We start from the raw sequence: 114,608 nt of genomic DNA on the forward strand, positions 1-114,608 counted from the left end.
CCCGGACGTGGTCAAGGCGGTCACGGGTGAGGAGATATCCCAGAACGGGCTCGGCGGCGCCGACGTCCACGCGGAGACCTCCGGTGTCTGCCACTTCGCGTACGACGACGAGGAGACCTGCATCGCCGAGGTGCGGTACCTGCTGTCACTCCTGCCGCAGAACAACCGCGAGATGCCACCGGACGTAGCCGGCGACGACCCCGCCGACCGCCGCTCCGACGTCCTGCTGAAGCTCGTGCCGGTGGACGGCAGCCGGCCGTACGACATGCGCGAGGTCATCCAGGAGATCGTCGACGACGGCGAGTTCATGGAGGTCCACGAGCGCTGGGCGGCCAACGTCATCGTCGCCCTGGCCCGCCTCGACGGTCAGGTCGTCGGTGTCGTCGCCAACCAGCCCCGGGTGCTGGCGGGCGTCCTGGACATCGAGGCGTCCGAGAAGGCGGCCCGCTTCGTCCAGATGTGCGACGCCTTCAACATCCCGCTGATCACGCTGCTGGACGTACCGGGGTTCCTCCCGGGCGTCGACCAGGAGCACAACGGCATCATCCGGCACGGTGCCAAGCTGCTGTACGCGTACTGCAACGCGACCGTGCCGCGGATCTCGCTGATCCTGCGCAAGGCGTACGGAGGCGCCTACATCGTCATGGACTCCCAGTCCATCGGCGCGGACCTGACCTACGCCTGGCCGACCAACGAGATCGCGGTGATGGGCGCGGAAGGCGCGGCGAACGTCGTCTTCCGCCGCCAGATCGCCGAGGCCGACGACCCCGAGGCCATGCGCGAGCGCATGGTCAAGGAGTACAAGTCCGAGCTGATGCACCCCTATTACGCGGCGGAACGCGGCCTGGTCGACGACGTCATCGACCCCGCCGACACCCGCGAGGTGCTGATCCGTGCGCTCGCCGTGCTGCGCACGAAGCACGCCGACCTGCCGGCCCGCAAGCACGGCAACCCCCCTATCTGACGGCGCACTTCGAAGGCGGCCCCGCCGGGGGCCGCCACCGCACCGACCACCCCGAGAAAGGCCCTGGACCCACCATGAACGCCCACCCCAACGGCATCGTCCCGCCGCGCGGCCCGGAGGAGTCCGACCGGACCCTCCACTACGCCGGTCCGGCGACCTTCGGCCGGGTGCCCCGGCTGGACGAGGTCGAGGACACCGACATCGCCGTGGTCGGTGTGCCGTACGACTCGGGCGTCTCCTACCGGCCCGGGGCCCGCTTCGGCGGCAACGCCATCCGCGAGGCGTCGCGCCAGCTGCGCCCGTACAACCCGGCCCAGCAGGTCTACCCGTTCCACTTCGCCCAGGTGGCGGACGCCGGAGACATCACCGCCAACCCGTACAACGTCGAGGAGGCGGTGGAGACCATCGAGGCCGCCGCGGACGAACTGCTCGGCACCGGCGCGCGGTTGATGACGCTGGGCGGCGACCACACCATCGCCCTGCCCCTGCTGCGGGCCGTGGCGCGCCGGCACGGTCCCGTGGCTCTGCTGCACTTCGACGCCCACCTGGACACCTGGGACTCCATCTTCGGTGTGCAGTACGCCCACGGCACACCGTTCCGCCGCGCGGTCGAAGAGGGCATCCTCGACACCTCGGCCCTGTCCCACGTGGGCATCCGAGGCCCGATCTACCACCAGGACGACCTGGCCGAGGACGCCAAGCTGGGCTTCGGCATCGTGAGCTCCGCGGACGTGATGCGACGCGGCGTCGACGAGGTGGTCCAGCAGCTGCGCGAGCGCGTCGGCGAACGTCCGCTCTACATCTCCGTCGACATCGACGTCCTCGATCCCTCGCACGCCCCGGGAACCGGCACCCCGGAGGCCGGCGGTCTCACCTCACGCGAACTGCTCGAGATCATCCGTGGTCTGTCCGACTGCCGCCTGGTCTCCGCCGACCTCGTCGAGGTCGCCCCCGCCTACGACCACGCCGAGATCACCTCCGTCGCCGCCTCCCACATTGCCTACGAACTCGTCACGATCATGTCCCGCCAGATGGGTCCGGCCCGCTGGGGGGCCAAGTAACACCCGCCGAAGACGGCTCCGGCACTCCTCCCGGCTGTCACGCTCGGTTACTATGCTCATGAACGTGAGGCAGACGGGCGAGGGGACCTTCGAGGATGCTGAGAGAGGTCGCTGCAACCCGCTACGTCGCCCCCCTCCACTCCGGTGGCTCCGTCCCCGGCGTCGTCGAGGCCGATGACCTCGGCACGTACGTCGTCAAGTTCACCGCTTCGGCACAGGGGCACAAGGCGCTGGTCGCAGAGGTGATCGTCGGCGAGCTCGCCCGCGTGCTCGGCCTGCGCTTCCCCGAGCTGGTCCTCGTCCACTTCGACCCCGCGATCGCCGCCGAGGAGCCGCACCAGGAGGTGCGGGAGCTGCACGGGGCGAGCGCGGGCGTGAACCTCGGCATGGACTACCTGCCGGGCGCCTGCGACTTCACCCCGGAGATCGCGCGGAGCTTCCCCGTGGACCCGCTGGAGGCGGGCCGGATCGTCTGGCTGGACGCGCTGACCGTCAACGTCGACCGCACGGTCCACAGCTCCAACCTCATGGTCTGGCCGACGCTCGGCACCGTACCGCCCCGCCTGTGGCTCATCGACCACGGCGCCGCCCTGGTCTTCCACCACCGGTGGGACACCACGACACCGGGCAAGAAGTACGACTTCCGCCATCACGCGCTCGGTCACTACGGCCCCGACGTCCGCGCCGCCGACGCGGAACTGGCTCCCCGGGTGACCGAGGAGCTGCTGCGCGGGATCGTCGCGGAGGTGCCGGACGCCTGGCTCGCCGAGGACGCCGGGTTCGCGACGCCGGACGACGTCCGGGACGCCTACGTCGACTACCTCCTCGCGCGCGTACGGCTCTCGCCCGAGTGGCTGCCCGGCGACTTCCCCAGTCGCGAGGAACTCGCGGCCGAGGAGGCCGCCCGCGCGGAGAAGACACAGGCGGGCCGTCCGGCCTGGCTCAAGCGCGTCCCCGACCTGCACGGCAAGCCGGCGGCGGAACAGGACTGGTCGGTGCACCTGGGATGAGGCACATCGGATGACTTGGCGCGTTCAGATCGAGTACTGCACACAGTGCCGCTGGCTGCCCCGCGCCGCCTGGCTGGCGCAGGAACTGCTCACCACCTTCGAGGCCGAGCTGACCGAGCTGTCGCTCAGGCCCGGCACCGGGGGCGTCTTCGTCGTCCGGGTGAACGACGAGGTCGTCTGGGACCGGCGCGAGCAGGGCTTCCCGGAGCCCACGGCGGTCAAGCGCCTCGTACGCGACCGAGTGGCCCCGGGAAAGCCCCTGGGCCACTCGGACAGCCCCGCGTAGGCGTCAGCCCTTGAGCTGCTCGTACGCCGGCAGGGTGAGGAAGTCGGCGTAGTTCTCGTCCAGGGAGACCTTCAGCAGCAGGTCGTGGGCCTCCTGCCAGTGGCCGGCGGCGAAGGCCTGCTCGCCGATCTCCTTGCGGATGTCGGACAGCTCCTCGGCGGCGACCTTGCGGGCCAGCTCCGGCGTGGCCTTGTCGCCGTTGTCGAACTCGACGCCCGCGTTGATCCACTGCCAGATCTGGGAGCGGGAGATCTCGGCGGTGGCCGCGTCCTCCATCAGGTTGAAGATGGCGACCGCGCCGAGCCCGCGCAGCCAGGCCTCGATGTACCGGATGCCGACCTGGACGGCGTTGACGAGGCCGTTGTACGTCGGCTTCGCGGCCAGCGAGTCGATCGCGATCAGGTCGGCCGCCTCGACGTGGACGTCCTCGCGCAGCCGGTCCTTCTGGTTCGGCTTGTCGCCGAGGACCCGGTCGAAGGACTCCATGGCGATCGGGACCAGGTCGGGGTGGGCGACCCAGGAGCCGTCGAAACCGTCGTTCGCCTCGCGGTCCTTGTCGGCGCGGACCTTCTCGAAGGCGACCTTGTTGACCTCGGCGTCGCGACGGGACGGGATGAACGCCGCCATGCCGCCGATCGCGTGCGCGCCGCGCTTGTGGCAGGTGCGGACGAGGAGTTCGGTGTACGCCCGCATGAACGGGGCCGTCATCGTGACCGCGTTGCGGTCCGGCAGGACGAACCTGGCGCCGCCGTCACGGAAGTTCTTCACGATGGAGAACAGGTAGTCCCAGCGGCCCGCGTTCAGCCCGGAGGCGTGGTCGCGGAGTTCGTAGAGGATCTCCTCCATCTCGTACGCCGCCGTGATCGTCTCGATCAGGACGGTGGCGCGGATGGTGCCCTGCGGGGTGCCGACGTAGTCCTGGGCGAAGACGAACACGTCGTTCCAGAGGCGGGCCTCCAGGTGCGACTCCGTCTTCGGCAGGTAGAAGTACGGGCCCTTGCCGAGCTCCAGCAGCCGCTGGGCGTTGTGGAAGAAGTACAGGCCGAAGTCGACGAAGGCACCCGGGACGGCGTGGCCGTCGGCGTCGAGCAGGTGACGCTCGTTCAGGTGCCAGCCGCGCGGGCGCATGACGACCGTCGCCAGCTCCTCGTTCGGGCGCAGGGCGTAGGACTTGCCCGACTTCGGGTCGGTGAAGTCGATGCTGCGGGTGTAGGCGTCGATCAGGTTGAGCTGGCCGAGGACCACGTTCTCCCAGGTGGGCGCGGAGGCGTCCTCGAAGTCGGCGAGCCAGACCTTCGCGCCCGAGTTGAGCGCGTTGATGGTCATCTTGCGGTCGGTGGGGCCGGTGATCTCGACGCGCCGGTCGTTCAGCGCGGCCGGGGCCGGGGCGACCTTCCAGGAGTCGTCCGCGCGGATCGCGGCCGTCTCGGGGAGGAAGTCGAGCGTGGAGGTGCGGGCGATCTCGGCGCGGCGCTCGGCCCGGCGGGCGAGGAGTTCGTCACGGCGCGGGGTGAACCGCCGGTGCAGCTCCGCCACGAAGGCGAGCGCCGCGTCCGTGAGGACCTCTTCCTGCCGGGGCAGGGGCTCGGCGTCGACGATGGCCAGCGGGGACGGCGCTGGTGCGGACATGAGCTGTCACTTCCTTCAGCGGTGGCACCGGGTGCCTAGTGGCACGAATAGGGCAATCAGCGCCGACTGTGCGGGCAGGCGCTTCTGATCAGTGGATAGTAGTTTCCTCATTGTGGAACTTCAATGGTTTGTTGATGTCGAGATTCTCTGAGTCGAGGCAAGGTGGCGCCCAGTGCCACCTCCTTCACTCAAGGTGGCGCAGGTCGGCCTCGGTGTCGATGTCGTACGGCTCGGCCACGTCCGCGCACTCCACGAGCCGGATCTGAGCCGCGTGGTCCTTCAGGTACGTGCGAGCGCCACGATCCCCGGTGGCGGTCGCCGCGATGTCCGCCCAGTGGGCCGCGCCGAAGAGCACCGGATGCCCCCGGGTGCCGTCGTAGGCGGCCGAGACCAGCGATTTCTCGTCCTCGTAGGCGCCGAGCACCCGCGTCACGGCCGCCGGTCCGATGCCCGGCTGGTCGACGAGACTCACCAGGGCCGCGCGCACCCCCGTACCGGCCAGGGAGGCCAGTCCCGCGCGCAGCGAGGAGCCCATGCCCTCGGTCCAGTCGGGGTTGTCCACGAGCACGCAGCCGCGCAGATCGGCCCGCGCCCGCACGTCCTCGGCGCGCGCGCCCAGCACGACGTGCACCCGCGCACATCCGGCCGCGCGCAGCACGCCGACCGCGTGCTCGACCAGAGGGCGGCCCCGGTGCTCCAGCAGCGCCTTGGGGCGCCCGCCGAGCCGTCTGCCCCCGCCGGCGGCGAGCAGCAGCCCGGCGACCTCCTCGTGATGGTTGTCCGTCATGCGTCCTGCATACCTGACGGGCGGTGCGGCGGCCGCTTTCCTTGGGCTGAATTTCGGTCCGCCCTGTGGCGCTCCCGGACGCGGTGGCGTTTACTGGCCCGCGCACGACGGAGTGTGAGGGGGAGGGCTGTGTTGCGGAGCTTGGGGCAGAGGCCAGTGACCGGCAGCGACGAGGATCCGAGAGTGTCGGAACTGCGGACCGCGGTGTCCCGGCTGCGCCGCGAACTCGCCTTGCTCCCGTCCGACTTCCCCGACCGGGGCATAGCCGAGGACGAACTGGCGACGCTGGCGGCGATGGCCGTGGGCGGCGCACCGGAAATCCCGCGCCTGCGCAGCTCCCTGTTACTGATCGCTGGGGCGATCGGCTCGGTGAGCGCGCTGGCGAGGGGCCTGAGCGAGGTCCGGGAGGCGGTGGATCTTTTCGGGGAACCGATGCAGAGGGGCTGACTGCGACCCCCTGGGGCGAGGGGCTGCATCAATATGCGGCTCCGCCGCGTGGCCGCGAACAACCACGAGGCACCCGCACCCGCCGACGGGCCATGCCCCCGGGCTCTCAGGTGCCCGAACTCGCCAAGGCCTGGGACAACTCAAGGGCGATCTGCTGCAACACCGGCACGATCTTCTCCGTGGCCTCCTCGGTGACCCGCCCGGCCGGCCCCGAGATGGAGATCGCCGCGGCCGTCGGAGACTCCGGCACGGACACCGCGAGGCACCGGACCCCTATCTCCTGCTCGTTGTCGTCCACGGCGTACCCAAGCCGCCGTACGTCCTCCAGCGCGGCCAGGAAGCCATCGGGCGTAGTGATCGTCTTCTCCGTCGCGGCCGGCATCCCCGTACGGGACAGCAGGGCGCGTACCTCGTCGTCCGGCACGCCGGCCAGCAGCGCCTTGCCCACGCCGGTGGAGTGCGGGAGCACCCGCCGGCCCACTTCGGTGAACATCCGCATCGAGTGCTTCGACGGCACCTGGGCCACGTACACGATCTCGTCGCCGTCCAGCAGCGCCATGTTCGCGGTCTCGCCGGTCTCCTCGACCAGCCGCGCGAGATACGGCCGCGCCCACGTGCCGAGCAGCCGGGACGCGGACTCGCCGAGCCGGATCAGCCGGGGGCCGAGCGCGTAGCGCCGGTTCGGTTGCTGGCGGACGTATCCGCAGGCGACCAGCGTGCGCATCAGCCGGTGGATGGTCGGCAGCGGCAGCCCGCTGGTCGCGGACAGCTCGCTCAGGCCGACCTCGCCGCCCGCGTCCGCCATCCGCTCGAGCAGGTCGAAGGCGCGCTCCAGGGACTGGACCCCGCCCGCGGCGGAGGGTTTGGCGGAGTCGTTGGTGCTGGCCCTGGACGTCGGCACGGCGCGTTCCTTTCGGGACTGGCAAGAGGTGAGAAGCCTACCCGGCAGCCGGTTGGCTCCCTGCTTGTACGTAGCTACGTTCTGCTTGCTGGAATTCTAATTCCGCTTTGTGGAAACGTCCAGAGTGGGAGCCGGCTGAGCGCTGCCCAGAAGTGTGCCTCTTGACGGCGGGGGAGTGGGGGTGAAGACTCCTTCAACAGAACGTTGAATTCCGTTACGTGAGTGTAAATCCCCTTTTCCGGGGCGTAAAACGGCGGTACAGAGAGGGGTTCGGGTGTCCGAGGCTGAACTGGTCCTGCGCTCGACGCGCGTCATCACTCCGGAAGGGGCGCGGGCCGCCACGGTCACCGTGTCCGCCGGGAGGATCACGGCCGTCCTGCCGTACGACGCCCAGGTCCCGGCCGGCGCTCGGCTGGAGGACTTCGGCGACCACGTCCTGCTGCCCGGCCTGGTCGACACCCACGTGCACGTCAACGACCCGGGCCGCACCGAGTGGGAGGGCTTCTGGACCGCCACCCGCGCGGCGGCGGCCGGCGGCATCACCACGCTGGTCGACATGCCGCTCAACTCCCTCCCGCCGACCACGACCGTCGACAACCTGCGCGTGAAGCGGGAGGTGGCCGCCGACAAGGCGCACATCGACGTCGGCTTCTGGGGCGGAGCCCTGCCCGACAACGTCAAGGACCTGCGCCCGCTGCACGACGCCGGTGTCTTCGGCTTCAAGGCGTTCCTGTCCCCGTCCGGCGTCGACGAGTTCCCGCACCTCGACCAGGACCAGCTCGGCCGGTCCCTGGCGGAGATCGCCGGCTTCGACGGCCTGCTGATCGTGCACGCCGAGGACCCGCACCACCTCGCCGCCGCCCCGCAGCACGGCGGCCCCAGGTACGCCGACTTCCTCGCCTCCCGCCCGCGCGACGCCGAGGACACGGCCATCGCCAACCTCGTCGCGCAGGCCCGCCGCCTCCACGCGCGCGTGCACGTGCTGCACCTGTCCTCCAGCGACGCGCTGCCGCTGATCCGCGCCGCCCGCGCCGAGGGCGTCCGGATCACCGTGGAGACCTGCCCGCACTACCTCACCCTGACCGCCGAGGAAGTCCCGGACGGCGCCAGCGAGTTCAAGTGCTGCCCGCCCATCCGCGAGGCCGCCAACCAGGACCTGCTGTGGGAGGCGCTGGCCGACGGCACCATCGACTGCGTCGTCACCGACCACTCGCCGTCCACCGCCGACCTGAAGACCGACGACTTCGCCACAGCCTGGGGCGGCATCTCCGGCCTGCAGCTCAGCCTCTCCGCCGTATGGACCGAGGCACGCGCGCGTGGTCACGGCCTGGAGGACGTCGTGCGCTGGATGTCCACGAAGACCGCCGCCCTGGTCGGCCTCGACGCGCGCAAGGGCGCCATCGCCCCCGGCCGCGACGCCGACTTCGCGGTCCTCGCCCCCGACGAGAGCTTCACCGTCGACCCGGCCGGCCTCCAGCACCGCAACCGTGTCACCGCGTACGCCGGCAAGACCCTGTACGGCGTCGTGAAGTCCACCTGGCTGCGCGGCGAACGCATCGTCGCGGACGGCGAGTTCACCGACCCGAAGGGCACGCTGCTCGCCCGCCCCCAGTAAGCCACCCCCGCACCCGCAACCGGCCGACTCCAGAAAGGACCCCCTGATCCCCGTGACGGCGACACAGAGCTTCACCGGCGACGCGAACCCCTACGGAGGCGGCGACCCGTACGCGGACTACCGCACCGCCGACTTCCCCTTCACCCAGTACGCCAACCTCGCCGACCGGCAGCTCGGCGCCGGTGTCATCGCCGCCAACGACGAGTTCTTCGCCCAGCGGGAGAACCTCCTGGTGCCCGAGCCGGCCGAGTTCGACCCCGAGCACTTCGGGCACAAGGGCAAGGTCATGGACGGCTGGGAGACCCGCCGCCGGCGCGGCGCCTCCGCCGAGCACCCCTGGCCGACCGCCGAGGACCACGACTGGGCGCTGGTCCGCCTCGGCGCGCCCGGGGTGATCCGCGGGATCGTCGTCGACACCGCCCACTTCCGCGGCAACTACCCGCAGGCGGTCTCCGTCGAGGGCACGTCCGTACCGGGCTCGCCGTCCCCGGAGGAGCTGCTGGGCGAGGACGTGAAGTGGACGACGATCGTCCCGCGCACCGCCGTCGGCGGCCACGCGGCGAACGGTTTCGCCGTCGCCGTCGAGCAGCGCTTCACCCACCTGCGCGTCAACCAGCACCCCGACGGCGGCATCGCGCGCCTGCGCGTGTACGGCGAAGTCGTCCCGGACCCCGAGTGGCTGGCCGTCCTCGGCACCTTCGACGTGGCCGCCCTGGAGAACGGCGGCCGGGTCGAGGACGCCTCCGACCTCTTCTACTCCCCGGCCACCAACACCATCCAGCCGGGCCGCTCCCGCAAGATGGACGACGGCTGGGAGACCCGCCGCCGGCGCGACCAGGGCAACGACTGGATCCGCTACCAGCTGACCGCCCAGTCGCAGATCCGCGCGATCGAGATCGACACGGCCTATCTGAAGGGCAACAGCGCCGGCTGGGCGTCGGTGTCCGTGAAGGACGGCGAGAACGGTGACTGGACGCAGATCGTCCCGCGCACCCGCCTCCAGCCCGACACCAACCACCGGTTCGTCCTCCCGGAGCCCGCGGTCGGCACGCACGCGCGGATCGACATCTTCCCCGACGGCGGCATCTCCCGCCTGCGCCTGTACGGCTCCCTGACCGAGCAGGGCGCGGCCGGCCTCGCCGCCCGGCACCAGGAACTGGGCGGCTGACCCACCCCGTACCCGCGTGGGGCGCCCCGGCCCGGACAGCACCGGGGCGCCCCGCGCGTCACCCACAAGGATCCGTTTCCGGTCCTGTGGAACTTACGGGTGCGTCCCCCGCGTTCTTCCCGCGTGACCCTTCAGCAAGAGATCGTCGGCAACGCCATGCAGATGGCGGTCGTCAACCTGCAGCCCGGCCAGACCGTGTACTGCGAGGCCGGAAAGTTCCTGTTCAAGACGACGAACGTGACCATGGAGACGCGGCTGTCCACCCCGTCCGGAAACGGCGGGCAGCAGACGCAGGGCGGCGGGAGCGGCGGCATGGGCGGCCTGCTCCGCCAGGCCATGGGCACCGCCATGCAGGTCGGCCAGCGCATGCTCGCGGGCGAGTCGCTGGCGTTCCAGTACTTCACCTCCCAGGGCGGCGAGGGCACGGTCGGCTTCGCCGGCGTGCTCCCGGGCGAGATGCGCGCGCTGGAACTCGACGGCACGCGCGCGTGGTTCGCCGAGAAGGACGCCTTCGTGGCCGCCGAGTCCACCGTCGACTTCGGCATCGCCTTCGCCGGCGCCCGCACCGGCATGAGCGGCGGCGAGGGCTTCATCCTGGAGAAGTTCACCGGGTACGGCACGGTGATCATCGCCGGTGCGGGCAACTTCATCGACCTCAACCCGGCGGACTTCGGCGGCCGCATCGAGGTGGACACCGGCTGTGTGGTCGCCTTCGAGGAGGGCATCCAGTACGGCGTCCAGCGCGTCGGCGGCCTCAACCGCCAGGGGATCATGAACGCGGTGTTCGGCGGCGAGGGCCTGTCCCTGGCCACCCTGGAGGGCAACGGCCGGGTGATCCTGCAGTCCCTCACCATCGAGAGCCTCGCCAACGCGCTGAAGAAGGCCCAGGGCGGCGACAAGCAGGGCCCGACCGGCGGACTGTTCTCCACCCACGCCGGCTGAGCCCGGTTCTCTCCGCGGCCGGACCGATGAGTTCCCGGTGCCCGCGGGGTCTGAGCTGATGACCGACAGACCCCGCACCCGGAAGAAGGCACCGCCATGGGCAAGCTCGTCTCCACCGTCTTCGTCACCCTCGACGGCGTGTACCAGGCGCCCGGCGGCCCCCAGGAGGACACCAGCGGCGGCTTCACGCACGGCGGCTGGAGCTTCTGGTACGGCGACGACGACTTCGGCCGCTTCGTCACCGAGGTCTTCGACCGGTCCGGCGCCTTCCTGCTCGGCCGCCGTACCTACGACATCTTCGCCTCCTACTGGCCGAAGGTCGCCGACCCCGCCAACCCGATCGCGTCCCGCCTCAACGCACTCCCGAAGTACGTCGTCTCCTCCACCCTCCAGGCTCCCGAGTGGTCCGGCACCAGCGTGCTCGGCGGCGACGTCGCCAAGGAGGTGCAGGCCCTGAAGGAGCGCACGGACGGCGAACTGCAGATCCACGGCAGCGGCGCCCTGGTCCGCTCCCTGATCGATCTCCGGCTCCTCGACACCCTGCACCTGCTGACCTTCCCGGTCGTCCTCGGCGCCGGACGCCGCCTGTTCACCGACGGCGCGGTCCCCACCAGCTTCCGGCACACCGGCGGCCGCGTCACGGGCGCGGGCGTCTCCATCCAGTCGTACGACCTCGCGGGGAGCCCCGAGTACGGGTCGTACGAACTCCCGGAAGACGCCTGAGGCGCTCCCCGAAGACACGCCCGAGGCACTCCCGAAGCCGCCTGAGGCGCGCGCACAAACCCCTGGCCGAAGATCGTCCCCGCCGGTACGGTGATCGCGCCCCGTGCGAGCCACCGATGTCTCCGCACCCCTTTTCGGAGACCGGGAGAGCCGCCCCATGTCGTCGATCGCCGTACCGGGTGCCGCCGTCGCGCCCCGCCGTGCCTGGCACACCGACCTGCCCGTCCTGCTCGTCGCCGTCTGCTGGGGCGCCAGCTATCTCGCGGCCAAGGAGATCACCACCGCGCGCACGGTCCTCGCGGTGCTCGTGCTGCGGTTCGCGCTCGCCGTACCGGTGCTGGCCGTCGCCGGCCGCCGGGCCCTGCGGGCGCTGAGCGGCGCCCAGTGGCGCGGCGCGGCCCTGCTCGGCCTGATCCTCAGCGGCATCTTCCTGCTGGAGACCTACGGCGTGGTGCACACCTCGGCGACCAACGCCGGTCTGATCATCAGCCTCACCATGGTCTTCACCCCGCTCGCCGAGGCCGCCGTCACCCGCACCCGGCCCACCCCGGCCTTCCTCGGCGCGGCGCTGCTGTCGGTGCTCGGCGTCGTCCTGCTCACCCAGGGCGGCGGCTTCACCCGGCCGAGCGCCGGTGACCTGCTGATGCTGTTCGCCGCGCTCGCCCGCACGCTGCACGTCCTCGCCATGTCCCGGCTCAGGGCAGTCCAGGGTGCCGGCGCGCTGCCGCTGACCACGGTCCAACTCGGCGCGTCCGTCGCCGTCTTCGCCCTGCTGCCGGCGGTCTCGGGCGGTCCGGCGCCCTGGTCGGTCGCGGCCGGGTTCGGCGCCCGGGACTGGGCGGGGCTGCTGTTCCTGTCCGTGCTGTGCACGGTGTTCGCCTTCTTCGTGCAGATGTGGGCGGTCCGCCGTACCTCCCCGTCCCGGGTCGGGCTGCTGCTGGGCACCGAGCCGCTGTGGGCCGCCGCGGCGGGTATCGCCCTCGGTGGGGAGCGGCTCGGCGCACTCGCTCTCGCGGGTGGTGCGCTGGTGCTCGTGGGGACCGCGTGGGGGCGCAGGGCGGCAGGTTAACTTCCCGAAAACTCATGGGTCTTGATGGGAAAATCTTCAATCTTGTCGTTGACATGCCAACGTCTACGCGCGTCATCATGGTGGGCATGAGATTCCCCCCACGCGTCACTCGCATCAGCGCCGCAGCCGCGCTCCTGTCCGCCCTTCTCGTAGGCGGCACCGTCTCCGCCACCACGGCGGACGCGGCCTCGTCGGTCGGCAGCATCTGCTACGGCGACCTGCCGTCGCAGGCCCACGACACCCTGGACCTGATCGACCAGGGCGGCCCGTACCCGTACTCGCAGGACGGCACCGTCTTCACCAACCGTGAGGGCGTGCTGCCCAGCGAGTCCTCCGGCTACTACCACGAGTACACGGTGATCACCCCCGGTTCCCCCACGCGCGGTGCCCGGCGCATCGTCACCGGTGAGGGCTCCCAGGAGGACTACTACACCTCCGACCACTACGCCACGTTCGACCTGGTCGACTTCGGCTGCTGAGCCGGACGCCGACAGGACTCCGGGGAACAGCGCGACAGATCCCGCGAACGCAGGAACGGGCCGCCGGGGTTGCCCCGGCGGCCCGCTGTCGTCCGCCGTCCGGTCGGGCGGTGACGCTCTCGGCCTCCTCCAGGACGCGAACGGGGACGTCCCGGCCGTCGGCAAGGCTCGTCCGGTGGTGCCGCCGAAAGTCGACGAGTCCGCGACTTTGGTAGCCGATCACCTTCCACGGTGCGGCCGGTGCCCCGCGCCTGCGTAGATTTGTCGACCGTGACAGAGAACGGGCTCGACCACACCGTGGAGCGCGGGGCGTGGCCCCGCCGGTGGATGCTGCCCTCAGCCCTGCTGCACGGGCTCGACCCGGACGGCCGCCGGCCCCGGCGCACCGCACGGGACTGGGCCGTCGACACCTGCTGCTTCCTGCTTGCCGTGTTCCTCTTCCTGGCGTCCGCCGTCACCCTTCGCCAGGCGGACGTGCCCGGCGGCCTCGCCGTCGCCGACGTGGTGCTGGGCGCCCTGTCCTGCGGCGCCGTCTGGCTGCGCCGCCGCTGGCCCGTCGGCCTCGCCGTCGCGATGGTCGCCGTCGGGTTCGTGTCCTCCACGGCGGGCGGGGCCGGCGCGGTCGCCCTGTTCACGCTCGCCGTGCACCGGCCCTTCCGCTACGTCGCCTGGATCGGCGGCGCCGACCTCGCCCTCGTACCCGTCTACTACTGGCTGCGCCCGGACCCCGATCTGCCCTTCGCGGCTTCCGTCGTGTTCGTCGTGCTGCTCGCCGTCTCCGTCATCGGCTGGGGCATGTTCGTGCGCTCCAAGCGGCTGCTGATGCTCAGCCTGCGCGAGCGGGCCCGCCGGGCGGAGACCGAGGCGCGGCTGCGCGCCGAGCAGGCGCAGCGGCTCGCCCGCGAGGCCATCGCCCGGGAGATGCACGACGTCCTCGCCCACCGGCTCACACTGCTCAGCGTGCACGCGGGCGCGCTGGAGTTCCGGCCGGACGCGCCCCGCGAGGAGATCGCCCGGGCCGCCGGAGTGATCCGGGAGAGCGCGCACGAGGCGCTGCAGGACCTGCGGGAGATCATCGGCGTGCTGCGGGCCGGCGAGTCCGACGACGCGGCCGGGGAACGGCGCCAGCCGACGCTGGCCGCGCTGGACGCCCTCGTCGCCGAGTGCCGCGAGGCCGGCATGAAGGTCACCCTGGAGCACCACGTCGCCGACCCGGCCGCCGTACCCGCCTCCGTCGGCCGCACCGCCTACCGCATCGCCCAGGAGGCCCTGACCAACGCCCGCAAACACGCCCCGGGCGCCGAGGTCACCCTGCGCCTCACCGGCACCCCCGGCGAGGGCCTGACCGTGACGGTCGCCAACCCGGCGCCCACCAGCGAGCCCACGCCCGTCCCCGGCTCCGGACAGGGCCTGATCGGCCTCACCGAACGCGCGACCCTGACCGGCGGCCGGCTGGAGCACGGCGGCACGGCCGACGGCGGGTTCGAGGTACGGGCCTGGCTGCCCTGGGGCCGGACGGCACCGACGCCCTGAGCACCTCCGGGCCGGCCGCGGACGCCGACGGGCACGGGGGGCAACACGAGTCGCGCAACCGTGATTACGTATGGCCCATGACGCCGATCAGACTCCTCCTCGTCGACGACGACCCGCTCGTACGGGCCGGACTGGCCCTGATGATCGGCGGGGCCGAGGACATCGAGATCGTCGGGGAGGCCGCGGACGGCGCCCAGGCCGAGGAACTCGTCTCGCGCACCCGGCCGGACGTCGTCCTCATGGACATCCGGATGCCCTCGGTGGACGGGCTCACCGCGACCGAGCGACTGCGCGCCCGGGCCGACGCCCCGCAGGTCGTGGTGCTCACCACCTTCCACGCCGACGAGCAGGTGCTGCACGCCCTGCGCGCGGGCGCCGCCGGATTCGTGCTGAAGGACACCCCGCCCGCCGAGATCGTCGACGCCGTGCGCCGGGTCGCGGCCGGCGACCCCGTGCTGTCGCCCGCCGTCACCCGGCAGCTGATGCGGCACGCGGCCGGCGGCGCCGCCGACGCGCGCCAGGCACGCGCGCGTGAACGGCTCGCCGTCCTCAACGACCGCGAACGCGAGGTCGCCGTCGCCGTCGGCCGCGGCCTTGCCAACGCGGCGATCGCCACCGAGCTGTTCATGAGCGTGGCCACCGTCAAGACGCACGTCTCGCGCATCCTCGCCAAGCTGGGCCTCGACAACCGCGTCCAGATCGCGTTGCTCGCGTACGACGCCGGACTCCTCGAGGACGACGGGCACTAAGCGCGTACGCCGCGCGTTGTCCTGGTACCGGGGGTGCCCGGTGTGCCTCGGGGGCGTCCGGAAGGGGAGCGATGGGCAGGCAACACGTGGTCGACCTTGGGGAGTTGGGGGACGCGCTGCGCACGGATCCCCATCCGGTGTACGCCCGGCTGCGCGAGCAGGGCCCCGTGCACCGCGTCCGGCTGCCGGGCTGGGAGGAAGACGCCTGGCTGGTCGTCGGGTACGAGGAGGCGCGGGCGGCCCTCGCCGACCCCCGGCTGGCCAAGGACACCGGCAAGATCGGCCTGACCGCCATGGAGGAGGAGATGATCGGCCGGCATCTGCTCACCACCGATCCGCCCCAGCACACCCGGCTGCGCGGCCTCGTCACGCGCGCGTTCACGATGCGCCGGGTGGAGCAGCTGCGCCCGAGGATCCAGCAGATCACCGACGAACTGCTGGACGAGATGCTCCCGGCCGGCCGCGCCGACCTCATCGCCGCCCTCGCCTACCCGCTGCCGATCACCGTCATCTGCGAACTCCTCGGCGTGCCGGGCATGGACCGCGAGGAGTTCCGCAAGATGTCCACGGAGGTGGTCGCGCCCACCAACGGGCAGACGGGTTACGAGGCGATCGTCCAGCTCGGTGAGTACCTCACCGAGCTGATCGAGGACAAGCGCTCCTCCGGCCCCACCGACGACCTGCTGAGCGATCTGATCCGCACCACTGCCGAGGACGGCGACCGGCTCTCCGCACACGAACTGCGCGGCATGGCCTTCCTGCTGCTGATCGCCGGCCACGAGACCACCGTCAACCTCATCGGCAACGGCGTCCACGCCCTCCTGACCCACCCCGGCCAACTCGCGGCCCTGCGCGCCGACATGACCCTCCTGGACGGCGCCGTCGAGGAGATGCTGCGCTACGAAGGCCCCGTGCAGAGCGCCACCTACCGGTTCGCCGCCGAACCCCTGGAGATCGCCGGCGCGGCCATCGCGAAGGGCACCCATGTGGTGATCAGCCTCACCGCGGCCCAGCGCGACGGCGAGCGCTACGGCGACCCGGACCGGTTCGACATCCGCCGCGACACCCGCGGCCACCTCGCCTTCGGCCACGGCATCCACTACTGCCTCGGCGCACCTCTGGCCCGCCTGGAGGGCCGCACGGCCATCGGCACCCTCCTGGAGCGCGCCCCCGCCCTCGAACTCGACGGCACACCGGGCGAGTGGCTGCCCGGCCTCCTGATGAGAGGGATGCGCAGCCTCCCGGTCCGCTGGTGACCAGCAGCTGACACCACCTGCGCGCGGGCCCGCGACAACGGCCGCAGGCACAGCCCCCACCACGGTCGTGCGTGGCGCCTGCGACACGGTGGTGGGGCGAGCCGGCGGCTGCGGCCGTGCGTGGCGCCCGCGGCAACCGTCGTAGACGGCGCCGGCGGCAATGGTGGTGCGTGCCGCCGACGTCTGCGGTGGCGCGTGGCGCGCGCGGCTGCGGCTGCGCGAGGCACTTGTGGCAGCGGTCGTGGGCGGCGCCGGCGGCTACGGTGGTGCCTGTCGCCGGCGGCGATGGTGGTGCGTGGCGCCGACGTCTGCGGTCGTGCGTGGCGCGCGCGGCTGCGGGTGCGTCAGCCGCTTGCGGCAGCGGTCGTGGGCGGCGCCGGCGGCTACGGTCTGTGCGAGGTGCCCGCGGCAAGGGTCGTGCGTGGTGCGTGCGGCTGCGCGAGGCACTTGAGGCAGCGGTCGTGGGCGGTGCCCGCGGCAACGGTCGTACGCGGCGCCCGTGGCACTGTCGTGCGGCGCGCACACGGCACGGGCGGAGTCGGCGGTGACGGTCGTGCGGGGCGCCTGCAGCAACGGTGATACGCGGCGCCCGCCGTAACGGTCGTAAGAGGCCCTCGGCATCGGTCGTACGCGGCCCCCGCATCAGCCCTGCGACGGCCGTGCCCGGTCCGGGAGCTCCGTGAGGGACACCGGGCGCCGCTCGCGCCGGGAGATCTCGCAGGCCTCGGCCAACCGCAGGGCCTGCAGGGCCTCGTGGCCGTCGCACGGGTTGGGGCGATCGCCGCGCACCACGTCGACGAAGGCGTTCAGCTCGGCCTCGTACGCGGGCCCGAACCGCTCCAGGAAGCCCGGCCACGGCTTGTCCGCGGGCGGCGGCCCGGTCGGCTCGGTGGACGCGAGCGGCGTACGGTCGTCCAGGCCGACCACGACCGTGTCCGCTTCCCCGGCCAGCTCCATGCGCACGTCGTACCCGGCGCCGTTCAGCCGGGTCGCCGTGGCCGTGGCGAGCGTGCCGTCGTCCAGCGTGAGCAGCGCCGCGCCCGTGCCGACGTCACCGGCCTCGCGGAACATCGGGGGCCCGGCGTCGGACCCGGTGGCGTACACGTCGGCCACCTCACGGCCCGTCACCCAGCGCAGCACGTCGAAGTCGTGGATCAGCGTGTCCCGGAACAGCCCGCCGGACAGCGGCAGCCAGTCGGCGGGTGGAGGGGACTGGTCGCAGGTCATCGCGCGCACGGTGTGCAGCCGGCCGAGGCGTCCCGAGCGCACGGCCTCGCGGGCGCCGGCGTATCCCGCGTCGAAGCGCCGCTGGAACCCCATCTGCAGGATCGTGCCCGCCGTCTCCACCTCGGCGAGCGCCTGCAGCGTGCCCGGCAGGTCGAGCGCGATCGGCTTCTCGCAGAAGACCGGCAGGGCCGAACGCGCTGCCCGACCGATCAGTTCGGCGTGTGCCGACGTCGCCGTGGTGATCACCACCGCGTCCACGCCCCACTTGAAGATCTCGTCCACACCCGGCGCCGCCGTCTCGCCCAGCCGGTGTGCCAGTCCCTGTGCCCGGGCCGGATCCGTGTCGGTCAGGATCAGCGATCCGACCTCGCGGTGACGGCTCAGCGTCCTCGCGTGAAGGGTGCCGATGCGGCCCGTACCGATGACCCCGATGCGCATGGAAACAAAGTGAGGGCGGAGCCCGTGCGCTGTCAATGCGTATGTCCGGACAATCGGACTACACAACTTCCCGTCAACCGGCCACGGGGCTACGCTCGGCCCCGTGCCGAAACCAGATGTGGACCCCACCGTGTCGCTCGACCTCCATGTGGACCGTAGCTCCCCGGTGCCGTTGTACTTCCAGCTCTCCCAGCAGCTGGAGGCCGCGATCGAGCACGGCAGCCTCACCCCCGGCAGCCTGCTGGGCAACGAGATCGAGCTGGCCGCGCGGCTCGGCCTGTCCCGGCCGACGGTCCGCCAGGCCATCCAGTCCCTCGTCGACAAGGGGCTCCTCGTACGCCGTCGCGGCGTCGGCACGCAGGTGGTGCACAGCCAGGTCAAGCGCCCGCTGGAGCTGAGCAGTCTCTACGACGATCTGGAGGCGGCCGGCCAGCGCCCCGCGACCAGGGTGCTGGTCAACACCGTCGTGCCGGCCTCCGCCGAGGTCGCCGCCGCGCTCGGCGTCCCCGAGGGCAGCGACGTGCACCGCATCGAGCGGCTGCGCCTCGCGCACGCCGAGCCGATGGCGTACCTGACCAACCATCTCCCGCCCGGCCTGCTCGACCTGGACACCGGCCAGCTGGAGGCGACCGGCCTGTACCGGCTGATGCGTTCGGCCGGGATCACCCTGCACAGCGCACGCCAGTCCATCGGCGCCCGCGCCGCCACGGCGGCCGAGGCCGAGCGGCTCGCGGAGGCCGAGGGTGCGCCGCTGCTCACCATGCAGCGCACCACCTTCGACGACACCGGCCGCGCGGTCGAGTTCGGCGATCACACCTACCGGCCGACCCGCTACTCCTTCGAGTTCCAGCTGCTCGTCCGGCCCTGACCGGCGAGCTGCGTTCGTCGCAATGTCCGGACATTCAGGCGGACGCCTGCTCCCCGGCTGTGTCATGAGTGTCACCCGTGTTCGATACTGGAGCGTTTGGGGCCGCTGAGCTGATCACCGGCCCCTTCCGTACGTACGAACACGGCAAGAAGGGGCACCGCCTCGTGGCACGGTTTCGGACCTGGGCAGTCATGGCGCTGACGGGGGCACTTTCGATGTCCTTGGCAGCCTGCAGCAGCACCGGAGGCAAGCGGGCCGAGGACGCCCGCAAGGCCGCCGCGGCCCAGGGGAGAGCGGCGGTGAACACACCGCGCTGGACCTTCGCGATGATCACCCACTCGGGAGACGGCGACACCTTCTGGGACATCGTGCAGAGCGGTGCCAAGCAGGCCGCCGTCAAGGACAACATCAACTTCCTGTACTCGCACGACGACCAGGCCCAGCAGCAGGCGCAGCTCGTGGACGCGGCGGTCGACAAGAAGGTCGACGGCATCATCGTCACCCTGGCCAAGCCCGACGCCATGAAGGCCGCCGTGGCCCGCGCCGAGAAGGCCGGCATCCCGGTCGTCACGGTGAACTCCGGCTCCGAGGAGTCCAAGGCCTTCGGCGCTCTCACCCACATAGGCCAGGACGAGACCATCGCCGGCGAGGCCGTCGGCGACGAGCTGAACAGGCGCGGGAAGAAGAAGGCCCTGTGCGTGCTGCACGAGCAGGGCAACGTCGGCCACGAGCAGCGCTGCGACGGCGTCGCCAGGGCCTTCCGCGGCACGCTGCAGAAGCTCTACGTCAACGGCACCGACATGCCCGACGTCCAGTCCGCCATCGAGGCCAAGCTTCAGGCCGACAGGTCCATCGACTCCGTCGTCACCCTGGGTGCCCCGTACGCCGACACCGCCGTGAAGGCGAGGAGCGACGCGGGCAGCAAGGCCGAGATCGACACCTTCGACCTCAACGCCCAGGTCGCCGCCGAGCTGAAGAACGGCACCCTCGGCTTCGCCGTGGACCAGCAGCCGTATCTCCAGGGCTACGAGGCGGTCGACCTGCTGTGGGCTTACAGGTACAACGGCGACGTCCTCGGCGGCGGCAAGCCGGTGCTGACCGGCCCGCAGATCATCACCAAGGACCAGGCCTCCGCGCTGGCCGCGTACACCCAGCGGGGCACCCGATGAGCACAGCCGTTGATGAAAGGATTCTGCAGAGCTCGCCGCTGAAGAAGCTGCTCGCCCGGCCGGAACTGGGCTCGGTGGTCGGCGCCCTCGCCGTCCTCCTCTTCTTCGCCTTCGCCGCCGACGGCTTCCTCAACGCCTCCAGCCTCAGCACGGTCCTGTACGCCTCCTCGACCATCGGCATCATGGCCGTACCGGTGGCGCTGCTGATGATCGGCGGCGAGTTCGACCTGTCGGCCGGTGTCCTGGTGACGTCCTCGGCGCTGGTCTCCTCGATGTTCAGCTACCAGATGACGGCGAACACCTGGGTCGGCGTCGGCGTCTCCCTGCTGGTCACCCTCGCCATCGGAGCCTTCAACGGCTTCATGCTCACCCGTACCGGGCTGCCCAGCTTCATCGTCACGCTGGGCACCTTCCTGATGCTGACCGGCGTCAACCTGGGCTTCACCAAGCTGATCGACGGCACGGTGTCGACGAAGACCATCGGGGACATGGAGGGCTTCCCCTCCGCCCACGCACTCTTCGCCTCGACCCTCACCGTCGGCGGCGTCGACTTCAAGGTCACGATCCTGTGGTGGCTGGGCCTGGTCGTCCTCGCCTCCTGGATCCTGCTGCGCACCCGCGCCGGCAACTGGATCTTCGCTGTCGGCGGCAACCAGGACGCGGCCCGCGCGGTCGGCGTCCCGGTCGCCAGGACCAAGATCGGCCTCTACATGGGAGTGGCGTTCGGCGCCTGGATCTCCGGCCAGCACCTGCTCTTCTCCTTCGACGCCGTCCAGTCCGGCGAGGGCGTCGGCAACGAGCTGATCTACATCATCGCGGCCGTGATCGGCGGCTGCCTGATCACCGGCGGCTACGGCAGCGCGATCGGCTCCGCCGTGGGCGCCCTCCTCTTCGGCATGACGAGCAAGGGCATCGTCTTCGCCGAGTGGAACCCCGACTGGTTCAAGTTCTTCCTCGGAGCGATGCTGCTCCTCGCGACCCTGCTCAACGCCTGGGTCAAGAAGCGCGCGGAGGCCAACAAGTGACTCTGGTCGAGCTGACCGACGTCAGCAAGCACTACGGCACCGTCCGAGCCCTCGAAGGCGTCTCGCTGGAGGTCCACCCCGGCGAGATCACCTGCGTCCTCGGCGACAACGGAGCCGGCAAGTCCACCCTGATCAAGATCGTCGCGGGTCTGCACCGGCACGACGGCGGCACCCTGAGCATCGAGGGCGAGGAGACGACCCTCTCCTCCCCGCGGGAGGCCCTGGACCGCGGCATCGCCACGGTCTACCAGGACCTGGCGGTGGTCCCCCTGATGCCGGTCTGGCGCAACTTCTTCCTCGGCTCCGAGCCCCGCAAGGGCAAGGGCCCCTTCAAGCGCCTGGACACCGACCTCATGCGCCGCACCACCCGTGAGGCCCTGCTCCGCATGGGCATCGACCTCCGTGACGTCGACCAACCCATCGGCACCCTCTCCGGCGGTGAACGCCAGTGCGTGGCGATCGCCCGCGCGGTCCACTTCGGTGCGAAGGTCCTGGTCCTGGACGAGCCGACGGCGGCACTGGGGGTGAAGCAGTCCGGTGTGGTCCTGAAATATGTGGCCGCGGCACGCGACGAGGGCCTGGGCGTTGTTCTGATCACCCACAACCCGCATCACGCGTACCTGGTGGGGGACAGGTTCGTACTGCTGCGCAGGGGCACGATGGTGGGGAATTACACACGGGACGACATAACGCTGGACGAGCTGACCCAGCAGATGGCCGGCGGGTCCGACCTTGAGGCTCTGCGCCACGAACTGCAGCGCAGCTAAGGGCCGCGGGGCACTGCGCGATCAACCACGACGCACCCGCGGACGGCAATGCTCGCGCACCCCCCTCCCCCTGCCCCGCGCAGCACTCAGCGTGAGCGTGCGGCACAATCGACCAACGATGAGCACCTACCGCGACCTCACCGCCCCCATCGGCTCCCGCCGAGCCCCGGTCCTGCGAACCGTCGGCACGCGCGAGCGCCGCTCCCACCTGACCGCACCCCGCGTGCCCACGGTGGGGATCGACATCGGCGGCACCAAGGTCATGGCGGGCGTCGTGGACGCCGACGGCACCATCCTGGAGAAGCTCCGCGCGGAGACCCCGGACAAGTCCAAGAGTCCCCAGGTCGTCGAGGACACCATCGTCGAACTCGTCCTGGACCTGTCCGACCGGCACGACGTGCACGCGGTGGGCATCGGCGCGGCCGGCTGGGTCGACGCCGACCGCAACCGCGTCCTGTTCGCCCCGCACCTGTCCTGGCGCAACGAACCGCTGCGCGACCGCCTGAGCGGTCGCCTGTCCGTGCCGGTCCTCGTGGACAACGACGCCAACACCGCCGCCTGGGCGGAGTGGCGCTTCGGCGCGGGGCGCGGCGAGGACCACCTGGTCATGATCACGCTCGGCACCGGCATCGGCGGCGCCATCCTGGAGGACGGCCAGGTCAAGCGCGGCAAGTACGGCGTCGCCGGCGAGTTCGGCCACATGCAGGTCGTGCCCGGCGGCCACCGCTGCCCGTGCGGCAACCGCGGCTGCTGGGAGCAGTACAGCTCGGGCAACGCACTCGTCCGCGAGGCCAAGGAGCTGGCCGCCGCCGACTCCCCGGTGGCCTACGGCATCATCGAGCACGTCAAGGGCAACATCCACGAGATCACCGGCCCGATGATCACCGAGCTGGCCCGCGAGGGCGACGCCATGTGCATCGAGCTGCTCCAGGACATCGGCCAGTGGCTCGGCGTCGGCATCGCCAACCTCGCCGCCGCCCTGGACCCCTCCTGCTTCGTGATCGGCGGCGGTGTCTCGGCCGCCGACGACCTGCTCATCGGCCCGGCCCGGGACGCCTTCAAGCGCCACCTCACCGGCCGCGGCTACCGCCCCGAGGCCCGCATCACCCGCGCCCAGCTCGGCCCCGAGGCCGGCATGGTGGGCGCCGCCGACCTGGCCCGGCTGGTCGCCCGCCGGTTCCGCCGGGCCAAGCGCCGCCGGGTGGAGCGGTACGAGCGCTACGAGCGGTACACCCAGGCCCGCCGCGACCGGGACACCGCATGACCGCCTCCCTGCCCCGCCAGGCCGCCCCGCCGGACGAGCCGCGCCGCCGCGCCGAAGACCCCCGGCACAAGGCCAGGCGCCGCGCGCTCACCCTGCTGATCATCGGCCTGCTGATCGGCGTCCCGGCCGGCTACCTGGTGATCTCCGCGAACCAGAGCCGCAACAGCGGCAAGGACAAGGAGGCGAAGTACTCGGCGACCGGCCTGACCCCGGGTTGGCCGTCGAAGGTGCAGCGCCGCCTCTACCAGGTGACCGTCCCGCACCCGGCCGACTACATCGCCTCCTACGAGACGAACAACTGGAAGACCAGCCGCCTCTACGTGCAGTTCCGCACCAACGAAGCCGGCCTGGACAGCTTCCTGCAGACCATGGGCGCGCGCCGGGACGAGCTGAAGACGGGCGACATCACCATCGGCACCCGCGACCAGAAGGTCAGCGGCTGGCACTTCACCGGACCCGGCCCCTGGTGGGGGCTGACCCATGCGCAGAAGAACCCTGCGCCGACCCAGGACGTGGTCGTGAACATGTCCGACCCGAAGAACCCGATGGTCTACGTCGTCTCCCGCACGGTCCCGTAACCGCAGGCCACGACCGGTCCGGGGCCGGTTGTCAGACCCCGCCCGTAGAGTCGAAGACGTCTGGTCCGACGCACGGGCGGGAGGTGGCAGGACGTATGAACGCAGGCACGGCCGCGGTGGCCGGGCGCACGGGAGGCTCCGGGCAGGCCGGGGGCCAGGTCCCGGTGCGCCTCGCGTCCGTGTACCTTCCCGCACCCCTCCCACGCGAGGGCCGCATCGCCTTCTGGGACCCCGAGGGCGGGTCCCTCGAGGGCGACACCGCCGAGATCACGGTCGTACGACGCCACGGTGCGGGTGTGCGCCGCCGGCAGGTGCCCGCGCTGACGCTGCCGCTCGCCGAGGCCCTGCCGCTGCTGGTCCGGGCCCGCCGCGACCCGGCCGCCCATCCGGCCACCGCCTGCTGGGGCGCCGCCGCGCTGCACGCGCTGCGGCTGGTCGCCCGCGGCCGCCTGCTGCCGGGCCTGACCCCGGCCGGCCACGACGCCTGGCGCGCCGGCCCGCTGGAGCCCGCCGACATCGCCCACCTGCGCGCGGTCGCCGCGGCCCTGCCGCCGGAGGGCCACGCCGTGCCGCTCCCGGACCCGGGCCTGCTCCGGCTGCCCGAACCGGAGGCCCTGGTCCGCTCCTTCCTGGACGCGGTCGCCGACACCCTGCCCCGCACCCCGGCCGCCCCGTTCACCGCCGGCCGGCCCTTCGCCGCCCGGGAGCCCGTGGCGCTGCCACAGGCCCATGAATGGGCGGCCGAGGTCGCCGCCGGCATGGACGCGGGCGTGCGGATCTCGCTCCGCCTGGACCTGTCCGCGTACGACGTCTTCGACGCCGACGCGGGCGTCCAGCAGGCGACCGGCCCGAGGAACGCGGGCGCGGCCATCGTGCAGGTGCACAGCCTCGCCGACCCCACCCTGGTGGCCGACGCGGCGGCTCTGTGGGCGGGGGAGGCCGACACGGCGTTCGGGCCCCGCTCGCGGGTGGACGCCGCCCTCGCGGTGCGGCGCGCGGCCCGCGTGTGGCCGCCCCTGGACCGGCTCGCCGAACAGGACGTGCCCGATGTGCTCGCCCTGTCCGAGGAGGAGCTGGGTGATTTGCTCGGCGTCGCCGCCACGCGGCTGGCCGCCGCCGGGGTCGCCGTGCACTGGCCCCGGGACCTCGCCCGCGACCTCACGGCGGCGGCGGTGGTGCGCCCGGCGCCCGGCTCGGCGACCGACGGCACCGGCTTCTTCGAGAGCGAGGAACTGCTCCAGTTCCGCTGGCAGCTGGCCCTCGGCGGGGATCCGCTCAGCGAGGCCGAGATGGACACCCTGGCCGAGGCCCACCGCCCGGTCGTACGGCTGCGGGACCGCTGGGTGCTGGTCGACCCGGCCCTCGTCCGCAAGGCCCGCAAGCGCGAACTGGGCCTGCTCGACCCGGTCGACGCGCTCTCCGTGGCGCTCACCGGCACCGCCGACGTCGACGGCGAGAGTGTCGAGGCCGTACCGGTCGGCGCGCTGGCCGCCCTCCGCGACCGGCTCACGGCGGGCCTGCGCCCCGCCGACCCGCCCGCGGGCCTCGCCGCCACCCTCCGCGACTACCAGCTGCGCGGTCTGGCCTGGCTGGACCTGATGACCTCCCTCGGCCTCGGCGGCTGCCTCGCCGACGACATGGGCCTCGGCAAGACGGTCACGCTCATCGCCCTGCACCTCAAACGGGCCCGCACCGAGCCGACCCTCGTCGTCTGCCCGGCCTCCCTGCTCGGCAACTGGCAGCGCGAGATCACCCGCTTCGCACCCGGCGTCCCCGTCCGCCGCTTCCACGGCCCGGACCGCGCCCTCGACGGCCTCGACGGCGGGTTCGTCCTCACCACGTACGGCACGATGCGATCGGCGGCCGCACAGCTCGCCGACCGTGCCTGGGGGATGGTCGTCGCCGACGAGGCCCAGCACGTGAAGAACCCCTACTCGGCCACCGCCAAGGCGCTGCGCACCATCCCGGCCCCCGCGCGCGTGGCGCTGACCGGCACCCCGGTGGAGAACAACCTCTCCGAACTGTGGGCCCTGCTCGACTGGACCACCCCCGGACTCCTCGGCCCCCTGAAGTCCTTCCGCGCCCGGCACGCCCGCGCGGTGGAGAACGGCGAGGACCAGGAGGCCACCGACCGCCTCGCCCGCCTGGTCCGGCCGTTCCTGCTCCGCCGCAAGAAGTCCGACCCCGGCATCGTCCCCGAACTGCCCCCCAAGACCGAGACCGACCACCCGGTGCCGCTCACCCGCGAGCAGGCCGCGCTGTACGAGGCGGTGGTGCGCGAGTCCATGCTGGCCATCGAGATCGCCGAGGGCATCGCCCGCCGGGGCCTGGTCCTGAAACTGCTGGGCGCCCTGAAGCAGATCTGCGACCACCCGGCGCTGTACCTGAAGGAGGAGACGCACGCCGACCGGCTCGTGGCCCGCTCCGGCAAACTCGCCCTGCTGGACGAGCTGTTGGACACCCTCCTCGCCGAGGACGGCTCGGCGCTCGTCTTCACCCAGTACGTCGGCATGGCCCGCCTCATCGCCGCGCACCTGTCCGCCCGGGCGATCCCGGTGGACCTGCTGCACGGCGGCACTCCCGTCCCGGAACGCGAGCGCATGGTCGACCGCTTCCAGAGCGGTGAAACCCCGATCCTGGTGCTCTCCCTCAAGGCCGCCGGCACCGGCCTGAACCTCACCCGCGCAGGCCATGTCATCCACTTCGACCGCTGGTGGAACCCGGCGGTCGAGGAACAGGCCACCGACCGCGCGTACCGCATCGGCCAGACCCAGCCGGTCCAGGTCCACCGCCTGGTCACCGAGGGCACGGTCGAGGACCGCATCGCCGAGATACTCGCCGCCAAGCGCGCCCTGGCCGACGCCATCCTGGGCTCCGGCGAGGCGGCCCTCACCGAACTGACGGACCGCGAGCTGTCCGACCTCGTCTCACTGCGGAGGCAGTCATGACGGCCGGAGAACGCGGAGAACAGCGCCCCGCCGACGCCGCCCGCCGGGCCCTGCGGGAGGCACGCCGGCGCGCGGAGACCGCACGGGCCGGGTCCCAAGATGTCGGGCTCCAGCCGGCCGGATCCGAGGAGGGCAGGACCGAGCGGGCTGGGGCTGAGTGGGCTCGGGGTGAGCGGGCTGGGGCCGAGCGGACTGGGGCTGACCGGGCGGGTGACCAGGACGCGGGTGATCGATCCGTGTCCGAGGCTGACCGTGCAGATGCCCGAGGCGTGTCCGGGGCCGACCGTGTGGGGGAGCGGGGCGTGTCCGGGGCCATCCGGGCGGAAGGGCCCCCTGTGCGACCCGCCGACGTGGCCAGGGAAGCACTCCGGTCCGCACGCCGGGAGGCGCTGCGTGCCGAGGCCGAGGCGGAGGAGGCCGCCGCACGTGGCCGGCGATCGCAGGAGCGCCGTACCCGACGCGGGCCGCGCGCGACCGGTGGCTCCGGCTCCCCGGCACCGCGTACTCCTGCCGTCCCCGGACCGGACTCCCCGGCCGCCCGCGCCAAGGCTGCCCAGGACATGCGGCACTACCTGGCCAACGCCTTCCGGATGCCGGTGTGGTCCGACACCCCGGAGGACGAGACGCCGAGCGCGGGCACCAGCGGCAGCGGCGACAGCACCGAGACCGCCGACCCCACTGACCCCATCGACCCAACCGAGCCGCGCCCCGTCACCGCCCCCGCCGGACCGGATCCCACGCCCGCCGGTCCGGGGCCGGCGCGGGACGAGCCGGCGTACCCGCCCGCACCCCCCGCCACATCCGCTCCCGCCACCCCCACCGTCCCCGGCGGCACGAACAACCGACGTGGCACCATCCCGCGCCGATCCGACCCCGCAGCCGCGTCCCCCCATGTGCCCGCCAGCATGGCCACCCCCCACCGCGACTCCGAACTGCGCCGTACGTTCCCCGAGTTCGCGCCCCGGGAGACCACCGACGAGGGTGTGCCGTTCGCGGGGACCTGGTGGGGCAACGCCTGGGTGGCCGCGCTGGAGCAGGGCGCGCTGGACCCCAAGAGGCTGGCGCGGGGCCGCGGTTATGCCGACCAGGGGCACGTCGACGCGATCACCGTGACCCCGGGGCTGGTCCTGGCGTACGTCCGGGGAAGCCGGCCCCGCCCGTACCGGGTGCAGGTGCGGGTCCGCACGCTGGAGGACACGGACTGGGCGCGCTTCCTGGACGCGGCCGCCGACCGGCCGGGGCACATCGCCGCGCTGCTCGACAAGGAACTGCCCCAGTCCCTCGCCGACTGCGGTGTGCCCCTGCTGCCCGGCCCCGGTGACCTCGTGCCGCGCTGCAGCTGCCCCGACTCCGGGCACCCCTGCAAGCACGCGGCGGCGCTCTGCTACCAGACGGCACGGCTGCTCGACGCCGACCCGTTCGTGCTGCTCCTGCTGCGCGGCCGGGGCGAGCGGAGCCTGCTCGACGCGCTGTCGCGCCGCAGTGCCGCCCGTGCGGCCCGCGCCGCACAGGAGCGGCAGCCGGAGTCCCTGCCGGGCATGCGCGCCGCCGACGCCCTCGCCCCGCGCCAACTCCCGCCGCTGCCCCCGCCGTTGCCGGTGCCCCCGCACCCCGAGCAGCCCCCGGTCTATCCGGCGGCGCCCGGCGGCCCGGACCCCTTCGCGCTGGACCAGCTCGCGACCGACGCCGCCGCCCGTGCCCACGCGCTGCTCGGCACCGGACGAGACCCGGTGGGCGAGCTGACCCTGTGGCAGGACGCGGTGCGCCTGGCCGCCGCCCGCCCCGGCTCCGGCCTCACGGCCACCACCCGCACCCTGTACGCCACGCTCGCCACGGCCGTCGGCCGCACCCCGGCCGAGCTGGCGCGGGCCGTCGCGGCCTGGCGCCAGGGCGGGGCCGCCGGGCTGGCCGTCCTGGAGGAGCCGTGGGATCCGCCGGCCGGCCGCTTCGACCGGGCCCGCCCGCTGCTGCTCGCCGCAGACCTCCCGGCGTTCCGCCCCTGGCGCAACCGCCTCACCCATCCGCGCGGGCACGTCCAGCTCCGGCTGGGCCGCGACGGCCTGTGGTACGCGTACGAGTCGGAACCGGGCCAGGACGACTGGTGGCCCCGCGGCACACCCGACCTGGACCCGGTGGGCGCCCTGACCGGGCTCGGCACACCGGACGACGCCTGACCGTCCGGGGCGCGAGAAAGCCGGTGCCGGCAGCGGTTGTCGCTGCCGGCACCGGCCTTTTGGCGCTGGGGTGCGTCGGCTCAGTAGGCGGAGTTGACGTTGTCGATGGAGCCGTAGCGGTGGGCGGCGTAGTTGGCGGCCGCGGTGATGTTGGCGACCGGGTCGGTGACGCTCTTGGCGGTGCCGGCGACGTGGTAGGCGTTGAAGGTCGGGTCGATGACCTGGAGGAGGCCCTTGGAGGGGGTGCCCTTCTGGGCGTTGCCGTCCCAGTTGTTCTGGGCGCCGGGGTTGCCGCCGGACTCGCGCATGATGTTGCGCTTGAGGCCCTCGTAGCTGCCGGGGATGCCCTTGGCCTTCATGATCTGCAGGGACTGCTTGATCCAGCCGTCGAGGCTGTTGGCGGAGCCGCTGGTCGACCGGGCGGTGGTGCCGCTGTCGTTGGCGGAGGCCGTGACCACCGAGGAGGCGGGCACCTGCGTCGCTTCGGCGGCCTGGGCGTTCGCGGGCATCAGAGTGAGGGCGACGGCCGCGGCGCCCGTGGTGGTGATGCCGGTGAGGGCGAGGGTGCGCAGACGGGCGATGCGGGTGCGGGTGGTCATGGTCATACGGAAGGAACTCTCCACGGAAGGACGTCGTCGGCGCCGGCCGCTGTCGGTCGCGGTGGCGTGGGGCGGGGGCCCCGTGCTGCGTCGGGAGTGGGCAGATCCGGCGGAATCCCGCTCGGTCCGCCCGGTGGCTCCCGGCGACGACAGCAATGTTTAGCGACGGGTTCGGCGAGGCGCAATGATGTGACGTACTACCCATCTTCGGATAAATGTCCGAAATGAGATGCTATGGCGACTTCTGTGCAGCTCAGTCGGGTGATGGGTCTACGGCCTCGGCTAGGACGTGATCTGCGTCCTATGGGTGGCGTCACACCCACGACCCCGCCGACGGGGCTCTGTGGCCTCGGCCGGGGCGCCGGTGTCTCTCCTCCGGCCGGCACTTCCAGGACGCCGAACGTCCCGTCGCTCTCCGGTGCACCGCCGTCGGCTTCGGCGTCCTCGGTGTCCTCGGCGATCGCCTCGGCCCGGGCCTCCGCCTCCGCGGCGGCGTCCTTCGCCTCCGCGGCGGATCCTTCGCCGCGGCTCGCGCCTCTGAGTACGCGTCGGCGGCGCCGTCGCGGTTCCGCTGGTCCCCCCCGCCGGCTCGCATGATCTGTGTGGGTCCGGTGTGGTCCGTCGGGGTGGTGCCTCGGCGCCCGGTGGCCGATGGCATCATGACCGGCCGGATCGGCATCGGCCAGGCGGGGAGACGTGAGACGGTGAGGGCGGGACGGGGGTACCGGGTGAAGGCCGGCAGCGCACCGAAGACGGTGCCGGGCCGCATCGCGACGGCGATGTTCATGGTGTTCATCGGGGTGCTGTTCAGCGGCCTCGGGATCGGCGGGGGCGTGGGTCTCGCCGACGGCCTGAAGTACTCCACACGCATGTCCGGCACTCCCGGGCTGCTGAAGATAGAGACCTGCCAGACCACGGGCACCGGCAAACAGCGCCATACCGACTGCTACGGCCTCTTCCGCTCCGACGATCACCACGTGGTGGACCGGTTCGCCTCCATCGGCGACTCCTACGAGGTCGGGACGGTCATGCCGGTCCAGCACGACGCGGAGGGCCACTGTTATCTGGTCGGGGTGGCCCCGACGGCCGGCCGGCTGGCCGGGATCTGCGCCTGTGTGGTGGCACTCGTCGCCGGACTGACCGCCCTGTGCGGCGCGTTTTCCACCGTGATGCCGCGGCTGGGCGGCCGGATCGGTGCGGCGTTGTGGCCACCGGGGGCCGGCCGGATGCTGGGCCGGCTGCTCAAGGCGTGCGGCATCGGTTTCGCCCTCTTCGGCGTGACGGGCGTGATCGGATGGCTGGCCATGCCCTGACGACGCGTACGGGTGACGCGACGGGGGTCCCGTGTGGCGCGGCCTGCCCGGGCCGGGATCTACACTCAGTTGGTAGCCGCAAGCAACGGAACCTGGGCGACGGCCGTCCCGCCCGTCCGCCGAAGCGTCGCGACGGCGACCCGGTCGACCGCATGACACAGGCCTCGGAGCCGGGCTGGGCCCGGCAGGCGAGGCGAGGCAAGGAGATCCGCACGTATGACCACGTCCGCATCCCCGGCCCGAGGGGGAACCGGAGCGATATCCGCGTCCGTACCGGCCGGCAGGCTGACGCACCGCCAGATCATGACGATCCTCAGCGGCCTGATGCTGGGGATGTTCCTGGCGGCGCTCGACCAGACCATCGTCAGCACCTCGATCCGTACCATCGCCGACGATCTGCACGGACTCAGCGCTCAGGCGTGGGTCACCACCGCGTATCTGATCACCTCCACCATCAGCACGCCGCTGTACGGCAAGCTGTCCGACCTCTACGGACGCAAGCCCTTCTTCCTGGCGGCCATCACGATCTTCATCGCGGGCTCGGCGGCGTGCTCGTTCGCCACCTCGATGACGGAGCTGTCCGCCTTCCGGGCCTTCCAGGGCATCGGCGCGGGCGGTCTGATGTCACTGGCGCTGGCGATCATCGGTGACATCGTGCCGCCCCGGGAGCGGGCCCGGTACCAGGGCTACATGCTCGCCATGTTCGGCTCCTCCAGCGTGCTCGGTCCGCTGATCGGCGGCTTCCTCGCGGGCCGCAGCAGCATCCTGGCGATCGCCGGCTGGCGCTGGGTGTTCCTGGTCAACGTGCCGGTCGGCATCATCGCGCTGTTCGTCGTCGCCAAGGTGCTGAATCTCCCGCACACCCGGCGCGAGCACCGCATCGACTGGTGGGGCGCGCTCACCATCGCGATCGGTGTGGTGCCGCTGCTGCTCGTGGCCGAGCAGGGCCAGAGCTGGGGCTGGACCTCCACGAAGGCGTACGTCTGCTACGCGGTCGGTGCGGTCGGCCTGGTCGTCTGGGTCCTGGTCGAGAAGGCCATGGGCGAGGAGGCCCTGATCCCGATGCGGCTGTTCCGCAGCGCGGTGTTCAGCAAGATGAGTCTGCTGTCCGTGCTCGTCGGCATGGGCATGTTCGGCGGGATGATGATGATCCCGCTGTACCTGCAGATCGTGAAGGGCGTCAGCCCCACCAGGTCCGGTCTGCTGATGCTGCCGCTGATGGTCGGCATGATCGCCGGCACCATCGTGGTCGGACGCATCATCCAGAAGACCGGCAAGTACAAGATCTTCCCGGTCATCGGCACCCTGCTGATCATCGCCGCCATGCTGCTCTTCCACTACCGGGTGGAGTGGAACACGGCGCTGCCGGAGACCATGGCCTACATGGCGCTGTTCGGCATCGGCCTCAGCGGATGCATGCAGATCCTGACCCTGGCCGTGCAGAACGCCGTGGAGCCCAAGGACATGGGTGTGGCGACCGCGTCGGCCACCTTCTTCCGGCAGATGGGCGGCACCGCCGGTACGGCGGTCTTCCTGTCCGTGCTGTTCAGCACCGTCGGCGACAAGATCAGCTCGGCCTTCCGGACCGCGTACGCGACGCCCGCGTTCCAGGCCGCGCTGCACGACCCCGCCGTACGCCACAACCCCGCGAACGCGCCGGTGCTCGAGATGTTCAAGCACCCCGGGGCGGGCGGCGGGAGCGGCTCGGGCGTGCTCGACGACTCCTCCTTCATCCAGCGCCTCGACCCGCGCCTGGCCGAGCCGTTCAAGGTCGGCTTCACCGACTCGATGCAGCTCGTGTTCCTCATCGCGGCGGCCGTGACGGCCTTGGGCTTCCTGGTCGCGGTGTGGACCAAGGAGGTGCCGCTGCGCAAGGTCTCCGGGCTGGAGGCGCGGGCCGCCGAGGAGAACGCCGGCCCCGCCCCGGAGCAGGCCGCCACCACGGCCGCCGAGCCCGCCGCGGAGAGCACCACTGCCGAGATCACCTCTGCCGAGAGCGCCCCTGCCGAGAGCGCCCCTGCCAAGAAGACCCCTGCCGAGAGCAGCACCCCTGCCGAGGCCACCCCCGCGGGGACGCGGCCCGTCGCCGGGCCGGCCGACCGGTTCGAACCCGTTCCCGGCGCCTCGTCGTACGGCCTCCGGGGCCGGGTGCTGGACGGTGCGGGTGCGCCGGTGCCGCAGGCCGTGATCACCTTGATCGACGTGAACGGACGGCAGCTCGCTCGCGCCGTCAGCGGCGCGGACGGGGCCTATGCGATGTCCGTCACCGGCCCCGGCACCTATGTGCTGATCGGCGCCGCCGGTGCCCGGCAGCCGCAGGCCGTCACGGTGCTCGTCGGTGAGGAGCCGGTCACCTGCGATCTCGCGCTGAGCGGCACCGTCGCCCTGACCGGAACGGTCCGGGACGCCGTCGAGGGACACCCGCTGCCGGGAGCCCTGCTGGTCGCCACCGACGTGCGCGGCGAGGTCGTCTCCTCCGGCACCTCGGCCGCCGACGGCGCCTTCGCGCTCGCCGATCTGGTCCCCGGCAGCTACACGCTCGTGGTGAACGCGCCCGGACACCGCCCGGCCGCCCTCCCGGTCGACGTCACCCCGGCAGGCGCGGAGGCCTGCGAGATCCGGCTCGAACCCGGCGCCCGGCTCCACGGTGTCGTCAGCACCGCCGCCGGCCGGCCGCTCGACGACGCCAAGGTCACCCTGCTCGACTCGGCCGGGAACGTGGTCGGCACCACGATCACCGGCTCCGACGGCGCCTACGGGTTCACCGACCTGGACGGCGGCGAGTACACCGTCATCGCCAGCGGCTACGCCCCGGTCGCCGCGTCGGTGCGCCTGGACGGCAGTGGTGTCACCGGCCACGACCTGGAGCTGTCCCACCAGGAGGAGTCCCGGAAGCAGGAGTCCCGGTAGCACCGCCACGTCGACGGCGACGGACGTAAAGGATCTTCAGAACCCCCGCCGGTCTGCTCCGGCGGGGGTTCTGCGTGCGGCGGCGGAGGATCCGGTGAGCCGGAAGTTCGCAGTGGTGTGCGCCGGGGCGGTCGTGGTTCTTCCCGGCTGCCCTCGCGTCCGGCGGACCGTTGGAGCCCGTGTCCGTGATCGCCGTCGCCCTGTCTCTTCTCCTCGCTGCTCCAGGGCGGGGGGCCGGGTCCTCGCCGTGCTCTCCTCGCCCGCCGCGCTCCCCGCCACCCGTCGCGCTGTGTTCGGCCGGCGTGCGCCGCGAGTTCGGGTGCGTCGCCTGCCTGTTCATCCTGGCTCTGTATGCCTTGGTGTCGATGGCGATCCGTGCTGGGGGGGGTGAAGGGCTGCAGGTTTCGTGCACAGTTCCCCAATTCCTACATCATGTAGTAGCTTCTGCTCTCGGCGCCTGCCGAGACCGAGTAGCCCCGCTCGGCCGTGAAGAGGCATGGCACCGTCCTGCGCGCGGCACCGTCGGGCCCGGGCATCTCCGGCCGTGCGTCCATCCCGTCAGGAGGCTGATCCCCTGTGGCCCAACGCGACGACCTGATGCCGGCGGCGGCGCCTTCGGGGTCCGCCGCAGCCCTGCCGGACGCAGGCCCTCGGCGGATCGCGATCATCTCCGCGAGCGTCGGCGCGGGACACGACGGCGCGGCGGCCGGGCTGGCCGACCGGCTGGCCGCGCACGGCTTCCTCGTGGACCGGTACGACTTCCTCGACCTGCTCCCCGCGCGCACCGGCAGGCTGGTCTGCGACGTCTACCACCGCATGCTGACCTGGGCACCGGCGGGCTATCAGCGCCTGTACGCGGCCACCGACCACGCCTCGCGCCCGGGCGCGGTGTGGCGGACGCTGTTCCACGGCGCCGAGCAGCCCACCCTGCGGGCACTCCAGCCGGACACGTGCGCGGTCGTCTCGACGTACCCGGGCGCCAGCCAGGTCCTGGGCACGCTGCGACGGCGCGGTCTGCTGAAGGTGCCGGCCTTCACCTACCTGACCGACTTCTCCGTGCACGCCCTGTGGGTGGCCCCCGGTATCGACGCGCACCTCGCCGTGCACGCGATACCCGCGGCCCAGGCCCACGCCCAGGGCGCGGCCGCCGTCGGCGTCGCCGGCCCCGTCACCGACCCGCGGTTCACCCCCGCCACGGACGAGCAACGCCGGGCGGCACGTGCCCGGTTCGGCCTGCCCGGGCAGGCGCCGCTGGCCTTGCTGGTCGCGGGCTCCTGGGGCGTCGGCCCGGTGCGGCGTGCCGCCGCGGAGATCCGGGAGACGGGGGTCGCGGTGCCGGTGGTGGTGTGCGGACGCAATCAGGCCCTCGCCGACGAGTTGCGACGGGACGGCATCGAGCATGCCTTCGGCTGGGTGGAGGACATGCCCGGCCTGATGCACGCCTGCGACGTGCTGGTCCAGAACGCCGGCGGGCTGACGTCCCTGGAGGCCTTCGCCGCCGGCCTGCCGGTGGTCAGCTACCGCTGCATCCCCGGCCACGGCCGGACCAACGCCGCCGCCCTGGACGAGGCGGGCCTCGCGGCCTGGATCCGTGAACCGGCGGACCTCGGACCGGTGCTCGCCGAACTCCTCCACGGTCCGCGTGGCCGGGCCCAGCGCGCGGCAGGACTCGAACTGCACCGCTCCGCTCCCGGCCCCGTACCCGCCATCGCCGCCGGAACCGGACATCGACTCGTCACAGGCGCACAGCCCGTGACGAGGCGCCGTCCGGCGAGGCGGCGGCTGAGCGTGGCTGCCGCCGGTGCGGCGGCCTCCCTTTCGCTGGGCATCGCGGCGACGATCGCCTACACCGAGTCCCCCGCGCGCTTCCCCGCTGTCACCCACTACCTGGAGGGGACCCGGTGATGACCCCGGCTCGTCTCGCCCGTGCCGCCGCGCTCGCTTCCGCCACGGCCCTGCCCGCACTCGCCGTCCTCCAGGCGGCCCCCGTGGTCTCGACCTTCGGCCCGCTGCGCAACGCGGTGATGCCGCGCCTGTCCGGGCAGGGCCGCCCCGACCACATCGCCCTCACCTTCGACGACGGCCCCGACCACCTGTCCACCCCGCACTTCCTCCGCCTTCTCGAGGCGCGAGGGATCCGTGCCACCTTCTTCCTGCTCGGCTCGATGCTGGTCCGCTCGACCGGGCTGGCGAGGGAGATGACGGCCGCCGGGCACGAGATCGCCGTCCACGGCTGGCACCACCGTCCACTGCTGGTGCGCGGTCCCCGTGCCACCTACGACGATCTGGCCCGCGCCCGCGACGCGGTCGGCGACGTCACCGGCCGGCCGCCGAAGCTCTTCCGGCCCCCGTACGGGGTGATGACCACCACCGCCCATCTGGCCTCCCGCCGCCTCGGACTGACCCCGGTGCTGTGGACCTGCTGGGGCGAGGACTGGCGCAAGCGGGCCACCCCTCGATCCGTCGAGGACACCGTCCTGCGCGACCTGCGCGGCGGAGGCACCATCCTGCTGCACGACTCCGACTGCACCTCCGCCACCGGCTCCTGGCGCACCACGCTGCGAGCACTGCCCCGCATTCTCGACGTCTGCCAGGAGCGTGGCTGGCAGATCGGCCCTCTGTGCGAGCACGGCGTCCCCGGCCTGCCCGGCACAGGCCCCTCCGGGCGCCCTCCGTCTCACCCGGCGACCGGCCGAGCGGAGCGGGAGGGGCCGCGGGTCACCTGCCCATGAGGCGACGTCGCAGGAGAGTGACAGCCGGGCCGAGGGCGAGGAGGAGGCCGAGGGTGGCGTAGCCGTGGGTGAGGGTGGTGAGGGAGGCTACCGTCGCGACGAGCAACGGCCCGCCCGCGTCGCCGAGTTCGCGGCCGAGTTCGGCGGCGCCCATGGTCTGCCCGAGCCGTTCGACGGGGGTGCTCGCGGCGAGGGCGGCGAAGCCGAGCGGGGTGATCAGACCGGTTCCGGCACCGATCAGGGCGGCGCCGGCGAGGATGCCGGTCAGGCCCGGCAGCATGGCGCAGCCCATTCCGGCGGCGGTGAGCAGCAGCCCCGCCATGATGCCCGTACGGGTCGTGAGCCGTCCGTGGTCCAGTGCCCGTCCCGCCTTCGGCTGAACGACGGCGGCGCAGGCGGCCAGCACGGACACGGCGGCACCCGTGGCCACCGTGCCCAGACCGGCCGCCCGTCCGGACACCGGCAGGAAGCCCACCCCGACCGACAGGGCGGCCGTCGCCGCGGCGAGTGCGGCCGTCGGGGCGAGGAACGCCGGGTCGGCCAGCCGCCGGGCGAGGTCGAGGACCGTCTGCCGGGCCTTGGGCAGCGGCGGTACGACGGGGACGGCGAGCACGGCCCAGACGGCGACGGCCGCACCGAGTACGGCCAGGACGGCGAAGAGCAGCCGCAGGCCACCGGCCCACACCAGGACGCCGCCCAGCAGGGGGCCGAGGGTGTAGCCGATCGACTTGTAGAAGCCGTAACTGCCGAAGGCCCGCCCGTGCTTGGCCGCCGGGTTGAGCCGGGCGACCAGGGCCGAGGCCGACGGGGAGAAGGCGGAGGCCGCGGCACCCTGGCCGAGGCGGGCGGCCCACAGCCAGCCGGGGCTGTCGGCGACGGCGTACAGGGCCGACGCGGCGGCGAAGGCGACGAGTCCGCCGAGCAGTACCGGGCGGGCGCCGATGCGGTCGGCGAGGGTGCCGAAGACCGGCTTGAGGACCACCTCGGCACCGTCGTACAGGGCGAGCAGGCCGCCGAGCACGAGCAGTGAGGTGACCGCGCCCCGGGCGTGGCCGCCGAGGTTGGCGGCGATCCCGTGCGCACCGAAGGCGGTGGTGAAGCCGGCGGCGTACAGCGGCCACACCTGCCGGGCCGGTGCCGCCTGCGTCGTGGCGGCCGTGCTCACTGTTCCGGCTCCGGTGCGCCGCGCGGTTCCGCCGACCGGGCGGGGAGTCTGATCACGATGACGAGCCGGCGGCTCGCCGTTGCCGTGCTCGGCACACCCGGGAAGGTAGCAGGCGTCGCATCCGATGATTTGGCCCATTTCTCCGGGACGTGATCTTCACGCGGCATGGCTTCGGGCCGGCTTGCTCAGCCCGCCGCGCGGCGGCGGCGCAGCACCCGGCGGGCCACGAGCGCGAGAATCAGCGCGCCCACTGCGATGAGCAGATAGGTCGAATAGCGGTTGACCTCGGTGTAGATGGTGGTGATGTGGTTGCCGGCGGCGTAGCCGACGCCCGCCCACAGCCCGACCCACAGTGCCGCCCCGAGCGTGTTGAAGGCGACGAAACGGGGCCAGGGCATCTCGGTGGTGCCGGCGATGATGCCGTTGAGCTGCCGCAGCCCCTCGAAGAAGCGCGCGACGGTGACGACCTTCCCGCCGTGGCGTGTGAAGAACTCCTCGGCCTTCTCGTACCGTTCGGGCGGGAGGAAGACGTACTTGCCGTAGCGCTGCACCAGCGCGTGTCCTCCGGTTCGGCCGATGAGGTAGCCGACGTTGTCGCCGAGGACGGCGGCGGCGACGCCGATGGCGATGACGGCGGCGATGTTGAGCTGCCCGGCCCCCGCGTACAGCGCCGCGGCGATCAGGATCGTCTCGCCCGGGGAAGGGACGCCGAAGTCCTCCACGAAGATCAGGCCGCCTACGGCCCAGTAGCCCCAGTGGTCCAGGATCGGCGCGATGTCGCCGAGCACCCCGGGTAGCGGTGGTGTACTCATGCGGATCTCGTTCCTTCCGCGGAACGGCGGGCCCGGTTGTCGTACGTTCCCGTCCGGGGCGTGCCGGGGGTGATGGTGTTCAGGTTATTGCTCTCCCGGCCATTGCCTTGTCGGTGCCGGCCGGCCTGCCGTGCGTCTCCACCGCGCAGCGGACCGCACCCGCCCTTGCCGCCGGTACGGGCCTGCGCCGCAGTGGGCACCCTTGGCGGGGGACAGGAGGGTGATCACCAGCTCGGTCACGACTCGGTAGTCCCACCCAGCACCGTCCCGGCGGGGTCCGGTCCGCCCCCGGCCCCCCGCCCAGGGCCGTCCGTGCGATGTGGGAACGTGGGCGGGTGAGTACGACGACGCCTCAACCCCTGGAATACAGCTTTGACGGGCCAGAAGGCGCCCCGGTCCTCGTCCTGGGACCGTCCCTCGGCACGACTCGGCACATGTGGGACCGCCAGGTGCCGGAGCTGGCGAAGCAGTGGCGGGTCCTGCGGTTCGACCTGCCCGGTCACGGCGGGGCCCCCGCCCACCCGGCCGGGTCCGTCGCCGAGCTGGCCACCCGGCTGCTGGCCACGCTGGACTCGATCGGCGTGCAGCGGTTCGGCTACGCGGGCTGCGCGCTCGGCGGTGCCGTCGGCATCGAACTGGCCCTGCGTCACCCCGAGCGGCTCGCCTCGCTGGTGCTGGTCGCGGCCTCGCCCCGGTTCGGGACCCCTGACGAGTTCCGGCAGCGCGGAGTGATCGTCCGTACCAACGGACTCGACCCGATCGCCCGTACCTCGCCGGACCGCTGGTTCACCGGCTCCTTCGCCGCGGCCCAGCCGGCGATCACCGAGTGGGCGGTGCAGATGGTCCGCACCACCGACCCGGGCTGCTACATCGCCGCCTGCGAGGCGCTCGCGTCCTTCGACGTCAGGACCGAGCTCGGCCGGGTCGGCGTGCCGACCCTCGTGCTCGTCGGCTCCGACGACCGGGTCACCGGGCCCGCCGAGGCCCGCACCCTGGTCGCCGGCGTACCGGACGCCCGGCTCGCGGTGGTCCCCGGCGCCTCCCACCTGGTCCCCGTCGAACAGCCGGCGGCCGTCACCGACCTGCTGGTGCACCACTTCTCCACCGCCTGGCAGCAGCCCTACGACACCGGCCAGACCGCCCTGCCGGCCGCCCCCGTCAACCCGGCCATCGCCGCCGCGCCGCAGGTCACGCCGGTCGCCGAGATAGCCCCGGCCGCCGTACCGGCACAGCCGGTCGCGCGGCCCGACCGGTACGAGACGGGGCTGAAGATCCGCCGGGAGGTGCTCGGCGACGCGCACGTGGACCGGGCGCTGGCCGAGTCCGACGGGTTCTCCGGGGAGTTCCAGGAGTTCATCACCCGCTACGCCTGGGGCGAGATCTGGGACCGGCCGGGCCTGGACCGCCGTACCCGCAGCTGTATCACGCTGACCGCGCTGGTCGCGGGCGGCCATTCGGAGGAGCTGGCCTTCCACGTCCGGGCCGCCCTGCGCAACGGGCTCACCCCGGACGAGATCAAGGAGGTGCTGCTGCAGGCGGCCGTGTACTGCGGGGTGCCGGCGGCGAACAGCGCGTTCCGGGTGGCCCGGCAGGTCGTCCAGGAGGAGACCACGCCCGCCGAGTGAACGCCGGGTGAGCCCCGTGCCGCCGTACACGGCAGGATGGTGTGACATGAAGCTCACGAAGAAGTCCCACGCCTGTGTCCGCCTCGACAAGGAGGGTCAGACGCTCGTCATCGACCCCGGCGGCTTCAGCGAGGAGGACGCCGCGCTCGGCGCCGACGCCATCCTGATCACGCACGAGCACCCGGACCACTTCGACGAGTTCCGGCTCCGGGCCGCCATGGAGAACAACCCCGCGGCCCGGATCTGGACGCTGAGGTCCGTCGCCGAACGGATCACGGCGGCCTTCCCGGGCCGGGTGCACACCGTCGGCCACGGCGACACCTTCACCGCGGCCGGTTTCGACGTGCAGGTCCACGGCGAACTGCACGCCGTGATCCACCCGGACATCCCGCGTATCACCAACGTCGGCTATCTCGTCGACGGCGGCAAGGTCTTCCACCCCGGCGACGCCCTCACCGTCCCCGCCCATCCGGTGGAGACGCTGATGCTCCCGGTGATGGCCCCCTGGAACAAGATCTCCGAGGTGATCGACTACGTCCGCGAGGTGCGGCCGCGGCGCGCCTACGACGTCCACGACGCCCTGCTGACCGACCTGGCCCGCCCGATCTACGACCGCCAGATCGGCGCCCTGGGCGGCACGGACCACCAGCGGCTGACGCCCGGGGCGTCGGCGGAGGTCTGAGCCCGCCGCCGTCCGAGCCCGTTGTCAGTGGCTCCGGGTAGGTTGTGAGGCATGCGCATCGCTACCTGGAACGTGAACTCGATCACCGCCCGCCTTCCGCGGCTGCTGGCCTGGCTGGAGAGCAGCGGCACCGACGTGCTGTGCCTGCAGGAGGCCAAGGTCGCCGAGGAGCAGTTCCCGTTCGACCAGCTGCGCGAGCTGGGCTACGAGTCGGCGGTCCACGCCACCGGCCGGTGGAACGGCGTGGCGGTGCTCTCCCGCGTCGGCCTCGAGGACGTCGTCAAGGGCCTGCCCGGCGACCCGGGCTTCGACGGCGTGACCGAGCCGCGCGCCATCTCGGCGACCTGCGGCCCGGTCCGCGTCTGGTCGGTGTACGTCCCCAACGGCCGCGAGGTGGAGCACCCGCACTACGCGTACAAGCTCCAGTGGTTCGAGGCCCTGAAGGCGGCCGTCGCCGGAGACGCGGGCGGCAGCCGCCCGTTCGCCGTCCTGGGCGACTACAACGTGGCACCGACGGACGACGACGTCTACGACCCGGCCGTCTTCGAGGGCTCCACCCATGTCACCCCCGCCGAGCGCGCCGCGCTGGCCTCCCTGCGCGAGGCCGGCCTGAACGACGTGGTGCCGCGCCCGCTGAAGTACGACCACGCGTTCACCTACTGGGACTACCGCCAGCTCTGCTTCCCGAAGAACCGCGGCATGCGCATCGACCTGGTGTACGGCAACGCGCCGTTCGCCAAGGCCGTCAAGGACGCCTACGTCGACCGCGAGGAGCGCAAGGGCAAGGGCGCCTCCGATCACGCGCCGGTGGTGGTCGACCTCGACGTCTGATGCCACGCTGGGTCCATGAACCTTCCGTTCCTGGGCCACCGGCACAAGAAGAACGGTGATGCGGCGATCCCCGCCGATCCGGAGGGGATCGCCGCGCTGCTGTCCGAGTGTGAACTGCTCCGCTCGCAGGCGGCCCGGGCAGGCGTCCGCCTCGACGACACCCCGGCCTCCCTGGAGGCACTGGACCAGCTCGTCCCGCGCTGGCGAGACGACGCCGAGACCCTGCCCCGGCTGGGCAACGACGCGGGACTGTATCTGGGCACGGTCGTGGTGCGCACCGTGCCCGGCGCCGCCTGGCTGATCCGCGCCGACGGCGAGCCCGTCGTGCGGCTGGCCTCCGGCCGTGAGGTCGAGGTGGCGGGCGCCGGGCAGGACTGGGCCGCGAGCGGCGTCCCCGAGCTGTCCCAGCTGTACGCGGAGATCGCCGAGACCTGAGCCGGTATCTCCTCATCGACACCGGCCAGTTCACGTGCACCACGCGGATGCCCCGTTGCGCAAGCAGGAGTTCCTCCACGCCGGGAAGCCCGTCGCCGCCAACCTCGACTAAGATGTGCCGTTCTGCATGCTGCGAGACCCCAGGGGGCGGCAGTTCACACGGGCCTGGCTCGTCCGGCGGCAGCCGGAGATCACTGCTCGCGCACGGGGACGGACACGTACGACGGGTCGTCCGAGGGCGAGGAGAAGGTCAGCTGCGCGCCGGACGGGTTGTGCTCGATGTACAGCGGGTCGACCGTGTCGACCACCAGCGCGAGGCGGTGCCCGGCGGGGACGTCGTAGGCCGTGGAGAACAGGTCCAGGTCGACGCCGAACGGCTCGCCGGGTGTCCGCCCGTGCCAGGTGTAGGGCGCGTTGGTGACCAGCTTGCCGATGCCGAGCGGCCCCACGTCGTAGAGGTAGGCGATGAGGGTGCCGCTCTCCGCGGTCGGGGTCAGCGTGGTGTGCAGGGTGGCCGTGCCGCGCACCTGCTGGGTGCTGCCGTACCGCTCCGACTGCCAGACGGCCGCCCAGCGGCGCGGCAGCAGCGGGATGCAGGCCATGGGCGGCAGCTGGGCGACCTGGTCGAGGATGCTGGAGAGGAACACGATCCCGCCGTCCGCGCCGGAGTCGACGTTCGCGTGGATCGTGGTGGAGCCCGTGAGCGCGAGCTTCCTGCGCGTCGCCTCGACCGACTTCCAGTCCGGGTAGCCCTCGTATCCCCCCGCGCTACGGGACTTCAGCTGGACCGGCTGTTCATGGTCGATGCCGTTGTCGGCGCCCTTGAGGTAGTGGTCGAGCCAGCGCTCGGTGTCCGTCCAGACGTCGTTGGGCAGCCCGAACAGGCCCGTCAGTTCGGCGGTCGCGTGGTCGCCGGGGCGCAGTTCGAGCCGCTTGGGCACGGTCAGCTTCTGGTAGAAGTCGGCGTACTGGTTCGCCGGGAAGACCGTGTCGCCCCAGGCGTTGGCGAGCATGAGGGCCGTGCCGTTGCTGTTCAGCTGGTCGACATAGGTCGCGGCGGAACGTTTCCGCCCCCAGTCGATCATCTCCTGTTCCTTGGACAGGTTGGACGAGTACAAGTTGTCGAAGATCTCGCGCAGTTCGGGGCTCTCCCGGCCGGTGAGGGTGCCCGCGCCGTCCAGCACGGCGGCCGCCTGGACGTGCTGGGTGCGGCCCGAGTAGATCGAGTCGATCAGGTCCGCCCAGCCGCTGAGCGCGGCCACGGCCTTGATGCGCTTGTCGTGCGCGGCGGCGAGCAGGCTGATCCCGGCGCCGTACGACACCCCGGCCATGCCCACGTGCCGCGGGTCGGCCGGAGTGTTGGCGAGGGCCCAGTCGATGACCTTGGAGGCGTCCGCTATGTCCGGCGGACCGGCCACTTCTATCTGGCCGCCGGACTGCCAGAAGCCGCGCACGTTGTAGGTGAGCACCACATAGCCGGCGTCGGCGAGCTTCTGCGCCTGGGCGAGGTACTCCACCTGGGGCAGGCCCCAGCTCGTGGGCAGCACGATGAGCGGGTAGTTGTGCGAGCCGTCGGCGCCCGCGGGCGTGACGACGTTCGCCTTCAGTACGGTGCCGCCGTCGCCGGTGATGTCGACGAACCGGACGGACGGGGTGCCGGCTTCGGCGGCGGGTGCCAGACCGACGACGCTGCCGGCGATGAGCGCCGCCGAGACGGCTCCTGCGGCGGAGGCGCGCAGTGCGATGCGACCATGTCCCATGGGGTCACTCCTTCACTGGTCAAGTGCAAAGTGACCCGACGGTAACCTTGTCCCCTTACCGTAAGTAACCCGTCGGTAAGTTACGTACCGGTAAAGTTTGTTGAAGTGCTAAGCGGCCGCGTCGGCGGAGGCCGTCTCGGGCAGCGGCGTCCGCGCCGCCCGCGTCACGTCCGCCACCAGCTCCACCACATCCGGGCCGTACGCCTGCGAGTTGACCACCTTCAGCAGCAGTACGAAGGACCCGGTGCCGTGCTTGCGGTGCAGCCGCTCGTGGTGGCGGGCGAGATAGCGGGTGGCGGCCTGGTTGGTGATGGCGCTCTGGCCGCAGAAGAGGAACACCGGACGGGCCTGGCCACCCGCGGTGACCCGCGCGAGCAGGACGTACTCGCTGACGCCCCGCTCCATGCGGTAGTGCTCGCCGCCGATCCGGAAGGCACTGCGCTCGGGCCCGGGCTCCGGGTCGGTGTTGACGCTCACACCCGGCAGCATCGCCGACATGTGCGCGGCCATCCGCCGGCTGGAGGACGGGCCGCCCACACAGAACTCGGTCCGTTCGCCGAAGCCCTGCTGGACCGCGTCCTGGGTGACTACCTGGGCGTGCGCACCGCAGTCCTTGATGAGCGCGGACAGCTCGAGCAGCGCGAACACGTCGAAGCGATGCACCGCCGGTTCGGTGGCGGCCGGGTCGCGGTTGACGACGAGCAGCGACTCCGAGTTCTCCGGCATCCCGAAGAAGGCCTGCTTGCGCCGGAGTTTGCGCCGCCACAGATAGGTACGGGCGAGCCAGCCCAGGGAGGCCGATATCCCGGTCGCCACCAGGCCCAGGACGATGTTGCGCACGTCGTCGTTCATGGCCGCGCATGGTAGCGGGCCCGGGCGACGGCGACGTACCCGTGTTCGACACGTGACGTTCGTGTGGCAGGACGCCCAGGCGTACTGTCGGTACTACGGCAATCTGGCTACGCTGCGCGGACTGCCCCGACGGGAGGTTCGGATGGGTCGTCCTGGCACGCGGAAACTGGCGGTTCTGGCGGTCTCGGCCGCGCTGGTGTCGGTGGGGGCGGCCGCGCCTCCCGCCGCGACAACGAACGAGACTCCCACGAAGGTTCCGGTGGCCGTCGGCTACGGCGGCGCGGTCGCCAGCGTCGATGCCGACGCCTCCGCCGCCGGCATCGAGGTACTCAGACACGGAGGCAACGCGGTCGACGCGGCCGTCGCCACCGCCGCCGCGCTCGGCGTCACCGAGCCCTACTCGGCCGGCATCGGCGGAGGCGGCTACTTCGTCTACTACGACGCCAAGTCACGCACGGTGCACACCATCGACGGCCGTGAGACGGCGCCGCTCAGCGCCGACTCCGACCTGTTCGTGGAGAACGGCAAGCCGCTCGCCTTCGCCGATGCCGTCAGCAGCGGCCTGAGCGTCGGCACCCCCGGCACGCCCGCCACCTGGCAGACCGCACTGGACGAATGGGGCAGCAAGCGGCTCGGCACGGTCCTGAGGCCGGCCGAGCGGATCGCCCGTGACGGCTTCACGGTGGACGACACCTTCCGCTCGCAGACCGCGTCCAACGAAACCCGGTTCCGCTACTTCCCGGACACCGCCAAGCTGTTCCTGCCGAACGGGCAGCTCCCCGTCGTCGGCTCCAGGCTCAGGAACCCCGAACTGGCCCGCACCTACGAGGAGCTGGGCCGCGAGGGCATCGGCGCGATCTACCGCGGGGACATCGGCGACGACATCGTCAAGACGGTCGAACACCCGCCCGTGGACCCCGCCTCCGGCTGGAACGCCCGCCCCGGCAAGCTGGAGGAGAAGGACCTCGCCGTCTACCGGGCCAAGTTCCAGGCGCCCACCAGGGCGTCGTACCGCGGCCTGAACGTGTACTCCATCGCCCCCTCCTCCTCCGGCGGCACCACGGTCGGCGAGGCCCTGAACATCCTGGAGAACACCGACCTTTCGAAGGCGAGCGAGACGCAGTACCTGCACCACTTCATCGAGGCGAGCCGGATCGCCTTCGCCGACCGCGGGCGCTGGGTCGGCGACCCCGCCTTCGAGGACGTACCGACCAAGCAGCTGCTGTCGCAGCAGTACGCCGACTCGCGCGCCTGCCTGATCAAGGACGACGCGGTCCTCACCAGCCCGCTCGCCCCCGGCGACCCGCGCCACCCGGCGGCCTGCGGCAAGGGCGGTACGGCGGCCCCGACGACGTACGAGGGCGAGAACACCACGCATCTGACCGTGGCCGACAAGTGGGGCAACGTCGTCTCCTACACCCTCACCATCGAGCAGACCGGCGGCAGTGCGATGACCGTGCCCGGCCGGGGTTTCCTGCTCAACAACGAACTGACCGACTTCTCCTTCACCCCCGCCAACCCGGCCGTGCACGACCCGAACCTGCCCGGCCCGGGCAAGCGGCCCCGCTCCTCGATCTCCCCGACGATCGTGCTGGACAAGAACAACCGGCCCGTGGTGGCGCTCGGTTCGCCCGGTGGCGCGACCATCATCACCACCGTGCTGCAGACGCTCACCGAGTTCCTCGACCGGCGTCTGCCGCTGGTCGACGCCATCGCCGCACCCCGCGCCAGCCAGCGCAACGCGGCCCAGACGGAACTCGAACCCGCCCTGTACAACGGTGACCTGAGGAAACAGCTGGAGGCCATCGGGCACTCCTTCAAGCTCAACCCCGAGATCGGCGCGGCTACCGGTGTGCAGCGGCTGCCGGACGGGAAGTGGCTGGCAGCCGCCGAGAGGGTACGGCGCGGTGGCGGCTCGGCGATGGTCGTGGACCCGGCGCCGTAGGCCGCGGCGTGTCGTAGGCGTGTCGCACGCCTGCAACTCCGGGTCGCACGCCTACAACTCCGGTACGGGCGGCTGGCTTTCCTGGGCGCGGAAATCCAGCCGTCCGTCGCTCACGTCCACCGTCACCCGGCTGCCCTCGGAGATCGTGCCGTTCAGCAGCAGCCGGGACAGCTGGTTGTCCACCTCGCGCTGAATGGTGCGGCGCAGCGGCCGGGCGCCGTACTCCGGCTGGTAGCCGCGCTCGGCGATCCAGTCGACGGCCGCGTCCGTGAAGGTGACCGATACACCCTGCCCGTCCAGCAGCCGCCGCGTGCCCTCCAGCAACAGGTCGGTGATCTGCCGCAGTTGCTCGCCGGTCAGCTGCCTGAAGACCACGATCTCGTCGATGCGGTTGAGGAACTCCGGCCGGAAGTGCTCGCGCAGCGGCCGCAGGATCTGCTCGCGCCGCGCCTCCTCGGCCGCATCCGTGCCGCCCGGCCCGAACCCGATCCCGGCACCGCGCCGGATGATCGCCTCCGAGCCGAGGTTGCTGGTCATCACGATGACCGTGTTGGTGAAGTCCACCGTCCGGCCCTGGGAGTCGGTCAGCCGGCCGTCGTCCAGGACCTGCAGCAGGATGTTGAAGACGTCCGGGTGGGCCTTCTCCACCTCGTCCAGCAGGAGCAGCGAGTACGGGTGCCGGCGCACCATCTCGGTGAGCTGGCCGGCCTCCTCGTGGCCGACGTACCCGGGCGGGGCGCCGACCAGCCGGGAGACGGTGTGCCGCTCCTGGTACTCGCTCATGTCGAGCCGCACCATGCGGTCCTCGCTGCCGAACAGCACCTCGGCGAGCGCCCGGGCCAGCTCGGTCTTGCCGACGCCGGTCGGGCCGAGGAACAGGAAGCTGCCGATCGGCCGGTTCGGGCTCGCGAGGCCCGCACGGGAGCGCAGCACGGCCTCCGAGACCACGGCGACCGCCTCGTCCTGGCCGACGACCCGCTGGTGCAGGTGTTCCTCCAGGCCGAGCAGCCGCTCCTTCTCCTCCTGGGTGAGGCGGCTGACCGGGATGCCGGTCTGCCGGGACACCACCTCGGCGATGGCCTCCGCCGTCACCTCCAGGTCCAGCCCCTCGTCGGCCTTGTCCTCGTCGCTCGTCTCGGCGATGCGCTGCTTCAGCTCGCCGATCCGGTCGCGCAGCTCCTTGGCCTTGTCGTAGTCCTCGTCGGCGACCGCCTGGTCCTTGTCCAGGACCAGCTGCTCCACCTCGCGCTCCAACGCACGCACGTCCGCGCCCTTGGTCCGGGCGCCGAGCCGTACCCGGGCGCCCGCCTGGTCGATCAGGTCGATGGCCTTGTCCGGCAGCCGCCGGTCGGTGAGATACCGGTCGGACAGCTCCACGGCTGCGACGAGCGCCTCGTCGGTGTAGCGGATCTGGTGGTGGGCCTCGTACCGGTCGCGCAGCCCGCGCAGGATCTCGATGGTGTCCTCGGCCGTCGGCTCGGGCACCAGGATCGGCTGGAACCGGCGGGCCAGCGCCGCGTCCTTCTCGATCCGGCGGAACTCCTCCAGGGTGGTCGCGCCGACGATGTGCAGCTCGCCCCGTGCCAGGGCGGGTTTGAGGATGTTGCCGGCGTCCATCGTGCCGCCCTCACCGCCGGAACCCGCGCCTACGACGGTGTGCAGCTCGTCGATGAAGACGATCAGCTTGTCCGAGTGGGCGCGGATCTCCTCCACGATGTTGTTCAGGCGCTCCTCGAAGTCGCCCCGGTAGCGGGTGCCGGCGACGACGCCGGTCAGGTCCAGGGCGACGACGCGGCGGCCCGCCAGGACGTCCGGGACGTCCGAGTCGGCGATGCGCTCGGCGAGGCCCTCCACGATGGCCGTCTTGCCGACGCCCGCGTCACCGATCAGCACCGGGTTGTTCTTGCCGCGCCGGGACAGCACCTCGATGGTCTGCTCGATCTCGGTGTCCCGGCCGATGACCGGGTCGATCCGGCCCTGCCGGGCCAGCTCGGTCAGGTCACGGCCGTACTTGTCCAGCGTGGGCGTGCCGGTGGCGCGCTGCCGCTCCACCCGGACCGGGGTGCCCTCCGGGACCTCGGGCGGCAGGGAGCCGGCCGAGAACCGGGCCGCGTTCAGGATGTGCCCCGCCGCCGAGTCCGGGTTGGCCGCCAGCGCGCTCAGTACGTGCTCCGGGCCGATGTACCCGGCGCCGCTCGCCCGTGCCATGTCGTGCGCGTCCAGCAGGGCGCGCTTGACGGCCGGGGTCAGCGACAGCGAGGTCGGCGGGGGCATCTCGCCCGGCGGGTGCTGGACCGGGCCGGCCCGGTCGTCGATCTCCGAGGCGAGCGAGTCCGGGTCCGCGCCCGCCCGGCTCAGCAGGCTCCGCGTGGGCTCGGCCGCGACGGCGGCGCGCAGCAGGTGCTGGGTGTCCAGGTCCCGGCTGCCGTGCTCGGCGGCGTACAGGGCGGCTCCTCTGACCAGCTCGCGGGCCGGCTGGCTGAGCAGGCGGCCGATGTCGATGTGGCGAGGCGTGCCGCGGGCTCCGCCGGATCCGCCGAAGAAGCGGGCCAGGAATTCACCGAAGGGGTCAGGAGGGTAGCCGTTGGTCATGGCATGGGCTCCTTCGCTGACGACATGCGGAGCGGCCGGGTAACCCGGGGGAGGGTTGCTCATGCCCACGATGTCACGATCTGTGGGGGCGGGCATGTTCGCCCGGGGGAAGCAGCCCCGCGCACTTTCAGGGTGCTTCCCGCGCCGTGAGGATCCTGGGGCCCGAATCCGTGACGGCCACCGTGTGCTCCACGTGGGCCGCGCGGGAGCCGTCCGCCGTGCGCAGGGTCCAGCCGTCGCCGGCCGCGTAGTAGGCGTCCTTGCCGCTCGCGATGAGCATGGGCTCGATGGCGAGCACCATGCCGGGGCGCAGCGGCAGCCCTCGCCCCGGCCGGCCCTCGTTGGGGACCTCGGGGTCCTCGTGCATGTGGCGGCCCACGCCGTGGCCGCCGAAGCCGTCCGGGATGCCGTAGCCGGCCGTACGGCAGACCCGGCCGACGGCGTGGGCGATGTCGCCGATGCGGTTGCCGACGACGGCCGCCTCGATGCCCGCCGCGAGCGCCCGCTCGGCCGTCTCGACCAGGCGGACGTCCGCAGGGCGTGGGCGGCCCACCGTGAAGCTGATCGCCGAGTCGCCGGCCCAGCCGTCCAGGATGGCGCCGCAGTCGATCGAGACCAGGTCGCCGTCGCGGAGCCGGTAGCGGGTGGGGATGCCGTGCACGATCGCGTCGTTCACCGAGGCGCAGATGACGGCGGGAAAGGGGGTCGGCGCGAAGGACGGGCGATAGCCGAGGAACGGCGACGAAGCCCCCGCCTCGCGCAGCACCTCCCGCGCCAGCTCGTCCAGCTCCAGCAGGGAGACGCCGACGTCCGCGGCCCGTCGTACGGCCGTCAGGGCCCGCCCGACGACCTGGCCGGCCGCGTGCATGGCGTCGATCGATGTGTTCGTCTTCAGTTCCACCATGCCAATTACTATACCGGCTTTTAATGGTGACGGGATGCGGGCCGGTATTAGAATGGGTGCATGGTGCGCACCCCCCTCACCCCAGAAGAGCGCGAACGTGGCGAACGGCTCGGACAGTTGCTGCGCGAGGCGCGCGGCGGCCGGAGCATGACCGAGGTCGCCGCGCAGGCGGGTGTCTCCGCCGAGACGCTCCGCAAGATCGAGACGGGCCGGGCGCCGACACCCGCGTTCTTCACGGTGGCCGCGCTGGCCGGGGCCCTCGGTCTGTCGATGGATGAGCTGGTCGTGCGGTGCGCGCTCGTGCCCGTGTGAGGCGCCCGCGCTCTGCCGGAAAACGCTGCGTAGCAGCGCCGTAACACGACTCGTGTTGCCTACCCACCGGAAGGGCCGGCGGTCGGGCGGGAGCTGAGCGATGGCGGTGGATCGACTCCCCGGTGGAGTGCGGGAGTTCGCGAGCTACCTGGACGGCCTGCTGGCGCGCCTCGACCAGGGCGGAGGGTGGAGCGGGATCTTCTGGCAACGCGACCCCGACGGCATGCGGGCCTGCCTGGACGGGCGCGAGGTGCTGCCGTGGGACGTGGTGGAGGCGCTGCTGGAGGACCTCGCCGCGGTGTACGGCCCCGCCGCCGCGGCCGCCGAACGGGAACGGGCCCGTGCCCTGTACCGTGCCGCGCTCACGGCGTACGACGCCCGGCCCGGCGCGCGGGACACCCTGCTGGACCGCCTCGACGTGATGCTCCGCGAACAGCGCTACGCCGCCGAACGCCGGGCCGAACTCACCCGCCTCCTGTCCGCCCCGCCCCCCACCGAGAACCCCGAGTCCCTCCACCTCGACCTCGCCTGGGCGCACGACGACCACGACCGCGCGACCGCCAGGTGCGCCGAACTCCGGGCGCGGCTTGCGGAGTTGGATCGACGGGAGGCCGGGGGCGAGGGTGCGGCGCGCAGGGCGCCCACGGAGGTGCCGGAGGCCTTCCGGGAGGCCGACCGCGCGGGCCGGCCGGCGGGAGGGGAGTGGCGGGGAGTGGTCGGTGACGGGGCGGTGCGGAGTGGCGGTGAGTCCGGGCCGCACGCTGCCGGGCCCGCTGCGGCCTCGCATGCTGATGGCCCCGCGCGAGCCGCGTACGCCGCCGAACCCGCCTCGGCCCCACGGACTGGCGGCTCGGCTCGGCCCCCGCGCACTGTCGAGTCCGATCCGTTCCCACATCCCGAGGGCGGCTCGGCTCGGACCCCGTATGCCGTAGCGTCCCCGCCGGCCCCGCACACGTTCACCCCCGCACCTGCCGTCGCGCCCTCTCCTCGCGCCACTCGGTCCACGCAAGCCGCCGCCCCCACCCCGGGCGTCGGCCGGGCGGCGCAAGCAGGCCCACCGTCTCCCCACGCTGCTCAGACCACGCGAGCCGCTTCGGCCCCTCCCGGCGCCGCCCGGGCGGCCCATGCCACCCCCCTCACTCCTCGCGCCGGTCAGCCCCCGCAAGCCGCCTCAACCTCTCCCGGCGCCGCCCGGGGGGCGCAAGGTGCCCCGCTGTCTCCTCAGCCTGCTCAGTCCGCGCAAGCCGTCTCAGCCTCTTCGGGTGGTGCTTGGTTGGGTCAAGCCGGTCCACCGTCTCCCGACGCTGGTCGGTCCGCGCAAGCCGTCTCAGCCTCCTCGGGTGGCGTCTGGGCGGGTCAAGCCGCTCCACCGTCTCCCGACGCTGCTCAGTCCGCGCAAGCCGCCTCAGCCTCTCCCGGCGGTGCCCGGGGGACGCAAGCCACCCCCCTCTCTCCCCGCACCGGTCAGCCCGTGCCCCCCACTCCGCCGTCCCCCCACGCCGTCCACCCCCCACAGGCCGCCGCATCCGCCCCCCGTACCAACCCCGTCGACCCCCGAAGCGCCACCCCGCCCTCCTCCTCGGCCCCCGAGCCCGGGTCGCCCGCCAAGCCCCGTAAACGCCGCCGTGGCAGTGCGCGGTTCGCCGGGATGGTGGAGGAGGACGGGGCCGTTGCTGATGCGCGGCAGGTATCCCCGTCGGTCGCGCCGCAGGCACCCGCGCGGCGTGTGCCGCGTGGGGCGCGGTTCGCCGGGGCCGGTGAGGCGGGCGAGCCGGCGGCGGTCCCCGTCGCGGTGGTGGACGCCGAGGCGAGGGCGGCGGTGGCCGAGGTCGTGGAGCGGCTCGGGCGGCTGCGGGCCGAAGGGCGTAGCGGGGAGGCGCATGTGCTGCTCGTCGAGGTCGTGCACTGGCCCGCCGAACGGTTCCCGGCGCTCGCCGACGCGCTGCACAGCGCCGGGCTGGGCGCCGACTGGGCCACGCTGCTGTGGGAGACCGCCTCGCTGCCCGCGGAGCGGCTCGTCGCCGCCGCCGACGCGCTCGCCGCCGCCGGGCGGGAGGCCGACGGGCGGCAGATGCTGCGGCAGGGCGTGGCCCGCCCGGCGGAGCAGATCGGCGCGGCCGTGCTGCGGCTGGAGGAGCAGGGGCGCCGGCGGGAGGCGGCGGCTTTACTGGACGCCTGTGTGCGGGGCCGTACGGCGGAGGAGGCCGTCCGGAGCGTCGTACCCGATCCGCCCCGGCTCGTGCCCCTGCTGCTGCACGCCGCGCAGGCCGTCTCCGACGAGCGGCACTGGGATCTCGTGCACGCACTGCGGGTGGCCGGGCACACGACGTGACCGGCAGTCCATCACCTCGTCCCGGTATGCTCCGTTTCACCCCTTCGAGTGACGCCCTCGCTCACCCACCGGAGTGTGAAACGTGATCAACTCCGCGGGTTGACGACGATGGTCTTGGCAAGGGCCTCCCGGAGGCTTACGTTCGTCCCTCTACGGCCCCCTCTACGGGCGTAGAGGCTCTGACGGTCCCGTCGAAGGAGCAGCTCATGGCCAACGTCGTACGAGCCGCCCTGGTCCAGGCCACCTGGACCGGCGACACCGAGTCCATGGTGGCGAAACACGAGGAGCACGCCCGTGAGGCGGCCCGGCAGGGTGCCAGGGTCATCGGGTTCCAGGAAGTCTTCAACTCGCCCTACTTCTGCCAGGTCCAGGAGCCGGAGCACTACCGCTGGGCCGAGCCGGTGCCCGACGGGCCGACCGTGCGGCGGATGCAGGACCTCGCCCGCGAGACCGGCATGGTCGTCGTGGTCCCCGTGTTCGAGGTCGAGCAGTCCGGCTTCTACTACAACACCGCCGCCGTGATCGACGCCGACGGGACGTACCTCGGCAAGTACCGCAAGCACCACATCCCGCAGGTCAAGGGCTTCTGGGAGAAGTACTACTTCAAACCCGGCAACCTGGGCTGGCCCGTCTTCGACACCGCCGTGGGAAGGATCGGCGTCTACATCTGCTACGACCGGCACTTCCCGGAGGGCTGGCGCCAACTGGGACTAAACGGCGCCCAGTTGGTCTACAACCCGTCGGCCACGCACCGCGGACTGTCCGCCTATCTGTGGCAACTGGAGCAGCCCGCCGCCGCCGTCGCCAACGAGTACTTCGTCGCCGCCATCAACCGTGTCGGCCAGGAGGAGTACGGCGACAACGACTTCTACGGGACCAGTTACTTCGTCGATCCACGCGGGCAGTTCGTCGGCGAGGCCGCGAGCGACAAGTCCGAGGAACTCCTCGTCCGTGACCTCGACTTCGACCTGATCGAGGAAGTGCGGCAGCAGTGGGCCTTCTACCGCGACCGCCGCCCCGACGCCTACGAAGGGCTGGTGCAGCCGTGAACGACCTGTACTCCCGCCACCGCCAGGTCATGCCCGACTGGCTCGCCCTCTACTACGACGAGCCGATCGAGATCACCCACGGCGAGGGCCGCCATGTCTGGGACTCCGCCGGCAACAAGTACCTGGACTTCTTCGGCGGCATCCTGACGACGATGACCGCGCACGCGCTGCCCGAGGTGACCAAGGCGGTCAGTGAGCAGGCGGGGCGGATCATCCACTCCTCGACGCTCTACCTCAACCGGCCGATGGTCGAACTCGCCGAGCGCGTCGCCCAGTTGAGCGGCATCCCGGACGCCCGGGTCTTCTTCACCACCTCCGGCACCGAGGCCAACGACACCGCGCTGCTGCTCGCCACCGCCCACCGGCGCAGCAACACGATCCTGGCGATGCGCAACAGCTACCACGGCCGCTCCTTCAGCACCGTCGGCATCACCGGCAACCGTGGCTGGTCGCCAACCTCGCTGTCCCCGCTGCAGACCCTGTACGTCCACGGCGGCGTGCGCACCCGGGGCCCGTTCGCCGAGCTGGACGACCGCGCGTTCATCGACGCGTGCGTCGCCGACCTGAAGGACATCCTCGGCCACACCCGGCCGCCCGCCGCGCTGATCGCCGAGCCGATCCAGGGCGTCGGCGGCTTCACCTCCCCGCCCGACGGTCTCTACGCCGCCTTCCGCGAGGTGCTGAAGGAGCACGGCATCCTGTGGATCGCCGACGAGGTGCAGACCGGCTGGGGCCGCACCGGCGAGCACTTCTGGGGCTGGCAGGCGCACGCCCGCAGCGGCCCGCCGGACATCGTCACCTTCGCCAAGGGCATCGGCAACGGCAGTTCGATCGGCGGGGTGGTCGCCCGCGCCGAGATCATGAACTGCCTGGACGCCAACAGCATTTCGACCTTCGGCGGCACCCAGCTCACCATGGCCGCCGGTCTCGCCAACCTCACCTACCTCCTCGAACACGACCTCCAGGGCAACGCCCGCCGGGTCGGCGGCCTGCTCATCGAGCGGCTGCGGGCCGTCGCCGCCCAGCTGCCCGGCGTGCGCGAGGTGCGCGGGCGTGGCCTGATGATCGGCATCGAGCTGGTGAAGCCCGGCACCGACGAGGCCGATCCGCAGGCGGCCGCCGCCGTGCTGGAGGCGGCCCGCGAGGGCGGACTGCTCATCGGCAAGGGCGGCGGCCACAACACCAGCGCCCTGCGCATCGCCCCACCGCTGTCGCTCACCGTCGCGGAGGCCGAGGAGGGCGCGGCGATCCTGGAACGGGCGCTCAGGAGCATGTACTAGAGAACGGCGGTACGGCCATGACCACCACCTCGGAGACCCGATACGCCTGGGAGCCCGCCCTCTCCGTCCGCCAGGTGCTCACCCTGGAACGGGTGCTCGCCGGAGAACCCGAGGTGGTCGCGGGCGCCGGGCAGCTCGACCGGCCGGTGCGCTGGGTGCATGTCGCCGAGGCGGCCGACGTCGGGGTGATGCTCAGCGGCGGCGAGATGGTCCTCACCACCGGCGTGCTCCTGGCCGGCGACGAGGCCAAGCAGGCCGAGTACATCCAGTCCCTGCACCGTGCGGAGGCCGCCGCCGTCGTGCTCGGCCTCGGGCGGGCCTTCCCGGCGCCGCCCGAGGTGATGCGCCGGGCCGCCGAGCGGTGCGGACTGCCGATGGTCGTCCTGCACCGGCCGTTCCCGTTCGCCGAGCTGACCGAGGAGGTCCAGTCCCGGCTGGTACGGCGGAAGTTCGCCGCCGTCAGCCTCTCGGAGACCGTACGGACCGAACTCACCGCCCTGATCACGGCCGGTGCGCCCCTGCAGCGGCTGCTCGACGAGGTCGCCCGGCACAGCGGCTGCCCCGTCGTGGTCACCAACCTCGCCCACCGCGTCCTCGCCACGGCGGGGGAGCGCTCCGCGGTGGACGACGTGCTGCGCGACTGGGAGCGGATCGCCCGGCAGGCCGGTGCCGGCGCCGACGGCGGCTGGATCAGCGCCGAACTCGGCGGCCGCGGGGAACGCTGGGGCCGGCTGCTGCTGTGCGGCTACCGGGGCGACACGGCTACCGGGCGGCTGCTCGCCGACCGGGCCGCCGAGGCGCTGGTCCTGCACCGCATGCTCGGCGGCGGCGCCGGGCACTCCTGGGAGGAGGAGTCCGCGCAGGGCCTGCTCACCGACCTGCTCTCCGGAGTCGTACCGGCGTGCCGGCTGCTGCCCAGGGCGCGCGCGGCCGGGCTGCCGGTCAACCGGCGCACCTTCGTCCCGCTCGTCGTCCTCGGCCGCTCTCCGGACGAACTCGACCGTGTGCTGCGCCTGTTGGGGATGTCCGGGCTGGTCGCCGAGCTCGACGACGGCCGGGCCGCCGTACTGCTCAGCCTCGCGCGCGACCAGGACGCCGAGGCCCTCACCGCACACTTCGCGGCCCGGCTGCGCACCGCGTCACGGGCCGTGGTCGCCGCCAGCGCCCCCCGGACGGGCTGGGACGACGTGCCCGCCGGGCTGCGCGAGGCCCGGCATGTCGCCGACGCCGTCGCCGACTCCTCGGCCGCCCTCGACCTGCCGGCCGTGGTCCGCCTCAAGGACGTCCACCTGCGCGGACTGGTCCGGCTGCTGCGCGACGACCCCCAGGTGCAGTCCTTCGCCGAGCGGGAGCTGGACGGGCTGCTGTGCGAGTCCGAACCGGAGCTGCTGAACGTCCTGCGGACCTATCTCGCCACCGGCCGCAACAAGTCCCGCACCGCCCAGCTCCACCATGTCTCCCGGCCCGCCCTCTACCGCCGCCTGGAGGCCATACAGGCCCGCCTCGGCGTCGACCTGGACGACTTCGAACAGGCGGCCTCGGTGCACATCGCGCTCCTCGCGCACGACGCGCAACAGGGGTGAAACATGGGACGACCTGCGAAAACGGCGGTGAAACATGGGATCCGGCACACGTGACACGGTGACACGCGCACGGCCCGCAGACGTGACACGCTGCCAGTCGAACGGCCCGCGCGGGCTCTCTACGCTCACGGCACACCGAGCTACCGGAGGTCCCGATGAGCCGAGTGATCCGTGCCGCCCTGTTCCAGACCGCGTGGACCGGCGACAAGGAATCCATGATCCAGGTCCACGAGCAGGCGGCCCGCGACGCGGCCGCGCAGGGCGCCCAAGTCCTCTGCTTCCAGGAGCTGTTCTACGGCCCCTACTTCTGCCAGGTCCAGGACAAGGCCTTCTACGAGTACGCCGAACGGATCCCCGAGGGGCCGACCGTCCAGCGCTTCCAGTCCCTCGCCCGCGAGCTGGGCATCGTCCTGGTGCTGCCGATGTACGAGGAGGAGCAGCCGGGCGTGCTGTACAACACCGCCGCCGTGATCGACGCGGACGGCTCCTACCTCGGCAAGTACCGCAAGACCCACATCCCCCAAGTGCAGGGATTCTGGGAGAAGTTCTACTTCCGCCCGGGCAACAGCGGCTGGCCGGTCTTCGACACGGCCGTCGGCCGGATCGGCGTCTACATCTGCTACGACCGCCACTTCCCCGAGGGCTGGCGGGCGCTGGGCCTCGCGGGCGCCGAGATCGTCTTCAACCCCTCGGCCACCTCGCGCGGTCTGTCCCGCTACCTCTGGCAGCTGGAGCAGCCGGCGGCGGCCGTCGCCAACGAGTACTTCGTCGGCGCGATCAACCGGGTGGGCGTGGAGGACCTGGGCGACAACGACTTCTACGGCACGACCTACTTCGTGGACCCAGAGGCCCAGTTCGTCGGCGAGGTGGCGAGCGACAAGGAGACCGAACTCGTCGTACGGGACCTGGACCTGGCGAAACTCCGCGAGGTCCGCGACCGCTGGCAGTTCTACCGCGACCGGGCACCGGGGGCGTACACACCGCTGACCGCACCCTGACCGCAGCACTGTTGACCGAGGGAGCAGCATGAGCAGCCGTACCGTCATCCGTGGTGGACTCGTCATCACCGCCTCCGACGAGATCCACGCCGACGTGCTGATCGAGGACGGCCGCGTCGCCGCCCTCGCCGCTTCCGGCACCCCCGCCGCCGAGGCGTTCACCGCCGACCGGGTCATCGACGCCACCGGCAAGTACGTCATCCCGGGCGGCGTGGACGCGCACACCCACATGGAGCTGCCGTTCGGCGGCACCTTCGCCTCCGACACCTTCGAGACCGGCACCCGCGCCGCCGCCTGGGGCGGTACGACGACGATCGTCGACTTCGCGGTGCAGAGCGTCGGCCACACCCTGCGCGAGGGCCTGGACACCTGGCACGCCAAGGCCGAGGGCAACTGCGCGATCGACTACGCCTTCCACATGATCGTCTCCGACGTGAACCAGGAGACGCTCAAGGAGATGGACCTGCTGATCGAAGAAGGCGTCACGTCCTTCAAGCAGTTCATGGCCTATCCCGGCGTCTTCTACAGCGACGACGGACAGATCCTGCGCGCCATGCAGCGCTCCGCCGAGAACGGCGGCCTGATCATGATGCACGCCGAGAACGGCATCGCCATCGACGTCCTGGTCGAGCAGGCGCTCGCCCGCGGCGAGACCGACCCGCGCTACCACGGCGAGGTCCGCAAGGCCCTGCTGGAGGCCGAGGCCACCCACCGCGCCATCCGGCTCGCCCAGGTCGCGGGCGCCCCACTGTACGTCGTGCACGTCTCGGCGGCGGAGGCGGTGGCCGAGCTGGCGCGGGCCCGGGACGAGGGGCTGAACGTCTTCGGCGAGACCTGCCCGCAGTATCTGTTCCTGTCCACCGACAACCTCGCCGAGCCGGACTTCGAGGGCGCCAAGTACGTGTGCAGCACACCGCTGAGGCCGAAGGAGCACCAGGCCGCACTCTGGAGGGGACTGCGCACCAACGACCTCCAGGTCGTCTCCACCGACCACTGCCCGTTCTGCTTCGCCGGCCAGAAGGAGCTGGGCCGCGGTGACTTCTCCAAGATCCCCAACGGCCTGCCGGGCGTGGAGAACCGCATGGACCTGCTCCACCAGGCCGTCGTCGACGGGCACATCTCCCGCCGCCGCTGGATCGAGATCGCCTGCGCGACCCCGGCGCGGATGTTCGGGCTGTACCCGAAGAAGGGCACCATCGCCCCCGGCGCCGACGCCGACATCGTCATCTACGACCCGCACGCCGAGCAGGTCATGTCGGCCGAGACCCACCACATGAACGTCGACTACTCGGCCTACGAGGGCAGGCGCACCACCGGCCGGGTCGAGACCGTGCTCTCGCGCGGCGAACCCGTCATCAGCGAGCGCGAGTACACCGGGCACGCCGGGCACGGCGCCTTCACCCCGCGCTCCACCTGTCAGTACCTCAACTAGGAGTGGCGCCCATGGACTTCGGACTCGTCCTGCAGACCGACCCGCCGGCCTCCCGCGTCGTCAGCCTGATGAAGCGGGCCGAGCGCAACGGATTCACGTACGGCTGGACGTTCGACTCCGCCGTGCTCTGGCAGGAGCCGTTCGTGATCTACAGCCAGATCCTGGCCAACACCTCGAAACTGAAGGTCGGCCCGATGGTCACCAACCCGGGCACCCGCACCTGGGAGGTCACCGCCTCCACCTTCGCCACCCTCAACGACATGTTCGGCAACCGCACCGTCTGCGGCATCGGCCGCGGCGACTCCGCGATGCGGGTCGCGGGCCGCAAACCCAACACCCTCGCGCGTATCAGCGAGGCGATGAAGGTCATCCGGGCCCTCGGCAGGGGCGAGGCCGCCGACCTCGGCGGCGGCACGGTCGTGAAGTTCCCGTGGATCAAGCCGGGCGCCCAGCTCCCCGTCTGGATGGCCGCCTACGGCCCGAAGGCACTGAAGATGACCGGCGAGGAGGCCGACGGGTTCATCCTCCAGCTGTCCGACCTGTATCTGACCGAGTACATGGTGAAGGCCGTCAAGGACGCCGCCGCAGCCGCCGGACGCGACCCGTCGGAGGTCACCATCTGCGTGGCGGCCCCCGCGTACGTCACCGCCGACGACTCGCCCGAGGCCCTCGCCCACGCCCGTGAACAGTGCCGCTGGTTCGGCGGCATGGTCGGCAACCACGTCGCCGACCTGGTCGCCAAGTACGGCGAGCACTCCGCCCAGGTCCCCGACGCCCTCACCGATTACATCAAGGCACGGCAGGGCTACGACTACGCCCACCACGGGCGCAGCGGCAACCCGGACACCCAGTTCGTGCCGGACGAGATCGTCGACCGGTTCTGCGTCATCGGGCCGGCCGAGAAGCACATCGAGAAGCTGACCGCGCTCCGCGCCCTGGGTGTCGACCAGTTCGCGGTGTACGACATGCACGACGCGCAGGAGGCCACCATCGACGCCTACGGCACGAAGGTGATCCCGGCCATCAATTCCTGAACGGATCCTTCGAGTTCAACCCCCCACGCCCCACTTGGTCTCCCCTCCCCGCCCCGGGGAGGGGGCTGGTGCCCGCACGGCCACTCCCGACCCACCTCACCCCGATTGGCCAGCCCATGACCGACACCGCTCCCACGGCCATACCCCTGTCCGGCCAAGTCACCCTCCCCGACGGGCGCGTGGAACTCGCTCCCGGTACCCCGCCGCCCAGTGGTCCGTACGCCAACGAGGACCTGCTCCCGGTTCCGGCCGTAAGGCGCACCTGGACCACGTACAACTTCTCCGCCCTGTGGGTCGGCATGGCCCACAACACGGCCTCCTGGACGCTGGCCTCCGGTCTGATCGCCGTCGGCATGGACTGGAAGCAGGCGGTGTTCACCATCGCCCTCGCCAACCTGATCGTGCTGGTACCGATGCTGCTGACGGGGCATGCCGGCCCCAAGTACGGCATCCCCTTCCCGGTGTTCGCCCGCGCCTCCTTCGGGGTGCGCGGGGCCAACCTGCCCGCCGTCGTACGGGCGTTGGTGGCCTGCGGCTGGTTCGGCATCCAGACCTGGATCGGCGGCGAGGCGATCTACTTCCTCGCCGGGAAGCTGATCGGCGACAGCTGGTCGAACGCGGCCCACGTCGGCGGCTACGCCTGGACCATGTGGCTGTCGTTCGCGATCTTCTGGGTGATCCAGGTCGCGATCATCTACCGCGGCATGGACACCATCCGCCGCTTCGAGAACTGGGCCGCGCCCTTCGTGCTCGTCGGCGCCTTCGTGATGCTGTGGTGGATGAGCAGCAAGGCGGGCGGCGTCGGCCCGCTGTTCGACCAGCCCTCCAGGCTCGGCTGGGGCGGGGGCTTCTGGAAGATCTTCTGGCCCTCGCTGATGGGCATGATCGGCTTCTGGTCGACGCTGTCGCTGAACATCCCGGACTTCACCCGCTACGGCAGGAGCCAGAAGGCCCAGACCTGGGGCCAGGCCCTCGGCCTGCCGACGACCATGACCCTCTTCGCGTTCCTGTCCGTCCTGGTCACCTCCGGCTCCCAGGCGGTGTACGGCAAGCCGGTCTGGGACCCGGTCCAGCTGGCGGCGAAGACGGACAACGTGGTCGGACTGCTCTACGCGCTCGTGACGGTCCTGGTGGCCACTCTCTCCGTGAACATCGCGGCCAACCTGGTCTCCCCGGCGTTCGACTTCTCCAACGTGGCGCCCAGGAAGGTGAGTTTCCGCACCGGCGCCCTGATCACCGCGGTCCTCGCCGTCCTGATCTTCCCCTGGAAGCTGTACTCCGACCCGCAGGGCTACATCTTCACCTGGCTCGGCCTGGTCGGCGGGCTGCTCGGCACGGTCGCGGGCATCCTCGTCGCCGACTACTGGCTGCTGCGCCGCACCCGCCTGGATCTCGGCGACCTGTACCGCACCGGCGGCCGCTACTGGTACGCGGGCGGCTGGAACTGGCGCGCGGTCGTGGCCTTCCTGTCCGGCGGCGTCCTGGCGGTCGGCGGGGCCAGCTTCAAGCCCCTGATCGACGGCCGCCCCATCCCCGCCCTGTCCTCCCTGGCCGACTACGGCTGGGCGGTGGGCCTTGGCACGTCCCTGGTCCTGTACCTGGCCCTCACGGTGCTGACCGGCCGCAAGGAGGCCTACGCGTAAGGGAGTCCGGGGGCGGTCAGCCGGACTGCGACTGCCCGCCCCCGAGCGCGCCCACCGCGGCCCGTGCCGCCTGGATGGCGCCCTTGTTGATCTCGTCCGTGCCGGGCGCCTTCTTCGTGTCGAAGTCGCTGCCGTTGTAGGTGACGATCACCAGGGCGTTGGACACCCTGACCATCACCACGCCCTCGCGTGTCTGCTGCTTGTCCTCCGTGGTGAGGTTGACGACGGAGTACGCGCTGTTCCCGAGCCCCGGCACGGCCCCGCCGCCGCTCTTCTCCTTCACCCGCTGCTCGTACTCCTGCGTCGCCTCCTGGTCCGACCCGCTGATCTCGAACGAGACGTCGAGCCAGCGGTAGTCGTAGCCCTTCAGCGCGTTCCAGGAACAGGTGCGGCGCAGCTTGGTGTCCGTCGACGGGATCTCCTTGCCGCTCGTCTTCGCCCCCGGCACCAGGGACTTGACGGTGGCCGCGGACACACTGGTGCAGGGGGAGGGCGCACTGCTGTACGCCTTCGCCGCCACGGTGGACGACGGGCCGGCGGAGGAGGAAGAGGAAGAAGAGGACTGGCTGGACGCGCTCTGGGCCGTCGGGTGCCCGGCGGTCGCCGACGACGCCGCCGGCCCGGACGTCAGCGCCCAGCCGGCACAGGCGAGCACCGCGACCGGCGAGATCCGCGCGGTGAGGGCGAGCGGCAGAGGAAGAGAACGCACGGCGCACTTCTCGGGTGGGGGAGGGGGTACGGAAGGGGTCCGCAGGGTGGGCGTGGGACGCCAGTGTCACACGAGTCCCTGTGGGGCGGAAGCGGAAACTCGCAGCGTGCCCGGCCGATCACGGCACCGCGTTCACGACGTACCGCTCTGCCCGTTTTGCGCCTCCAGCCAGCGGCGGGCGCCGACCTCGCTGGGGTACTCGCGGACGGTGACCATGCCGGCGCTCCAGCCGACGGCGAACCCGGCCAGCGCCGGCAGGACGGGCGCCGCGAGCACCAGCAGACCGCGGCCGACGTAGGCCAGCCCCGCGGTGCGGCGGACCTCCCCGCCCTTGCGGCTGCGGAACTCGTCCGGCTCGGGCGGATCGAGGAGCTGCCCGCGATGCTGACGCCGCTGCACCACCCATCCCCAGGGCAGGGCCGCGCACGCCCCGGCAACCTGCGCCCAGTCCCATACCGGGCGCACGCCCGACGGCAGCACCGTGCGGAACCCCGCGTAGAGCTCGACGGCGGCGAAGCACAGAAGGGCCAGGACGGCCAGCATCAGGACGGCCAGACGCACCCGCCGCAGCCAGTAGCCCGTGCCGCGCTCGTACCAGCTGGTGCCCAGCCCGTTGAGGGACGGGATCCGGGCGGGCACACGGGCGTCGGGGGCCTCAGAAGATGCTCGTGATGCCATGCCACACGTCCTCTCCGAGTCGTTTGAAGTCGCCCCCGGTCTTGGACAGTACGTGCCCCGTGCCGGTCAGCACGCCGCCGACCACCCCGTGATCGTGGATGTCCTCGCTCCAGTGCTCGTGGAGGGAGTGGTCGATGATGCCGGTCGCGCCGATCACGACGGCCCCGCCGACCCCCGCCGCCACGGCGACCGGCACATCGAACGGTGCGGCGGCCACGAGGCCCGCCGTGATGGCCGTGCCGGCCACCAGACCGCCGATGTTGGCGCCGCCGTCGGTGGCGATCGAACGCTGCCACGACCAGCCCGCGTCATGGTCACTGGACGCCTCCAGCAGCCCGCAGGCGCCGGCCGCGGCGACGTCGAGGACCGGGATCTCCTTCAGGAAGTCCGGCACCTTCTCCAGGCCCTCGCCTGCGCGCAGCAGGTCGGCGGCGTCGGCCAGCTTCACGTTCAGCGCACGGTCGTAGGGGAGTGCGGTACTGCCGTTCTCGGCGCGGGCGATCGCGTTCTCCAGGTCGTCGACCTTGGTGAGCGCGTCGCGGTAGGCGCTCTTGGCGGGCAGGTCCTTGGGCAGTGCCTCGCCCGCCTTCTGGTAGGCCTTGCGCTCCGCCCGGAGTTCCTTCTTGGCGGCCTGTGCCGCGTTCTTGGCGTCGTCGAGCTTCGCGCGGGCCTTCGCGCCGCCGGCGCGGGCGTCCTCGGCGTCGTACGCGTACAGGCCGCGGAGGTAGTCGGCGATGGTGACCTTGTCCCCGGTGGACGCCGCACCGTCCTTCGACGTCACCTGGTCGTACAGGCCCTGCAGCTGCTGCGCCGCCGTCAGCCGCGCGTGCTGGGCGGTGTGCAGGATTTCATTGCGCACCTTGGCGTACTCGTCCATCGCGGAGATGGTCTTCTGGTCCGCCGCGCTCGGCGGGTTGGCCGTCATGATCGGCTGCGGCGCCCCCGTGGCGTCCGTCGCCACCCCCTTGCCGGCGGCGATGTGCTCCGCGTTCTGCAGGGACGTCTCGCAGGTCGACAGCGCGTCGGCGAGGGTTCCCAGGATCTCGCCGGCCTGGTGCACCAACTCGGCGAAGCCGCCGGCCGTGATCTGGTCCTCGCTCCACTTGCCGCGGAACGCCTGGGCCGCGTCGCCCTTCCAGCTCGCGTCACCCGCCAGCTTCTCGACGGCATTGCTGAGCGGCTTCACCACGCCGTCGAGCTTGTCCTTGGCGTTCTTGTACGTGTTGGCCATCGTGTGCAGGCCGCCGATGTCGCCGCCCACCCAGCTGTCGCCCATCAGTGCCAGTCCTCCGGGGTGAGGTCCTCGAAGAGGCCGTGGACGTCCACGTCGTGCCGGTGGAAGGAGTCACGCGCGTACGCGGCCTTGTCGCCGTGATCGTCCAGCCGGTCCGCGAGGAGGATGTGCATGCTCTCGATGAGGTCGGCGACCTCCTTGATCGCGCTGTCCAGCCCCGGGTCGCCGCCGCTGACCACGGGCGGTGTCACGTCCGGTTTCAGCTTCCGGTAGTCGTCGGCCTGATCGTGGAAGGTCTTCGCCAGCGTGGCGAGGTCGTCGTAGATGACCTTGAAGTCGGCCGTCACCGGCGTACCTCCCGTGCGTAGGCGGCCAGGTCCTCCGGCCGCCAGTTGGGTTCCTGGGGTGCGACCACCGGATCCAGCAGGACGACGACGCCCTGTTCGTCCATGGCCTCGGCCAGGGGGCCGATCGAGGCGGCGACCCACGGCTGTGCCTCGCCGAGCGCCTCGACCAGCTTGTCCAGTGCGGTGAAGGCGAAGGCCACACTGCCGTGGGCCGGGTGGGCGAACAGCTCGCAGACGATGAACGGCACCCGTGCCGGGCGCCCGCTCGTCCCCGTCGACGCGACGGACCTCGGATGTGCGGGGACGAACACCGGCGTGTGGTAGGGCGGCACGCCCGGTTTGGGGCGAGGCCGGCCGTCCTCGGCCGCACTCGTGGGAGGTGCCGCCTCGACGAGGTCCATCAGATGCGAACGACGTGTGTCCGGTTCCTGCCCCGAGGCAGCGCCTCCCGGCGGATCCGGCTCCACGAAATCGAGCAGGCGTGAACGAATCGGCGCCCCCATCGCCGTCACCTCTTCCCCGTGATTGCGTGGCCGATCGGACGCGACCACCGTAGCCAGCGGTCAAGAGGGCAAATCAGGCCATGTCGGGGCGAGGATGCGGGCGTACACAGAACCCATACGCCCGCTTGGCCGAGGCCAGAACAGCCCTTGACCCATTGCTGAACCAGGGCTTCCGGGCCGGTCCGGCGGCTACGGCACCCGTGCCGTCCACTCCGCGGACGTGAACTTCGTCCGCGCCAGCTCCTCAGCGCGCGCCAGCTCCTCGTCCGTGATCTTGCCCGGCGTCAGACCGTACCGTGCGCGGAACGACTCGATCATCCGGTCGATGACCGCCGCACGCGGCAGACCGGTCTGCCGCCGCAGCGGATCGACCCGCTTCTTCGCTGACCTCGTCCCCTTGTCGGACAGCTTCTCCCGCCCGATGCGCAGCACCTGGACCATCTTGTCGGCGTCGATGTCGTACGACATGGTCACGTGGTGCAGTACGGCACCAGGGCCCCCGCCGGGGCCGACGATCCGCTTCTGCGCCGCGCCCGCGACCTTGCCCTGCTCGGTCGCGATGTCGTTCAGCGGCTGGTACCACGCCCGGATGCCCATGTCACCGAGCGCGCCCAGCACCCAGTCGTCCAGGTACGCATAGCTGTCCTGGAAGGACAGGCCCTGGACGAGGGACTCGGGCACCGACAGGGAGTAGGTGATGGTGTTGCCGGGCTCCACGAACATCGCGCCGCCACCGGAGATCCGCCGCACCACCTCGATGCCGTGCCGCGCGGCGCCCTCCGGGTCCACCTCGTTGCGCAGCGACTGGAAGCTGCCGATGATCACCGCCGGGGCGCCCCACTCCCACACCCTGAGGGTCGGCGGTCTCCGGCCCGCGGCGACCTCGGCGGTCAGCACCTCGTCCAGCGCCATGTGCAGCGCCGGCGGCTGCGCGCCCTCGTGGATCAGCTGCCAGTCGTAGTCCGTCCAGTCCGTGGCGTGTGCGAGGGCCCGGCGCACCGCGATCCCCACGGCCTCCGAGGTCAGCCCGTACATCACGGTGCCCTCGGGCAGCGCCGCCTCGATCCGTGCGGCCAGGTCCGTCGCGTCGGTGTCGGCCGGGGCGCCCTCCAGCGCACGGTTCACCGCGTCCAGCGCCTCGTCCGGCTCCAGGAAGAAATCGCCCGCCACGCGCACGTGCCGCAGCACGCCCTCCTCGACGTCCGTGTCCACGACGACGAGCTTGCCGCCGGGCACCTTGTACTCACCGTGCACTGCCTGGACCTCCGTCCCCGCCGTCTCCCGCACGAGATCAACGGCGCAGGTCGCCGCGGTGTTCCCCGGGCGGCGATCACGCTCGTACGATCACCCGGACGAGGTACCCGAGCCGAGGAGGCGTCTGTCGTGCTCACCACCCGGCCCACCCTGCAGGGCACCTTCGGCATGGTGTCGTCCACCCACTGGCTGGCCTCCCAGTCGGCGATGGCGGTCCTGGAGGACGGCGGCAACGCCTTCGACGCCGCCGTTGCCGGTGCGTTCGTGCTGCACGTGGTGGAGCCGCACCTCAACGGGCCGGCCGGCGAGGTGCCGATCCTGCTCGCGCCGGCCGGCGGCGAGGTGCGCGTGCTGTGCGGTCAGGGCGTGGCCCCGGCCGGCGCCACCGTCGCCCACTACCGGGACCTCGGACTGGACCTCGTACCCGGCACCGGACCGCTCGCGGCCGCCGTGCCCGGCGCCTTCGACGCCTGGCTGCTGCTCCTGCGCGACCACGGCACGAAGTCCCTGGAAGACGTGCTGAAGTACGCCGTCGGATACGCCGAGGACGGGCACGCGCCCGTGGAGAAGCTCGGCGCGACCGTGGAGACCGTACGGGAGCTGTTCGAGACCGAGTGGACCTCGTCGGCCGAGGTGTACCTGCCCGGCGGCCGGGCGCCCCGGCCCGGTGAGCGCTTCCGCAACCCCGCCCTCGCCGCCACCTGGAAGCGGCTGCTGGCCGAGACCGCGGGCAGCGGGGACCGGGAGGCGCGGATCGACGCCGCGCGCCAGGTGTGGCGTACCGGCTTCATCGCCGAGGCGCTCGTGCGGCAGGCCCGGCGGCCCACGACGGACACCAGCGGCGCACGGCACACCGGCACGCTCACCGAGGCCGACCTTGCCGGCTGGTCGGCCACCTACGAGACCCCGGTGACCCACGACTGGAACGGCTGGACCGTGTGCAAGGCGGGCCCCTGGAGCCAGGGCCCCGCCCTCCTCCAGCAGCTCGCCCTGCTCCCGCCCGAGCTCCCCGCCTACGGCTCCGCCGAGTACGTCCACCTGCTGATCGAGGGATGCAAGCTCGCCATGGCCGACCGCGAGGCCTGGTACGGGGACGCGGCCGAGGTGCCGGTCGCCGAGCTGCTGTCGGACCACTACAACGCCGGACGGCGGGCCCTGGTCGGCGCCAAGGCCTCCTTCGAGCTGCGGCCCGGCAGCCCTGGCGGACGCACCCCGCGGCTGCCCGCGCAGGCGTACGCGCGCGTGGAGACCGGCGACCGCGGCTTCGACTCGATGGGGGCCGGAGAACCGACGGTCGCGGAGCTCCCCGGCGAGCCGCAGGTGGCCGCCGACGGCACGACCCGCGGCGACACCTGCCACCTGGACGTCGTCGACCGCTGGGGCAACATGATCTCGGCCACGCCCAGCGGCGGCTGGCTGCAGTCCAACCCGGTCGTGCCCGAGCTGGGCTTCCCGCTCGGCACCCGTCTGCAGATGACCTGGCTGGAAGAGGGCCTGCCGAACTCCCTCACCCCCGGACGCCGCCCGCGCACCACCCTCACCCCGTCCCTCGCGTTGCGCGACGGAGTGCCGGTCCTGGCGTTCGGCACGCCGGGCGGCGACCAGCAGGACCAGTGGCAGCTGCACTTCTTCCTCGCCGCCGCCCTGCGCGCCCCGGTCCGCGGCGGCCTCGACCTGCAGGGCGCGATCGACGCCCCGAACTGGCACAACGACAGTTTCCCCAGCTCCTTCTACCCGCGCGGCCGCCGCCCCGGCAGCGTCACCGTGGAGTCCCGCATGGACGCCGAGGTGGTCGAGGAACTGCGGCGACGCGGCCACGACGTCACCGTCGGCCCCGCCTGGTCCGAGGGACGCCTGTGCGCGGTGGCCCGCGATCCGGAGACCGGCGTGCTCTCGGCGGCGGCGAACCCGCGCGGGATGCAGGGGTACGCCGTCGGCCGCTGACTGATCATGCGGCACCTGTTCTTCATCCGGATTCCACCCGCCGTGCACCGGGCGGGCGGGGATTGTCAGTGGGACGTGCTCTCATGGAGGCATGATCGAAGCAATGACGGAAACCATCGAAGAGTTTCTCGCCCGCTGCTCGGCCGACGTGGAGGAGGCGGTCCGCAAGGCCGCCGCGGCCGAGATCCTGCCCCGCTTCCGCCGCCTGGCCGAGCACGAGGTGGACCAGAAGAGCGGCCCCCACGACCTGGTGACGGACGCCGACCGGCTCGCCGAACTGCGGCTCACCGCGGACCTCGGCGCCCTGCTGCCCGGCTCGGTCGTCGTCGGCGAGGAGGCGGTGCACGCCGACCCGGCGACCTACGCCGCGCTCCAGGGCGACGCACCGGTCTGGATCGTCGACCCGGTCGACGGCACCCGCCAGTTCGTGCACGGCGACGACGGGTTCTGCACCCTGGTCGCCCTCGCCCACCGGGGCGTCGTCCTCGCCTCCTGGACCTACGCCGCGGCGCGCGACCAGCTCGCCACCGCGGTCCGCGGCCAGGGCGCCCACCTCGACGGCGAGCGGCTGTTCGCAGGCCCGCCCGTGCCCGGCCGGGACCTCGTCGTCGCCACGTCCCACCCGGACTACACCACCGATGACCAGAAGCGCGCGCTGCGCGCCCTGTGGACCGACGGCCTCACCCCTCGCCCCTGCGGTTCGGCCGGCCTTGAGTATCTCGCCGTCGCCCGGGGCGAGTTGGACGCGGTCGCCTTCTCCTGGGAGGCGGCCTGGGACCACGCGGCCGGCCTGCTCCTGGTCGAGGAGGCGGGCGGCACGCACCTCACCCGCGCCGGCGAGCCGTTCCGCGTGACCGGCGGCAACGCGCTGCCGTTCACCGCGGCCCGCGACACGGCGACGGCCCGCCGGGTGGTGGACCTGCTGCGCACGTCGGCCTGAAACGGGCGAGGCGCCCCGGCCGGCCGGCGCTCGTCGGCCGCGGCCTGTGGGCACGTCCGCAGCGGCAGACGGCCTGCAGGCCAGGGTGGCTCTGTGACTGCGGCGACGGTGAATTCCGAGGGGCGCGGGGCTGTGCCGACGTGCGGTTCCCCGGCGAGGGTGTCCGGTCACCCGGCCCCTGGCCACGGGGTCACCAGGCGCCCGGCCACCCAGCGTGCCCGCAGCGCCACCCAGCGCTGACCCACCGGTCACCCGGTCCCGGGGCCACCCGGCCCGAGGGACTGTCAGTCCTCCGGCATATCCTGATCCTGAGTGGCCAATCGGCTGACGAAGGGGTCCTGAGGTGCCGTCGATGCTCGATGCGGTCGTGGTGGGTGCGGGACCGAACGGACTGACCGCTGCCGTGGAGCTGGCCCGCCGCGGCTTCTCCGTCGCGCTGTTCGAGGCGAAGTCCACCGTGGGCGGCGGCGCCCGCACCGAGGAACTGACCCTGCCCGGCTTCCGGCACGACCCGTGCTCGGCCGCCCACCCCCTGGGCGTCAACTCGCCGGCGTTCCGCGCCCTGCCCCTCGACCGCTACGGCCTCCAGTGGCTGCACTCCGAGCTGCCGATGGCGCATCCCTTCCCCGACGGCACCGCGGCCGTGCTGTCGCGTTCGGTGGCTGAGACTGCCGCCTCCTTCGGACCACGGGACGCGGGCGCGTACCGCAGACTGGTCGAGCCGTTCCTCGCCCACTGGGACACCCTCGTACGGGACTTCATGTCCCTGCCGCTGACCGCCCTGCCGCGCGACCCCGTCACCCTGGCCCGCTTCGGCCTGGCCGGGCTGCCGCCGTCCACCTGGCTGCTGCGCCGCTTCAAGGACGAGCGGGCCAAGGCCCTGTTCGCCGGCCTGGTCGCCCATGTCATCGCACCCCTGAACGGCCTGGCCACCGGCGCCGTCGGCCTGGTCTTCGCCCTGTCCGCGCACGCCCGCGGCTGGCCGGTGCCCCGCGGCGGCTCCCAGGCCATCTCCGACGCGCTCGCCGCCCACCTGAAGGACCTGGGCGGCGCCGTGCACACCGACTACGAGGTCAAGCGCCTGGACGACCTGCCCCCCGCGCGGGCGTACGTCTTCGACACCTCGCCCACCGCGCTGGCCCGCATCGCCGGCTTCGGCGACCACTACGCGCACTACCGCTACGGCCCGAGCGTCTTCAAGATCGACTACGCGCTGGACGGCCCCGTGCCCTGGACCGCGCCCGAGGCCCGCACCGCCACGACCGTGCAGATCGGCGCGAGCAAGGACGAGATCTCCACCGCCCTGCGCGCCGCCTCCCGCGAGGGGCGTGCCCCCGCCCGACCGTTCCTGATCACCGTGCAGCCCAGCATCGTCGACCCGACCCGCGCCCCGGAGGGAAAGCAGGTCTTCTGGGCGTACGGCCATGTCCCGAGCGGCTGGTCCGGCGATCTCACCGACGCCATGGAACGCCAACTGGAGCGTTTCGCCCCCGGCTTCCGCGACCGCGTCCTCGCCCGCGCCGTCGCCGGCCCCGCCGAGCTGGCCGCCCACAACGCCAACTACGTCGGCGGCGACATCGCCTGCGGCGCGGCATCCGGACTCCAGCTGCTGCTGCGCCCCAGACTGTCCCTGTTCCCGTACCACACGCCCCATCCGGCCGTCTTCATCTGCTCCTCCGCCACGCCGCCGGGACCCGGCGTGCACGGTATGTCGGGGCACAACGCGGCCAAGGCCGTATGGCGAAGACTGAGGCAGCAGACATGACCACCATCACCCTCGTCCAGGGCGACATCACCCGGCAGAGCGCCGACGCGATCGTCAACGCGGCCAACTCCTCCCTCCTCGGCGGCGGCGGAGTCGACGGCGCGATCCACCGGCGCGGCGGCCCCGCCATCCTTCAGGAGTGCCGCGCGCTGCGTGCCTCCCGGTACGGCAAGGGCCTGCCCACCGGCCAGGCGGTCGCCACGACGGCCGGTGACCTCGACGCCCGCTGGGTCATCCACACGGTGGGCCCGGTGTACAGCCAGAGCGAGGACCGCTCCGACCTCCTCGCCTCCTGCTACCGCGAGTCCCTGAAGGCCGCCGACGAACTCGGCGCCCGCACGGTCGCGTTCCCGGCCGTCTCCACGGGCGTGTACCGGTGGCCGATGGAGGACGCGGCCCGGATCGCGGTGGAGACGGTCAGGAACACACCGACGGCTGTCGAGGAAGTGTGCTTCGTCCTCTTCGACGAGCGGGCCTACGACGCCTTCGCTCGCCAAGTCGGCTGATCCGCACCGGCGGTCGGCCCGGCCCGGGCCCCACCGCGGGGCGTCCGCCCCGGCGGACGCGCGCCGCGAGGAGCCGCCCGTCAGGACAGTTCACGCAGTGTCCGGCCGAGCACCGCCACGCCCTCCGCGATGGCGCCCGGTGCGGTCGCCGCGTAGCCGAGGACAAGACCCGGCGGGCCGGGCAACTGGCGGTGCCAGGACAGGGGTTGGCACTTCACGCCGCGCTCCAGCGCGGCGGCGGCCACCTCGGTGTCGGGTACGTCCGCGGCATAGGTGACCGTCAGATGCAGGCCCGCCGCGGCGCCGTGCACGGTCCCGCCGGGCAGATGCTCGGCGAGGGCGGCGATCATCGCGTCCCGGCGGCTGCGGTGCCGGCGCCGCAACAGCCGTAGGTGCCGCTCCAGTCCACCGGAGTCCATCAGCCGGGCGAGGACCAGCTGCGGCAGCACCGCGTTGCCCAGGTCGTTGAAGCGCTTGGCGTCGATCAGAGCGGCCCGATGGCGGGGCGGGGCCAGCAGCCAGCCGATGCGCAGTGCGGGCGCGAGCAGCTTCGACACGCTGCCCATGTAGCACACCCGGTCGGCCAGCAGGGCCCGCAGTGCGGGGACCGGCGGACGGTCGTAGCGGTGCTCGGCGTCGTAGTCGTCCTCCAGGATCAGCCCGCCGTCGCGGGCCCAGGCCAGCAGCTCACGTCGGCGCTCGCCGCTGGTCACCACGCCGGTCGGGAACTGGTGGGCGGGCGTGAGCAGCACGGCACGGGCGCCGGTCGCGCGCAGCACGTCCACCCGCACGCCGTCTGCGTCGACCGGCACCGGCGGGGTCGTCAGGCCCCCGGCGTGCAGGTGCTGACGGGCGCCGAGCGAGCCCGGGTCCTCCACCGCGACGGTGTCGATGCCGTCCGCCCGCAGCACCGGGTGCAGCAGCGTGAGAGCCTGGGCGGTGCCCGCGACGATCAGCACCTCGTCCGGATCCGCCCGCACGCCCCGCATCCGCGCCAGCCACCCGGCGACGGCCCCCCGCAGCGCCGGGGCGCCGCGGGGGTCGCCGTAGCCGAGGTGCTCGGCGGACAGCTCCGCGAGTACGGCGCGCTCGGCGCGCAGCCAGGCGGTACGCGGGAAGGTGGTGAGGTCCGGCTTTCCGGGGGTGAAGTCGACGGCGGCCGGGGCGTTGCGCAGCGCGTCGAAGACATCGGCACCGGGGGCGTGGCAGAACGGCGTTGCGGGAGGCCCACCGGAGGGCGGCGTGCCGGGGGTGCGCCGGGACCGTGTGCCCGGCGTGTCCGGCGACCAGGTCCCCGGCGGGGGCGTGCCGGGCGCCGCAGAGGTACCGGGGAGCGGCCTGCGGAGTGGGACCCGCGCCCCTCCGCTCGGCGCCTCACTCCGCTCCCGGCTCCGGTGCCCGGACCAGGTGCCCGCCGGACGGAACGGTGCCGCGACCACCACCGTGCCCCCACGTCTGCGGCCCTCCACGTGGCCGTCCTCGGCGAGCCGGCGGTACGCCTCCGTGATCACCCCGCGTGACACGCGCAGCTCGGCGGCCAGCACCCGGGTGGGCGGGAGCCTGCTGCCGACGGCCAGGCGGCCGTCCGCTATCGCCTCCCGCAGCCGGCCGGCCAGCCACTCCGCCTTCCCGCCGACGGGCAGCTCACCGGCCGCCAGCTGCAGGAAGTCCGAGCCCCGGCCCGGGAGCTCGACCGCCACGGCATCCGTGCCTCGCTCCTCGTCCACCCTGCCGATGCTGTCATGCACCCGCGCTCAGCCGCCGAACGTGAAGTCCGGCGCCGGCCGGGTGAGCACGGCGGACTCCGTGACGGCTCCGACGGCTCCCCAGTGCGCCGCCACCTCCTCCTCGACCGTCTTCAGCAGCTCGGGCACGATCTCCGCGCCGCCGTCGTGCATGGCCTCCGCCACCACCAGCACCCGGCGGGTCTGCTCGCCCACCGACGAGTGGCCGCTCTGCCGGTGGGTCCAGCGCCGGGCGTGCGCGCGCCCCGCGGAGTCGACGAAGGTCACCTCGCCGGGCGCGGGACGCTCCACGCCCCCGCCGAACGCCGTGTACGTCTCGTCGCCCCCGGCCGGCCGCACCTCCAGCAGCGGACCGGCGATCCGGTCCACGTCCAGGACCGCCACCGGGATCGCGTACGCCACCGACAGCGCGTTGCACAGGTCGACCAGCGGATGGATGCGCGGCAGAGCCCCCTCCTTCCGCAGTCGGCGCAGCAGCGACTCCGAGGCGCACCGGTACTGCGTCGGCTTCACCCCCAGCCGGCTGAACGCCCGCCGCCAGGCCAGTACTTCGGGGAACTCACCCTCGGTGGTGCCGGCCAGCCGGGAGCGGGCACGGGCGGTGTACTCGGCGGCGCGCGGCCCGGTGTCCACGCCGGGGCCGACGCCGGTGGCGTACAGCGCGCCGGAGGCCAGTTCGGGGAACCTGGCCCAGATGGTGTCCGCGTGCCGGAATCGCATGGTCAGGGACCTCCTCGGGTTCGGGAGCACCACTCTGCCGCTGTCATGGTCCGCCTGCCAGGGCCAAAGCCGTCCCGTGTCACCGGTCCATAACCGCTGCGCGGGCACCGGTACCGGCCCGCGAGCGGTGGACGACGTACCCGAGCGGGACGGCGAAGGTGTGCACCGGCACGACGTCCGGATCGAGACGCTTGGCCCCGACCCCGTCGATCCCGACGCGAGCAGGGGAGGGCCGCCGTCCGTACGCACCCCAGGCCCGTGCCCGGGCCGACCCCGGGCCGAGGCCCCCGTGGCCCGCGTGACATCATCGGCCGGGGTCCTGGACGCCGTCGTACGAGGAGCACGATGAACCCCGCTCTCACCGCCACCCCGGCGGTCGGTACCGCGCTGCTGGACGATTTCTCGCTGGAGATGACCGGCAAGGACGTCGCCCGCCTGGAGGAGGCGCACGGCAGCATCCCGCGGGGCACCCGGATCAACATCACCTTCCTCGCCGGGGAGGACCTCGGCATGCGGCTGGATGCCGCCCGCGCGGTCAAGCGCCTCGGCTTCGTCCCCGTACCCCACATCTCCGCGCGCCGGCTGCCCTCCCGCGCCGCCCTGGAGGAGTTCCTGTCCGGGCTGGCCGAGGACGGCACCGCCGAGAACGTCTTCGTCGTCGGCGGAGACCCCGCCCGCCCCGAGGGCCCCTACCCGGACGCCCTCGCCGTCCTGCGCACCGGCCTGCTCCAGCGCCACGGCGTCCGGCACGTCGGCATCAGCGGCTACCCGGAGGGCCACCCCGCGATAGCCGAGGGCACCCTGTGGTCCGCGCTCACCGACAAGGCGGACGCCCTCGGCGTGCACCGGTTCGGCGGCGATGTCATCACCCAGTTCGGCTTCGACGTCGACCCCGTCCTGCGCTGGCTGGAGGCCGCCCGCGCCCGGGGCGTGCACCTGCCCGTCCGCATCGGCGTGCCCGGACCGGCGGGCGTACGCCGGCTGCTCGGCTACGCCACCCGGTTCGGCGTCGCCACCAGCGCCTCCGTCGCCCGCAAGTACGGCTTCTCGCTGACCAACCTCATGGGCACGACCGGCCCCGACCGCTTCCTGCACGCGCTCGCCCACCGCTACGACCCCGAGCGGCACGGCACGGTGAAGGTGCACTTCTACACGTTCGGCGGGCTGCGCCACAGCGCCGAGTGGATCGACGCGTTCCGGCAGACCGCCTTCACCACGCCCGCCCGGTGAGACAGCGGCGGTCAGGTCCCCGCCGTCGGCGGACCCAGCCGGCGGGGAAGCCGGAGCGCACCGGCAGGCCGGCGTACGGCTCCTCGTGCCCGTCGCACCGGTACACCGCGCGAGGGTGACGCGGGCCGCGCGCCCGACTGCGCCGGCAGCCGTCGCCGTGGGCGTGGCGAGCCGGGGAGCAGCAGGGCGGACGGGAGGGGCGACGGTACGAGGGGCCCCCGCCCGCCCCGGAACGGCACTCCACCAGGCCCGCCGACGCTGGTGTCGGATTTCCGCCAGCGTTCGCCGTCCCGGGTGGCGGATGCTGGAGGCATGCAGACAGCGACGCACCTCGACCGGGAGCACTGCGTACGCGCCGTGCAGTCCAAGGACGCGCGGTTCGACGGGTGGTTCTTCACGGCCGTCCTGACCACCCGGATCTACTGCCGGCCCAGCTGTCCCGTCGTCCCGCCCAAGCCGGAGAACATGACGTTCTACCCGAGCGCGGCCGCCTGCCAGCAGGCCGGGTTCCGGGCGTGCAAGCGCTGCCGCCCGGACACCAGCCCCGGCTCCCCGGAGTGGAACCAGCGCGCCGACCTGGTGGCCCGCGCCATGCGGCTCATCGCCGACGGTGTCGTGGACCGCGAGGGTGTGCCCGGACTCGCCGGCCGGCTCGGTTACAGCACCCGCCAGGTGGAGCGGCAACTGCTCGCCGAACTGGGCGCGGGTCCCCTCGCGCTCGCCCGCGCCCAGCGCGCCCAGACCGCGCGGCTGCTCATCGAGACCACCCCGCTGCCCATGGCGGAGATCGCCTTCGCGGCCGGTTTCTCCTCCATCCGCACCTTCAACGACACCGTCCGCGAGGTCTTCGCCCTGACCCCGAGCGAGCTGCGCGCCCGCGCGCCGCGGTCCGGGGCCGGCACGCCGGGCGTGCTGAGCCTGCGGCTGCCGTTCCGCGCCCCGCTCAACCCGTCCAACCTCTTCGGCCACCTCGCCGCCACCGCCGTACCCGGCGTCGAGGAGTGGCTCCCCCACTGCCCGAACGGCGTGGGAGGTACCCCCACCGGCGCGTACCGGCGCACCCTGCGCCTGCCGTACGGCCACGGGATCGTCTCGCTCACGCCGTGCCCCGACCACATCGCCTGCCGCCTCACCCTCAGCGATCTGCGCGACCTGCCCGTGGCGATCAGCCGCTGCCGCCGCATGCTCGACCTGGACGCCGACCCCGTCGCCGTCGACGACCGGCTGCGCACCGACCCGCTGCTCGCGCCCCTGGTCGACAAGGCGCCCGGCCGCAGGGTGCCGCGCACCGTCGACGAGGCCGAGTTCGCCGTCCGCGCCGTACTCGGACAGCAGGTCTCCACGGCCGCCGCCCGCACCCACGCGGCCCGCCTGGTCACCGCGCACGGCAAGCCCCTGGACGACCCCGAGGGCGGCCTGACGCACCTCTTCCCGTCACCCGAGGCACTGGCCGCCGTGGACCCCGAGACCCTGGCGATGCCCCGCACCCGGCGCACCACCTTCACCACCCTCGTCCGCGAACTCGCCGACGGAAGGCTGCACTTGGGGGCCGAGGCGGATTGGGCGGAGACCCGCGCACGCCTGCTCGGCCTTCCCGGCTTCGGGCCCTGGACGGTCGACGTCATCGCCATGCGGGCCCTCGGCGACCCCGACGCCTTCCTCCCCACCGACCTCGGCATCCGGCGCGCCGCCCAGGAGCTGGGCCTGCCGGGTACCCCGGCCGCGCTCACCGCACGGGCCGAGGCCTGGCGCCCCTGGCGGGCGTACGCGGTGCAGTACCTGTGGGCGACCGACAGCCACCCCATCAACTTCCTTCCCGCGTGAGGATCTTCTCGATGAAGCAGCACACCGTCATCGACAGCCCCTACGGTCCCCTCACCCTCGTCGCCGACGACGGCGTCCTGTGCGGCCTCTACATGACCGACCAGCGCCACCGCCCGCCGGAGGAAGCCTTCGGCAGCCCGGACGACACGCCCTTCGCCGAGGCCGAGGACCAGCTCGCGGCCTACTTCGCGGGCGAGTTGACCGAGTTCACCCTCGAACTCCGCCTGAACGGAACCCCGTTCCAGCGCAGCGTCTGGAACCAGCTGACCCGCATCCCGTACGGCGAGACCCGCTCCTACGGCGAACTCGCCGACGCCCTCGGCAACCCCAAGGCGTCCCGTGCGGTGGGGCTTGCCAACGGCAGGAACCCGATCGGCATCATCGTGCCCTGCCACCGGGTCATCGGCGCGGGCGGCGGCCTCACCGGATACGGCGGCGGCCTCGACCGCAAGCGCCGGCTGCTGGACTTCGAGCGCGGTACCGCCCTGTTCTGAGCTTCCGTTGTCCTTGTGCAGCCGTTGCACCGGGCGTCCGTCTGTCTCAAACCCGCCACAAACGCGGTGCGACCCGACCCGCTGACACCTCCAGTCGATCTCCATGCGTAGGGTCTTGGGAATCCGTTTACTCTTCCCAGGAGGTTCTCATGGAGTTCAGCTCTGCATCCCCTACCCGTCGAGGACTTCTGCGTACCGGCGCGGGCGCCTCACTCGCCGCGCTCGGTCTCGGACTCGGCGCCCAGAGCGCGTCCGCCGCGGTGAGCGCGACCAAGCGTTTCGACCTGGCCAAGCCCTCCTACGACCTGTTCCGCGACAAGGTGCTGCACAGCAAGCGCGTTCAGCAGAGCTTCGCCTTCGACTCGGACAACAAGCGCCTCTTCGTGGCCGCCAAGCGGTCCGGCAGCCCTGAGTCGGCCGGCGACCTGTGCATCAGCCAGCTCGACTTCCACGGCAATTACAAGTCGTACATGCACCTCAACGGCTTCGGCCACGGCGTCTCCTTCGGCGTTCGCGCGATCGGCGGCGCCAGCTGGCTGTGGATCGAGTGCGAGGCCAACAAGAACGGTTTCGGCACCAAGCTCGCCTTGATCAAGTACCGGCCGGGCACCACCCTCGACGCGTCCTCCACCAGCTTCGGCAGGTTCCAGCCGATCTCCGGCGCCTCGGAGTACACCTGCTCCATCGACCCGGTGTACCAGCGCATGATCGTCCGCTACCACAAGGACGGCGCCAAGCACATCGCCATCTACAAGCTCTCCGACACCGACAGGGGCGACTTCAGCCGGCCGCTCGTCAAGTTCACCCCGCCGGCGATCTCCGGCACCCCGCAGGGCTACACGCTCTACGGCTCGTACATGTACTTCCAGACGGGCGACCACTACTCGTCCACCAACAAGGCCCCCGGCAACACCAAACTCACCAGCATCAATGTGAACACCGGCAGGATCGCTCAGGGCCCGGTCCTCACCAAGGCCGGCTCCACCCTGCACTGGCGTGAGCCCGAGGGCCTCGCCGTCTACCGCACCGACGCGGGCGAGGCCCGCCTCTTCATCGGCTTCGCCACCGGCGACGAGGGCGACCGCCGCTCCAGCATCTTCTACAAGAAGAACCTGGTCTGAACGGTGCAATGGAAAGCAGGTTGCAACGGAAACTCCGGGAGTACCGGGAGAGGGCCGCGCTGGAGATCATCGAGGCCAAGCTGGGCGACGTGCGCACCGGCGGCAGCCTTCAGCCGGGTACGGAGCCTGAGTGGGTGACGGGGGCGATCGGGCGATCCCGGAGCATCCACACCGCCCCGGCCGACCGGCTGCCCGACGCCGTTCCGCCGGAGCAACTCGACGCGTGGCTGGACGGGTTGCCGGCCGGGAACGCCATCAGGGGCCGGCTCTACGTGAGGAGCCATCTCGGGATCCTGCCCTGGCTGGAGTGCGAGGTCCCCGAGCACGACTGGACGGCGCGACTGCGGGACGCGATCGAGGAGCCGTGGATGTTCCTGTCGGGGACACTGGACTCCCTCGTCATCGTGTCCGAGGCCGAGTACTGCTACGAGGCCCATGTGAGCCGCGATGACGGCCCCCGGGGCGTCCGAGGTCCGGCCGGGGGCGGGTCCTAAGAGGCGCCCCCGGCGCTGAACCGGTGCAGCAGTTCGGGCAGGGCGGTGCCGATGGGCTCGCGGATCACCTTGTCGGCGAGTTCGTCGTACGGGGTCGGTTCCGCGTTGACGATGACCAGGTGGGCGCCGTGGTCGGCGGCGATGCCGACCAGGCCCGCGGCGGGCTGCACCTGGAGGCTGCTGCCGACGGCGACGAACACGGTGCACGCCTTGGTGATCGACACCGCCTCGCCGAGGACGACCGGGTCCAGTCGCTCGCCGAACATCACGGTGGCGGACTTGAGGATGCCGCCGCACTCCCGGCAGTCGGGGTCGTCCTCGCCGGCCTCGACGCGGGCGAGGGCGTCCTCCATCGGCCCGCGCGCGTGGCATCGGGTGCACACGACACTGCGTGCGCTGCCGTGCAGTTCGAGCACCTTGCGGGCGGGCATGCCCGCCATCTGGTGCAGGCCGTCCACGTTCTGGGTGATGACCCGCACCGGGATGCCGGACTTCTCCAGCTCGGCGATCGCCCGGTGGGCGGCGTTCGGCTCGGCCTTGAGCGTCCGGTTCTTGCGCCGCATCTGCCAGGAGCGCCGCCGGATCTCCGGGTCCGCCATGTAGTACTCGTAGGTGACGAGCTTCTCCGCCTCCGGATCCCGCCGCCACAGCCCGTTCGGCCCGCGGTAGTCCGGGATGCCGGAGTCGGTGGAGATACCTGCGCCGCTGAGCACGGCGACGAGGGGCTTGGTCATGCCGTCGAGGGTAGGCCGGGCGGGCGCGGCCTCGCGAACGGATAACCGGCCCCGCGGTGGGCAGCCCGGCCCGCCCCCCCTCAGCCGAGCGTCGCCCGGCGCGCCGCCGCGACCGGGGCCAGTGCCAGTGCCGGAGCCGCCCAGGCCCAGCCCAGCACCCGTCGGCCGAGCAGCCGCCCCCCGAGTACGGCCGCCGCGGCGAGGAGCGTGAGCAGACAGGACAGGTCGATGCCGGCGTGGGCGGCGTCGTCCCAGGGCCCGGACGGGCGGGTCACCAGCGCCGTCCGGCAGAGGAAGCCGGCGACCAGCGTCGGCAGCGCCGACGGCACGGCGAGGACCAGGCGCAGGCAGCCCCGGTCGTCGTCGGCGGGGTCGGGACCGGTGGCGGCCGGACCTGTGGGATCCGGGTCGGTCATGCCACCCGGTGGCCGTTCTCCAGTTCCGCCGCGCCGGAGCCGTCCGCGAGGACGTCCAGGGCGGTCAGGACCCGGCGGCCGAGGGCACCGGGGAGGTGGTCGGTGATCTCCTCGCGCGGCACCAGGCGCCAGGACAGCAGCTCCTCCTCCTGCAGGCGGATCGCCTTCAGGTCGGCCTCCGTGAGGACACCGCCGTCGTACACGTACGCCACCAGCGGAGGCCGGCCCGCGCCGTGCACCCAGTCCACCGCCAGCAGCCGGCCCGGCTCCCGGTCGAGGCCGATCTCCTCCAGCGTCTCGCGGCGCGCGCCCTGGCGCGGGGTCTCCCCGTCGTCCGACTCGATCGTGCCGCCCGGAAGCGCCCAGCCCTCGCGGTAGTTGGGCTCGACCAGCAGCACGCGCCCCTCGGCGTCCCGGAAGAGCGCGGCCGCGCCGGCGAGGACTCGGGGCAGGCTCGCGATGTACGCGGCGAAGTCAGGAGTCGTGGTCATTGGGGAAGGGTAACCAGGCGCGGGTCGGCTACGGGCCGGCCGTCGCCAGGCGCGCGGTGCGTTCGGCCAGCGCACTGATCCGTACGCCGTCGAAGCCGAACACCGCGCTCCTGGCCGTGTCCTGGAGCGGGTCCTTCCACTGGGCGGGGATCGCGGCCGCGCCCGCGAGCACCCCGGCCACCGAGCCGGCGGTCGCCCCGTTGGAGTCGGTGTCCAGGCCGCCGCGCACGGTCAGGGCGATGGTCCGGGTGAAGTCGCCGTCGCCGTACAGCAGCCCGGCGGTCAGGACGGCGGCGTTCGGCACGGTGTGGATCCAGCCGAGGCCGGCGGTCTCCGTGGCCAGCGTGGCCAGGCTCTCCTCCCAGGTCAGCCGCGTCTCGTGCAGGGTCATGGCCCGCCGCACGGTACGGGCGAGCCGGCTGCTCGCCGGGATCACACCGAGCGCCGTGTCGAGTGCGTCCCGCACGGTGGGCGCGGTGAAGGCCGCCGCGATCAGCGCCGCCGCCCACATGGCGCCGTACACGCCGTTGCCGGTGTGCGACAGCACCGCGTCCCGGCGGGCCAGACCCGCGGCGCCGGCCGGGTCACCGGGGCGGGTCCAGCCGTACATGTCGGCGCGGATCAGCGCCCCGATCCACTCCTGGTACGGGTTGTCGTACGTCGCCGTCAGCGGAGGCTTCAGCCCGTTGGCGAGGTTGCGGTACGCCGCCCGTTCCGCGGTGAAGGTCTGCAGATAGGGCAGCCGCAGCAGCCACAGCTCGCCGACCTGCTCGGTGCTGAAGCCGAAGCCGTACGTCTCCAGCAGGTGCAGGCCGAGGATCGCGTAGTCGACGTCGTCGTCGCGCACGCTGCCGTGGATCCGGCCGCGCACGCAGTCCCGCCACTCCGGGCGCAGTACGGCGGTCTCGTCCGGGTCGGCGGGCTCGGGGAGGTAGTCGGTGAGCGGCAGCGCCTCGGCCTTGCGCAGATAGCGGTCGATGCGCTCGCGGGTCCACACCTCGCCCTGCTCCACCGGCTTGCCGAGCATGTTGCCCGCGATCCGGCCGAGCCAGCCGCCGTGGATGCGGTCGGCGAGGGCGGGGAGGCCGGCGGGCTGCGGGCGCTGGCTGGTCATGGCTGGGGTCTACCCGTTTTGCCCAGGGTCCTCCCAGCCGCTGCCCAGCCTTCGGTCGGGGCATGACGAGGGGGGTCTCGTGCGGTTAAGGTCGCAGCGGCGCGACTGGCCCTGACGTGCGCGGGGCCCGGAGAGCAAGGGGAAAGCAAGGTGGCGGACGCTGCAGTGAACGAGACCCGTCGGGTGCTCATCGCCGCGGACAAGTTCAAGGGCTCGCTGACGGCCGTGCAGGTCGCCGAGCGGGTGACGGCCGGGCTGCGCCGGGTCGTGCCGGACGTCCCGGTCGAGGCGCTGCCCGTGGCCGACGGCGGCGACGGGACGGTGGACGCGGCGGTCGCGGCCGGTTTCGAGCGCCGCGAGGTACGGGTCGCCGGGCCGCTGGGCCAGGAGGTGACCGCCGCGTTCGCGCTGCGCGGCGAGACCGCGGTGGTGGAGATGGCCGAGGCGAGCGGTCTGCAGCGCCTCCCGGCCGGGGTCTTCGCGCCCCTGACGGCCTCCACGTACGGCTCCGGAGAGCTGCTGCGGGCCGCGCTCGACGCGGGCGCCCGGACGATCGTGTTCGGCGTCGGCGGCAGCGCCACGACGGACGGCGGCGCGGGCATGCTGTCCGCGCTGGGCGCGCGCTTTGTGAACGAGAGCGGCGAGCCGGTGTCGCCGGGCGGCGGCGGCCTGGCGGAACTCGCGCGCGCCGACCTGTCCGGCCTGGACCCGCGCCTGGCCTCGGTGGAGCTGGTGCTGGCCAGCGACGTCGACAATCCGCTGACCGGGCCGAAGGGCGCGCCGGCGGTGTACGGCCCGCAGAAGGGCGCCTCGCCGGACGACGTGGACACCCTGGACGCGGCCCTCGCGCACTTCGCCAAGGTGCTGGAGGCCGAGGTGGGGCCGCGCGCGGCGGAGTACGCGGCGTCGCCGGGCGCGGGTGCGGCGGGCGGCATCGGCTACGGTGCGCTGCTGCTGGGCGCCCGTTTCCGGGCCGGTATCGAGGTCATGCTGGACGTGCTGGGCTTCGCGCCCGCGCTGGAGCGGGCCTCGCTGGTGATCACCGGCGAGGGGTCGCTGGACGAGCAGACGCTGCACGGAAAGGCCCCGGCGGGTGTGGCCGCGGCGGCGCGGGCCGCGGGCAAGGAGGTCGTCGCGGTGTGCGGCCGGCTCGCCCTGCCCGCGGAGGCGCTGCAGCGGGCCGGGATCCGGCAGGCGTACCCGCTCACCTCGGTCGAGCCGGACGTGGCGCGGTGCGTCGCGGAGGCCGGTCCGATCCTCGAGGACGTGGCGGAGAGGATCGCGCGGGACCGGCTGGTGTGAGCGGGCGCCTCCCGGCGGGCCGGCGGGTCGCGGCCACGTCAGGGGCGTCGGCCCTCCGTCCGCGTCACGGAAGGAGCTGCCGGCCGTACGGCCCTCGGCCTTGCCGTCCTTGAGCCACTGTTTCGAAGTAGGTGTTCCGGTCGCGCAGTGCGCCTCCGGGACCTCCGCCGCCCGGCCGGTGGTGCCGTCGTACTCCCCGCACGAACAGGCGCACCGGCGGGGTCAACGAGGATGCGGGGCAGACCTTGGACGCAAAACGGGTGTGGCCCGGGCCGCAAGGGCCCGGGCCACACCCGTCAGTGCCGGGATGAGCGTCAGGGCAGCTGCGCCGCCCGCGCCTCCCGGCGGTTGTCGCGGAAGTTGTTCACCCGCCGAGCCGTGGCGAACAACGGAATCACCGCGCCCATGACCAGCTGCAGCGCACAGCCCGTCTGCAGCAGCAGCTGCCCGCTGGGCGCGTCGAAGGCCCAGGCCGCCAGCAGGCCCATCGACAGCACGATCCAGCCCAGCATGGCCCCGGCCAGGCGCCCCCTGGGCTTCGGGTACTCCACCCGGCTCACCATCAGCCACGCCGTGCCCAGGATCGCCAGCAGCGTCGCCACGAAGGGCAGCTCCAGCAGGACGATGGAGACCACCGTCAGCGCCCCGAACGGGCTGGGCATGCCCTGGAACATGCCGTCCTTCATGGTCACGCACGAGAAGCGGGCCAGGCGCAGGACGACGGCCAGGAGCACCACGATTGCCCCGAGCGCCGCCATTCTCTGGTGTGCGTCGTCCGCGACCATGCCGTAGACGAGGACGAAGTACGCGGGCGCGAGCCCGAAGCTGATCAGGTCCGAGAGGTTGTCCAGCTCCGCGCCCATGGGGGAGGAGCGGAGCTTGCGGGCCACCAGTCCGTCGAACAGGTCGAAGACGGCCGCACAGAGCATCAGGATGACGGCCGTGGCGGCGCTGTGCCGCGCCATGCCCGCTGACTCGTCGTTGCCTGTCAGGTGCGGGATCAGGATTCCGGTGGTGGTGAAGTACACCGCCATGAACCCGCAGGTGGCGTTGCCCAGGGTGAGGGTGTCCGCTATCGACAGACGGAGAGAGAGGGGCATCTCCTCCTCTTCGTCCACCTCGTCGGCCTCGGGCACCCAGCCGGCCTGGGTCTCCGGATCAATCACGGTCAATGCGAGTCACCCCAGCCACGGTCTTCTGTCCGACCTCGACCGCGACCTCCACGCCCTCGGGCAGGTAGAGGTCGACACGCGAGCCGAAGCGGATCAGACCGATACGGTCGCCCTGCTCGACCTTCGTGCCCGCGGGGATGTAGGGCACGATGCGGCGGGCCACCGCGCCGGCGATCTGGATCATCTCGATGTCGCCGAGTTCGGTGTCGAAATGCCAGACTACGCGCTCGTTGTTCTCGCTCTCCTTGTTGAAAGCCGGAACGAAGCCGCCGGGGATGTGCTCGACGGACGTCACCGTGCCCGCGAGGGGCGCGCGGTTGACGTGGACGTTCAGCGGGCTCATGAAGATCGCGACGCGGGTGCGCCCGTCCTTCCAGGGCATGATGCTCTGCACCACACCGTCGGCGGGCGAGATCACCCGGCCGGAGCCGATCTCGCGCTCGGGGTCGCGGAAGAACCACAGCATGCCCGCGGCGAGCGCGGTGGCGGGCACGGCCACGGCCTTGGCCGCGCCGGAGCGGCGGGCCCGGGCGAGGCTGAGGGCTGCGGTGGCGACGGTCGGGAGAAGCCACGGCGATGCTCCGCGCGCGAGGCGTACGCCGGCTCGGCTGTCGCGAGGTGCAGAGGTTTGGCTGTGGGGCATGGATGACCTTCGTAGCGGATGATGCCGCGCAAGACGGGGGACGGCGGCTTTCCGGGGATCGTACCGGTCGCGGGCTGCAACTGGGCAAGCCAGGCTGCCGAGTCGACGGCCGAAGTACGTCTACGGGGTGTGATCTTCTTCTCGAAGAAAACACCCCGTATCCGGACAATCAGCCCTGGAACCGATACTCTTCGAGCAGCCTGCGGCCGATGATCATTTTCTGGATCTCGGCGGTGCCTTCACCGATGAGCAGCATCGGGGCCTCCCGGTAGAGGCGCTCGATCTCGTACTCCTTGGAGAAGCCGTACCCGCCGTGGATGCGGAAGGCGTCCTCCACGACCTCCTTGCAGTACTCGGAGGCCAGGTACTTCGCCATGCCCGCCTCGAGATCGTTTCGCTCTCCCGAGTCCTTTTTGCGTGCGGCGTTGACCATCATCGCATGCGCGGCCTCGACCTTGGTCGCCATCTCCGCCAGCTTGAACTGGATGGCCTGGTGCTGGGCGATCGGCTTGCCGAAGGTGTGCCGCTGCTGGGCGTACTGGACGCCGAGCTCGAAGGCGCGCTGGGCGACGCCACAGCCGCGCGCCGCCACGTTGACCCGGCCGACCTCGACGCCGTCCATCATTTGGTAAAAACCTCGGCCGGTGACGCCGCCGAGCACCCGATCGGCCGGTACCCGCAGGCCGTCCATGATCAGCTCGGTGGTGTCGACGCCCTTGTAGCCCATCTTCTCGATCTTGCCGGGGATGGTCAGGCCCGGTCGGACCTCGCCGAAGCCCGGCTCCTTCTCGATCAGGAAGGTGGTCATCGACTTGTGCGGCGCCGTGCCCTCGGCGTGTCCTTCGTCACTCCGGACCAGGACGGCCACGAGGGAGGATGTGCCGCCGTTCGTCAGCCACATCTTCTGGCCGTTCAGGACGTACTCGTCGCCGTCCTTGACCGCCTTCGACGTGATCGCCGACACATCGGAGCCCAGGCCCGGCTCCGACATCGAGAAGGCGCCCCGGATGTCACCGGCCGCCATCCTCGGCAGGAAGTGGTCCTTCTGCTCCTGTGTGCCGTGCTGCTTGAGCATGTACGCGACGATGAAGTGGGTGTTGATGATGCCGGACACGGACATCCAGCCGCGGGCGATCTCCTCCACGCACAGCGCGTAGGTGAGCAGCGACTCGCCCAGACCCCCGTACTCCTCGGGGATCATCAGACCGAACAGGCCGAGTTCCTTCAGGCCGTCCACGATCTGCTGCGGGTACTCGTCGCGGTGCTCCAGCTCGGTCGCGACAGGAATGATCTCCTTGTCGACAAAGTCCCGGACGGTGGAGAGGATCTCCTGCTGGACGTCGGTCAGACCGGCGGTCTGGGCGAGACGGGCCATGGCTCTACTTCTCCGTGTTCTTTTCCGCAGGTGCGGTCAGCTCCGGGCGGCCGGGCTGCTCGCCGCCGCGCTCCTTGATGTACGTCTCGGTCGGCACCATCACCTTGCGGCGGAACACGCAGACCAGCGTGCCGTCCTGCTTGTAGCCCCTGGTCTCGACGTAGACGATCCCGCGGTCGTTCTTCGACTTGGACGGCCACTTGTCGAGCACGGTCGTCTCGCCGTAGATCGTGTCGCCGTGGAAGGTCGGCGCCACGTGCTTCAGCGACTCGATCTCCAGGTTGGCGATCGCCTTGCCGGAGATGTCCGGGACGGACATGCCGAGCAGCAGGGAGTAGATGTAGTTCCCGACGACGACGTTCTTGCCGAAGTCCGTCGTCTTCTCCGCATAGTTGGTGTCCATGTGGAGCGGGTGGTGGTTCATGGTGAGGAGACAGAACAGGTGGTCGTCGTACTCTGTGACCGTCTTGCCCGGCCAGTGCTTGTACGTCGCCCCGACCTCGAACTCCTCGTAGGTGCGTCCGAACTGCATCGCGCTCAGGCCTCCGGGATCTCGAACTTCGACGTGCGCTGCATGCCGGCGGCCCGGCCCTTGCCCGAGATGACCAGCGCCATCTTGCGGCTGGCCTCGTCGATCATCTCGTCGCCGAGCATCGCGGAGCCCTTCTTGCCGCCCGCCTCGGAGGTGTAGTAGTCGTACGCGTCCAGGATCAGCTCGGCGTGGTCGTAGTCCTCCTGGGAGGGCGAGAAGATCTCGTTGGACGCCTCGACCTGGCCCGGGTGCAGCACCCACTTGCCGTCGAAGCCGAGGGCGGCGGCGCGCTGGGCGACCGCGCGGTAGCCGTCGACGTTGCGGATCTGCAGGTAGGGGCCGTCGATCGCCTGGAGGTTGTTGGCGCGGGCGGCCATCAGGATCTTCATCAGGATGTAGTGGTAGGCGTCCGCCGGGTAGCCGGGCGGCTGCTCGCCCACGACGAGGGACTTCATGTTGATGGAGGCCATGAAGTCGGCCGGGCCGAAGATGATGGTCTCGACGCGCGGCGAGGCCTGCGCGATCTCGTTGACGTTGTTCAGGCCCTGCGCGTTCTCGATCTGCGCCTCGATACCGATCCGGCCGACCTCGAAGCCCATCGTCTTCTCGATCTGGGTCAGCAGGAGGTCGAGCGCGACGACCTGCTGGGCGTTCTGCACCTTCGGCAGCATGATGCAGTCCAGGTTCGGGCCCGCGCCCTCGACGACCGTGACGACATCGCGGTACGTCCACTCGGTCGTCCAGTCGTTGACGCGCACGACGCGCGTCTTGCCCGTCCAGTCGCCCTCGTTGAGGAACTTGACGATGGTGTGCCGCGCCTCGGGCTTGGCGAGCGGCGCGCAGGCGTCCTCCAGGTCCAGGAAGACCTGGTCCGCCGGGAGGCCCTGCGCCTTCTCCAGGAAGCGCGGGTTCGAGCCCGGCACGGCCAGGCAGGAGCGCCGCGGGCGAAGGCGGTTGACAGTCGTCATGCGGGGACCTCCAGAGGGTCGAGCTTGTTCGCTTTCCGGATCTCGTCGACGATTCGGCCGATGATTCCGGTGATGTCGAAGTCCTTCGGGGTGAAGACGGCAGCCACTCCGGCGGCCCGCAGCTGCTCGGCGTCACCGTTGGGGATGATGCCACCTGCGATCACGGGTATATCTGTGGCACCGGCCACACGCAGCCGTTGGAGCACGTCCGGCACCAGCTGGGCGTGCGAGCCGGACAGGATCGACAGGCCCACCGCGTGCACGTCCTCCGCGAGGGCGGCGTCCACGATCTGTTCGGGCGTCAGCCGGATGCCCTGGTAGACCACCTCGAAGCCGGCGTCACGCGCGCGTACGGCGATCTGCTCGGCGCCGTTGGAGTGCCCGTCCAGGCCCGGCTTGCCGACCAGGAAGCGCAGCTTGCCGACGCCCAGTTCGCGGGCGGTGGCGTCCACCTTGGCGCGGACCCCGGCGAGCGCGGAGCCCGGCTCGGCGGCGACGGCCACCGGCGCGGAGGAGACCCCGGTGGGCGCCCGGAACTCGCCGAACACCTCGCGCAGCGCGCCCGCCCACTCGCCGGTCGTGACCCCGGCGCGGGCGCACTCCAGCGTGGCCTCCATCAGGTTGTCGGTGCCCTTGGCGGCCTCCTTCAGCCGCTCCAGCGCCTTGCAGGGACGCGGATGGTTGAAGGGCGGCTGGTAGCGACTGTCGCGCCAGTTCTGCAGCCCGGCGATGACGCGGGCCTCGACCGCCGGGTCGACCGTCATGATCGCGGTGTCCAGGTCGGCGGTGAGCGGGTTCGGCTCGGTGCCCTCGAAGGCGTTGACACCGATGATCTTCTCCTCGCCGGACTCGATCCGGGCGCGGCGCTCGGCGTGCGAGGAGACCAGCTGGGACTTCAGGTAGCCGGACTCCACGGCGGCCATCGCGCCGCCCATCTCCTGGATCCGGTCGATCTCCGCGAGGGCGTCCGCGACCAGCTGGTCCACCTTGGCCTCGATCACCTTCGAGCCCTCGAAGATGTCCTCGTACTCCAGCAGGTCGCTCTCGTACGCCAGCACCTGCTGGATGCGCAGCGACCACTGCTGGTCCCACGGCCGGGGCAGACCGAGGGCCTCGTTCCAGGCGGGCAGCTGCACGGCACGCGCGCGTGCGTCCTTCGACAGCGTCACCGCCAGCATCTCCAGCACGATCCGCTGGACGTTGTTCTCCGGCTGAGCCTCCGTCAGGCCCAGCGAGTTGACCTGGACGCCGTAGCGGAACCGGCGCTGCTTGGGGTCCTCGATGCCGTACCGCTCGCGGGTGACCTTGTCCCAGATGCGGCCGAACGCCCGCATCTTGCACATCTCCTCGATGAAGCGGACGCCCGCGTTCACGAAGAAGGAGATGCGGGCGACCACGTCACCCATGCGCTCCTGCGGCACCTGGCCGGAGTCGCGGACGGCGTCGAGCACGGCGATCGCGGTGGACATCGCGTACGCGATCTCCTGCACCGGCGTGGCCCCGGCCTCCTGCAGGTGGTAGCTGCAGATGTTGATCGGGTTCCACTTCGGGATGTGGGAGACCGTGTACGCGATCATGTCCGTCGTCAGACGGAGGCTCGGCCCCGGCGGGAAGACGTGCGTCCCGCGGGACAGGTACTCCTTGACGATGTCGTTCTGGGTCGTGCCCTGGAGCTTGGTGATGTCCGCGCCCTGCTCCTCGGCGACGACCTGGTAGAGCGCCAGCAGCCACATGGCGGTGGCGTTGATCGTCATCGAGGTGTTCATCTGCTCCAGGGGGATGTCCTGGAACAGCCTGCGCATGTCACCGAGGTGTGCGACGGGCACGCCCACCCGGCCGACCTCGCCGCGGGCGAGGATGTGGTCGGGGTCGTAGCCGGTCTGCGTCGGCAGGTCGAACGCCACCGACAGACCGGTCTGGCCCTTGGCGAGGTTGCGCCGGTACAGCTCGTTGGACGCCTCGGCCGTGGAGTGGCCGGCGTACGTCCGCATGAGCCACGGACGGTCCTTCTGACGCTCTGTCATCTATGGCTCTCAGACGTTCCGGAAGCGGTTGATGGCGTCGATGTGCTTGGCGCGCATCTCCTCGTCGCGCACACCGAGGCCCTCCTCGGGGGCGAGGCAGAGCACGCCGACCTTGCCCTGGTGGAGATTGCGGTGGACGTCGTACGCCGCCTGGCCGGTGTCCTCGAGGGAGTAGACCTTCGACAGGGTCGGGTGGATCTTGCCCTTCGCGATGAGCCGGTTGGCCTCCCAGGCCTCGCGGTAGTTGGCGAAGTGGGAGCCGATGATCCGCTTCAGCGACATCCACAGGTAGCGGTTGTCGTACTCGTGCATGTAGCCCGAGGTCGAGGCGCAGGTGGTGATCGTGCCGCCCTTGCGGGTGACGTAGACGCTCGCGCCGAAGGTCTCGCGTCCGGGGTGCTCGAAGACGATGTCGATGTCCTCCCCGCCGGTGAGCTCGCGGATGCGCTTGCCGAAGCGCTTCCACTCCTTCGGGTCCTGGGTGTGCTCGTCCTTCCAGAACTTGTAGCCCTCGGCGTTGCGGTCGATGATCGCCTCGGCGCCCATGGACCGGCAGATGTCCGCCTTCTGGTCGCTGGAGACGACACAGATCGGATTGGCGCCGCCGGCCAGGGCGAACTGGGTGGCGTACGAGCCGAGGCCGCCGCTCGCTCCCCAGATCAGGACGTTGTCGCCCTGCTTCATGCCGGCGCCGTTGCGGGAGACCAGCTGGCGGTAGGCGGTGGAGTTCACCAGGCCCGGGGCCGCGGCCTCCTCCCAGCTGAGGTGGTCCGGCTTCGGCATCAGCTGGTTGGACTTGACCAGCGCGATCTCGGCGAGTCCGCCGAAGTTGGTCTCGAAGCCCCAGATGCGCTGCTCCGGGTCGAGCATCGTGTCGTTGTGGCCGTCGGAGGACTCCAGCTCGACCGACAGGCAGTGCGCGACGACCTCGTCACCGGGCTTCCAGGCGTTGACGCCGGGGCCGGTGCGCAGGACGACGCCCGCGAGGTCGGAGCCGATGATGTGGTACGGCAGGTCGTGCCGCCTGGTCAGCTCGCTGAGCTTGCCGTAGCGCTCCAGGAAGCCGAACGTCGGCAGCGGTTCGAAGATCGAGGTCCACACCGAGTTGTAGTTGACCGAGGAGGCCATGACGGCCACCAGGGCCTCGCCCGGGCCGAGTTCCGGCACGGGGACGTCGTCGAGGTGGATCGACTTGCGCGGGTCCTTGTCGCGGGTCTCCAGGCCCGCGAACATCTCCGTCTCGTCCTTGTGCACGGTGATCGCACGGTACGACTCGGGGAGCTGCAGGGCGGCGAAGTCGGCGGACGTGGCGTCCTTCGACTGGATCGCGTCCAGGATGTCCTTCACGGTCACGGTATTGCCTCCGGCGGTGAGCGCCCTGAGGGAGGGGCGCTGAGGGTTCGTCGGTGCTGCTGCTTGGGAGTGCTGCTGAGGGTTTCGGGAATGTGCCGTCGGTTCGGCTCGGTGGTGCTTCGGCAGCGCTTTGTGGCGCGGGAGGTTGCCTGTGACGCAGGCGTCCGGGCGCGAGGGCCATGGCCCTTGGGGACAGCCGGCGAGCGAATGGTCTCTGCTCGCCGGCCGCCCGGACACCTTCAACGTATGACACCGCGTGTCAGGCGGCAAGGCACTGAGTGCCAGAAGTTTGGCTCAGGTGAAATCTTTACGTAACAAATGAGCGATGATCGATCGAACGGGCTCTGAAATCTCCTCGAAATCGGGTCCTGACATGGCAAAACGGCCACCCGGTCGGGTGGCCGTCGTCACAGCGGGGAAGCGAGGCTCGGGCTCCTTCCGAGCCTCGCTCAGCGCTCCTTCAGTGCTTCCTCGATGGTCCGCATGACTTCGTCCAGCGGAGCGTCGGTACGGGCGACCGTGACGAGCACCTCGCCGTGCGCCGAGGCCGTCGCCGGGGCGGTGGAGGCCGGCTGGGGGGCCGGGCCGCGACCGGCGCCGATGCCGGTGCCGAACGTCTTCCGGACGATCGCGAAGGCGTGGTCGAGCTGCGCCTCGACGTCGCCCTGGCCGCCCGCCCGCAGCCAGCGCCTGAGGACGTGGTTGTGTGCGGTGACGACCGCGGAGGCGGCCACCTCGGCCAGCAACGGGTCGTCGTTGGCGTCGTCGGCGTGCGCGTGCTCGTCGAAGTGGCCCAGGAGATAGCGCGTGAACAGGCGCTCGTAACGGGCCACCGAGGCGATCTCGGCCTCCCTGAGGGTCGGCACCTCGCGGGTGAGCTTGTAGCGGGCGACCGAGATCTCCGGGGCGCCCGCGTACATCCTCATGACTTCCTTGATGCCGCGGCACACCGTGTCGAGCGGGTGCTCGTGCGCGGGGGCTGCGTTGAGCACCGCCTCGGCGCGGATCAGGGTGTCGTCGTGGTCCGGGAAGATCGCCTCTTCCTTGGAGCGGAAGTGGCGGAAGAAGGTGCGGCGGGCGACTCCGGCGGCGGCCGCGATCTCGTCGACGGTGGTCGCCTCGTACCCCTTGGTCGCGAACAGCTCCATCGCTGCTGCCGCCAGTTCTCGGCGCATCTTGAGCCGCTGGGCGGCGGCGCGACTGCCTGCGGCACTTTCCGGCGCGTCGGGCGTAGCTGGTGTACGTGAGGACTTGGCGGGCTGGGACATGACCCGAACGTACTGCATGTGCCCAGTTCGGTGCGCGGGTGAGGGGTTTTCCCCGACCCGGGAGCCTTCGCCGCCGCGGGAGCTTCCCCCGGCCCGGGAGGTCCCCCCGCCCCAGGAGGGCGGGGGAACGTCCGCGGGGCCGAGCAGTCCGCCCCAGTCCGTCTCCGCGTGGGACCAGTCGCCGCCGCCGTCAGCGGCGGGCATACTCGCGGAAGCCGCGGCCGGTCTTGCGGCCGAGGCAGCCCGCGGCCACCAGGTGCTCCAGCAGCGGGGCCGGGGCGAGACCGGGGTCGCGGAACTCGCGGTGCAGGACCTTCTCGATGGCCAGCGAGACGTCCAGGCCGACCACGTCCAGCAGCTCGAAGGGCCCCATCGGGTAGCCGCCGCCGAGCTTCATCGCCGCGTCGATGTCGTCCAGGGACGCGTAGTGCTCCTCGAGCATCTTGATCGCGTTGTTGAGGTACGGGAACAGCAGCGCGTTCACGATGAAACCGGCCCGGTCGCCGCAGTCCACCGCGTGCTTCTTGATCCTCGCGCAGACCTCGCGGACGGTCGCGTGGACGTCGTCGCCGGTCAGCACGGTCCGCACGACCTCGACCAGCTTCATCGCCGGCGCCGGGTTGAAGAAGTGCATGCCGATGACGTCCTGCGGGCGCGAGGTGGCGCGGGCGCAGGCCACGACGGGCAGCGAGGAGGTGGTGGTGGCGAGGATCGCGCCCGGCTTGCAGACCTTGTCCAGCGTGGCGAACAGCTGCCGCTTGATCTCCAGGTCCTCGGCGATCGCCTCGACGGCCAGGTCGACCTCGGCGAAGGCGTCGTAGGACCCGGCCGGGGTGATCCGGTCCAGGATCTGCGCGGCGGCCTCGGCGGTCAGCCGCCCCTTGTCGACAGAGCGCGAAAGCGACTTGCCGATCCGGGCCTTGGCGCCCTGGGCCTTCTCCGCGCTGCGGGCGGCCAGCACGACGTCGTAGCCCGCCTTGGCGAACACCTCGGCGATGCCGGAGGCCATGGTGCCGGAGCCGGCGACGCCGACCGAGCGCACCTCGCGCCCCTGGCCCGCCGCGGCGTCCGCCGCCGGGGTGAGCGCGTCCGGCACGACCGTGGCGCTGCCCGGTGCCTCGTAGGTGTAGAAGCCGCGCCCGGACTTGCGGCCGGTCAGGCCCGCCTCGCTGAGCTGCTTCAGGATCGGGGCGGGGGCGTGCAGCCGGTCGCGGGACTCGGCGTACATGGCCTCCAGGACCGTACGCGCGGTGTCGATGCCGATCAGGTCCAGCAGCGCGAGCGGGCCCATCGGCAGGCCGCAGCCGAGCCGCATCGCCGCGTCGATGTCCTCGCGGGAGGCGTACCGGGCCTCGTACATCGCGGCGGCCTGGTTGAGGTAGCCGAACAGCAGGCCGTCGGCGACGAAGCCGGGGCGGTCGCCGACCGCGACCGGCTCCTTGCCCAGCTCGATCGCGAGGTCGGTGACGGCGGCGACGGCGCCCGGCGCGGTCAGCACCGAGGAGACGATCTCGACCAGCTTCATGGCCGGGGCCGGGTTGAAGAAGTGCAGGCCGAGCACGCGCTCGGGGCGGGCCGAGTCGGCGGCGAGGCGGGTGACGGACAGGGCGTTGGTGCCGGTCGCGAGGATCGTCTCCGGGCGGACGATGCCGTCCAGCTCGCGGAAGATCTGGTGCTTGATCTCGTACGACTCCGGGGCCACCTCGATGACGAGGTCGGCGTCGGCGGCCGCCGAAAGGTCGGTGGAGGTGCGGACCCGGGCCAGGGCGTCGCTGCGCTCCTGCTCGGTGAGCCGGCCGCGCTCCACGCAGTGGGCGGTGCGGGCCTCCAGGGCGGCGACGTACCTCGCGGCCTGGGCCTCGCTGATGTCGATGCCGATCACCTCGCGGCCCGCCTTGGCGAGGACCTCGGTGATGCCGGTGCCCATGGTGCCGAGGCCGACGACGGCGATCGTCTTGAGCGGGGACAGGGCTGAGTCGGAAAGGGGAGTGGCCATCGCGGGACTCCAGGAATGAGGGTGACGACGAGGAACGCACCGGGGTGCGCCGAGGGGCGCACCGCGGAGCGGAAAGGGATGCGGGTGTTGCCGGGCTGCGAGCGCACACGCCCGGTGCTGCCGGTGCCACGGGCGCTGCACACGCCCACCGAAGGCCATCGGCAGGAATCCGACCGGCCCTGTCCCGGAGCCGGGTCGTACTGCGGTACGTCGTACCGAACCGACCACGCTCACAACGGCTGCGTCACCAAACCGTCGCGAGCGGAAGTGCGAGTGGGTAACTCGCTCGTCTGAGCTTAACCCGCGAGTAACGAGCGCGCCAGACCTGAGTCCGCCCGGACTTTGTGATGTAGCTCCCCCGGGCCTCGTCACCCGCCTACGCTGGGCTTCGTGGACGAAGAGTTGCGATCGCTCACGGAGCGCTTACGGCAGGAGTCGCACGGCTCGGCGGCGTTCGACCGGTTGCTGGCGACCGAGGACCACGACGAACTCGCGGAGGTGCTCACCGCGCCCGGGCAGCCGCTGTGGGCCAGGGAACTGGCCGCGTTCCGGCTCGGTCTCGCCGGCGACCGGCGTGCCTTCGAGTCCCTGGTGCTCCTCCTCAACCACCGCGACCCCCCGCGCTGCGCCTCCGCCGCCCATGCCCTCGCCCGCCTGGGCGACCCCCGCACGGCCCGTGCCGCGGCGGCCCTCGCCACCAACGAACTCCGCGTCGCCTACGCCCTGCACCCGGTGCGGCTGCTGACCGACCTGCGCGCCCCGGAGTCCGTGCCCGCCCTGGTCACCACCCTGGAACGGCGGCTGCGCCCGCACGACCCCTACACTCGCGTCGCCCTCGCCTGTGTGGAGGGCCTGGGCACCCTGGGCGACCCCCGCGCCCGCCGCGTCCTGAAGGAGGCCCTGGCCCATCCGGCACTCGCTCAGGCGGCGGTGCGGGCGCTGGCCCTCATCCCGCAGCAGAAGGAGGCGAGGTGATACCCGGCCGGCCGGGCAGGTCCCGGACGTACCGCACCTCGGGCACCAACACGCCGCCCGCCTCGAACGGCTCCTCGGCGCCGTCCGGGCGGAAACCGGCACGCTCAGAAGCGGCGGGCCGGGGCGTTGTCCCGCAGCACCCACAGATACATGCGCGGGTACGGCGAGCACCGCTCGACCGCCTCGGTCAGCAGGCCGCGTCCGACACCCGCGCCGAGGTGCGCGGGGTCGGCGTAGAGCGCGTACAACTCGGCGTCCCGGGTGCGCACTTCAGCGTCCCGGTACGGCCCGTACGCCGCCCAGCCGAGAACCTTCCCCTCCTGCTCGGCGACCAGGTTCACCACGGAGCCGTCCCCCTGGGCGAACCGGGCCCGCCGCCGCTCGGCGTCCGCCTCGACGCCGAGCCCGTCCAGGTACGACTGCGGCAGCAGCCCCCGATAGGCGTGCTGCCAGCCGCGGATGCGGATCTCGGAGACGCGGTCGCAGTCGGCGAGGGCCATCTCCCGGACAGCGGGAGAGGTCACTCGCCCACCACCGCCAGCGCCTCGATCTCCATCAGGAACTCCGGTGCCACGAGCGCGGCCACCTGCACCGCGGAGGACGCCGGCAGGCGGTCGTCGGGTATGTGGGCGGCGCGGGCCGCACGGATGGCCGGGAGGTGGGCGGTGTCGGTGACGAAGTAGGTCAGCTTCACCACGTGTTCGAACCCGGCGCCGGCCGCCGCCAGGCAGCGCCCCAGGTTCTCGAAGACCTGGCGGGCCTGGGCCGCGGGGTCGCCCGCGCCGACCAGCCTGCCGTGCTCGTCCAGGGCGAGCTGGCCGGAGACGGCGACGAAGCGGCCGCTCGCCGAGACGACGTGGCTGTACTGGGTCGCGGGGGCCACGCCGTCGGGGGCCAGGATGCGGGTCGGCTCAGTCATGGCTCCATGATGGAGCACGCCACTGACAACCCGGACGGGTCGCGGAGTCGTCCTGCCGGCGGACCGTTCCTATCGGCGGAAACCGAGCAACCCGTGCAGCGCCGAACCCCGTGACGACGTCGACGCCGCCTTCGCCGCCAGTGGTTTCGGGTCGGGCGACTTCGCGCAGACCGCGTCGGCGACACCCGAGCCGCGCGGCACCGTGCCGTCCGTCAGATACGCGGTCAGGTACCCGTCCAGACAGGCGTTGCCGCTCAGCGTGATGCCGTGGTTGCCGCCGCCCTCCTCGACCACCAGGCTGGACCGGGCGAGCAGCCGGTGCGCCGTGACACCTCCGGCGTACGGCGTGGCCGCGTCGTTCGTCGCCTGGAAGAGCAGCACCGGCGGCAGCGCGGCGTTGGCGATGTTCACCGGCTTGCGCCTCGCGGCCGGCCAGAACGCGCACGGCGCGTTGTACCAGGTGTTGTTCCAGGCCATGAAGGGCGCCTTGCCGTACACCCGCCAGGTGTCCGCGCGCCACCGGTTCCAGCTGCCGGGCCAGTTGGCGTCACGGCACTGCACCGCCGTGTACACGCTGTAGCCGTTGTCCCCCGAGCCGTCCACGGCACCGAAGTTCTCGTACGCCTCCTCCAGCGGCCCGGTGTTCTTGTCGCGCACGTACGCCGCGAACGCCTCGGCGAGGTAGGGCCAGTAGCCGTCGTAGTAGCCGCCGGGGATGAAGGTGTCCTCCAACTCCGAGGCGCCCACCTTGCCGTCGGCCGGCTTCTTCGCCAGGGCCGCCCGCATCGCGTACCACTCGGCCTCGACCTCCTCGGGGTTCCTGCCGAGGTGGTATGTGGCGTCGTACCGGGCGATCCAGGCCATCAGCGCGCGATGACGGTCGTTGAAGGCGTACTCCTGGCCGAGGTTGTCCTCGTACCAGACGCCGGCCGGGTCGACGACCGAGTCCAGCACCAGGCGCCGGACCCGCTGCGGGTACAGCTTCGCGTAGACCGCGCCGAGGTAGGTGCCGTAGGAGTAGCCGAAGTAGCTGATCCGGGGCGCGCCGAGCGCCCGGCGGACGGAGTCCATGTCGCGCACGGCGCTGACGGTGTCGATGTACGGCAGCACGTCGGCGTACTTGCGGCCGCAGGCGGCGGCGAAGGACTTGGCGCGCGCGAGGTTGGCCCGCTCCAGCGCCGCCGTGGCGGGCACGGTGTCCGGGCGCACCGTCTTGAAGTGGCCCGGCGCGCAGACCAGGGCCGGGCTGCTCCGGCCCACCCCGCGCGGGTCGAAGCCGATGACGTCGTACTGCGCGGCCACGCTCCGGGGCAGTGCCGAGGCGACGAAACCGGCGAGCGTCAGTCCGCTGCCGCCCGGCCCGCCGGGGTTGACCAGCAGCGGTCCCTGGGAGGTCTTCGCGGTGTGCGGGACGCGGGAGAGGGCGAGCGTGATCTGCCGGCCCGACGGGTGCGCGTGGTCCAACGGCACCCTCAGGGAGGCGCACTGGAGCGTCGGATAGTCGCCGGTCGGGCACTTCTTCCAGCTGAGGTGTGCCGACGGGGCGGCTTGGGCGGGGGCGGGGGTGAGCGAGCCCGCCAGCACGGCGGCGGCTGCGCACAGCACGGCTGCGCGTGTTCTCATGCGTCCTCCCGGGACGGAGGTGTCGGCGGACCGCGAGGGCCACATCTTCCGCCGCATCGTCCCGGAATCGGCGCTCTGAAGAACGCGTTATAGGCATGGTTGACCCGTTTGGGTCGCCCGAAGCCCTCGAACGCCCCGAGTTGAGGGAGAACAACGCCTCACGCCGGGGTGGGCAACGCCCTCACAGGAGGGTGAGCTGGGTCGGTTCGGCCGGGGCCGGGGGCTCGGCGGGCTGCACCGGGCGGATCCGGCGGGCCAGGCCCGGGTGGGTGGGGCCGATGCCGAACTCCTCTGCCAGCTCGTGCACCTGACGGGTGATCCGGCGCTGGTACCACTTGGGCGCGTAGGCGCCCTCCGCGTACAGCCGTTCGTAGCGCCGCACCAGGTGCGGATGGTGCTGCCCGAGCCAGGCCATGAACCACTCCCGCGCGCCGGGCCGCAGATGCAGCACCAAGGGGGTGACGGAGGTGGCCCCGGCCGCCGCGATCGCCCGCACCGTCGCCCGCAGCCGGTCCGGATGGTCGCTCAGGAACGGGATGACCGGCGCCATCAGCACCCCGCAGCCGATGCCGTGCTCGCCCAGGGCGCGCACGACGTCCAGGCGGCGCTCCGGCGCCGGTGTGCCCGGCTCCACCGTGCGCCACAGCTCGGTGTCGAGGAAGCCCACGGAGACCGAGATGCCGATGTCCGTCACCTCGGCCGCCCGCACCAGCAGCTCCAGGTCGCGCAGGATCAGGGTGCCCTTGGTGAGGATGGAGAACGGGTTGGCGTGCTCGGTCAGGGCGGAGATGATGCCCGGCATCAGGCGGTAGCGGCCCTCGGCGCGCTGGTAGCAGTCGACGTTCGTCCCCATCGCCACGTGATCGCCCTGCCAGCGGCGGGAGGCGAGCTGGCGGCGCAGCACCTCGGGCGCGTTCACCTTGACGACGATCTGGGAGTCGAAGCCGATACCGGTGTCGAGGTCCAGATAGCTGTGCGTCTTCCTGGCGAAGCAGTACACGCACGCGTGCGTGCAGCCCCGGTAGGGGTTCACGGTCCACTCGAACGGCATGCGGGAGGCGCCCGGCACCCGGTTGAGCACCGAGCGCGCCCGGACCTCGTGGAAGGTGATCCCGCGGAACTCGGGCGTGTCGAACGTGCGGGTGACGACGGCGTCCGCGCCGAACAGCGCCGCCTCCGCGGCCCGGCCGTGTTCGCCCTCGCCCGTGAGGTTCTCCCAGCGCATGACGCCTCCTCGGTAGCACTGCCGCACACAATAGAACATCTGTTCCCATGATCGTGCGAGCCCTGGTGGGGCGCCTTGACGGCGACCCCGGATTTGGTGGCCGGGCACCGGGGTGATTGGCTTTTCCCAACCCCGAGAAACACGGTCCTGGAGGAACGCAATGGCGCAGGTCGAGGCCACTACGGAGCGGGTCGTCGCGGCGGACGCGGAGAAGGTGTTCGACGCCCTCGCCGACTACCGCGGCACACGGCAGAAGCTGCTGCCCGAGCACTTCAGCGAGTACGAGGTCCGCGAGGGCGGCGACGGCCAGGGCACCCTCGTCCACTGGAAGCTCCAGGCCACCAGCAAGCGCGTGCGCGACTGCCTGATGGAGGTCAGCGAGCCCACCGACGGCGAGCTCGTCGAGAAGGACCGCAACTCCTCCATGGTGACCACCTGGCGCGTCACCCCGGCCGGCGAGGGGAAGGCCCGGGTCGTCGTCACCACCACCTGGAAGGGCGCCGGCGGCATCGGCGGCTTCTTCGAGAAGACCTTCGCGCCCAAGGGTCTCGGCCGGATCTACGACGCCGTGCTCGCCCGGCTCGCCGCCGAGGTCGAGAAGTAGCCCCAAGGCTCCACCGGTGGAGGGGTGTTGTACCCCTTCACCGGTTCGAGTGGATATCACCCTTGTCCGGAACGATGCCGTAACTCACCGCAGTTGGTCACAGTTGACGCGTAACGCGGGAATTGTGACAGGTGTGGCGAGGGGAGCGGTACGTGGGCGGCACAACACTCGTGGAGCAGCAGTCGGCGGTGACACCGGCCGGGGAAGAGACCGCCGCCGTGCCGCAGGCCCCCGCACCGGCCGCCGAACTCGGCACGCGCCGCGTGCGGTTGGTGTTCCTCGGGCTGATGCTCGCCCTGCTCCTCGCGGCGCTCGACCAGATGATCGTCGCGACCGCGCTGCCGAAGATCGTCGGTGAACTGCACGGCCTGGACCGGATGTCCTGGGCGATCACCGCCTATCTGCTCACCTCCACCATCGGCCTGCCGCTCTACGGCAAGCTCGGCGACCTCGTGGGCCGCAAGGGCGTCTTCCAGTTCGCCATCGCCGTCTTCGTCCTCGGCTCCGGGCTCGCCGGCCGGGCCCAGTCCATGGACCAGCTGATCGCCTTCCGCGCGGTCCAGGGCGTCGGCGCGGGCGGGCTCATGATCGGCGTGCAGGCGATCATCGCCGACATCGTGCCGCCCCGGCAGCGCGGCCGCTACATGGGCCTGATCGGTGCCGCCTTCGGCCTCGCCTCCGTGGCCGGACCGCTGCTCGGTGGCTATTTCACCGACCACCTCTCGTGGCGCTGGTGCTTCTACGTCAACGTCCCCTTCGGCCTGGTGACCCTCGCCGTCGTCACGGTCGTGCTGAAGCTGCCCAGACCCGTCGGCCGCGGGCGCTTCGACGTCCTCGGCGCACTGCTGCTCGCCGCCGCCTCCACCTGCCTGGTCCTGCTGACCAGCTGGGGCGGCACCGAGTACGCCTGGGGCTCACGACAGATCATCGGCCTCGGCGCCGGCGCGCTCGCCGCCGCCGTCCTCTTCCTCGTCGTCGAGCGCTTCGCCATCGAACCCCTCATCCCGCTCAGGCTGTTCCGCGACCCAGTCTTCAACGTCAGCGGTCTGGTGGGCCTCGTGATCGGCGTCGCCCTGTTCGGCGCCGCCAGCTACCTGCCGACCTTCCTGCAGATGGTCGACGGGGCCAGCGCCACCGAGTCCGGGCTGCTGATGCTGCCCATGATGGCCGGGATCGTCGGCGCCTCCGTCATCGGCGGGCAGCTCATCAGCCACACCGGTCGCTACAAGATCCTCCCCGTGCTCGGCGGTGCCGTCTCCACGGTCGGCATGTGGCTGCTGTCCCGGCTCGAAGCGGACACACCCCGCCTGCACTACAGCATCTGGATGGCCGTCCTCGGCGCAGGCATCGGCATGGTGATGCCCGTCCTCGTCCTCGCCGTGCAGAACTCCGTACGGCCCGCCGACCTCGGCACCGCCACCAGCGCCAACAACTACTTCCGCCAGATCGGCGGCAGCGTCGGCGCCGCGGTCTTCGGCACCCTCTTCGCGAACCGGCTCACCGACGCCCTGCGCAGGCAACTGCCGCCGCGCGCCGGGGCCCGGCTGCCCGATCCCGAGTCCATCACCCCGCAGCTCATCCACGCGCTGCCCCCGGCCCTGCGCGACGCCTACATCCGCGCCTACGCCGACGCGATGCCCCGGATCTTCCTCTACCTCGTCCCGGTGCTCGTCCTCGGCCTGCTCATCGCCTTCTTCCTCAAGGAGAAACCTCTGGTGTCCCACCACACCGCCGAAACCGAACCCGAAACCCTGAACACCCCCATCCCGCAGGCCCGTTCGCCCTACGCCGCCGGAATCCCCGTCTGCGGCACCATCCAGCACCCCGACGGCACCGTGGTGCCCCGCGCGGCGCTCACCCTCATCGACGTCGCCGGACAGCAGATCGGTCGCGGCGCGAGCGGCGAGGACGGACGGTACGCGCTCAGCACGCCGGGCTCGGGCTCGTACGTGCTGATCGCCGCCGCCGGCGGCCACCAGCCGCAGGCCGTCTCCGTCACCGTGGGCGAACGACCCGTCGAGCTCGACGTCGTCCTCGGCGGCGCCGGACGCCTCGCCGGCAGCGTGCTCACCGCCGACGGCACCCCCGTGCGCGAGGCCACCGTCACCCTCACCAACGTGCACGGCGAGGTCGTCGCCACCACCCGCAGCGGCCGCGAGGGCGGCTACGTCATCACCGAACTGGTCGCCGGGGAGTACACCCTCGCCGCCAGCGCCCCGGCCTTCCGCCCGGCCGCGCTCCCGGTCAGCGTGCAGGCCTCCCGGGAGACCCGCCAGGACGTCGAACTCGCGGGCGGCGCCGTGCTGCGGGGCACGGTCCGGGCGAGCGGCGGCCGGCCCGTGGAGGACGCGCGCGTGACGCTGCTCGACGCCGCCGGCAACGTCGTCGACACCCTCACGACCGGAGCCGACGGGACGTTCCGGTTCGTCGACCTCTCCTCCGGCGAGTACACCGTCATCGCCGCCGGCTACCCGCCGGTCGCCACCGTGCTGCAGGTCGCGGGCGGCGGCCGTACCGAACGGGACCTGCAGTTGGGGCACGAGGACTGACGAGGGCGTGGCGCGGCGGCGCCCGCAGGGCGCTGAGCTGCGCGCCGGTGCGATCCGGTGAAACCAATTCCAGGATTGCCACACATCGCGACCGGCCGTCGCCGTACCGTAGTGGCGGGCGGCACAGATCGTTTGCGTACAGCCGTGGGGAGAGAGGGCCTGGGCCATGGACCGTGGCAGCGAGCGGGACACACCTCCCGGCCGCGGCGTCGGCGACGCGGCGGGCCGGATTCCGCTGGCCGTGGTCGTCGTCGACCGCGCCGGTCTGGTGTCCCACTGGAGCAGCGGCGCGCGCCGTCTGTTCGGTGTCGGCCGGGGGGAAGCCGTCGGGCGTGCCGCGGCCGACCTGCTGCCCGTCTCCGGCGCCCTTCCCGAGGACCTGCGCGGCGAGGTGACGCCGGACGCCTACGAGGAGTACGACGGGCTCGGCCCCGACCTGGAGGCCTCCCTCGGCGGGCAGACCGCCTACGCCACCGCCGGCCGCGCCCGGCTCTTCCCGCACGAGCCGGACCCCGACGGGGAGCGGCTCGACGTGCTGTGGTGGGCCTATCCGCTGGTCGGCCCCGGCCCGTCGCGGCTGCTGGTGCTCGCCGCCGACGCCACCCGGCTGCGCGACGAGCGCGGCTACGACGACGAGACCGCCGAACGCATCTCGCCCGGCTTCGCCCGCCACACCGAACTGCCCGCCTCCGACGAACTCGAGCGCCGGCTGCCCGAGATCCTGCCCAACATGGGCCCGGGACTGAGCGGCCGCATCGTCTCCCAGGTGCTGGAACTGGGCTATCCGGTCCTGGAGTTCAGCCAGTTCGACCGGGTGCCCGTCACCCCGTACTGGGGCGTGCCCCGCCGCGCGGGACGCATCCGCACCGAGGCCGTCGTACCCCAGCAGCGGGTGACGTCGGTCGTCGTCCCGACCGGTGCCGAGCAGGACCTGGAGTACGCCGCCGTGCGCGAGCGGCTGGAGTTCCTCAACGAGGTGAGCTCCCGCATCGGCTCCTCCCTCGACCTCGGCGAGACCATCCGCGAGGTCACCAGCGCCGCCGTACCCCGGTTCGCCGACTTCGCCGGTACCCATCTGCGCGCGGCCGTCCTCGCGGGCGAGGGCTTCCCGGACGGGCCGCCGGACGCGCACACCGTGATGTTCCGCGTGTGGGTCGAGCACAACGACGAACCGGGCCGCTGGGACGACACCGTGCCGGTCGGCGAGTCCTTCGCCTTCCCCGAACACACGCCGTTCTACAAGTGCATGGTCACCGGCGAACCGGTGCTCATCCCGAGGGTCACCGAGGAGCTGAGCGAGCGCATCTCCGGCGAGTTCGAGAAGCGCGACCTCAGGCCGCTCATCACCGGCCGCTCCCTGCTGATCGTGCCGCTCAAGGCGCGCAACGTCGTCCTCGGCTTCATGGTGCTGATGCGCCGCCCCGACCGGCCGGGCTTCGACGACATGGACCGCACCACCGGCGCCGAACTCGCCGCCCGCGCGGGCCTGGTGCTCGACAACGCCCGCATGTACACCTACCAGGAGAACGTGGCCGACACCCTGCAGGACAGCATGCTCCCGCAGGTCAACCCGCGGATGGCCGGCTGTGACGTCGCCACCCGGTATCTGCCGGGCACCCGGCTCGGGCGGATCGGCGGTGACTGGTTCGACACCATCAAACTGCCCGGCTCGCGCACCGCCCTCGTGGTCGGCGACGTCATGGGGCACGGCCTCAACTCGGCCGCGATGATGGGCCAGTTGCGCACCGCCGTACAGACCATGGCCACCATGGAGACCCCGCCCGCCCAGCTCCTGCGCAACCTCGACGACCTGGCCCGCCGGCTCGGCGACAACTACCTCGCCACCTGTCTGTACGCCGTCTACGACCCGATCCGCGGCGAACTGCACCTCGCCAACGCCGGACACATCCCGCCCGTGCTGGTCCGCGCCGAGGACGGCTCCAGCGAACTCCTCGACCTGCCCACCGGCGCCCCCATAGGCGTCGGCGGCGTCCCCTTCGAGGCCACCCGGGTCAGGGTCTCGCCCGGTGACCGGCTGGTGCTGTGCACCGACGGCCTGGTCGAGGTGCGCGGCTCCGACATCGGCGAGGGCCTCGCCGCGCTCTGCGAGTCCGCGGCCCACCCCGCGGCCTCCATGGACGACGCCTGCGACACCATCATCCGCGCCCTGAACACGCGCGGCGGACGCAAGGACGACGTCGCCCTGCTCATGGCCCGCCTCAACGGCATCCCGGACGACCACGTCGCCGAGTGGCGGCTCGACGCCGACCCGCGCGAGGTCGCCCGGGCCCGCCGCATGGTCCGCGAACGGCTGTTGCGGTGGTGTCTGCCGCAGGCCGTGGAGACCGCCGAGCTGCTGGTCAGCGAGGTCGTCACCAACGCCGTACGGCACGCCGTGAGCGAGCCGGTCGGGCTGCGGGTGGTCCGTACCGACGCCCTGCTGTTCGAGGTCACCGACGACGAGCCCGCGCTGCCCGCCATGGTGGGCGCCGAGCCCTACGACGAGTCGGGCCGCGGCCTGCGCGTGGTCAGCCGGCTGGCCCGCGAGTGGGGTGCCAGCGCGAGCGGGCACCGAAAGACGGTCTGGTTCGAACAGGCTCTCAGCGGAAGGGGATGACGGGGGGCGTGCAGCCTGCCGGCGCGCGCCCCCCCGGCAGGCTGTCCGGGGTCCGTACATCCGGTGAAGGTGGCCTCCGGCCCCTTGCCCAGTTCCAGGTCCTCGCGATATCCCGATCACGGAACCGAACCGTGGGGAGAACGCATGAACGTCTCGGACAAGTACCGCAGCAACTGGGAGAGTTACTGGAGCGAGACCTCCGACGAGGCGGGCGAGGCGATCTGGGACTGCGATCCCGCCCTGTCCGCCGAACCGCACACCGCCCTCCTGCTGCCCCACGCGGACCCCGCGCGCACCATCGTCGACCTCGGCTGCGGCAACGGCACCCAGACCCGCTACCTGGCCACCCGGTTCGCGCGCGCCGTCGGCGTCGACCTCACGCACTCCGCCGTCGAGCACGCCCGCCGCGCCACGCAGGACGACGCCGTGGAGTTCCAGCAGCTCGACCTGACCGACTCCGATGCCGTGCACGCCCTGCACGAGCGCCTCGGCGACGTCAACGTCTACATGCGCGCCGTCATCCACCAGAGCGAACCGGAGGCACGACCCGCGGTCGCCGCCGCCGTCGCCGAGCTCATCGGCACCGAGGGCCGCGCCTTCGTCGTCGAACTCACCTCCGGCTCCCGGGACGTGCTCAGGCGCGCCGCATCCCAGGAGGGCGGCCCGGGGCCCAAGCTGCAGCGCGTCTTCCACCACGGCCTCAAGCCGGCCGACGCCGACGACCCGGAGATCCCGCGCCTGCTCGGCGAGGCCGGTCTGAAGATCCTCGCCGAGGGCGAGACGACCCTGCCGCAGACCGAGTACCTGACCGACGGCACCCGCATCGACCTGCCGGCCCACTGGTTCGTCCTCGCCGGCGCACGGTAAGGGCTCTTCTGCGGCCTCCCGGGGTGCCTGGGCCCGCCGTCCCACGCACCCCGTTCCGCTGCCGTACCGCACCGCCACGGGCGCCGGGCACTTCGGGACGGCTCGGCGGCAGAGCGCTCGACGACGGTCGCTCCGGGTCGTAGCCTGGCCGCTCTGCGGCGCGTAACGTGACGCAGCATGAAGATCCTCATCAGTGCCGACATGGAGGGGGCCACGGGCGTCACCTGGCCGGCCGACGTGCTGCCGGGGACGCCGCAGTGGGAGCGGTGCCGGTCGATGTTCACCTCGGACGTGAACGCCGCCGTGGAGGGCTTCTTCGACGGCGGCGCCGACCACGTGCTCGTCAACGAGGCCCACTGGACCATGCGCAACCTGCTGCTGGAGCGGCTCGACGAGCGGGTCGAGATGCTCACCGGGCGGCACAAGGCGCTGTCGATGGTGGAGGGCGTGCAGCACGGCGACGTCGACGGCATCGCGTTCGTCGGCTACCACGCGGGCGCCGGCATGGCGGGCGTCCTCGCCCACACCTACCTCGCCAACCAGATCACCGGGGTCTGGGTGAACGATGTCCGCGCCAGCGAGGGCCTGCTCAACGCGCACGTCGTCGCCGAGTACGGCGTCCCCGTCGTCCTCTTCACCGGGGACGACGTGGCCTGCGAGGACGCGCTCGGGTACGCGCCGGAGGCCCTGAAGGTCGCGGTGAAGGACCATGTGTCCCGGTATGCAGCGGTGTGCCGGACACCTGCGCGCACCGCCGCCGACATCCGTGCCGCCGCCAAGGAGGCCGCCCGGCTCGCGGTGCGTCATGCACCCGTCGAGGCAGGGCCGTTCACCGTCGCCGTCGAGTTCGACGCCGAGCACCTGGCGATGGCCGCGACCGTCGTGCCCGGGGTCGCGCGGATCGGGGAGCGGAAGGTGGCGTACACCAGCGCCACGATGTACGAGGGGATCCGGACGTTCAAGGCGGTCACCACGATCGTCTCCGCCGCCGTGGAGGAGCAGTATGGCTGACCAGCCGGCCGACCAGCAGGCCCTGGACGAGGTCGTGGAGTTCACCTCCGGTCTGATCCGCATCGACACCACCAACCGGGGCGGCGGGGACTGCCGGGAGCGGCCCGCCGCGGAGTACGCGGCCGAACGGCTGGCCGGGGCCGGACTGGAACCCGTGCTGCTGGAGCGGACGCCGGGCCGCACCAATGTCGTAGCCCGGATCGAGGGCACCGACCCCTCCGCCGCCGCGCTCCTGGTCCACGGCCACCTCGACGTGGTACCCGCGGAGGCCGCCGACTGGAGCGTGCCCCCGTTCTCCGGGGAGATCCGCGACGGCGTGGTGTGGGGGCGGGGCGCCGTCGACATGAAGAACATGGACGCGATGATCCTCGCGGTCGTCCGGTCCTGGGCCCGGCAGGGCGTACGGCCGCGCCGGGACGTCGTCGTCGCTTTCACCGCCGACGAGGAGGCCAGCGCCGAGGACGGCTCCGGGTTCCTCGCGGACCGGCATCCCGAGCTGTTCGAGGGCTGCACCGAGGGCATCAGCGAGTCCGGCGCCTTCACCTTCCACGACGGCGCCGGCCGGCAGCTCTACCCCATCGCGGCGGGCGAGCGGGGCACCGGCTGGCTGAAGCTCACCGCGCGCGGCCGGGCCGGACACGGCTCCAAGGTGAACAAGGAGAACGCGGTGACCCGGCTCGCCGCCGCCGTCACCCGCATCGGCGAGCACGAGTGGCGCCTCGGCCTCACCCCGACCGTGCGGGCCGCCCTCACCGAACTCGCCGCCGTGTACGGCATCGAGCCCGACTTCACGGACGTGGACCAGCTGCTGGACAAGCTCGGACCGGCGGCCAAGCTGGTCGAGGCGACCGTCCGCAACAGCGCCAACCCGACCATGCTGGACGCCGGTTACAAGCTGAACGTGATCCCCGGCGAAGCGGTCGCCTACGTCGACGGGCGCTATCTGCCGGGCGCCGAGGAGGAGTTCACCGCCACCCTCGACCATCTGACCGGGCCCGACGTGAGCTGGGAGTTCGCCCACCGGGAGGTGGCCCTCGAGGCGCCGGTGGACTCGCCGACCTTCGCGAGGATGCGGGCCGCCGTCAAGGAGTTCGCGCCCGAAGGGCACGTGGTGCCGTACTGCATGTCCGGCGGCACGGACGCCAAGCAGTTCTCCCGGCTCGGCATCACCGGCTATGGTTTCGCCCCGTTGAAGCTGCCCGAGAATCTCGACTACCAGGCGCTGTTCCACGGCGTGGACGAGCGTGTGCCGGTCGAGGCACTGCACTTCGGCGTGCGGGTGCTCGACCGCTTCCTGCGGACTGCCTAGGGAAGGGGGAACGAGGTGCTGACCTCGCCGTACGGATCGTGGCCGTCACCCATCGACGCGGCGCTGGCCGCCGCGCACGACGGGCAGCCGGAATGGGTGGGCTTCGTCGGGGACGAGGTGTGGTGGACCGAGCCCCGGCCGGCCGAGGGTGGCCGCCGGGCACTGGTGCGGCGGACGGCACAGGGCGCCGAGGAGGTCGTGCTGCCCGCGCCGTGGAACGTGCGCAACCGGGTGGTGGAGTACGGCGGCAGGCCCTGGACCGGGGTGCCGCGCGACGGCGGACCGCTCGTGGTGTTCACCGACTTCGCCGACCAGCGGCTGTACCGGTACGAGCCCGGTGGCGAGCCGCGCCCGCTGACCCCGGTGTCCCCGGTGGGCGGGGGGCTGCGCTGGGCGGACCCGCACATGGACCTCGCGCGCGGCGAGGTGTGGTGCGTGCTGGAGGAGTTCACCGGGGACGGCCCCTCGGACGTGCGGCGGGTGCTGGCGGCCGTACCGCTGGACGGCTCCGCCGCCGGGGACCGGTCCGCCGTACGCGAACTCACCGACGGCCGGCACCGGTTCGTCACCGGGCCCCGCGTCTCGCCGGACGGCCGCCGTGCGGCCTGGCTCGCCTGGGACCATCCGCGCATGCCGTGGGACGGGACGGAACTGCTCGTCGCCGACATCGGCGACGACGGCACACTGCACACCGTCCGCACGGTGGCCGGCGGACCCCAGGAGGCGATCGCGCAGGCCGAATGGTCGGCGGACAACCGTCTCCTGTACGCGAGCGACCGCAGCGGCTGGTGGAACCTGTACCGGGACGGCCTCCTTCCCTCACCCTCCGGGCGGGGGGACCCCCATCCCGTTTCGCTCGCCCCGCGCGAGGAGGAGTTCGCCGGCCCGTTGTGGAAGCCGGGCCTGCGCTGGTTCGCGCCGCTGGACAACGGCCTGGTGGCGGTCGTACACGGCCGGGGGCCGACCGTGCTCGGGATACTGGACCCGGAGTCCGGGGAGATCGTCGACGCCGCCGGGCCGTGGACCGAGTTCGGCGCCACCCTGGCGGTCCACGGCGGGCGCGTGGTGGGCGTCGGCGCCAGCCCGCGCACCGGGCCCGAGGTGGTGGAGCTGAACACCGCCACCGGCCGGGCCCGCGCGATCGGCGCCCGGCACCGGGACGCCGTCGACCCCGCGTACTACCCGGAGCCGCAGATACGCGTCTTCACCGGCCCGGACGGCCGTGAGGTGCACGCCCACGTCTACCCGCCGCACCACCCCGAACGCACCGCTCCCGACGGGGAGTTGCCGCCCTACGTCATCTGGGCGCACGGCGGCCCCACCAGCCGGGTGCCGCTCGTGCTGGACCTGGAGATCGCCTACTTCACCTCGCGCGGCATCGGCGTCGCGGAGGTGAACTACGGCGGCTCCACCGGGTACGGCCGGGCCTACCGCGAGCGGCTGCGCGAGCAGTGGGGCGTGGTCGACGTCGAGGACTGCGCGGCCGTCGCCCGTGCCCTCGCCGACGAGGGCACCGCCGATCCCGCCCGGCTCGCGATCCGGGGCGGCAGCGCGGGCGGCTGGACCGCCGCCGCCTCCCTGACCACGACCGACGTCTACGCCTGCGGCACCATCATCTACCCGGTCCTGGACCTGGTCACCTGGGGGCCGGGGGAGACCCACGACTTCGAGTCCCGCTACCTGGAGTCGCTGATCGGCCCGCTCGCCGAGGTGCCCGCCCGGTACGCCGAGCGCTCGCCGAGCACCCACGCCGACCGGCTCACCGCGCCGTTCCTGCTGCTCCAGGGCCTGGACGACGTGATCTGCCCGCCCGCCCAGTGCGAACGCCTCCTCGCCCGGATCGCCGGCCGGGACGTGCCGCACGCCTACCTCACCTTCGAGGGGGAGGGGCACGGGTTCCGGCGGGCGGAGACCATGGTGCGCGCCCTGGAGGCCGAACTGTCCCTGTACGCCCAGGTGTTCAAACTGGACGTGACCGATGTCCCGAGACTGGAGCTGCACACGTGAAGGAACTGACGCGCCCGGAGCGGCTGGTCCCGGGCGCCCGGGTGGCCGTCGTCGCGCCCAGCGGGCCGGTGCCCGAGGAACGCCTCCAGGCGGGGCTCGACGTGCTGCGCGGCTGGGACCTGGATCCGGTCGTGGCACCCCATGTGCTGGACCGGCACGGTGAGTTCGGCTACCTGGCCGGCCGGGACGCCGACCGCGCGGCCGACCTCCAGAACGCCTGGTGCGACCCGTCCGTCGCCGCGGTGCTGTGCGCCCGCGGCGGGTACGGCGCCCAGCGCATGGTCGACCTGCTGGACTGGGACGCGATGCGGGCGGCCGGGCCCAAGGTGTTCGTGGGCTTCAGCGACGTCACCGTGCTGCACCAGGCGTTCGCCACCCGGCTGGGCCTGGTCAGCCTGTACGGACCGGCCGCCGCCGGGATCGACTTCATCAAGAGCGCCCGCGCACAGGAGCACCTGCACTCCACCCTGTTCGATCCGGAGAGCGTGCGGACCCTTACCTCGGCCGGCGCCGGACTGGCGCCCGGCCGGGCCCGCGGGATCACGCTCGGTGGCTGTCTGAGCCTGCTGGCCACCGACCTCGGCACCCCGTACGCCCGGCCCGCCGCCCGGGGCGGGCTGCTGCTCCTGGAGGACGTGGCCGAAGCGCCGTACCGCGTCGACCGGTTGCTGACCCAGTTGCTGCGCTCCGGCTGGCTCGACGGGGTCGCCGGGATCGGTCTCGGCTCCTGGCGCGACTGCGGCCGCTACGAGGAACTGCGCCCGGTCCTCGCCGACCGGCTCGGCGGACTCGGGGTGCCGGTGGTGGAGGAACTGGGATTCGGGCACTGCGACGACGCGGTGACCGTCCCGTTCGGCGTGCGAGCCGAACTCGACGCGGCCGCGGGCACCTTGACACTGGCCGAACCGGCGCTGCGCTGACGGCCCGCACCGAATCCCGCCAGAAGCGCCGACGCGTCGGCTCGGACGGACGGGCTGGTGCCGGTCTGGGGGATACCGGGTGCCGGTCTGGTGGATTGGCTGGAGCCGTGCTGGACGGGTTCCCGTCCCGGTTCGGGCGGGTTCGAGGTGCAGGCTCGGGTGGGTTGGCCGGTGTCGGTCGGGGTGGATGCCGGGGGCCGGTCTGGCGGATTGGCTGGTGTCGATCTGGGCGAGTTCGAGGTGCCGGGCCAGTCGGGTGCCGCGTGCCGGGCTGGGTGAGTTCGAGGTACCGTCCGGGCGGATCGGCTGGTGTCGGTGTGGGTGGATGCCCGGTGTCGGTCCGGGCGGATTCGGGGTGTCGGCCCGGGCGGCTGTCAGGTGCCGGGCTGGCGGGTTCGAGGTGTCGGCTCGGGTGGATCGGCTGGTGTCGGTCGGGGTGGATGCCGGGGGCCGGTTTGGTGGGTTGGCTGGTGTCGGTCCGGGCGGGTGCCGGGTGCCGGGCTGGGCGGGTTCCCGTGCCGGTTAGCGGGTTCGAGGTGACGGTCCAGGCGGATCGGCTGGTGTCGGTCCGGGCGGGTGCCGGGTGCCGGGCTGGGCGGGTTCCCGTGCCGGTTAGGCGGGTTCGAGGTGTCGGCCCAGGCGGATCGGCTGGTGTCGGTCCGGGCGGGTGCCGGCTGCCGGGTGCCGGGCTGGGTGAGTTCGAGGTACCGGTCCGGACGGATTGGCTGGTGTAGGTCCCGGCGGATATCAGGTTCCGGGCTGGCTGGATTCGGGGTATCGAGCCGGCGGATGTCAGGTGTCGAGCCGGGCGGATGCCAGGTGTCGGTCCGGGCGGATGCCGGGTGTCGGTCCGGGCGGATTCGAGGTGCCGGGCCGGGCGGATTCGAGGTGTTGGCCCAGGCGGGTTCCAGGAGTCGGTGCCGGGGCGGGTTGCCGGTGACGGGCCGGGCGGGTTCCTGGGTGACGGGGTGGGTGGATTTGCGGAGACCGTGTGGGCGGGGACGCCGTACGCTGGCACGATGCCGCACACCGCACGCCAGTACCTCGCCGAGGGCCCCCGCGTGGGCATCCGTCACTTCACCCTCGAGGACGGACCCGAGTTCACCTCGCGGACCCGCGAGAGCAAGGACCTGCACCGGCCCTGGCTGTTCCCGCCGGACAACGACAGGGCCTACGCCGCCTACGCACGCCCGCTGATCGAGGACCCGACCAAGGCCGGCTTCCTGGTGTGCGAGAAGGACAGCGGGGAGATCGCCGGGTTCATCAACATCAACAACATCGTGCGCGGCGGCTTCCAGTGCGGCGCCCTCGGCTACGGGGCCTTCGCGCACGCCGCCGGGCGCGGCCTGATGCGCGAGGGCCTCGACCTGGTCATCGGGTACGCCTTCGGCCCGCTCGGGCTGCACCGCCTGGAGATCAACGTGCAGCCCGACAACACCGCCTCCATCGCGATGGCGCGCGGCGCCGGCTTCCGGCTGGAGGGGTTCTCCCCGGCCATGCTCTACATCGACGGCGCCTGGCGCGACCACGAACGCTGGGCACTCACTGCCGAGATGCGCGACCCCACCGTCTGAACAGACCCTTTGCGCAATCCTGACCGGCACATCCCCTGGCCGACTCGACCCACGCCGGGTTCCATGGTGATCGTGACGAGGATCCGACGTGAGGTACTGACGCTGCCCGCCGCGCAGTTGGGGCCCGACAACCCCCTGCCCCCGCTGCGCCCGCTCGACGAGGTCCACCGCATCGACGGCCGCGACCGGGACGGCATGCCCAGGGACATGGCCCGCCAGCTCGGCTACGAGCCGCTGCGCAGCCTGCTCCCGGTCCGCGTCCGCGACGGCTACGACAGAACCCGCGAGCCCCGCCCCCTGGACGCCCTGGTGATCGAGAACGACCGGCTGCGCGCCACCGTCCTGCCCGGCCTCGGCGGCCGCATCGCCTCCCTGATCCACTTGCCCACCGGACGTGAACTCCTCTACCGCAACCCGGTGTTCCAGCCCGCCAACTTCGCCCTGAACGGCGCCTGGTACTCCGGCGGCATCGAATGGAACATCGGCGCCACCGGCCACACCACCCTCTCCTGCGCACCTTTGCACGCCGCCCGCGTCCCCGCCCCGGACGGCGGCGAGATGCTGCGCCTGTGGGAGTGGGAGCGGCTACGCGACCTGCCCTTCCAGGTCGACCTGTGGCTGCCCGACGGCTCCGACTTCCTCTACGTCGGTGTCCGCCTCCGCAACCCGCACGAGCGGCCGGTGCCGACGTACTGGTGGTCCAACATCGCGGTGCCGGAGGAGTGCCGGGTCCTGGCCCCCGCCGAGGAGGCCTGGCATTTCGGCTACGAGCGCCGCCTGCGCCGCGTGCCCGTCCCGTCGTACGACGGCATCGACCGCACCCACCCCCTCAACAGCCCCTACGCCGCCGACTACTTCTACGAGGTGCCGGACGGCCGCCGCCGCTGGATCGCCGCGCTGGACGCCGACGGCCACGGGCTGGTGCAGACCTCCACCGACACCCTGCGCGGCCGCAAGCTCTTCGTGTGGGGCCACCTCCCCGGCGGCCGGCGCTGGCAGGAGTGGCTGACCGAACCCGGCACCGGCGGCTACTGCGAGATCCAGGCCGGCCTCGCCCGCACCCAGCTGGAGCACGTCCGGCTGGAGGCCGAGAGCGAGATGTCCTGGCTGGAGGCGTACGGCCCGCTCGACGCATCCCCCGAGGGGGAGTGGACCCGGGCCGTCCGGAGCGCGGAGGAACGGCTGGAGTCCGCCCTGCCGCGCGCCCGGGTGGAGCAGGCGCATGCGGCATGGCAGCCGTGCGCCGACACCGAACCCGGCGAGATCCTGGCCGCCGGATCCGGCTGGGGAGCCCTCGAAGTGCTGCGCGGCGACTGGAAACTGCCCGGCACCCCGTTCCCCGAGTCCACCCTCGGCGAGGCACAGGCCCCCTGGCGGGAACTGCTGCGCACCGGCTCCCTGCCCGAGCCGCGCCGGGTACGGCCGCCCGGCGAGACCCTCGTCGCCCCGCACTGGCGGGACATGCTGGAGACCGCGCCCGCCACCCCGCACACCGAGTACCACCTCGGCGTCGCCCAGTGGCACGCCGGCGACCGCGCCCAGGCCGTCCGCAGCTGGGAACGCGCCCTCGGACTCGCCCCGTCCCTCTGGCCGTTGCTGCGCTGCCTGGCCGTCG

The 114,608-nt window shown here is 72.1% G+C and carries 96 protein-coding genes and 1 pseudogene (1 of these 97 running past the window's edge); 61 read left to right on the plus strand and 36 right to left on the minus strand.

The features are described from left to right. From LMU33_RS13785 to LMU33_RS13800, 4 genes are all read left to right on the plus strand, one after another. Nucleotides 1-964, plus strand: a 964-nt coding sequence (locus LMU33_RS13785; RefSeq protein ID WP_283844136.1) for an acyl-CoA carboxylase subunit beta, incomplete at its 5' end; no start/stop codon positions are given. Between the two features lie 74 nt (nucleotides 965-1,038). Continuing rightward, the gene (gene speB / locus LMU33_RS13790) at nucleotides 1,039-2,025 is read left to right on the plus strand and encodes an agmatinase (protein ID WP_228620519.1); all 987 of its coding nucleotides are present in this window, start codon (nucleotides 1,039-1,041) and stop codon (nucleotides 2,023-2,025) included. A 95-nt stretch (nucleotides 2,026-2,120) separates the two neighbouring features. Then, a complete protein-coding gene (locus tag LMU33_RS13795) occupies nucleotides 2,121-3,035 on the plus strand; it encodes a HipA family kinase (RefSeq protein WP_228620521.1) in 915 nt (304 codons plus the stop codon). A 10-nt stretch (nucleotides 3,036-3,045) separates the two neighbouring features. Next, nucleotides 3,046-3,321, plus strand: a complete 276-nt coding sequence (locus LMU33_RS13800; protein ID WP_228620523.1) for an Rdx family protein — start codon at nucleotides 3,046-3,048, stop codon at nucleotides 3,319-3,321. A gap of 3 nt (nucleotides 3,322-3,324) precedes the next feature. On the opposite strand, the gene aceB is transcribed toward LMU33_RS13800, so the two are convergent. Together aceB and LMU33_RS13810 are read right to left on the minus strand one after the other, a co-directional pair. Continuing rightward, entirely contained in the window at nucleotides 3,325-4,950 is a 1,626-nt protein-coding gene (aceB, locus tag LMU33_RS13805; RefSeq protein ID WP_228620525.1) for a malate synthase A, read from the minus strand. Between the two features lie 184 nt (nucleotides 4,951-5,134). Continuing rightward, complete coding sequence (locus LMU33_RS13810) at nucleotides 5,135-5,737, minus strand: nucleotidyltransferase family protein (RefSeq protein ID WP_228620527.1); 603 nt, start codon at nucleotides 5,735-5,737, stop codon at nucleotides 5,135-5,137. A 129-nt stretch (nucleotides 5,738-5,866) separates the two neighbouring features. On the opposite strand from LMU33_RS13810, the gene LMU33_RS13815 reads away from it, so the two are divergent. Continuing rightward, on the plus strand, nucleotides 5,867-6,184 hold the full coding sequence (locus LMU33_RS13815; protein WP_228620529.1) for a DUF5955 family protein: 318 nt from the start codon (nucleotides 5,867-5,869) through the stop codon (nucleotides 6,182-6,184). A gap of 106 nt (nucleotides 6,185-6,290) precedes the next feature. On the opposite strand, the gene LMU33_RS13820 is transcribed toward LMU33_RS13815, so the two are convergent. Continuing rightward, the gene (locus LMU33_RS13820; protein ID WP_228620531.1) at nucleotides 6,291-7,085 is read right to left on the minus strand and encodes an IclR family transcriptional regulator; all 795 of its coding nucleotides are present in this window, start codon (nucleotides 7,083-7,085) and stop codon (nucleotides 6,291-6,293) included. Nucleotides 7,086-7,359: 274 nt separating this feature from the next. Here LMU33_RS13820 and allB point away from each other — a divergent pair, with 274 nt between their 5' ends. From allB to LMU33_RS13865, 9 genes are all read left to right on the plus strand, one after another. After that, nucleotides 7,360-8,700: an allantoinase AllB gene (gene allB / locus LMU33_RS13825; RefSeq protein ID WP_228620533.1), complete on the plus strand. Its 1,341-nt coding sequence runs from the start codon at nucleotides 7,360-7,362 to the stop codon at nucleotides 8,698-8,700. Nucleotides 8,701-8,752: 52 nt separating this feature from the next. Then, nucleotides 8,753-9,868, plus strand: coding sequence for an allantoicase (gene alc / locus LMU33_RS13830; RefSeq protein WP_228620535.1), 1,116 nt, complete (start codon nucleotides 8,753-8,755; stop codon nucleotides 9,866-9,868). Nucleotides 9,869-9,991: 123 nt separating this feature from the next. After that, on the plus strand, nucleotides 9,992-10,810 hold the full coding sequence (locus LMU33_RS13835; RefSeq protein ID WP_228620537.1) for an AIM24 family protein: 819 nt from the start codon (nucleotides 9,992-9,994) through the stop codon (nucleotides 10,808-10,810). A gap of 96 nt (nucleotides 10,811-10,906) precedes the next feature. Further along, nucleotides 10,907-11,533, plus strand: a complete 627-nt coding sequence (locus LMU33_RS13840; RefSeq protein ID WP_228620539.1) for a dihydrofolate reductase family protein — start codon at nucleotides 10,907-10,909, stop codon at nucleotides 11,531-11,533. A gap of 157 nt (nucleotides 11,534-11,690) precedes the next feature. Beyond that, nucleotides 11,691-12,602 carry a DMT family transporter gene (locus tag LMU33_RS13845; protein ID WP_228620541.1) on the plus strand — a complete coding sequence of 304 codons (912 nt, stop codon included), beginning with the start codon at nucleotides 11,691-11,693 and terminating at the stop codon, nucleotides 12,600-12,602. Nucleotides 12,603-12,688: 86 nt separating this feature from the next. Then, complete coding sequence (locus LMU33_RS13850; protein WP_228620543.1) at nucleotides 12,689-13,081, plus strand: guanyl-specific ribonuclease; 393 nt, start codon at nucleotides 12,689-12,691, stop codon at nucleotides 13,079-13,081. A 327-nt stretch (nucleotides 13,082-13,408) separates the two neighbouring features. Then, on the plus strand, nucleotides 13,409-14,614 hold the full coding sequence (locus tag LMU33_RS13855) for a sensor histidine kinase (protein ID WP_228620964.1): 1,206 nt from the start codon (nucleotides 13,409-13,411) through the stop codon (nucleotides 14,612-14,614). Nucleotides 14,615-14,691: 77 nt separating this feature from the next. After that, a complete protein-coding gene (locus LMU33_RS13860; protein WP_228620545.1) occupies nucleotides 14,692-15,363 on the plus strand; it encodes a response regulator transcription factor in 672 nt (223 codons plus the stop codon). 71 nt (nucleotides 15,364-15,434) lie between these two features. After that, entirely contained in the window at nucleotides 15,435-16,619 is a 1,185-nt protein-coding gene (locus LMU33_RS13865) for a cytochrome P450 family protein (RefSeq protein WP_228620547.1), read from the plus strand. Between the two features lie 642 nt (nucleotides 16,620-17,261). Here the strand turns inward: LMU33_RS13865 and LMU33_RS13870 are convergent. Next, the gene (locus LMU33_RS13870; protein WP_228620549.1) at nucleotides 17,262-18,284 is read right to left on the minus strand and encodes a Gfo/Idh/MocA family protein; all 1,023 of its coding nucleotides are present in this window, start codon (nucleotides 18,282-18,284) and stop codon (nucleotides 17,262-17,264) included. Nucleotides 18,285-18,414: 130 nt separating this feature from the next. Here LMU33_RS13870 and LMU33_RS13875 point away from each other — a divergent pair, with 130 nt between their 5' ends. The 8 genes from LMU33_RS13875 (at nucleotide 18,415) to LMU33_RS13910 (ending at nucleotide 29,077) form a co-directional block, all read left to right on the plus strand. After that, nucleotides 18,415-19,152 carry a GntR family transcriptional regulator gene (locus tag LMU33_RS13875; RefSeq protein WP_228620965.1) on the plus strand — a complete coding sequence of 246 codons (738 nt, stop codon included), beginning with the start codon at nucleotides 18,415-18,417 and terminating at the stop codon, nucleotides 19,150-19,152. A gap of 164 nt (nucleotides 19,153-19,316) precedes the next feature. Further along, nucleotides 19,317-20,321, plus strand: a complete 1,005-nt coding sequence (locus LMU33_RS13880; protein WP_228620551.1) for a sugar ABC transporter substrate-binding protein — start codon at nucleotides 19,317-19,319, stop codon at nucleotides 20,319-20,321. Continuing rightward, the gene (locus LMU33_RS13885) at nucleotides 20,318-21,346 is read left to right on the plus strand and encodes an ABC transporter permease (protein WP_228620553.1); all 1,029 of its coding nucleotides are present in this window, start codon (nucleotides 20,318-20,320) and stop codon (nucleotides 21,344-21,346) included. Before LMU33_RS13880 ends, LMU33_RS13885 begins: the two co-directional genes overlap by 4 nt. After that, nucleotides 21,343-22,113, plus strand: coding sequence for an ATP-binding cassette domain-containing protein (locus LMU33_RS13890; RefSeq protein WP_228620555.1), 771 nt, complete (start codon nucleotides 21,343-21,345; stop codon nucleotides 22,111-22,113). The genes LMU33_RS13885 and LMU33_RS13890 overlap by 4 nt, the downstream gene beginning before the upstream one ends. Nucleotides 22,114-22,231: 118 nt before the next feature. After that, nucleotides 22,232-23,377 (plus strand): ROK family glucokinase, encoded by a 1,146-nt coding sequence (locus tag LMU33_RS13895; RefSeq protein ID WP_228620557.1) that lies wholly within the window; start codon nucleotides 22,232-22,234, stop codon nucleotides 23,375-23,377. Continuing rightward, complete coding sequence (locus LMU33_RS13900; RefSeq protein WP_228620559.1) at nucleotides 23,374-23,955, plus strand: sugar kinase; 582 nt, start codon at nucleotides 23,374-23,376, stop codon at nucleotides 23,953-23,955. Before LMU33_RS13895 ends, LMU33_RS13900 begins: the two co-directional genes overlap by 4 nt. A 95-nt stretch (nucleotides 23,956-24,050) precedes the next feature. Further along, on the plus strand, nucleotides 24,051-26,903 hold the full coding sequence (locus tag LMU33_RS13905) for an SCO1167/SCO6262 family helicase (protein ID WP_228620561.1): 2,853 nt from the start codon (nucleotides 24,051-24,053) through the stop codon (nucleotides 26,901-26,903). Beyond that, entirely contained in the window at nucleotides 26,900-29,077 is a 2,178-nt protein-coding gene (locus LMU33_RS13910) for an SWIM zinc finger family protein (RefSeq protein ID WP_228620563.1), read from the plus strand. Before LMU33_RS13905 ends, LMU33_RS13910 begins: the two co-directional genes overlap by 4 nt. An 80-nt stretch (nucleotides 29,078-29,157) precedes the next feature. Here LMU33_RS13910 and LMU33_RS13915 read toward each other — a convergent pair whose 3' ends face one another. Beyond that, nucleotides 29,158-29,682: a transglycosylase SLT domain-containing protein gene (locus LMU33_RS13915; protein WP_228620565.1), complete on the minus strand. Its 525-nt coding sequence runs from the start codon at nucleotides 29,680-29,682 to the stop codon at nucleotides 29,158-29,160. 638 nt (nucleotides 29,683-30,320) lie between these two features. Between LMU33_RS13915 and LMU33_RS13920 the strand changes: the two genes are divergently transcribed. The 4 genes from LMU33_RS13920 to LMU33_RS13935 all read left to right on the plus strand — a co-directional run bounded on the left by LMU33_RS13920 (nucleotide 30,321) and on the right by LMU33_RS13935 (nucleotide 36,631). Continuing rightward, nucleotides 30,321-30,989, plus strand: a complete 669-nt coding sequence (locus LMU33_RS13920) for a hypothetical protein (protein ID WP_228620567.1) — start codon at nucleotides 30,321-30,323, stop codon at nucleotides 30,987-30,989. Between the two features lie 216 nt (nucleotides 30,990-31,205). Next, nucleotides 31,206-33,899: an MFS transporter gene (locus LMU33_RS13925; protein WP_228620569.1), complete on the plus strand. Its 2,694-nt coding sequence runs from the start codon at nucleotides 31,206-31,208 to the stop codon at nucleotides 33,897-33,899. Between the two features lie 576 nt (nucleotides 33,900-34,475). After that, on the plus strand, nucleotides 34,476-35,804 hold the full coding sequence (locus tag LMU33_RS13930; RefSeq protein ID WP_308280777.1) for an MGDG synthase family glycosyltransferase: 1,329 nt from the start codon (nucleotides 34,476-34,478) through the stop codon (nucleotides 35,802-35,804). After that, a complete protein-coding gene (locus LMU33_RS13935) occupies nucleotides 35,804-36,631 on the plus strand; it encodes a polysaccharide deacetylase family protein (protein WP_228620571.1) in 828 nt (275 codons plus the stop codon). Before LMU33_RS13930 ends, LMU33_RS13935 begins: the two co-directional genes overlap by 1 nt. On the opposite strand, the gene LMU33_RS13940 is transcribed toward LMU33_RS13935, so the two are convergent. Next, complete coding sequence (locus LMU33_RS13940) at nucleotides 36,618-37,754, minus strand: MFS transporter (RefSeq protein ID WP_228620967.1); 1,137 nt, start codon at nucleotides 37,752-37,754, stop codon at nucleotides 36,618-36,620. The genes LMU33_RS13935 and LMU33_RS13940 overlap by 14 nt on opposite strands. A 227-nt stretch (nucleotides 37,755-37,981) precedes the next feature. Next, nucleotides 37,982-38,608: a DedA family protein gene (locus tag LMU33_RS13945; RefSeq protein ID WP_228620573.1), complete on the minus strand. Its 627-nt coding sequence runs from the start codon at nucleotides 38,606-38,608 to the stop codon at nucleotides 37,982-37,984. Nucleotides 38,609-38,925: 317 nt separating this feature from the next. Here LMU33_RS13945 and pcaDC point away from each other — a divergent pair, with 317 nt between their 5' ends. From pcaDC to LMU33_RS13965, 4 genes are read left to right on the plus strand one after another with little or no spacing between them, the layout of a single operon-like run. Then, complete coding sequence (pcaDC, locus tag LMU33_RS13950) at nucleotides 38,926-40,233, plus strand: bifunctional 3-oxoadipate enol-lactonase/4-carboxymuconolactone decarboxylase PcaDC (RefSeq protein ID WP_228620575.1); 1,308 nt, start codon at nucleotides 38,926-38,928, stop codon at nucleotides 40,231-40,233. Between the two features lie 46 nt (nucleotides 40,234-40,279). Beyond that, entirely contained in the window at nucleotides 40,280-40,915 is a 636-nt protein-coding gene (locus tag LMU33_RS13955) for an MBL fold metallo-hydrolase (RefSeq protein WP_228620576.1), read from the plus strand. 51 nt (nucleotides 40,916-40,966) lie between these two features. Then, on the plus strand, nucleotides 40,967-41,746 hold the full coding sequence (locus LMU33_RS13960) for an exodeoxyribonuclease III (RefSeq protein WP_228620578.1): 780 nt from the start codon (nucleotides 40,967-40,969) through the stop codon (nucleotides 41,744-41,746). Between the two features lie 15 nt (nucleotides 41,747-41,761). Next, complete coding sequence (locus LMU33_RS13965) at nucleotides 41,762-42,181, plus strand: DUF6278 family protein (RefSeq protein WP_228620580.1); 420 nt, start codon at nucleotides 41,762-41,764, stop codon at nucleotides 42,179-42,181. Between the two features lie 191 nt (nucleotides 42,182-42,372). Here LMU33_RS13965 and LMU33_RS13970 read toward each other — a convergent pair whose 3' ends face one another. Next, entirely contained in the window at nucleotides 42,373-43,941 is a 1,569-nt protein-coding gene (locus tag LMU33_RS13970) for an alpha/beta fold hydrolase (protein ID WP_228620582.1), read from the minus strand. A 108-nt stretch (nucleotides 43,942-44,049) separates the two neighbouring features. After that, nucleotides 44,050-44,793: a hypothetical protein gene (locus tag LMU33_RS13975; protein ID WP_228620584.1), complete on the minus strand. Its 744-nt coding sequence runs from the start codon at nucleotides 44,791-44,793 to the stop codon at nucleotides 44,050-44,052. Between the two features lie 142 nt (nucleotides 44,794-44,935). On the opposite strand from LMU33_RS13975, the gene ggt reads away from it, so the two are divergent. Beyond that, a complete protein-coding gene (gene ggt / locus LMU33_RS13980) occupies nucleotides 44,936-46,738 on the plus strand; it encodes a gamma-glutamyltransferase (RefSeq protein ID WP_228620586.1) in 1,803 nt (600 codons plus the stop codon). Between the two features lie 51 nt (nucleotides 46,739-46,789). On the opposite strand, the gene LMU33_RS13985 is transcribed toward ggt, so the two are convergent. Both LMU33_RS13985 and map read right to left on the minus strand, forming a co-directional pair. Then, nucleotides 46,790-49,330 (minus strand): ATP-dependent Clp protease ATP-binding subunit, encoded by a 2,541-nt coding sequence (locus LMU33_RS13985; RefSeq protein ID WP_228620588.1) that lies wholly within the window; start codon nucleotides 49,328-49,330, stop codon nucleotides 46,790-46,792. A 127-nt stretch (nucleotides 49,331-49,457) separates the two neighbouring features. Continuing rightward, nucleotides 49,458-50,234, minus strand: coding sequence for a type I methionyl aminopeptidase (gene map / locus LMU33_RS13990; RefSeq protein WP_228620590.1), 777 nt, complete (start codon nucleotides 50,232-50,234; stop codon nucleotides 49,458-49,460). A 60-nt stretch (nucleotides 50,235-50,294) separates the two neighbouring features. On the opposite strand from map, the gene LMU33_RS13995 reads away from it, so the two are divergent. The 9 genes from LMU33_RS13995 (at nucleotide 50,295) to LMU33_RS14035 (ending at nucleotide 61,897) form a co-directional block, all read left to right on the plus strand. Beyond that, nucleotides 50,295-50,546 (plus strand): helix-turn-helix domain-containing protein, encoded by a 252-nt coding sequence (locus LMU33_RS13995; RefSeq protein ID WP_228620592.1) that lies wholly within the window; start codon nucleotides 50,295-50,297, stop codon nucleotides 50,544-50,546. Between the two features lie 1,726 nt (nucleotides 50,547-52,272). Continuing rightward, a complete protein-coding gene (locus LMU33_RS41960; protein WP_372477955.1) occupies nucleotides 52,273-52,878 on the plus strand; it encodes a hypothetical protein in 606 nt (201 codons plus the stop codon). A 206-nt stretch (nucleotides 52,879-53,084) separates the two neighbouring features. Continuing rightward, nucleotides 53,085-53,927 carry a nitrilase-related carbon-nitrogen hydrolase gene (locus LMU33_RS14005; protein WP_228620596.1) on the plus strand — a complete coding sequence of 281 codons (843 nt, stop codon included), beginning with the start codon at nucleotides 53,085-53,087 and terminating at the stop codon, nucleotides 53,925-53,927. A gap of 29 nt (nucleotides 53,928-53,956) precedes the next feature. Beyond that, on the plus strand, nucleotides 53,957-55,207 hold the full coding sequence (locus tag LMU33_RS14010) for an aspartate aminotransferase family protein (RefSeq protein WP_228620968.1): 1,251 nt from the start codon (nucleotides 53,957-53,959) through the stop codon (nucleotides 55,205-55,207). A gap of 17 nt (nucleotides 55,208-55,224) precedes the next feature. Next, nucleotides 55,225-56,790: a PucR family transcriptional regulator gene (locus LMU33_RS14015; protein ID WP_228620598.1), complete on the plus strand. Its 1,566-nt coding sequence runs from the start codon at nucleotides 55,225-55,227 to the stop codon at nucleotides 56,788-56,790. A gap of 155 nt (nucleotides 56,791-56,945) precedes the next feature. After that, a complete protein-coding gene (locus LMU33_RS14020) occupies nucleotides 56,946-57,788 on the plus strand; it encodes a nitrilase-related carbon-nitrogen hydrolase (protein WP_153545729.1) in 843 nt (280 codons plus the stop codon). A 28-nt stretch (nucleotides 57,789-57,816) separates the two neighbouring features. Continuing rightward, on the plus strand, nucleotides 57,817-59,220 hold the full coding sequence (gene hydA / locus LMU33_RS14025) for a dihydropyrimidinase (RefSeq protein ID WP_228620600.1): 1,404 nt from the start codon (nucleotides 57,817-57,819) through the stop codon (nucleotides 59,218-59,220). Between the two features lie 11 nt (nucleotides 59,221-59,231). Next, nucleotides 59,232-60,254: a TIGR03842 family LLM class F420-dependent oxidoreductase gene (locus tag LMU33_RS14030; RefSeq protein WP_228620602.1), complete on the plus strand. Its 1,023-nt coding sequence runs from the start codon at nucleotides 59,232-59,234 to the stop codon at nucleotides 60,252-60,254. 116 nt (nucleotides 60,255-60,370) lie between these two features. Further along, nucleotides 60,371-61,897 (plus strand): NCS1 family nucleobase:cation symporter-1, encoded by a 1,527-nt coding sequence (locus tag LMU33_RS14035; RefSeq protein ID WP_228620604.1) that lies wholly within the window; start codon nucleotides 60,371-60,373, stop codon nucleotides 61,895-61,897. A gap of 16 nt (nucleotides 61,898-61,913) precedes the next feature. Here LMU33_RS14035 and LMU33_RS14040 read toward each other — a convergent pair whose 3' ends face one another. The 6 genes from LMU33_RS14040 to lplAB all read right to left on the minus strand — a co-directional run bounded on the left by LMU33_RS14040 (nucleotide 61,914) and on the right by lplAB (nucleotide 66,622). Continuing rightward, nucleotides 61,914-62,606, minus strand: a complete 693-nt coding sequence (locus tag LMU33_RS14040; protein ID WP_228620606.1) for a hypothetical protein — start codon at nucleotides 62,604-62,606, stop codon at nucleotides 61,914-61,916. 132 nt (nucleotides 62,607-62,738) lie between these two features. Next, a complete protein-coding gene (locus LMU33_RS14045) occupies nucleotides 62,739-63,284 on the minus strand; it encodes a hypothetical protein (protein ID WP_228620608.1) in 546 nt (181 codons plus the stop codon). Beyond that, nucleotides 63,262-64,560 (minus strand): WXG100 family type VII secretion target, encoded by a 1,299-nt coding sequence (locus tag LMU33_RS14050; protein ID WP_228620610.1) that lies wholly within the window; start codon nucleotides 64,558-64,560, stop codon nucleotides 63,262-63,264. Before LMU33_RS14050 ends, LMU33_RS14045 begins: the two co-directional genes overlap by 23 nt. Next, on the minus strand, nucleotides 64,560-64,865 hold the full coding sequence (locus LMU33_RS14055) for a DUF6317 family protein (RefSeq protein WP_228620612.1): 306 nt from the start codon (nucleotides 64,863-64,865) through the stop codon (nucleotides 64,560-64,562). Before LMU33_RS14055 ends, LMU33_RS14050 begins: the two co-directional genes overlap by 1 nt. Beyond that, nucleotides 64,862-65,266, minus strand: a complete 405-nt coding sequence (locus LMU33_RS14060; RefSeq protein ID WP_228620614.1) for an SAV_915 family protein — start codon at nucleotides 65,264-65,266, stop codon at nucleotides 64,862-64,864. Before LMU33_RS14060 ends, LMU33_RS14055 begins: the two co-directional genes overlap by 4 nt. A gap of 291 nt (nucleotides 65,267-65,557) precedes the next feature. Next, entirely contained in the window at nucleotides 65,558-66,622 is a 1,065-nt protein-coding gene (gene lplAB, locus LMU33_RS14065; protein WP_228620616.1) for a lipoate-protein ligase LplAB, read from the minus strand. Between the two features lie 129 nt (nucleotides 66,623-66,751). Between lplAB and LMU33_RS14070 the strand changes: the two genes are divergently transcribed. The 4 genes from LMU33_RS14070 to LMU33_RS14085 all read left to right on the plus strand — a co-directional run bounded on the left by LMU33_RS14070 (nucleotide 66,752) and on the right by LMU33_RS14085 (nucleotide 71,777). After that, nucleotides 66,752-68,566, plus strand: a complete 1,815-nt coding sequence (locus LMU33_RS14070) for a gamma-glutamyltransferase family protein (RefSeq protein ID WP_228620618.1) — start codon at nucleotides 66,752-66,754, stop codon at nucleotides 68,564-68,566. 91 nt (nucleotides 68,567-68,657) lie between these two features. After that, nucleotides 68,658-69,506 carry an inositol monophosphatase family protein gene (locus tag LMU33_RS14075; protein WP_228620620.1) on the plus strand — a complete coding sequence of 283 codons (849 nt, stop codon included), beginning with the start codon at nucleotides 68,658-68,660 and terminating at the stop codon, nucleotides 69,504-69,506. 343 nt (nucleotides 69,507-69,849) lie between these two features. Next, nucleotides 69,850-71,271 carry a phytoene desaturase family protein gene (locus LMU33_RS14080; protein ID WP_228620621.1) on the plus strand — a complete coding sequence of 474 codons (1,422 nt, stop codon included), beginning with the start codon at nucleotides 69,850-69,852 and terminating at the stop codon, nucleotides 71,269-71,271. Next, entirely contained in the window at nucleotides 71,268-71,777 is a 510-nt protein-coding gene (locus tag LMU33_RS14085) for an O-acetyl-ADP-ribose deacetylase (protein ID WP_228620623.1), read from the plus strand. The genes LMU33_RS14080 and LMU33_RS14085 overlap by 4 nt, the downstream gene beginning before the upstream one ends. Before the next feature lie 80 nt (nucleotides 71,778-71,857). On the opposite strand, the gene LMU33_RS14090 is transcribed toward LMU33_RS14085, so the two are convergent. After that, nucleotides 71,858-73,504 carry an aminotransferase-like domain-containing protein gene (locus LMU33_RS14090; protein WP_372477956.1) on the minus strand — a complete coding sequence of 549 codons (1,647 nt, stop codon included), beginning with the start codon at nucleotides 73,502-73,504 and terminating at the stop codon, nucleotides 71,858-71,860. Nucleotides 73,505-73,531: 27 nt separating this feature from the next. Next, nucleotides 73,532-74,242 (minus strand): B3/B4 domain-containing protein, encoded by a 711-nt coding sequence (locus LMU33_RS14095; RefSeq protein ID WP_228620625.1) that lies wholly within the window; start codon nucleotides 74,240-74,242, stop codon nucleotides 73,532-73,534. A gap of 345 nt (nucleotides 74,243-74,587) precedes the next feature. Between LMU33_RS14095 and LMU33_RS14100 the strand changes: the two genes are divergently transcribed. From LMU33_RS14100 to LMU33_RS14120, 5 genes are all read left to right on the plus strand, one after another. After that, the gene (locus LMU33_RS14100) at nucleotides 74,588-75,472 is read left to right on the plus strand and encodes a methylenetetrahydrofolate reductase (RefSeq protein ID WP_228620627.1); all 885 of its coding nucleotides are present in this window, start codon (nucleotides 74,588-74,590) and stop codon (nucleotides 75,470-75,472) included. Nucleotides 75,473-75,784: 312 nt separating this feature from the next. Next, nucleotides 75,785-77,296, plus strand: a complete 1,512-nt coding sequence (locus LMU33_RS14105) for an AlkA N-terminal domain-containing protein (protein WP_228620629.1) — start codon at nucleotides 75,785-75,787, stop codon at nucleotides 77,294-77,296. An 11-nt stretch (nucleotides 77,297-77,307) separates the two neighbouring features. After that, nucleotides 77,308-77,790 (plus strand): methylated-DNA--[protein]-cysteine S-methyltransferase, encoded by a 483-nt coding sequence (locus LMU33_RS14110; RefSeq protein WP_228620631.1) that lies wholly within the window; start codon nucleotides 77,308-77,310, stop codon nucleotides 77,788-77,790. Between the two features lie 149 nt (nucleotides 77,791-77,939). Beyond that, entirely contained in the window at nucleotides 77,940-78,911 is a 972-nt protein-coding gene (locus tag LMU33_RS14115; protein ID WP_228620633.1) for a phage baseplate protein, read from the plus strand. A 20-nt stretch (nucleotides 78,912-78,931) separates the two neighbouring features. Continuing rightward, the gene (locus LMU33_RS14120; RefSeq protein ID WP_228620634.1) at nucleotides 78,932-79,405 is read left to right on the plus strand and encodes a hypothetical protein; all 474 of its coding nucleotides are present in this window, start codon (nucleotides 78,932-78,934) and stop codon (nucleotides 79,403-79,405) included. On the opposite strand, the gene LMU33_RS14125 is transcribed toward LMU33_RS14120, so the two are convergent. From LMU33_RS14125 to LMU33_RS14140, 4 genes are all read right to left on the minus strand, one after another. Beyond that, entirely contained in the window at nucleotides 79,402-80,139 is a 738-nt protein-coding gene (locus LMU33_RS14125) for an SIR2 family NAD-dependent protein deacylase (RefSeq protein ID WP_228620636.1), read from the minus strand. The two genes, LMU33_RS14120 and LMU33_RS14125, sit on opposite strands and share 4 nt — an antisense overlap. Nucleotides 80,140-80,219: 80 nt before the next feature. Beyond that, the gene (locus LMU33_RS41380) at nucleotides 80,220-80,555 is read right to left on the minus strand and encodes a hypothetical protein (protein WP_283844137.1); all 336 of its coding nucleotides are present in this window, start codon (nucleotides 80,553-80,555) and stop codon (nucleotides 80,220-80,222) included. Next, on the minus strand, nucleotides 80,552-81,046 hold the full coding sequence (locus LMU33_RS14135) for an NUDIX domain-containing protein (RefSeq protein ID WP_228620637.1): 495 nt from the start codon (nucleotides 81,044-81,046) through the stop codon (nucleotides 80,552-80,554). Before LMU33_RS14135 ends, LMU33_RS41380 begins: the two co-directional genes overlap by 4 nt. A gap of 28 nt (nucleotides 81,047-81,074) precedes the next feature. Continuing rightward, the gene (locus tag LMU33_RS14140) at nucleotides 81,075-82,160 is read right to left on the minus strand and encodes an ADP-ribosylglycohydrolase family protein (RefSeq protein ID WP_228620639.1); all 1,086 of its coding nucleotides are present in this window, start codon (nucleotides 82,158-82,160) and stop codon (nucleotides 81,075-81,077) included. A 183-nt stretch (nucleotides 82,161-82,343) separates the two neighbouring features. On the opposite strand from LMU33_RS14140, the gene LMU33_RS14145 reads away from it, so the two are divergent. Next, nucleotides 82,344-83,462: a glycerate kinase gene (locus LMU33_RS14145; RefSeq protein WP_228620970.1), complete on the plus strand. Its 1,119-nt coding sequence runs from the start codon at nucleotides 82,344-82,346 to the stop codon at nucleotides 83,460-83,462. Nucleotides 83,463-83,776: 314 nt separating this feature from the next. Here the strand turns inward: LMU33_RS14145 and pssA are convergent, their stop codons facing one another. From pssA to LMU33_RS14190, 9 genes are all read right to left on the minus strand, one after another. Next, nucleotides 83,777-84,598, minus strand: a complete 822-nt coding sequence (gene pssA / locus LMU33_RS14150; RefSeq protein ID WP_208903316.1) for a CDP-diacylglycerol--serine O-phosphatidyltransferase — start codon at nucleotides 84,596-84,598, stop codon at nucleotides 83,777-83,779. Between the two features lie 22 nt (nucleotides 84,599-84,620). Next, complete coding sequence (locus LMU33_RS14155) at nucleotides 84,621-85,277, minus strand: phosphatidylserine decarboxylase (RefSeq protein WP_228620641.1); 657 nt, start codon at nucleotides 85,275-85,277, stop codon at nucleotides 84,621-84,623. A gap of 169 nt (nucleotides 85,278-85,446) precedes the next feature. Then, a complete protein-coding gene (locus LMU33_RS14160; RefSeq protein WP_228620643.1) occupies nucleotides 85,447-86,652 on the minus strand; it encodes an acyl-CoA dehydrogenase family protein in 1,206 nt (401 codons plus the stop codon). Nucleotides 86,653-86,656: 4 nt separating this feature from the next. After that, nucleotides 86,657-87,184: a MaoC family dehydratase gene (locus LMU33_RS14165; RefSeq protein ID WP_228620644.1), complete on the minus strand. Its 528-nt coding sequence runs from the start codon at nucleotides 87,182-87,184 to the stop codon at nucleotides 86,657-86,659. A 5-nt stretch (nucleotides 87,185-87,189) separates the two neighbouring features. After that, on the minus strand, nucleotides 87,190-88,152 hold the full coding sequence (locus LMU33_RS14170; RefSeq protein ID WP_228620646.1) for an HpcH/HpaI aldolase/citrate lyase family protein: 963 nt from the start codon (nucleotides 88,150-88,152) through the stop codon (nucleotides 87,190-87,192). Continuing rightward, nucleotides 88,149-90,176, minus strand: coding sequence for an ethylmalonyl-CoA mutase (locus LMU33_RS14175; protein ID WP_228620648.1), 2,028 nt, complete (start codon nucleotides 90,174-90,176; stop codon nucleotides 88,149-88,151). Before LMU33_RS14175 ends, LMU33_RS14170 begins: the two co-directional genes overlap by 4 nt. 9 nt (nucleotides 90,177-90,185) lie before the next feature. Further along, nucleotides 90,186-91,523 carry a crotonyl-CoA carboxylase/reductase gene (ccrA, locus tag LMU33_RS14180; RefSeq protein WP_228620971.1) on the minus strand — a complete coding sequence of 446 codons (1,338 nt, stop codon included), beginning with the start codon at nucleotides 91,521-91,523 and terminating at the stop codon, nucleotides 90,186-90,188. 455 nt (nucleotides 91,524-91,978) lie between these two features. Beyond that, the gene (locus LMU33_RS14185) at nucleotides 91,979-92,815 is read right to left on the minus strand and encodes a TetR family transcriptional regulator (protein ID WP_228620650.1); all 837 of its coding nucleotides are present in this window, start codon (nucleotides 92,813-92,815) and stop codon (nucleotides 91,979-91,981) included. Between the two features lie 172 nt (nucleotides 92,816-92,987). Next, nucleotides 92,988-94,793, minus strand: a complete 1,806-nt coding sequence (locus tag LMU33_RS14190) for a 3-hydroxyacyl-CoA dehydrogenase family protein (RefSeq protein WP_228620652.1) — start codon at nucleotides 94,791-94,793, stop codon at nucleotides 92,988-92,990. Between the two features lie 390 nt (nucleotides 94,794-95,183). Here LMU33_RS14190 and LMU33_RS14195 point away from each other — a divergent pair, with 390 nt between their 5' ends. After that, nucleotides 95,184-95,768, plus strand: coding sequence for an adenylosuccinate lyase (locus LMU33_RS14195; protein ID WP_228620654.1), 585 nt, complete (start codon nucleotides 95,184-95,186; stop codon nucleotides 95,766-95,768). Here LMU33_RS14195 and LMU33_RS14200 read toward each other — a convergent pair. The 4 genes and pseudogenes from LMU33_RS14200 to LMU33_RS14215 form a co-directional block, all read right to left on the minus strand. After that, nucleotides 95,740-96,268: pseudogene (locus LMU33_RS14200) on the minus strand (GNAT family N-acetyltransferase). The gene LMU33_RS14195 and the pseudogene LMU33_RS14200 overlap by 29 nt on opposite strands. Nucleotides 96,269-96,288: 20 nt before the next feature. Further along, nucleotides 96,289-96,687, minus strand: a complete 399-nt coding sequence (locus LMU33_RS14205; protein WP_228620656.1) for a RidA family protein — start codon at nucleotides 96,685-96,687, stop codon at nucleotides 96,289-96,291. A gap of 69 nt (nucleotides 96,688-96,756) precedes the next feature. After that, nucleotides 96,757-98,310, minus strand: a complete 1,554-nt coding sequence (locus LMU33_RS14210) for an alpha/beta hydrolase (protein ID WP_228620658.1) — start codon at nucleotides 98,308-98,310, stop codon at nucleotides 96,757-96,759. Nucleotides 98,311-98,491: 181 nt separating this feature from the next. Then, nucleotides 98,492-99,535 carry an Rv2578c family radical SAM protein gene (locus LMU33_RS14215; protein ID WP_228620660.1) on the minus strand — a complete coding sequence of 348 codons (1,044 nt, stop codon included), beginning with the start codon at nucleotides 99,533-99,535 and terminating at the stop codon, nucleotides 98,492-98,494. A 160-nt stretch (nucleotides 99,536-99,695) separates the two neighbouring features. Between LMU33_RS14215 and LMU33_RS14220 the strand changes: the two genes are divergently transcribed. The 10 genes from LMU33_RS14220 to LMU33_RS14265 all read left to right on the plus strand — a co-directional run. After that, nucleotides 99,696-100,139 carry an SRPBCC family protein gene (locus LMU33_RS14220; protein WP_228620662.1) on the plus strand — a complete coding sequence of 148 codons (444 nt, stop codon included), beginning with the start codon at nucleotides 99,696-99,698 and terminating at the stop codon, nucleotides 100,137-100,139. 152 nt (nucleotides 100,140-100,291) lie between these two features. Next, nucleotides 100,292-102,688, plus strand: coding sequence for an MFS transporter (locus tag LMU33_RS14225; RefSeq protein ID WP_228620664.1), 2,397 nt, complete (start codon nucleotides 100,292-100,294; stop codon nucleotides 102,686-102,688). A gap of 166 nt (nucleotides 102,689-102,854) precedes the next feature. After that, nucleotides 102,855-105,305 carry an ATP-binding SpoIIE family protein phosphatase gene (locus LMU33_RS14230; protein WP_228620666.1) on the plus strand — a complete coding sequence of 817 codons (2,451 nt, stop codon included), beginning with the start codon at nucleotides 102,855-102,857 and terminating at the stop codon, nucleotides 105,303-105,305. Between the two features lie 144 nt (nucleotides 105,306-105,449). After that, complete coding sequence (locus LMU33_RS14235) at nucleotides 105,450-106,172, plus strand: class I SAM-dependent methyltransferase (protein ID WP_228620668.1); 723 nt, start codon at nucleotides 105,450-105,452, stop codon at nucleotides 106,170-106,172. A gap of 177 nt (nucleotides 106,173-106,349) precedes the next feature. Next, on the plus strand, nucleotides 106,350-107,183 hold the full coding sequence (locus LMU33_RS14240; protein ID WP_228620670.1) for a M55 family metallopeptidase: 834 nt from the start codon (nucleotides 106,350-106,352) through the stop codon (nucleotides 107,181-107,183). Beyond that, nucleotides 107,176-108,492 (plus strand): M20/M25/M40 family metallo-hydrolase, encoded by a 1,317-nt coding sequence (locus LMU33_RS14245; RefSeq protein WP_228620672.1) that lies wholly within the window; start codon nucleotides 107,176-107,178, stop codon nucleotides 108,490-108,492. Before LMU33_RS14240 ends, LMU33_RS14245 begins: the two co-directional genes overlap by 8 nt. Nucleotides 108,493-108,507: 15 nt before the next feature. Further along, nucleotides 108,508-110,499, plus strand: coding sequence for a dipeptidyl-peptidase 5 (locus tag LMU33_RS14250; protein WP_228620673.1), 1,992 nt, complete (start codon nucleotides 108,508-108,510; stop codon nucleotides 110,497-110,499). Then, a complete protein-coding gene (locus LMU33_RS14255; protein WP_228620675.1) occupies nucleotides 110,496-111,419 on the plus strand; it encodes a S66 peptidase family protein in 924 nt (307 codons plus the stop codon). The genes LMU33_RS14250 and LMU33_RS14255 overlap by 4 nt, the downstream gene beginning before the upstream one ends. 1,019 nt (nucleotides 111,420-112,438) lie before the next feature. Beyond that, nucleotides 112,439-112,993: a GNAT family N-acetyltransferase gene (locus LMU33_RS14260; RefSeq protein WP_228620677.1), complete on the plus strand. Its 555-nt coding sequence runs from the start codon at nucleotides 112,439-112,441 to the stop codon at nucleotides 112,991-112,993. A 63-nt stretch (nucleotides 112,994-113,056) separates the two neighbouring features. After that, nucleotides 113,057-114,608: the 5' portion of a DUF5107 domain-containing protein gene (locus LMU33_RS14265; RefSeq protein ID WP_228620679.1), read on the plus strand. The gene runs 410 nt beyond the window's last position; only the first 1,552 of its 1,962 coding nucleotides appear in the window; it begins with the start codon at nucleotides 113,057-113,059; the stop codon falls past the right edge of the window.

Source organism: Streptomyces barringtoniae (assembly GCF_020819595.1).
In the GTDB taxonomy this organism is placed as follows: domain Bacteria; phylum Actinomycetota; class Actinomycetes; order Streptomycetales; family Streptomycetaceae; genus Streptomyces; species Streptomyces barringtoniae.

What these genes read in the sequence shown, in the direction of transcription:
- LMU33_RS14160 (WP_228620643.1), bottom strand. Translation starts at nt 86,652, where the DNA reads ATGGCCCGTCTCGCCCAGACCGCCGGTCTGACCGACGTCCAGCAGGAG.
- pcaDC (WP_228620575.1), top strand. Translation starts at nt 38,926, where the DNA reads ATGTGGGAACGTGGGCGGGTGAGTACGACGACGCCTCAACCCCTGGAA.
- LMU33_RS14140 (WP_228620639.1), bottom strand. Translation starts at nt 82,160, where the DNA reads ATGACCAGCCAGCGCCCGCAGCCCGCCGGCCTCCCCGCCCTCGCCGAC.
- LMU33_RS14110 (WP_228620631.1), top strand. Translation starts at nt 77,308, where the DNA reads ATGAAGCAGCACACCGTCATCGACAGCCCCTACGGTCCCCTCACCCTC.
- LMU33_RS13965 (WP_228620580.1), top strand. Translation starts at nt 41,762, where the DNA reads ATGAACCTTCCGTTCCTGGGCCACCGGCACAAGAAGAACGGTGATGCG.
- LMU33_RS14170 (WP_228620646.1), bottom strand. Translation starts at nt 88,152, where the DNA reads ATGACGACTGTCAACCGCCTTCGCCCGCGGCGCTCCTGCCTGGCCGTG.
- LMU33_RS13975 (WP_228620584.1), bottom strand. Translation starts at nt 44,793, where the DNA reads ATGAACGACGACGTGCGCAACATCGTCCTGGGCCTGGTGGCGACCGGG.
- LMU33_RS13970 (WP_228620582.1), bottom strand. Translation starts at nt 43,941, where the DNA reads ATGGGACATGGTCGCATCGCACTGCGCGCCTCCGCCGCAGGAGCCGTC.
- LMU33_RS14230 (WP_228620666.1), top strand. Translation starts at nt 102,855, where the DNA reads ATGGACCGTGGCAGCGAGCGGGACACACCTCCCGGCCGCGGCGTCGGC.
- LMU33_RS13900 (WP_228620559.1), top strand. Translation starts at nt 23,374, where the DNA reads ATGACCGCCTCCCTGCCCCGCCAGGCCGCCCCGCCGGACGAGCCGCGC.
- LMU33_RS14245 (WP_228620672.1), top strand. Translation starts at nt 107,176, where the DNA reads ATGGCTGACCAGCCGGCCGACCAGCAGGCCCTGGACGAGGTCGTGGAG.
- LMU33_RS13840 (WP_228620539.1), top strand. Translation starts at nt 10,907, where the DNA reads ATGGGCAAGCTCGTCTCCACCGTCTTCGTCACCCTCGACGGCGTGTAC.
- LMU33_RS13800 (WP_228620523.1), top strand. Translation starts at nt 3,046, where the DNA reads ATGACTTGGCGCGTTCAGATCGAGTACTGCACACAGTGCCGCTGGCTG.
- LMU33_RS14165 (WP_228620644.1), bottom strand. Translation starts at nt 87,184, where the DNA reads ATGCAGTTCGGACGCACCTACGAGGAGTTCGAGGTCGGGGCGACGTAC.
- LMU33_RS13905 (WP_228620561.1), top strand. Translation starts at nt 24,051, where the DNA reads ATGAACGCAGGCACGGCCGCGGTGGCCGGGCGCACGGGAGGCTCCGGG.
- LMU33_RS13955 (WP_228620576.1), top strand. Translation starts at nt 40,280, where the DNA reads ATGAAGCTCACGAAGAAGTCCCACGCCTGTGTCCGCCTCGACAAGGAG.
- LMU33_RS14050 (WP_228620610.1), bottom strand. Translation starts at nt 64,560, where the DNA reads ATGGGCGACAGCTGGGTGGGCGGCGACATCGGCGGCCTGCACACGATG.
- LMU33_RS14030 (WP_228620602.1), top strand. Translation starts at nt 59,232, where the DNA reads ATGGACTTCGGACTCGTCCTGCAGACCGACCCGCCGGCCTCCCGCGTC.
- LMU33_RS14010 (WP_228620968.1), top strand. Translation starts at nt 53,957, where the DNA reads ATGCCCGACTGGCTCGCCCTCTACTACGACGAGCCGATCGAGATCACC.
- LMU33_RS14075 (WP_228620620.1), top strand. Translation starts at nt 68,658, where the DNA reads ATGATCGAAGCAATGACGGAAACCATCGAAGAGTTTCTCGCCCGCTGC.
- LMU33_RS13865 (WP_228620547.1), top strand. Translation starts at nt 15,435, where the DNA reads ATGGGCAGGCAACACGTGGTCGACCTTGGGGAGTTGGGGGACGCGCTG.
- LMU33_RS13910 (WP_228620563.1), top strand. Translation starts at nt 26,900, where the DNA reads ATGACGGCCGGAGAACGCGGAGAACAGCGCCCCGCCGACGCCGCCCGC.
- LMU33_RS13810 (WP_228620527.1), bottom strand. Translation starts at nt 5,737, where the DNA reads ATGACGGACAACCATCACGAGGAGGTCGCCGGGCTGCTGCTCGCCGCC.
- LMU33_RS13995 (WP_228620592.1), top strand. Translation starts at nt 50,295, where the DNA reads ATGGTGCGCACCCCCCTCACCCCAGAAGAGCGCGAACGTGGCGAACGG.
- speB (WP_228620519.1), top strand. Translation starts at nt 1,039, where the DNA reads ATGAACGCCCACCCCAACGGCATCGTCCCGCCGCGCGGCCCGGAGGAG.
- LMU33_RS14220 (WP_228620662.1), top strand. Translation starts at nt 99,696, where the DNA reads ATGGCGCAGGTCGAGGCCACTACGGAGCGGGTCGTCGCGGCGGACGCG.
- LMU33_RS41380 (WP_283844137.1), bottom strand. Translation starts at nt 80,555, where the DNA reads ATGACCGACCCGGATCCCACAGGTCCGGCCGCCACCGGTCCCGACCCC.
- LMU33_RS14020 (WP_153545729.1), top strand. Translation starts at nt 56,946, where the DNA reads ATGAGCCGAGTGATCCGTGCCGCCCTGTTCCAGACCGCGTGGACCGGC.
- LMU33_RS13960 (WP_228620578.1), top strand. Translation starts at nt 40,967, where the DNA reads ATGCGCATCGCTACCTGGAACGTGAACTCGATCACCGCCCGCCTTCCG.
- LMU33_RS14005 (WP_228620596.1), top strand. Translation starts at nt 53,085, where the DNA reads ATGGCCAACGTCGTACGAGCCGCCCTGGTCCAGGCCACCTGGACCGGC.
- LMU33_RS13985 (WP_228620588.1), bottom strand. Translation starts at nt 49,330, where the DNA reads ATGACCAACGGCTACCCTCCTGACCCCTTCGGTGAATTCCTGGCCCGC.
- LMU33_RS13795 (WP_228620521.1), top strand. Translation starts at nt 2,121, where the DNA reads ATGCTGAGAGAGGTCGCTGCAACCCGCTACGTCGCCCCCCTCCACTCC.
- LMU33_RS14205 (WP_228620656.1), bottom strand. Translation starts at nt 96,687, where the DNA reads ATGACTGAGCCGACCCGCATCCTGGCCCCCGACGGCGTGGCCCCCGCG.
- LMU33_RS14185 (WP_228620650.1), bottom strand. Translation starts at nt 92,815, where the DNA reads ATGCAGTACGTTCGGGTCATGTCCCAGCCCGCCAAGTCCTCACGTACA.
- LMU33_RS14175 (WP_228620648.1), bottom strand. Translation starts at nt 90,176, where the DNA reads ATGACAGAGCGTCAGAAGGACCGTCCGTGGCTCATGCGGACGTACGCC.
- LMU33_RS13860 (WP_228620545.1), top strand. Translation starts at nt 14,692, where the DNA reads ATGACGCCGATCAGACTCCTCCTCGTCGACGACGACCCGCTCGTACGG.
- aceB (WP_228620525.1), bottom strand. Translation starts at nt 4,950, where the DNA reads ATGTCCGCACCAGCGCCGTCCCCGCTGGCCATCGTCGACGCCGAGCCC.
- LMU33_RS13935 (WP_228620571.1), top strand. Translation starts at nt 35,804, where the DNA reads ATGACCCCGGCTCGTCTCGCCCGTGCCGCCGCGCTCGCTTCCGCCACG.
- LMU33_RS14095 (WP_228620625.1), bottom strand. Translation starts at nt 74,242, where the DNA reads ATGCGATTCCGGCACGCGGACACCATCTGGGCCAGGTTCCCCGAACTG.
- LMU33_RS14135 (WP_228620637.1), bottom strand. Translation starts at nt 81,046, where the DNA reads ATGACCACGACTCCTGACTTCGCCGCGTACATCGCGAGCCTGCCCCGA.
- LMU33_RS13870 (WP_228620549.1), bottom strand. Translation starts at nt 18,284, where the DNA reads ATGCGCATCGGGGTCATCGGTACGGGCCGCATCGGCACCCTTCACGCG.
- LMU33_RS13915 (WP_228620565.1), bottom strand. Translation starts at nt 29,682, where the DNA reads ATGACCATGACCACCCGCACCCGCATCGCCCGTCTGCGCACCCTCGCC.
- LMU33_RS14045 (WP_228620608.1), bottom strand. Translation starts at nt 63,284, where the DNA reads ATGGCATCACGAGCATCTTCTGAGGCCCCCGACGCCCGTGTGCCCGCC.
- LMU33_RS14105 (WP_228620629.1), top strand. Translation starts at nt 75,785, where the DNA reads ATGCAGACAGCGACGCACCTCGACCGGGAGCACTGCGTACGCGCCGTG.
- ggt (WP_228620586.1), top strand. Translation starts at nt 44,936, where the DNA reads ATGGGTCGTCCTGGCACGCGGAAACTGGCGGTTCTGGCGGTCTCGGCC.
- LMU33_RS13925 (WP_228620569.1), top strand. Translation starts at nt 31,206, where the DNA reads ATGACCACGTCCGCATCCCCGGCCCGAGGGGGAACCGGAGCGATATCC.
- LMU33_RS13895 (WP_228620557.1), top strand. Translation starts at nt 22,232, where the DNA reads ATGAGCACCTACCGCGACCTCACCGCCCCCATCGGCTCCCGCCGAGCC.
- LMU33_RS14155 (WP_228620641.1), bottom strand. Translation starts at nt 85,277, where the DNA reads ATGCCCCACAGCCAAACCTCTGCACCTCGCGACAGCCGAGCCGGCGTA.
- LMU33_RS14215 (WP_228620660.1), bottom strand. Translation starts at nt 99,535, where the DNA reads ATGCGCTGGGAGAACCTCACGGGCGAGGGCGAACACGGCCGGGCCGCG.
- LMU33_RS14015 (WP_228620598.1), top strand. Translation starts at nt 55,225, where the DNA reads ATGACCACCACCTCGGAGACCCGATACGCCTGGGAGCCCGCCCTCTCC.
- LMU33_RS14235 (WP_228620668.1), top strand. Translation starts at nt 105,450, where the DNA reads ATGAACGTCTCGGACAAGTACCGCAGCAACTGGGAGAGTTACTGGAGC.
- LMU33_RS13945 (WP_228620573.1), bottom strand. Translation starts at nt 38,608, where the DNA reads ATGAGTACACCACCGCTACCCGGGGTGCTCGGCGACATCGCGCCGATC.
- LMU33_RS14240 (WP_228620670.1), top strand. Translation starts at nt 106,350, where the DNA reads ATGAAGATCCTCATCAGTGCCGACATGGAGGGGGCCACGGGCGTCACC.
- LMU33_RS13850 (WP_228620543.1), top strand. Translation starts at nt 12,689, where the DNA reads ATGAGATTCCCCCCACGCGTCACTCGCATCAGCGCCGCAGCCGCGCTC.
- LMU33_RS14190 (WP_228620652.1), bottom strand. Translation starts at nt 94,793, where the DNA reads ATGGCCACTCCCCTTTCCGACTCAGCCCTGTCCCCGCTCAAGACGATC.
- LMU33_RS14085 (WP_228620623.1), top strand. Translation starts at nt 71,268, where the DNA reads ATGACCACCATCACCCTCGTCCAGGGCGACATCACCCGGCAGAGCGCC.
- LMU33_RS14100 (WP_228620627.1), top strand. Translation starts at nt 74,588, where the DNA reads ATGAACCCCGCTCTCACCGCCACCCCGGCGGTCGGTACCGCGCTGCTG.
- LMU33_RS13885 (WP_228620553.1), top strand. Translation starts at nt 20,318, where the DNA reads ATGAGCACAGCCGTTGATGAAAGGATTCTGCAGAGCTCGCCGCTGAAG.
- LMU33_RS13845 (WP_228620541.1), top strand. Translation starts at nt 11,691, where the DNA reads ATGTCGTCGATCGCCGTACCGGGTGCCGCCGTCGCGCCCCGCCGTGCC.
- LMU33_RS14210 (WP_228620658.1), bottom strand. Translation starts at nt 98,310, where the DNA reads ATGAGAACACGCGCAGCCGTGCTGTGCGCAGCCGCCGCCGTGCTGGCG.
- LMU33_RS14035 (WP_228620604.1), top strand. Translation starts at nt 60,371, where the DNA reads ATGACCGACACCGCTCCCACGGCCATACCCCTGTCCGGCCAAGTCACC.
- LMU33_RS13855 (WP_228620964.1), top strand. Translation starts at nt 13,409, where the DNA reads ATGCTGCCCTCAGCCCTGCTGCACGGGCTCGACCCGGACGGCCGCCGG.
- LMU33_RS14125 (WP_228620636.1), bottom strand. Translation starts at nt 80,139, where the DNA reads ATGACCAAGCCCCTCGTCGCCGTGCTCAGCGGCGCAGGTATCTCCACC.
- hydA (WP_228620600.1), top strand. Translation starts at nt 57,817, where the DNA reads ATGAGCAGCCGTACCGTCATCCGTGGTGGACTCGTCATCACCGCCTCC.
- LMU33_RS14115 (WP_228620633.1), top strand. Translation starts at nt 77,940, where the DNA reads ATGGAGTTCAGCTCTGCATCCCCTACCCGTCGAGGACTTCTGCGTACC.
- LMU33_RS14060 (WP_228620614.1), bottom strand. Translation starts at nt 65,266, where the DNA reads ATGGACCTCGTCGAGGCGGCACCTCCCACGAGTGCGGCCGAGGACGGC.
- map (WP_228620590.1), bottom strand. Translation starts at nt 50,234, where the DNA reads ATGGTGGAACTGAAGACGAACACATCGATCGACGCCATGCACGCGGCC.
- LMU33_RS14260 (WP_228620677.1), top strand. Translation starts at nt 112,439, where the DNA reads ATGCCGCACACCGCACGCCAGTACCTCGCCGAGGGCCCCCGCGTGGGC.